Source organism: Peptoniphilus genitalis (assembly GCF_023614525.1).
Lineage (GTDB): Bacteria > Bacillota > Clostridia > Tissierellales > Peptoniphilaceae > Peptoniphilus_A > Peptoniphilus_A genitalis.
In genome coordinates this window covers 432501-547843 of record NZ_CP097885.1, presented here as the reverse complement: position 1 = coordinate 547843, position 115343 = coordinate 432501, and the positions used below count along the sequence as shown (strand labels likewise).

The 115343-nt window shown below is 33.7% G+C and carries 105 protein-coding genes, 2 riboswitches and 1 other annotated feature (1 of these 108 only partly in view); of the genes, 89 read left to right on the top strand and 16 right to left on the bottom strand.

The genetic code is table 11. The features are described 5' to 3' along the window. From M9426_RS02610 to M9426_RS02580, 7 genes are all read left to right on the top strand, one after another. Positions 1-424, top strand: partial view of a TlpA family protein disulfide reductase gene (locus M9426_RS02610; RefSeq protein ID WP_148465639.1) — the 3' portion only. Its footprint begins 146 nt before the window's first position; the window shows 424 of its 570 coding nt (coding positions 147-570); the start codon falls outside the window, past its left edge; its stop codon occupies positions 422-424. Between the two features lie 194 nt (positions 425-618). Continuing rightward, positions 619-2226: a hydroxylamine reductase gene (gene hcp, locus M9426_RS02605; RefSeq protein WP_250342626.1), complete on the top strand. Its 1608-nt coding sequence runs from the start codon at positions 619-621 to the stop codon at positions 2224-2226. A gap of 315 nt (positions 2227-2541) precedes the next feature. Beyond that, entirely contained in the window at positions 2542-3546 is a 1005-nt protein-coding gene (locus tag M9426_RS02600; protein ID WP_250342364.1) for a methionine ABC transporter ATP-binding protein, read from the top strand. Beyond that, positions 3547-4200 carry a methionine ABC transporter permease gene (locus M9426_RS02595; protein WP_148465643.1) on the top strand — a complete coding sequence of 218 codons (654 nt, stop codon included), beginning with the start codon at positions 3547-3549 and terminating at the stop codon, positions 4198-4200. A 55-nt stretch (positions 4201-4255) separates the two neighbouring features. Then, positions 4256-5083, top strand: coding sequence for a MetQ/NlpA family ABC transporter substrate-binding protein (locus M9426_RS02590; protein WP_250342363.1), 828 nt, complete (start codon positions 4256-4258; stop codon positions 5081-5083). Between the two features lie 38 nt (positions 5084-5121). After that, a complete protein-coding gene (locus M9426_RS02585) occupies positions 5122-5964 on the top strand; it encodes a MetQ/NlpA family ABC transporter substrate-binding protein (protein WP_250342362.1) in 843 nt (280 codons plus the stop codon). 174 nt (positions 5965-6138) lie between these two features. Next, the gene (locus M9426_RS02580) at positions 6139-7398 is read left to right on the top strand and encodes a S1C family serine protease (protein ID WP_250342361.1); all 1260 of its coding nucleotides are present in this window, start codon (positions 6139-6141) and stop codon (positions 7396-7398) included. A 67-nt stretch (positions 7399-7465) separates the two neighbouring features. Here the strand turns inward: M9426_RS02580 and M9426_RS02575 are convergent, their stop codons facing one another. Next, positions 7466-8434, bottom strand: coding sequence for a LysR family transcriptional regulator (locus tag M9426_RS02575; RefSeq protein WP_250342360.1), 969 nt, complete (start codon positions 8432-8434; stop codon positions 7466-7468). Between the two features lie 1160 nt (positions 8435-9594). Between M9426_RS02575 and M9426_RS02570 the strand changes: the two genes are divergently transcribed. From M9426_RS02570 to M9426_RS02515, 12 genes are all read left to right on the top strand, one after another. Continuing rightward, a complete protein-coding gene (locus tag M9426_RS02570) occupies positions 9595-11442 on the top strand; it encodes an LTA synthase family protein (RefSeq protein ID WP_250342359.1) in 1848 nt (615 codons plus the stop codon). Positions 11443-11450: 8 nt separating this feature from the next. Continuing rightward, entirely contained in the window at positions 11451-12638 is a 1188-nt protein-coding gene (locus M9426_RS02565; RefSeq protein WP_250342358.1) for a M20 family metallopeptidase, read from the top strand. Between the two features lie 66 nt (positions 12639-12704). Further along, complete coding sequence (locus M9426_RS02560) at positions 12705-13760, top strand: L-threonylcarbamoyladenylate synthase (protein WP_250342357.1); 1056 nt, start codon at positions 12705-12707, stop codon at positions 13758-13760. 8 nt (positions 13761-13768) lie between these two features. Next, positions 13769-14200, top strand: coding sequence for a ribose 5-phosphate isomerase B (gene rpiB, locus M9426_RS02555; RefSeq protein WP_005957310.1), 432 nt, complete (start codon positions 13769-13771; stop codon positions 14198-14200). Between the two features lies 1 nt (position 14201). Continuing rightward, on the top strand, positions 14202-14828 hold the full coding sequence (gene upp, locus M9426_RS02550; RefSeq protein WP_250342356.1) for a uracil phosphoribosyltransferase: 627 nt from the start codon (positions 14202-14204) through the stop codon (positions 14826-14828). A gap of 9 nt (positions 14829-14837) precedes the next feature. Next, positions 14838-15866: a glycosyltransferase family 4 protein gene (locus M9426_RS02545; protein ID WP_250342355.1), complete on the top strand. Its 1029-nt coding sequence runs from the start codon at positions 14838-14840 to the stop codon at positions 15864-15866. Between the two features lies 1 nt (position 15867). Continuing rightward, on the top strand, positions 15868-16971 hold the full coding sequence (wecB, locus tag M9426_RS02540; RefSeq protein ID WP_256466632.1) for a non-hydrolyzing UDP-N-acetylglucosamine 2-epimerase: 1104 nt from the start codon (positions 15868-15870) through the stop codon (positions 16969-16971). A 167-nt stretch (positions 16972-17138) separates the two neighbouring features. Further along, positions 17139-18323, top strand: coding sequence for an acetyl-CoA C-acetyltransferase (locus M9426_RS02535; RefSeq protein ID WP_060800448.1), 1185 nt, complete (start codon positions 17139-17141; stop codon positions 18321-18323). A gap of 5 nt (positions 18324-18328) precedes the next feature. Then, positions 18329-19105 carry an enoyl-CoA hydratase-related protein gene (locus tag M9426_RS02530; protein ID WP_250342354.1) on the top strand — a complete coding sequence of 259 codons (777 nt, stop codon included), beginning with the start codon at positions 18329-18331 and terminating at the stop codon, positions 19103-19105. A 14-nt stretch (positions 19106-19119) separates the two neighbouring features. After that, on the top strand, positions 19120-19956 hold the full coding sequence (locus M9426_RS02525; protein ID WP_005957319.1) for a 3-hydroxyacyl-CoA dehydrogenase family protein: 837 nt from the start codon (positions 19120-19122) through the stop codon (positions 19954-19956). A gap of 289 nt (positions 19957-20245) precedes the next feature. Further along, entirely contained in the window at positions 20246-21724 is a 1479-nt protein-coding gene (locus M9426_RS02520; RefSeq protein ID WP_250342353.1) for a radical SAM/SPASM domain-containing protein, read from the top strand. 256 nt (positions 21725-21980) lie between these two features. Further along, positions 21981-22337, top strand: a complete 357-nt coding sequence (locus M9426_RS02515; RefSeq protein ID WP_148465664.1) for a hypothetical protein — start codon at positions 21981-21983, stop codon at positions 22335-22337. Positions 22338-22622: 285 nt separating this feature from the next. On the opposite strand, the gene M9426_RS02510 is transcribed toward M9426_RS02515, so the two are convergent. The 6 genes from M9426_RS02510 to M9426_RS02485 all read right to left on the bottom strand — a co-directional run bounded on the left by M9426_RS02510 (position 22623) and on the right by M9426_RS02485 (position 27535). Beyond that, positions 22623-23297, bottom strand: a complete 675-nt coding sequence (locus M9426_RS02510; RefSeq protein WP_250342352.1) for an HAD family hydrolase — start codon at positions 23295-23297, stop codon at positions 22623-22625. After that, positions 23290-23757 carry a 6,7-dimethyl-8-ribityllumazine synthase gene (gene ribH, locus M9426_RS02505; RefSeq protein ID WP_005957919.1) on the bottom strand — a complete coding sequence of 156 codons (468 nt, stop codon included), beginning with the start codon at positions 23755-23757 and terminating at the stop codon, positions 23290-23292. The genes M9426_RS02510 and ribH overlap by 8 nt, the downstream gene beginning before the upstream one ends. 43 nt (positions 23758-23800) lie before the next feature. Then, positions 23801-25012 carry a bifunctional 3,4-dihydroxy-2-butanone-4-phosphate synthase/GTP cyclohydrolase II gene (locus tag M9426_RS02500; protein ID WP_250342351.1) on the bottom strand — a complete coding sequence of 404 codons (1212 nt, stop codon included), beginning with the start codon at positions 25010-25012 and terminating at the stop codon, positions 23801-23803. A gap of 16 nt (positions 25013-25028) precedes the next feature. Next, positions 25029-25673, bottom strand: coding sequence for a riboflavin synthase (locus M9426_RS02495; RefSeq protein ID WP_250342350.1), 645 nt, complete (start codon positions 25671-25673; stop codon positions 25029-25031). Further along, positions 25666-26781 carry a bifunctional diaminohydroxyphosphoribosylaminopyrimidine deaminase/5-amino-6-(5-phosphoribosylamino)uracil reductase RibD gene (gene ribD / locus M9426_RS02490; RefSeq protein WP_250342349.1) on the bottom strand — a complete coding sequence of 372 codons (1116 nt, stop codon included), beginning with the start codon at positions 26779-26781 and terminating at the stop codon, positions 25666-25668. The genes M9426_RS02495 and ribD overlap by 8 nt, the downstream gene beginning before the upstream one ends. 49 nt (positions 26782-26830) lie before the next feature. Further along, positions 26831-26943: riboswitch (FMN riboswitch) on the bottom strand. 55 nt (positions 26944-26998) lie between these two features. After that, the gene (locus M9426_RS02485) at positions 26999-27535 is read right to left on the bottom strand and encodes a guanylate kinase (RefSeq protein ID WP_250342348.1); all 537 of its coding nucleotides are present in this window, start codon (positions 27533-27535) and stop codon (positions 26999-27001) included. A gap of 114 nt (positions 27536-27649) precedes the next feature. On the opposite strand from M9426_RS02485, the gene pyrB reads away from it, so the two are divergent. The 11 genes from pyrB (at position 27650) to M9426_RS02430 (ending at position 37267) form a co-directional block, all read left to right on the top strand. Beyond that, on the top strand, positions 27650-28561 hold the full coding sequence (gene pyrB / locus M9426_RS02480; RefSeq protein WP_250342347.1) for an aspartate carbamoyltransferase: 912 nt from the start codon (positions 27650-27652) through the stop codon (positions 28559-28561). Continuing rightward, positions 28558-28989: an aspartate carbamoyltransferase regulatory subunit gene (locus M9426_RS02475; protein ID WP_005957912.1), complete on the top strand. Its 432-nt coding sequence runs from the start codon at positions 28558-28560 to the stop codon at positions 28987-28989. Before pyrB ends, M9426_RS02475 begins: the two co-directional genes overlap by 4 nt. Before the next feature lies 1 nt (position 28990). Beyond that, the gene (locus M9426_RS02470; RefSeq protein WP_250342346.1) at positions 28991-29692 is read left to right on the top strand and encodes a dihydroorotate dehydrogenase electron transfer subunit; all 702 of its coding nucleotides are present in this window, start codon (positions 28991-28993) and stop codon (positions 29690-29692) included. Then, positions 29682-30587, top strand: coding sequence for a dihydroorotate dehydrogenase (locus M9426_RS02465; RefSeq protein ID WP_250342345.1), 906 nt, complete (start codon positions 29682-29684; stop codon positions 30585-30587). Before M9426_RS02470 ends, M9426_RS02465 begins: the two co-directional genes overlap by 11 nt. Before the next feature lie 292 nt (positions 30588-30879). Further along, a complete protein-coding gene (locus M9426_RS02460) occupies positions 30880-31605 on the top strand; it encodes a DUF5058 family protein (RefSeq protein ID WP_148465681.1) in 726 nt (241 codons plus the stop codon). A gap of 5 nt (positions 31606-31610) precedes the next feature. Continuing rightward, positions 31611-32315, top strand: coding sequence for a hypothetical protein (locus tag M9426_RS02455; protein ID WP_250342344.1), 705 nt, complete (start codon positions 31611-31613; stop codon positions 32313-32315). Between the two features lie 2 nt (positions 32316-32317). Continuing rightward, positions 32318-33241, top strand: a complete 924-nt coding sequence (glsA, locus tag M9426_RS02450; RefSeq protein ID WP_148465685.1) for a glutaminase A — start codon at positions 32318-32320, stop codon at positions 33239-33241. Between the two features lie 98 nt (positions 33242-33339). Then, positions 33340-34737: an amidohydrolase gene (locus M9426_RS02445; protein WP_148465687.1), complete on the top strand. Its 1398-nt coding sequence runs from the start codon at positions 33340-33342 to the stop codon at positions 34735-34737. 186 nt (positions 34738-34923) lie between these two features. After that, positions 34924-35880, top strand: a complete 957-nt coding sequence (locus M9426_RS02440; RefSeq protein WP_250342343.1) for a threonine ammonia-lyase — start codon at positions 34924-34926, stop codon at positions 35878-35880. Positions 35881-35890: 10 nt separating this feature from the next. Further along, positions 35891-37072 carry a pyridoxal phosphate-dependent aminotransferase gene (locus M9426_RS02435; RefSeq protein WP_250342342.1) on the top strand — a complete coding sequence of 394 codons (1182 nt, stop codon included), beginning with the start codon at positions 35891-35893 and terminating at the stop codon, positions 37070-37072. 30 nt (positions 37073-37102) lie between these two features. Beyond that, complete coding sequence (locus M9426_RS02430; protein WP_187360295.1) at positions 37103-37267, top strand: hypothetical protein; 165 nt, start codon at positions 37103-37105, stop codon at positions 37265-37267. 14 nt (positions 37268-37281) lie between these two features. Here M9426_RS02430 and M9426_RS02425 read toward each other — a convergent pair whose 3' ends face one another. The 3 genes from M9426_RS02425 to M9426_RS02415 all read right to left on the bottom strand — a co-directional run bounded on the left by M9426_RS02425 (position 37282) and on the right by M9426_RS02415 (position 40903). Further along, entirely contained in the window at positions 37282-38997 is a 1716-nt protein-coding gene (locus M9426_RS02425) for a vWA domain-containing protein (protein WP_250342341.1), read from the bottom strand. After that, the gene (locus tag M9426_RS02420; protein ID WP_250342340.1) at positions 38987-39898 is read right to left on the bottom strand and encodes an AAA family ATPase; all 912 of its coding nucleotides are present in this window, start codon (positions 39896-39898) and stop codon (positions 38987-38989) included. Before M9426_RS02420 ends, M9426_RS02425 begins: the two co-directional genes overlap by 11 nt. Positions 39899-40765: 867 nt before the next feature. After that, complete coding sequence (locus tag M9426_RS02415; protein WP_005957914.1) at positions 40766-40903, bottom strand: putative holin-like toxin; 138 nt, start codon at positions 40901-40903, stop codon at positions 40766-40768. A gap of 95 nt (positions 40904-40998) precedes the next feature. Beyond that, positions 40999-41162 (top strand) — a binding site (T-box leader). A 37-nt stretch (positions 41163-41199) separates the two neighbouring features. On the opposite strand from M9426_RS02415, the gene serS reads away from it, so the two are divergent. The 14 genes from serS to gltX all read left to right on the top strand — a co-directional run bounded on the left by serS (position 41200) and on the right by gltX (position 56766). Continuing rightward, entirely contained in the window at positions 41200-42486 is a 1287-nt protein-coding gene (serS, locus tag M9426_RS02410; RefSeq protein WP_060800467.1) for a serine--tRNA ligase, read from the top strand. 185 nt (positions 42487-42671) lie between these two features. Further along, a complete protein-coding gene (locus M9426_RS02405) occupies positions 42672-45368 on the top strand; it encodes a cation-translocating P-type ATPase (protein WP_250342339.1) in 2697 nt (898 codons plus the stop codon). A gap of 195 nt (positions 45369-45563) precedes the next feature. Continuing rightward, positions 45564-46214 (top strand): AzlC family ABC transporter permease, encoded by a 651-nt coding sequence (locus M9426_RS02400; RefSeq protein WP_345779812.1) that lies wholly within the window; start codon positions 45564-45566, stop codon positions 46212-46214. After that, entirely contained in the window at positions 46207-46518 is a 312-nt protein-coding gene (locus M9426_RS02395) for a branched-chain amino acid transport AzlD family protein (RefSeq protein WP_148465697.1), read from the top strand. Before M9426_RS02400 ends, M9426_RS02395 begins: the two co-directional genes overlap by 8 nt. Positions 46519-46696: 178 nt before the next feature. Next, the gene (locus tag M9426_RS02390; protein ID WP_250342338.1) at positions 46697-47704 is read left to right on the top strand and encodes a CPBP family intramembrane glutamic endopeptidase; all 1008 of its coding nucleotides are present in this window, start codon (positions 46697-46699) and stop codon (positions 47702-47704) included. 93 nt (positions 47705-47797) lie between these two features. Continuing rightward, entirely contained in the window at positions 47798-48178 is a 381-nt protein-coding gene (locus M9426_RS02385; protein WP_060800470.1) for a GntR family transcriptional regulator, read from the top strand. After that, the gene (locus tag M9426_RS02380) at positions 48175-49014 is read left to right on the top strand and encodes an ABC transporter ATP-binding protein (RefSeq protein WP_060800471.1); all 840 of its coding nucleotides are present in this window, start codon (positions 48175-48177) and stop codon (positions 49012-49014) included. The genes M9426_RS02385 and M9426_RS02380 overlap by 4 nt, the downstream gene beginning before the upstream one ends. After that, the gene (locus tag M9426_RS02375; protein ID WP_060800472.1) at positions 49011-49628 is read left to right on the top strand and encodes an ABC-2 transporter permease; all 618 of its coding nucleotides are present in this window, start codon (positions 49011-49013) and stop codon (positions 49626-49628) included. Before M9426_RS02380 ends, M9426_RS02375 begins: the two co-directional genes overlap by 4 nt. After that, positions 49625-50245, top strand: a complete 621-nt coding sequence (locus tag M9426_RS02370; protein ID WP_250342337.1) for an ABC-2 transporter permease — start codon at positions 49625-49627, stop codon at positions 50243-50245. Before M9426_RS02375 ends, M9426_RS02370 begins: the two co-directional genes overlap by 4 nt. After that, positions 50242-50880, top strand: a complete 639-nt coding sequence (locus M9426_RS02365; protein ID WP_250342336.1) for an ABC-2 transporter permease — start codon at positions 50242-50244, stop codon at positions 50878-50880. Before M9426_RS02370 ends, M9426_RS02365 begins: the two co-directional genes overlap by 4 nt. A 148-nt stretch (positions 50881-51028) precedes the next feature. Next, on the top strand, positions 51029-52354 hold the full coding sequence (locus tag M9426_RS02360; protein ID WP_250342335.1) for an NCS2 family permease: 1326 nt from the start codon (positions 51029-51031) through the stop codon (positions 52352-52354). Positions 52355-52512: 158 nt separating this feature from the next. Then, positions 52513-53190 (top strand): hypothetical protein, encoded by a 678-nt coding sequence (locus M9426_RS02355; RefSeq protein ID WP_250342334.1) that lies wholly within the window; start codon positions 52513-52515, stop codon positions 53188-53190. Between the two features lie 520 nt (positions 53191-53710). Next, a complete protein-coding gene (locus M9426_RS02350) occupies positions 53711-55273 on the top strand; it encodes an S-layer homology domain-containing protein (RefSeq protein ID WP_250342333.1) in 1563 nt (520 codons plus the stop codon). Positions 55274-55290: 17 nt separating this feature from the next. After that, positions 55291-56766, top strand: coding sequence for a glutamate--tRNA ligase (gene gltX / locus M9426_RS02345; RefSeq protein ID WP_005957913.1), 1476 nt, complete (start codon positions 55291-55293; stop codon positions 56764-56766). A gap of 612 nt (positions 56767-57378) precedes the next feature. Here the strand turns inward: gltX and M9426_RS02340 are convergent. The 4 genes from M9426_RS02340 to M9426_RS02325 form a co-directional block, all read right to left on the bottom strand. Continuing rightward, a complete protein-coding gene (locus M9426_RS02340) occupies positions 57379-58389 on the bottom strand; it encodes a polysaccharide deacetylase family protein (protein WP_250342332.1) in 1011 nt (336 codons plus the stop codon). 64 nt (positions 58390-58453) lie between these two features. After that, positions 58454-60454 carry a YcdB/YcdC domain-containing protein gene (locus M9426_RS02335; RefSeq protein WP_250342331.1) on the bottom strand — a complete coding sequence of 667 codons (2001 nt, stop codon included), beginning with the start codon at positions 60452-60454 and terminating at the stop codon, positions 58454-58456. Positions 60455-60532: 78 nt separating this feature from the next. Next, complete coding sequence (locus tag M9426_RS02330; protein WP_148465716.1) at positions 60533-60742, bottom strand: DUF1858 domain-containing protein; 210 nt, start codon at positions 60740-60742, stop codon at positions 60533-60535. 33 nt (positions 60743-60775) lie between these two features. Beyond that, positions 60776-61678, bottom strand: coding sequence for a hypothetical protein (locus M9426_RS02325; protein WP_250342330.1), 903 nt, complete (start codon positions 61676-61678; stop codon positions 60776-60778). Between the two features lie 86 nt (positions 61679-61764). Here M9426_RS02325 and M9426_RS02320 point away from each other — a divergent pair, with 86 nt between their 5' ends. The 11 genes from M9426_RS02320 to ftsH all read left to right on the top strand — a co-directional run bounded on the left by M9426_RS02320 (position 61765) and on the right by ftsH (position 71743). After that, positions 61765-62718 (top strand): AEC family transporter, encoded by a 954-nt coding sequence (locus tag M9426_RS02320; protein WP_250342329.1) that lies wholly within the window; start codon positions 61765-61767, stop codon positions 62716-62718. A 43-nt stretch (positions 62719-62761) separates the two neighbouring features. Continuing rightward, positions 62762-62854: riboswitch (SAM riboswitch) on the top strand. A gap of 138 nt (positions 62855-62992) precedes the next feature. Continuing rightward, complete coding sequence (metK, locus tag M9426_RS02315) at positions 62993-64165, top strand: methionine adenosyltransferase (RefSeq protein ID WP_195445381.1); 1173 nt, start codon at positions 62993-62995, stop codon at positions 64163-64165. Between the two features lie 114 nt (positions 64166-64279). Beyond that, entirely contained in the window at positions 64280-65236 is a 957-nt protein-coding gene (locus M9426_RS02310; RefSeq protein WP_005957944.1) for a histidine racemase CntK family protein, read from the top strand. Between the two features lie 202 nt (positions 65237-65438). Further along, positions 65439-66356 carry an SAM-dependent methyltransferase gene (locus tag M9426_RS02305; RefSeq protein ID WP_005957952.1) on the top strand — a complete coding sequence of 306 codons (918 nt, stop codon included), beginning with the start codon at positions 65439-65441 and terminating at the stop codon, positions 66354-66356. A 138-nt stretch (positions 66357-66494) separates the two neighbouring features. Continuing rightward, on the top strand, positions 66495-66773 hold the full coding sequence (locus M9426_RS02300) for a non-specific DNA-binding protein Hbs (protein ID WP_005957971.1): 279 nt from the start codon (positions 66495-66497) through the stop codon (positions 66771-66773). 97 nt (positions 66774-66870) lie between these two features. Further along, entirely contained in the window at positions 66871-67113 is a 243-nt protein-coding gene (locus M9426_RS02295) for an RNA-binding S4 domain-containing protein (RefSeq protein ID WP_005957924.1), read from the top strand. A 41-nt stretch (positions 67114-67154) separates the two neighbouring features. Further along, entirely contained in the window at positions 67155-67469 is a 315-nt protein-coding gene (locus tag M9426_RS02290) for an FtsB family cell division protein (RefSeq protein ID WP_250342328.1), read from the top strand. 21 nt (positions 67470-67490) lie between these two features. After that, positions 67491-67868 (top strand): S1 RNA-binding domain-containing protein, encoded by a 378-nt coding sequence (locus tag M9426_RS02285; protein WP_005958005.1) that lies wholly within the window; start codon positions 67491-67493, stop codon positions 67866-67868. Positions 67869-67915: 47 nt separating this feature from the next. Further along, entirely contained in the window at positions 67916-69250 is a 1335-nt protein-coding gene (gene tilS, locus M9426_RS02280) for a tRNA lysidine(34) synthetase TilS (protein ID WP_250342327.1), read from the top strand. Beyond that, complete coding sequence (gene hpt, locus M9426_RS02275; RefSeq protein ID WP_250342326.1) at positions 69237-69779, top strand: hypoxanthine phosphoribosyltransferase; 543 nt, start codon at positions 69237-69239, stop codon at positions 69777-69779. Before tilS ends, hpt begins: the two co-directional genes overlap by 14 nt. 5 nt (positions 69780-69784) lie before the next feature. After that, a complete protein-coding gene (gene ftsH, locus M9426_RS02270; protein ID WP_305883876.1) occupies positions 69785-71743 on the top strand; it encodes an ATP-dependent zinc metalloprotease FtsH in 1959 nt (652 codons plus the stop codon). Positions 71744-72133: 390 nt separating this feature from the next. Here the strand turns inward: ftsH and M9426_RS02265 are convergent, their stop codons facing one another. Together M9426_RS02265 and M9426_RS02260 are read right to left on the bottom strand one after the other, a co-directional pair. Further along, positions 72134-74590 (bottom strand): transglycosylase domain-containing protein, encoded by a 2457-nt coding sequence (locus M9426_RS02265; RefSeq protein WP_250342324.1) that lies wholly within the window; start codon positions 74588-74590, stop codon positions 72134-72136. Between the two features lie 120 nt (positions 74591-74710). Beyond that, positions 74711-75247, bottom strand: coding sequence for a biotin transporter BioY (locus M9426_RS02260; protein WP_060799769.1), 537 nt, complete (start codon positions 75245-75247; stop codon positions 74711-74713). Positions 75248-75412: 165 nt separating this feature from the next. On the opposite strand from M9426_RS02260, the gene M9426_RS02255 reads away from it, so the two are divergent. The 34 genes from M9426_RS02255 (at position 75413) to M9426_RS02085 (ending at position 115230) form a co-directional block, all read left to right on the top strand. Continuing rightward, the gene (locus tag M9426_RS02255) at positions 75413-76204 is read left to right on the top strand and encodes a type III pantothenate kinase (protein ID WP_250342323.1); all 792 of its coding nucleotides are present in this window, start codon (positions 75413-75415) and stop codon (positions 76202-76204) included. Between the two features lie 10 nt (positions 76205-76214). Next, on the top strand, positions 76215-77141 hold the full coding sequence (dusB, locus tag M9426_RS02250; RefSeq protein ID WP_250342322.1) for a tRNA dihydrouridine synthase DusB: 927 nt from the start codon (positions 76215-76217) through the stop codon (positions 77139-77141). 185 nt (positions 77142-77326) lie between these two features. Next, positions 77327-77800, top strand: coding sequence for a transcription elongation factor GreA (gene greA, locus M9426_RS02245; RefSeq protein ID WP_005958008.1), 474 nt, complete (start codon positions 77327-77329; stop codon positions 77798-77800). 43 nt (positions 77801-77843) lie between these two features. Then, on the top strand, positions 77844-79718 hold the full coding sequence (gene lysS / locus M9426_RS02240; RefSeq protein ID WP_250342623.1) for a lysine--tRNA ligase: 1875 nt from the start codon (positions 77844-77846) through the stop codon (positions 79716-79718). Between the two features lie 63 nt (positions 79719-79781). Next, a complete protein-coding gene (locus tag M9426_RS02235) occupies positions 79782-80063 on the top strand; it encodes a CD1845 family protein (protein WP_195445367.1) in 282 nt (93 codons plus the stop codon). A gap of 82 nt (positions 80064-80145) precedes the next feature. Further along, positions 80146-80919, top strand: a complete 774-nt coding sequence (locus M9426_RS02230; RefSeq protein WP_250342321.1) for a replication initiator protein A — start codon at positions 80146-80148, stop codon at positions 80917-80919. Further along, positions 80916-81743 (top strand): ATP-binding protein, encoded by an 828-nt coding sequence (locus tag M9426_RS02225; protein ID WP_174117965.1) that lies wholly within the window; start codon positions 80916-80918, stop codon positions 81741-81743. Before M9426_RS02230 ends, M9426_RS02225 begins: the two co-directional genes overlap by 4 nt. Further along, positions 81736-82221 (top strand): PcfB family protein, encoded by a 486-nt coding sequence (locus M9426_RS02220; RefSeq protein ID WP_070607662.1) that lies wholly within the window; start codon positions 81736-81738, stop codon positions 82219-82221. The genes M9426_RS02225 and M9426_RS02220 overlap by 8 nt, the downstream gene beginning before the upstream one ends. Next, positions 82218-82952: a phage antirepressor KilAC domain-containing protein gene (locus M9426_RS02215; protein WP_250342320.1), complete on the top strand. Its 735-nt coding sequence runs from the start codon at positions 82218-82220 to the stop codon at positions 82950-82952. The genes M9426_RS02220 and M9426_RS02215 overlap by 4 nt, the downstream gene beginning before the upstream one ends. Continuing rightward, positions 82945-84735: a VirD4-like conjugal transfer protein, CD1115 family gene (locus M9426_RS02210; protein ID WP_250342319.1), complete on the top strand. Its 1791-nt coding sequence runs from the start codon at positions 82945-82947 to the stop codon at positions 84733-84735. The genes M9426_RS02215 and M9426_RS02210 overlap by 8 nt, the downstream gene beginning before the upstream one ends. Before the next feature lie 61 nt (positions 84736-84796). Beyond that, the gene (locus M9426_RS02205) at positions 84797-85333 is read left to right on the top strand and encodes a ClbS/DfsB family four-helix bundle protein (RefSeq protein ID WP_250342318.1); all 537 of its coding nucleotides are present in this window, start codon (positions 84797-84799) and stop codon (positions 85331-85333) included. Positions 85334-85350: 17 nt separating this feature from the next. Next, entirely contained in the window at positions 85351-86820 is a 1470-nt protein-coding gene (locus M9426_RS02200) for a PIN-like domain-containing protein (RefSeq protein WP_001105422.1), read from the top strand. Between the two features lie 195 nt (positions 86821-87015). Further along, on the top strand, positions 87016-87327 hold the full coding sequence (locus M9426_RS02195; RefSeq protein WP_002839977.1) for a single stranded DNA-binding domain-containing protein: 312 nt from the start codon (positions 87016-87018) through the stop codon (positions 87325-87327). A gap of 1 nt (position 87328) precedes the next feature. Continuing rightward, positions 87329-87544 carry a Maff2 family mobile element protein gene (locus M9426_RS02190; RefSeq protein ID WP_000394203.1) on the top strand — a complete coding sequence of 72 codons (216 nt, stop codon included), beginning with the start codon at positions 87329-87331 and terminating at the stop codon, positions 87542-87544. Positions 87545-87554: 10 nt separating this feature from the next. Further along, positions 87555-88418 (top strand): VirB6/TrbL-like conjugal transfer protein, CD1112 family, encoded by an 864-nt coding sequence (locus M9426_RS02185; RefSeq protein ID WP_000466919.1) that lies wholly within the window; start codon positions 87555-87557, stop codon positions 88416-88418. A 9-nt stretch (positions 88419-88427) separates the two neighbouring features. Continuing rightward, on the top strand, positions 88428-88718 hold the full coding sequence (locus M9426_RS02180) for a hypothetical protein (RefSeq protein WP_002838520.1): 291 nt from the start codon (positions 88428-88430) through the stop codon (positions 88716-88718). 1 nt (position 88719) lies between these two features. Continuing rightward, complete coding sequence (locus tag M9426_RS02175; RefSeq protein ID WP_008902108.1) at positions 88720-89130, top strand: PrgI family protein; 411 nt, start codon at positions 88720-88722, stop codon at positions 89128-89130. After that, positions 89021-91444: a VirB4-like conjugal transfer ATPase, CD1110 family gene (locus M9426_RS02170; RefSeq protein WP_305883875.1), complete on the top strand. Its 2424-nt coding sequence runs from the start codon at positions 89021-89023 to the stop codon at positions 91442-91444. The genes M9426_RS02175 and M9426_RS02170 overlap by 110 nt, the downstream gene beginning before the upstream one ends. A gap of 7 nt (positions 91445-91451) precedes the next feature. Continuing rightward, complete coding sequence (locus M9426_RS02165; RefSeq protein ID WP_250342317.1) at positions 91452-94031, top strand: CD1108 family mobile element protein; 2580 nt, start codon at positions 91452-91454, stop codon at positions 94029-94031. 14 nt (positions 94032-94045) lie between these two features. Next, positions 94046-94285, top strand: coding sequence for a hypothetical protein (locus M9426_RS02160; protein ID WP_001080402.1), 240 nt, complete (start codon positions 94046-94048; stop codon positions 94283-94285). After that, positions 94272-96695 (top strand): leucine-rich repeat protein, encoded by a 2424-nt coding sequence (locus M9426_RS02155; protein WP_250342316.1) that lies wholly within the window; start codon positions 94272-94274, stop codon positions 96693-96695. The genes M9426_RS02160 and M9426_RS02155 overlap by 14 nt, the downstream gene beginning before the upstream one ends. Before the next feature lie 14 nt (positions 96696-96709). Beyond that, positions 96710-97579 (top strand): CD1107 family mobile element protein, encoded by an 870-nt coding sequence (locus M9426_RS02150; protein ID WP_174117970.1) that lies wholly within the window; start codon positions 96710-96712, stop codon positions 97577-97579. A gap of 73 nt (positions 97580-97652) precedes the next feature. Further along, positions 97653-98264, top strand: coding sequence for a DUF6088 family protein (locus M9426_RS02145; protein ID WP_250342315.1), 612 nt, complete (start codon positions 97653-97655; stop codon positions 98262-98264). Continuing rightward, positions 98257-99240 (top strand): nucleotidyl transferase AbiEii/AbiGii toxin family protein, encoded by a 984-nt coding sequence (locus tag M9426_RS02140; protein ID WP_174117972.1) that lies wholly within the window; start codon positions 98257-98259, stop codon positions 99238-99240. The genes M9426_RS02145 and M9426_RS02140 overlap by 8 nt, the downstream gene beginning before the upstream one ends. Before the next feature lie 93 nt (positions 99241-99333). Then, complete coding sequence (locus M9426_RS02135; protein WP_250342314.1) at positions 99334-101055, top strand: DNA topoisomerase 3; 1722 nt, start codon at positions 99334-99336, stop codon at positions 101053-101055. Beyond that, positions 101048-101986, top strand: coding sequence for a DNA cytosine methyltransferase (locus tag M9426_RS02130; protein ID WP_250342313.1), 939 nt, complete (start codon positions 101048-101050; stop codon positions 101984-101986). The genes M9426_RS02135 and M9426_RS02130 overlap by 8 nt, the downstream gene beginning before the upstream one ends. Before the next feature lie 98 nt (positions 101987-102084). Next, complete coding sequence (locus M9426_RS02125) at positions 102085-103110, top strand: alpha/beta fold hydrolase (protein WP_250342312.1); 1026 nt, start codon at positions 102085-102087, stop codon at positions 103108-103110. A 76-nt stretch (positions 103111-103186) separates the two neighbouring features. Beyond that, positions 103187-110830, top strand: coding sequence for a helicase-like domain-containing protein (locus M9426_RS02120; RefSeq protein WP_250342311.1), 7644 nt, complete (start codon positions 103187-103189; stop codon positions 110828-110830). A 43-nt stretch (positions 110831-110873) separates the two neighbouring features. Continuing rightward, positions 110874-111530, top strand: coding sequence for a DNA-binding protein (locus tag M9426_RS02115; RefSeq protein ID WP_227931962.1), 657 nt, complete (start codon positions 110874-110876; stop codon positions 111528-111530). Between the two features lie 486 nt (positions 111531-112016). Next, positions 112017-112163, top strand: a complete 147-nt coding sequence (locus M9426_RS02105) for a DUF1413 domain-containing protein (RefSeq protein ID WP_094754402.1) — start codon at positions 112017-112019, stop codon at positions 112161-112163. Positions 112164-112297: 134 nt separating this feature from the next. Further along, on the top strand, positions 112298-112666 hold the full coding sequence (locus M9426_RS02100) for an ArsR/SmtB family transcription factor (RefSeq protein ID WP_003145044.1): 369 nt from the start codon (positions 112298-112300) through the stop codon (positions 112664-112666). 145 nt (positions 112667-112811) lie between these two features. Beyond that, entirely contained in the window at positions 112812-113033 is a 222-nt protein-coding gene (locus tag M9426_RS02095) for a cation transporter (RefSeq protein ID WP_003145146.1), read from the top strand. A gap of 115 nt (positions 113034-113148) precedes the next feature. Continuing rightward, entirely contained in the window at positions 113149-113370 is a 222-nt protein-coding gene (locus M9426_RS02090) for a cation transporter (protein ID WP_003145146.1), read from the top strand. 15 nt (positions 113371-113385) lie between these two features. Next, positions 113386-115230: a heavy metal translocating P-type ATPase gene (locus tag M9426_RS02085; protein ID WP_250342310.1), complete on the top strand. Its 1845-nt coding sequence runs from the start codon at positions 113386-113388 to the stop codon at positions 115228-115230. The last annotated feature ends 113 nt before the right edge of the window (positions 115231-115343 follow it).

The following is a 115343-nucleotide window of genomic DNA, read 5'->3' as shown; positions in this document are numbered from 1 at the left end:
GGGCAACCCAGTAAGCAGTGATGTCTTTAAAGACCATCCGGTGACAATTTTAAGCATTTGGTTCACAGGCTGTAAGGGTTGCATTGATGAAATGCCAGCTCTACAACAAATTAGCGAAGAGTTAAAAGATAAGAATGTGAAGGTTATGTCAATTTGCCTAGACACTTATGAAAATAAAGAAATTAAGGAAGAAGCAGAAAAAATATTAGAAGCTAAGGGAGTAAAATATACTAACCTTGCTGTTAAACCTTCTGAAGAAATTGATGCTTACCTTAAAAACCTAACTGCCTTCCCAACAACTTTATTAATTGATAGACAAGGCAAGATCATAGGCGATGCAAGTGTGGGTTCAGTTGATGACAAAGAAAAGAAAGCTGAACTTTACAAGAAAATTGACGAAGCTATAGCTAATGACAAAAAGTAATTTTTAAAATTGCAATCACTATATAAATCCTCATTAATATACACCTATGGAGACCCTGAAAGGGGTCTCTTTTTTTTTTTTTTTTAACTTCTTGTTGCATTTGCAACAGAAAAGTTTTTATCTCTCTATTAAAATGTTTTTAGAAGTTAAGAAATTTATGAATTATATAAATAGAAGGGATGAAGATTATGGATATGTTTTGTTACCAATGCCAAGAAACTTTAAAGAATAAGGGATGTACAAAGAGGGGAGTTTGCGGAAAGACAGCAACTGTTGCCAACTACCAAGATTTTTTAATTTGGATATCTAAGGGACTTTCTGAAATCGCTGTGAAAAGCGGGAAGGAAGATAAAGAGGTAATAGACAGAGTTATTTTAAATCTCTTTACTACTATCACTAATGCAAACTTTGACGATGCGCAAATAAAAAACAGAATCATAGATACTATTGAGCTTATGAATTCTTTGAGAGAAGAAAAAACTTATAGCGATGCAGGAGCTTGGTCATCTGTAGATTTTTCTGAAATCGATAAAAAAATTGCAAGTCACGAAGTTTCTATTCTTAGAGAAGAAAATGAAGACCTAAGAAGTTTAAAAGAGCTAATAACTTATGGCCTTAAGGGAATGGCTGCCTACGCAAGACATGCTAAGGTCTTGGGATATGAAGACCAAGAAGTAAATAAATTTATTTTAAGAACCATGGCTGATCTCTTAGAAGAAAAAAGCCTTGATGAATTAATTGCCTTGACTCTTAAGACTGGAGAGATGGGTTATAAAGCAATGGCCACACTTGATGGCGCCAACACAAAGACTTACGGAAATCCAGAAATTTCTGAAGTAAACATTGGAGCAAGAAAAAATCCTGGTATCCTAGTATCTGGTCATGACTTAAAAGACTTTGAAATGCTCCTTGAACAAGCAAAAGATTCTGGTGTGGATATTTACACTCACTCAGAAATGTTACCAGCAAATTATTATCCAAAGTTTAAAAAATACGAAAACTTTGTTGGCAATTATGGGAATGCTTGGTGGAAGCAAAGGGAAGAGTTTGAGTCCTTTAATGGTCCAATCCTAATGACAACTAACTGTATTGTTCCTCCAAAAGATTCTTACAAGGATAAGTTGTTTACAACAGGAGCTGCAGGCTATCCTGGATGCACTTACATTGAAGAGGACAAAGATGGTCACAAGGACTTCTCAAAAATAATTGAGCTTGCTAAGTCTTGTGAGCCACCAGTGGAAATTGAAAAAGGAAAAATTGTGGGAGGTTTCGCTCACAGTCAAGTTATGGAACTTGCTGACAAGGTAATTGAAGCTGTAAAAAATGGCGACATAACAAAATTTGTTGTCATGGCAGGTTGCGATGGAAGAATGACTGATAGAAATTATTATGAAGATTTTGCCAAGGAACTTCCTAAGTCAACTGTAATTTTAACTGCTGGTTGTGCTAAGTATAGATACAACAAGCTAAACCTTGGCGACATTAATGGAATCCCAAGAGTTCTCGATGCAGGCCAATGTAATGACTCCTACTCACTAATTCAAATTGCCCTTGCCCTTGTTGATGCCTTTGGGGTGGAATCTGTAAATGATCTTCCAATAGCCTATAACATTGCCTGGTACGAACAAAAGGCTGTAATAGTTTTACTTGCCCTCTTGTCACTTGGAGTTAAAAATATCCATCTTGGACCAAGTCTTCCTGCCTTTTTATCAAAAAATGTAGTAGATGTTTTAGTAGAAAACTTTGGAATCGCTGGTATTACTAGTGTTGAAGAGGATATGAAAATATTAAAAATAAAATAAATATTATGCTTGACATTTAAAATCTAAGCTAATATAATCATAAGTAATTCAAAAATAAACTTTTGAGAAGAAGAGTAACTTAAAATTTTGATTAAAGAGAGCTTCGCTGTGGTGAAAGAAGTAGATGAATTTTTTGTGAACATGGCCTTCTCTAGGAAATACTGATATTAGGTATTTACGGGTCTTCCCGTTACAGAAGTAGAGTATGATAGTACTTGAAGAGGTCGCTTTCGTGAGGAAGCGATAAATTAAGGTGGTAACACGAGCTTTCGTCCTTATGGGATGGAAGCTCTTTTTTATTGTTTTGGAGGAAAAATGATTGAAGTAAAAAATTTGGTTAAAGAATTTAAAACTGATGGAAGAAGTTTTAGAGCCATAAATGATGTTTCTTTCAAGGTCAATCGGGGAGAGATTTACGGTGTAATAGGTTTATCTGGTGCCGGCAAGTCAACTCTTGTTAGATGTATCAATAGACTAGAAGAGCCAAGCTCAGGTGAAATCCTAGTCAATGGCAAATCTATCATTGGCCTAAATGAAAAGGAACTCAGGGCTGCAAGAAAGGATATTGGAATGATCTTCCAATATTTCAATTTATTCATGCAAAAGACTGTGGCAGAAAATATTGCCTATCCCCTAGAAATCTCTGGGGTGTCTAGGGAAAAGATAAATAAGAGGGTAGATGAACTTCTAAACTTTATTGACCTAGAAGATAAGAAGAACTCTTATCCAGCAGAATTGTCTGGTGGACAAAAGCAAAGGGTGGCAATAGCAAGAGCCATTGCAACTAACCCATCGATCCTACTTTCAGATGAAGGGACATCAGCCCTTGACCCGGCAAACACAAAGTCAGTCCTTAGTCTTTTAAAGAAAATCGTAGATGAATTTGACATGACTGTTATAATGATCACCCATCAAATGGAAGTTGCTAAAGAAATTTGTGACAGGATTGCAGTTATGGAGGCTGGAAAAATTATTGAAGAAAATAACACAAAGGAACTCTTCACTAATCCAAAGACTGCTGTAACAAGATCCTTTATAAAAAATCTTGAAGACGATGTGGAAGAAGGCTATGTAAGAGCTAGCGACTACAAGGGAGATGTCCTTAGACTATCCTATGCAGACAACAACTATGACAAGCCAATTCTTTCCCAATGCGTCAAGAAGTTTGACATAGATTTTTCCATCTTATCTGGAAATATAAACAAGCTAAATGCGGCAAATGTTGGTTACCTTACAGTTCAAATCCTAGGTAAGGATGAAGAAAGAGCAAGGGCCATTGAATTCTTAAAAGAAAACAGCGTAATTGTGGAGGTGCTTTAAATGGATAGAATAATTGATATAGTTTTACCGGCAATTCCACAAACTTTAATAATGGTAATTGCTTCGACAATAATTGCCCTTTTAATAGGTCTTCCCTTGGGAATAATTTTAACAACAACAAGACCTGGAGGACTTACTGAATCCTTAAAAGTTTATTCAGTCCTAGATGGAATCATAAACATCCTAAGATCCTTTCCTTTTGTAATCTTGATGATAGTTGTATTCCCCCTATCAAGATTAATTGTTGGAAAGTCCTACGGAACTGCAGCGATGATAATTCCACTTTCAGTTTCAGCAGCACCCTTTGTTGCAAGACTAATGGAAGGTTACCTTATCCAAGTTGACTCAGGAATCATCGAAGCAGCTAAGTCTATGGGATCATCTAAGAGGGAGATAATCTTTAAGGTCTTGATACCAGAGGCAATGCCAATGATAGTGACAGGTATCACAATGACAGTAATAAATGTTATTGGTTACTCTGCTATGGCTGGTGTCATGGGAGGTGGCGGCCTAGGAGATGTGGCAAACAGGTATGGTTACCAAAGAAATGAGCCTCTAATCCTATGGTCAGCAGTTCTTGTTATTATAATCTTGGTTCAAATAGTCCAATTTGTTGGAAACTTTTTGACTAAGAAGATTGACAAGAAAAAATAGAGAAGAAAAAGCGGAAGAAAAAAAGAAAAAAGAAATGACAACAAGGAGAAAAAAGATGAAGAAGACGAAAATTTTGTTTACACTAATTGGACTTATTGCAGTTTTAACAGCATGTGGAAAAGACAACAAGCAAGAAGTAAAGGAGGCAAAGTCAGGAGAACTAACTAAGGTGACAATAGGTGCATCAGAGACACCTCATGGAGAACTTATAAAGGCCCTTGAACCAGAATTTAAAAAGGAAGGCATTGATCTTGATCTTGTAGTTTTCTCAGACTATGTTCAACCAAACCTACAACTTGAATCAGGGGACTTAGACCTAAACTTTTACCAACACCAACCCTATCTTGATAGCTTTAACAAGGATAGGAAGACAAATATAGTTTCCCTAGAAAATTCAAAAATATTTATAACACCACTTCTTGGATTTTCATCAAAGATAAAGGACATCAAGGACCTTGAAGATGGGGCAGAAATTATAATTCCTAACGACCCAACAAATGGAGCAAGAGCCCTACTAATTCTTGACAAGGAAGGCCTTATAAAATTAAAGGATAGAAACAACTTAAACTCAACTGAAGTGGACATAGTGGAAAATCCAAAAAACTTAAAATTCACTGCAGTTGATGCCCAAAATATTCCAAGAGTTTATCAAGATGCAGACCTTGCCTTTATAAATCCAAACTTTGCAATCTCCAATGGACTTGATCCAAAGGATGCAATAATTACAGAAGCTAAGGATTCACCTTATGCAAACATAGTGGCAGCAAGATCTGGCGAAGAAAATAATGAAGTTTATAAAAAAGTTGTAAAAGTTTTACAATCAGAAGCAAGCAGAAAGTACATCGAAGATACTTTCAAGGGAGCAGTGCTTCCAACATTTTAATATTAATTAGTTAATAAATTTTTTAGAGGAGGATATATATGAAAAATTTTAAAAAATTATTTTTACTAGGATCAGTGGTCCTATCACTTGCCCTAACAGGATGTGGCGGTGCAAAGAAAGAAGATGCTAAGGCAGAAGCTCCAGCAGATGGAGACAACAAGATTGTTATTGGTGTATCACCAACACCTCATGGAGAAATCATTGAAGGTTTAAAGCCAGAATTTGAAAAAGAAGGTCTTGATGTAGAAGTTGTTAACTTTGATGACTACATCCAACCAAATCTTCAACTAGAAGCTGGTGACCTTGATGCCAACTACTTCCAACACAAACCATATCTTGACAGCTTTACAGAAGAAAGAAACATCGATGATCTTGACGTCCTAGGTTACGTTCACATCGAACCAATGGCTATATACTCTGAAAAGTATAAGTCAGTTGATGAAATCGAAGATGGTGCAGAAATCATCATCCCTAACGATCCAAGTAACGGTGCAAGAGCCCTAATCTTACTAGAAGATGCTGGCCTAATTAAGTTAAAAGACAAGACAAATCTTAACTCAACAGAAAAAGATATTGCAGAAAATCCAAAGAACTTAAAGTTCACAGCAATGGATGCGCCTTCAATTGCACAAGTTTATAAGGATGCAGGTGCTGCAGTTATTAACTCAAACTTTGCAATTGGACAAGGACTTGACCCAACTAAGGACTCAATCTTCTTAGAACCAACAGATTCACCATATGCAAACTTAGTTGCAATTAGAAAAGAAGATGCTGATAAGGAAAAATTCAAAAAATTCTTAAAGGTTCTTAACTCTGAAGAAGCTAAGAAGTTTATAGAAGAAAAATTCAAGGGAGCAGTTATACCAGCTTTTGAAAACTAAAAATTTTAAAGAGATCCTAGAGGGTCTCTTTTTTATGCCATCTAAAGTTAATTTACTTTTGAAAACCAAAGAGAAAAAAATAAAAATCATTTCAAAAAGCTTTTATTATAAATTCATTTATCTTTCACAAATCCATACTAAGATAAAGTCATAAATTATTAGAGGAGGAAGAATATGAAGAAGAATGACAATTTAAATAAAAACCCTGGCATGGGAAAGATTGTAATCATTATCGCCCTAGTTTTTTCCCTTATTGGGGGAATAATTGGTTCAGCAATTACAACTTACAAGCTCTTGCCACAGGGAGAAAGTAAGACATCAAATAGTGATTCCAATATTACTATTTCTGCAAAGGACAATGTCTCAGTGGCATCAGCCGTTGCCAAGAAGGCTATGTCTTCTGTAGTTGGAATAACAACTAAGGGAGTCCAACAATCCTTATTTGGACAAGTTGAGGTCCAAGGGGTTGGATCAGGTGTAATTGTTGACCCAAAGGGTTACATCCTTACTAATGCTCACGTTGTTAAACTAAATAACCAAGTTGTAAAAGACGTAACAGTTAGACTTAACAATGAAAAGGACATCCAAGGCAAGACAATTTGGGCAGATGAAATGATTGACCTAGCCATTGTAAAGATTAACACTGATGAAAAATTAAATGCAGCAAGTCTTGGAGACTCTGATGCTCTTTCCATTGGAGACACTGCAATAGCAATTGGTAACCCAATCTCCTTACAATTTTCTCAAACAGTAACTCAAGGTATCATCTCTGGACTTGACAGGTATGTTGGAGCAGTTAGTGGTGGGGGTTACATGACTGGACTTATCCAAACAGATGCATCAATAAACGGAGGTAACTCTGGTGGAGCCTTATTAAATGCTGAGGGAGAAGTCATCGGCATCAACACAGTTAAGGTTCAATCAGCAGAAGGCCTTGGATTTTCAATTCCAATAAACTTCATAAAACCAATCATTAAACAAGTTATTGAAACTGGAAAATACAAGGAAATGTCCATGGGAATGCTAACTATGAATGTTGATGTAGCAGCCCAAGTCTTAAATGAAAAGCCAGATCTTGACAAGGGAATTTTTGTCTACAAGGTTTACGATGGATCACCTGCAGCTGCAGCTGGTCTTGAAGCAGGAGACATTGTTACAAGAATTGGCAAAGACCAAGTATCTGATAACAATGCCTTAAAGTCAATTCTTTACAAGTACCAAGTTGGTGACAAGGTAGAAATCGAATATGTAAGAAATGGCAAGAAGATGACTACTGAAGTAAGCTTCACTGACTACTCAATAGAAAATGACAAGGAAGCTCAAAAGGACTTAAGAGCACAAAATAGAGAAAAATCTGCTGAAGAAGAAGCAAGAGCAAGAAGACAAGAAGAGTTCTTCAATAGGTTTAGACAAGAATTTGGAAACAATTTTTAAAGAAGAGATAGAAGTTAAAAAAGATTTTTATAAAGTAAAAGTGACACCTCATGGTGCCACTCTTGCTTTATTTTTTTGCGATTCTTTCTAATTTATCTGCGTGGAAGGAATTAAAATATTCTTCCAAGAGCTCAACGAACCTCTTGGCGTACTTGGTGATGTAGCGATCCTTATTTTTTATGGCATAGATGCCAAGAGTCACAGGCTCATCTCCAGAATAAAGAGGGAAGATGTTGACGTCGTCATCAAACTCGTCAATCCACCTCTTGATATTCATTTGAGAAATGAAAACTGCAGCTATTGCCTTGTTGCAAATAGATAGGGCAATCCTGGAGTAGCCTGTTTCAATGTAGTCATTGGGTCTTACATCAGCCGCCTTGAAGCTCTCGTTGATAAGGCTTCTTATCCTGTTGTCTTGTGTATATAAAAGAAAGGGAAGCTTGCTGAAGTCCTTGAGATCAACTTTCTCAATAGATTTTTTCTTTAAGGTCTTAAGATTTCTAACATGTTTTTTAAGTAGCCTATCGCTGACACATAGGTAAAGTTTTTCGTCTAGGAGGAGGTGAGATTTTAAATTTTCATTTTGGTAGTTCTCGTCAATGGAGATGGCAAGGTCTAATTTATTTTCAAGACACATGGCTTCCAAGTCTTTGGACTGCTTCTCGTGGAGGACAAGCCCAACTTGGGGAAACTCTTCAGTAAATTTTTCTATAATCGAAGGGATAAACATATCTGCACGAGGGGAAGATGCACCTAGGATGAGCTTACCAATACTTTCGCTCTCAAGGTCTCTTATTTTATTTATCATGTCGGACTCATTCGTTAGGAGTCTCTCGGCATAGGCAAGATACTCCTCGCCAATTGGTGTTAGCATTAGCTTTGGCTTTCTAAAAAAGAATTTAGTCCCGTAATAGTCTTCAAGTCTTTTAATGTGGTTGGAGAGGGTTTGTTGTGAAATGTAAAGTTTTTCTCCAGTTTCATTCATATTTAAAGTCTTCGCAAGTTCTGTAAAGTAGTAGATACTTTCAAAATTCATATTTCCTCCTATCAAAAATAATTTGTCATTTATACAAATATTTATTAATTTATTTTGTCGTACTTTTATTATATACTATGTGTATGTTAATTGTGAAATAAAATATTAAGAATCCCTTATAGTTTACCAGCTTTTTTTCCTTAATATCACAATTACCGGAATCCCCTTGCACCCACCTCCTTGGGTGCTTTTTTTTTACAAAAATTTAAGTTTAGGAGATTTTAAAATTAAAAGCTTGTGAACTTATAGGAGAGCATGACTCTATAAAGCTTTGAAAACTTGTAAGTAACTATGACTTAATAAAGATTTATAATCTTGTAAATAACTTTGAATTCATAAATATGTAAAAAGTTGCAAATAACTTTAACTTTCTAAAAATTTGTAAAAAGTTGCAAATAACTTTGACTTTCTAAAAATTTGTAAAGTTGCAAGACTTGGGGACTTAATTAATATTTAAAAGCTTATTAGACATTAGAAGTTTATAAAAAATTGCGAACTCCTATGATGATACAAGTTTATAAAAATTTCTTACTTATAAAGATCCCATAATTTCTTAAATATAAATCTAAAATTTTTAAAAAAATTACGATAAAATAATTTTGATAAATTTTATCAAAAACCCTTTACAAAATAAATTACCTATACTATAATAAACACAGTTAATGATAGCTAATGTCATTTAACAAAAATTACTTTGATTTTGGGAACCCCATAACTCCTAAGATTAATAATAAAATTATACCAATCTTCACTCTGAAAAGAGAAATTAAGACTGCTTCGGCAGTCTTTTTTTTGCGGGAAAATGAATTTTTTAAATAAATTAAAATAATATATTAAATAATTTAAGATGCTTAGGCTTATATTAACTTATGGGAAAGTTGTGGCTTCCTTGTAAGCATATACAATTTATGGGAAATTTAATTTATGAATGTAATATTTAGCTTAACTCTATAAAAATTTTATAGATATTAAATAAAAATATTGAAAAACTTCTAAGTTTGTAAATTTTTGTAGTTTAAAATTAAAAGATAGACCTAGCTTTATAAATTTAAAAACTCAAGCTAAAATCCTTTAAATCCATAAAATATATTTACATAAACTTTACAAAAACTCCCCAAAATTTTAAAATATTGTATAATTAAAAATTAGAAGGTGATTAGATGTTTAATAAAAATAAATCAAAGGAGGTCAAGGCCTTTAATGTCTATGATATTTTGATTCATGGACTTTTTGGATTAATTATTGGTCTTGCTATGCTTGTATTGGCACCAGGCGGAGGGCTGCCTGATAAATTAATAAGGACTCCCCTAGTCTTGATTTTAAATTTTATTCCAATACTACTTACGGGAATTTTATTTCAGGGACTTCTTGGTAGAAGAAGACCTGCCTTAATTTTAAATTCCATTTTTTACTTAGTGATTTTTGTTGTCAACAGGAATAAGGTTTTTTATAGGAATGCGCCCCTTAAAATTTCGGACATAAGGCTTGCTGGCGAAGCTCTTAATATGACAAAGAATTCTTATTATCCTGACCTAAGGGGTAGTCTTACAGCTCTTGCTGGCTTAGTTGTCTTGCTTGTCATAGCATTTATGTTTAAAAGTAAAAAAATTAGATTAAAGGACAGAATAATTTCAGTCCTTGTAGTTTTAATTTCATCAGCCTTGCTTATTACTTTTGTCTACTCTAAGGACGGTCTATACTACAAGCTTCCAGTTAAGGGAAATATTTACAATTCAATTGATCAGTGTAACTCAAAGGGCTTTAATTATTCCTTTTTATACAATCTGAAAAATTCTTTCATAAGGCCACCAGAAGGTTACAATGAAAAAGAAATTGCAGAACGTGACTCCAAAGACCAAAGTAAAAACATCGAAGCAATAAAGAAGATGGAAAGGCCAAACATAATTTGGATAATGGGAGAGGCCTTTACAGACTTGTCGCAAGATCCACAATTTACTTTTGAAAAGGGCAATGATCCTAACGAAAACTTTAAAAAATTACAAAAAGAATCTGTCCTACACGGAAGGGTTGTTGTCCCTGCATATATTGGTGGAACAGGCGACACAGAGTTTGATGTCTTGACAGGAGCAATGACTATTAATTGTGCACCAGACAACAACTACGCCTTTAATGCCATAAAAAGAGATGTTGGATCTCTTCCAAATCTTTTAAAAACTATTGGCTACAAGACCTATGGTTTTCACCCTGGCTTTGCCTGGTTCTATGGAAGAAAAGATGTCTATCCAAAGATTGGACTTGATGACAATATCTTCCTAGAAGATATAAAGGAACCTCTTATGAAGGGCGGATATGTAGATGAAAAACAATTTACAGAAATTTATAAAGAAAGATTTTTAAAGGCTGTAAAGGAATCTAAGGAACCAGTTTTATCTTACGCAGTTGATATCCAAAACCACGGACCTTATGATCTTGGTAAGTATGGAGAAATTTTGCCCTTCACTTGTAAGTCACAACTTACTGAAGATGTAAAGAATAGTATTGGTTCTTACTTCTTGGGGGTAAAGGCCATGGATACAATGTTGGGAGAAATGTACAACATGATGGAAGAACTTGACGAGCCAACTATTATGATCTTCTACGGTGACCACTTGCCAGGACTTGGCACAAATCAGTCAGGTTTTGATGAAATTGGAAAGCATCTTTCCAATGACAATATTGACAAGGAAGTAGAATTTTACTCCACTCCTTATATAGTAGTTGCTAATGAAAAAGCCAAGGCCCTTATGGATAAGAATAAGGTTGAAGTAAAAGATGGTCAGCCAATTGCTGCATGCTACCTTTCATCAACTGTGCTTGATATGTTGGGATTCAACAAGGTGGATAACTTCTTTATCTACAACTCAGATTTGAGGAAGAAGCTCCCAATTATTTCAAGAAATTATGTATTTGATGGCAAGGAAGCTTATCCAAGACAAGAAGTAAAGGGTAAGGCTAAGGATTATTATGACGACTACAGGAGATACCAATATTACAGGATTAACAAGTAGGTGATTAAATGGAAAATATTTTAAATATAGTTGAAGAAATATCTGGTGAACTCGATTCCCTTAGAAAATTTATTTATGATAACCCAGAAATTGGCTTTGAAGAATACAAGTCTTCAAAGGCCCACATAGATTTGTTAAAAAAGCATGGATTTGATGTGGAGTGCCCTTATCTTGGATGTGAGACTTCCTTTAAGGCAGTTTACGATTCAAAAAAACCTGGGAGGACAATTTCATATTTGTCAGAATATGATGCCCTACCAGGCATTGGTCATGGATGTGGTCACAACATCCTAGGAGCTACTGCCACAGGAGCAGGAATAGTTTTGTCAAAGTTAATTGATGATATTGGCGGAAGAGTTATTGTCTTTGGAACTGCTGCAGAAGAAGTTGGCGGAACAAAAATCGAACTTTCAAGGTCAGATGAACTAAAGGATGTTGATGTTGCCATTGAGATGCACCCAGGAGACATTAACTCAGTTACACCAAACTCCTTGGCCCTTGCAACAAGAAGGTTCGAGTTCTTTGGAAAGACTGCCCACGCTGCAGACACACCTCATGAGGGTATCAATGCCCTTGATGCACAAATAGTTTTATTCTCAGCCATCAATGCCCTAAGACAACAGACAAAGGACGGCTCAAGAATCCATGGAATCATAAAAGATGGTGGCAAGGCTGCCAACATTATTCCTGACTACACTGATTCAAGATTTTATGCAAGAAGTCCAGAGAAAAAATATCTCTTAGAACTTTTAGAAAAACTTGAAGCTTGTGCCAAGGGTGCTGCCCTTGCAACAGGATGCCAAGTTAAAATTTCTGAATACGAAAAGGGAAATGATAACACAGTTAGAAATCTTGCCTTTAATGAAGTCCTAATGGAAAAGATGAAAAAATATCTTGATGAAGAAGTTAAGGACATAGAATTAAACTCAGGATCCACTGATGCAGGAGATATTTCTCACGAAGTCCCAACACTTCACGGCTATTTTAAAATTGCTGAAGAAGGAACACCATCTCACACAGTTGAGTTTAGGGACGCAACTATGACTGACTATGCCTTTGACCAAATGAAAAAAACTATTGCAGCCATTGTTGAAGTTGGAATAGAAGTTTTACAAAATGATGAAGTTTATGAAAAAATTATTAGTGAGTTTAAAGAAAGTGTAAAAACTGGTAAAATTATCCCTCACAAGAATTAAATAGCTATAAGGTATTAAAAAACGCCTCTCTTCTTGGTATAATATTAAGGATAGAGGTGTTTTTTTGTGAAAACAGACATATTTAAATTTAAGGGAAATGGCAAAGATAAAGTTTATCTAAAAAAAATAAGCCAGACCCTAAGAGATGGAGGCCTCGTTGTCCTGCCAACAGAAACTGTCTACGGACTAGGTGGCAATGGACTTAACAAGAGGACTTGTAAAAAAATATATGAAGCCAAGGGAAGGCCTAGCGACAACCCACTAATACTTCACATAGCAGATAACTCTCAACTTGACGATTTAGTTGCAGAAGTACCAGAAGTGGCAAAAAAATGTATTAAAAAGTTTTGGCCAGGTCCCTTAACAATAATTTTCAAGAGGTCAGACAAGGTACCTGATGAAGCGACAGGAGGTCTTGACACAGTTGCCATAAGAGAGCCAAGCAACAAGATTGCTCACGACATTTTAAAGTCAGTGGATTTTCCAGTAGCTGCTCCTTCAGCAAACTTATCTGGCAGACCTTCACCAACTAAGGTGGAACACGTAATAGAAGACCTTGATGGTCGAGTTGATATAATTGTAGATGGTGGCCACTCTGTTGTTGGAATAGAATCAACAGTTCTAGATGTTACAGTTGACCCACCAATGATTTTAAGGCCTGGTAAGATTACTCTTGAGGACCTACAAGAAGTTGATGAAAGAATCACTATTGATTCAGCAACTATTGATTCCAAGTCCCACGAAGTTCCAAAATCACCGGGACAAAAGTACAGGCACTATGCCCCAAGGGCAGAGGCAATTTGCTTTGGCGGTAGGCTTGATAAACTTGTAAATGAAATCAAGAAGAATATAGAAGAGAACAAGGGCAAGAAAATCGCAGTCCTTGCAACTGAGGAAACCTATGACGAGTATGAAAATACGGGTGTAGAATTACTTATAAACCTTGGATCAAGGGAGCATTTGGAAGAGGTTGCTACAAATCTTTTTGATGCACTAAGAAGATGTGACGAAGAAGATATTGACATAATTTTTGCTGAAGGCTTTGAACTTAGGGGAATGGGCCTTAGTATAATGAATAGACTCTTGAAGGCTTGCGGTGGCAAGGTAGTCATGAGAATTTAGGAGGAAATATGAAAATAGGAATTGGTTCAGATCACGCAGGTTTTTATTTAAAAAAAGACCTAATCCAATATCTTGAAGAAAAAAATATTGAAGTTAAGGACCTGGGACCCTTTGATGATTCAAGGGTAGACTATCCAGACTATGGTCATGCAGTTGGTCATGCTGTAATAGATGAGGGACTAGACTTTGGAATAGTAATTTGTGGATCTGGAATTGGAATTTCAATTTCTGCAAATAAGGTTAAGGGAATAAGGGCAGCACTTTGCTCTGAACCCTACTCTGCAAGGCTTGCAAGACGTCACAACGACGCCAATGTATTGGCCCTTGGAGCAAGACTTATAGGTCATGACATGGCAATAGAAATACTAGATGCCTTCTTAGATGAAGAATTTGAAGGCGGAAGACACATTAATAGAGTAAATAAAATCGAGGAGGACTAAAATGGGATACACTTTAATAAAACACCCACTAATTGATCACAAGATGACAATCTTAAGAAAAAAAGAAACAAGCTCCATGGAATTCAGACAAGTTGCCAATGAAATAGCAACTCTTATGGGCTATGAAGTTACAAGAGACCTTGAAACTGAAGAAATTGAAATAGAAACTCCTATTTGCAAGACAACAGGAAGAGTTATCTCTGGTAAGAAGGTTGGAATTGTTCCAATCCTAAGAGCAGGACTTGGCATGGTAGAAGGGCTACTTACAATTATCCCTGCAGCAAGAGTTGGTCACATAGGAATGTATCGTGATCCAGAAACTCACAAACCAGTAACTTATTATTCAAAGCTTCCTAAGGACGTTTCATCAAGACTTATGCTTGTTGTTGACCCAATGCTTGCAACTGGTGGATCCTTAATAGAAGCTATAGACGAACTTAAGAGAAATGGTGCAAAAAACATTAAGTCAATAAACTTATTAGCAGCACCAGAAGGAGTTAAGGCAGTTCAAGAAGCCCACCCTGATGTGGAAATCTATCTTGCAGCTATTGACGAAAGATTAAACGATGATAAATATATTGTACCTGGCCTAGGAGATGCAGGAGACAGATTATTTGGAACTAAGTAAGAGGTTAATATGCATAAATATATAATTCCTTTTTTGGCTGCTTTTATACTGACATTTATTCAAATGCCCTTTACTATAAAGATTGCTAAAAAGAAGGGTTTTTTAGATGTGCCTAAGGATGAGAGACGTGTCCACAAAAAGCCTATACCAGTAGGTGGTGGCATAGCCATGGTAATATCCGTATCCATCCTCATGGTATACTATCTGCCAATAAATAAAAATTTAATAATGACACTTATTGCTTCTCTTATCATTGCTATATCTGGCCTTTATGATGACAAGGAAGGACTAAGTCCCAAGTTAAAATTTCTTTTTCAAATTTTAGCTGCGGTAATATTAATTATTGGCGGTATGAAAATTGAATTTTTTACAAATCCCTTTGACTCCCATGATGCCCTACTTATTTTAAATATCCTGTCTATACCAGTAACGATTTTTTGGGTTTGTGGAATAACAAACACAATTAACTTAATTGATGGACTAGATGGATTGGCATCAGGTGTCTCAATGATATGTGCCATCTCCATGTTCTTTATAACTTACAAGATGGGAAGGTACGATGTGAGTCTTGTCTGCGCATTAGTAGCAGGTGCATGTCTAGGATTTTTGCCCTTCAACTTCAATCCGGCAAAGATCTTTATGGGAGATACGGGAGCCCTTTACCTTGGATTCATGCTCTCATGTATAAGTATTTCTGGATTTTTAAAACAAGCTGCCATCTTAATGATATTTGTGCCAGTTTTAATCCTGGGAGTGCCAGTATTTGACACAGCCTTTGCCATGGTTAGAAGAAAATTATCAGGCAAGTCCATGGTGGAAGCCGATAAGGGTCACCTTCACCACAGACTTTTGAAGATGGGACTAAATCAAAGGCAGACTGTTGTAATTCTCTATTCTATATCTGCAATCTTTGGAGTTCTTGCAAACTTAATTTCAAGATTCCATTCATCCATTGCCCTTGTAATTTCAATAGGAGTTTTACTCATTATAATTGCAACGGGAGTGGCAGCAGGTATGTTAAAAAACAAGGAGGAATAAATTGAAGGTATTATTTGTATTTGGTACAAGGCCTGAGGGCATAAAGATGGCACCAATAATAAAGGAAATCCAAAAGAGAAAGAACCTTGAGTGCTATACTTGTGTAACAGGTCAACACAGAGAAATGCTGGACCAAGTGCTAGAAATTTTTGATATAAAACCAGACTATGATTTAAACATTTTTAAAAAGGGTCAATCCCTTACAGATGTAACTACAAAAACTCTTCTAGGTCTAGAAGAAATTTTAGATGAATTAAAGCCAGACATCTTGCTTGTTCAAGGAGATACAACTACAGTATTTGCTGCAGCCCTTGCAGCCTTTTATAAAAAAATAAAAATTGGTCACGTAGAAGCAGGCTTAAGGTCAGGCAACCTTTATTCACCTTATCCAGAAGAGGCCAACAGGAAGCTAACAGGTGTAATTTCAAATTATCATTTTGCTCCAACTGAATCAAACAGGCAAAATTTAATTAGGGAAGGTTATGACGAAAAAAATATTTTCATAACTGGAAATACTGTTATAGATGCACTCAAATATTCTGTAAGAGAAGATTTTGTTTTTGACGATGAAATTTTAAACGATATAGATTATAATAGAGATGTAGTGTTACTTACTGCACATAGGAGAGAGAATTGGGGCAAGCCAATGGAAGATATTTTCAAGGCTATAAGGCGTGTAGTCTTGGAAAAAGAAAATCTTGAAATAGTATTCCCAAGACATTTAAATCCTATAGTAAGGGAAGCTGCTGAAAAGTATTTTGCTGATTTAGATAGGGTTCATTTAATTGAACCACTTTCCTACCTTCCTTTTTCAAACTTAATGGCAAGGGTAAAATTTGTCGTTACAGATTCAGGAGGGGTACAGGAAGAAGCACCTGCTCTAGGGAAACCTGTTCTAGTTCTTAGAAATGAGACAGAGAGAATGGAGGGAGTAGAGGCTAAGACTGCAAAGCTTGTTGGTACAAAGGAACAAGATGTTTATGATTCTATAGTTGCCTTACTTGAAGATAAGGACCTATATGACGAGATGGCAAGGGCTGTTAACCCTTATGGTGACGGTCATGCTGCAAAAAAAATTGTTGATGTACTAGAAGGTATGATTTGATTTTAGGATATTAAATCTATTTAGCTAGCAGTATAAATTGGCATAGCTTTTAGCAAAAGTTGAAATAAGAGAGAAATAATATTTTTACTCGCACAACTTGTACAAATCAAAGGGAGAGATTGTTTTACTAGTGGCAATTGCCACAGGGAAGTAATAAGGAGGAAAACATGGAAGATAGAATTGTTATAGCATCAGCTGCGAGAACAGCTGTAGGTAGTTTTGGAGGACAATTTAAAAACACTTCAGCAGTAGAACTTGGTTCAATTGCAGCAAAAGAAGCTCTTAAGAGAGCAAATGTTAAGGCTGATATGGTAGACGAAGCTTATATCGGTAATGTTCTTCAAGCAGCACAAGGACAAAACGTTGCAAGACAAGTTGTACTTGGAGCAGGAATTGATATTAAGACTCCAGCAGTTACACTTAATATCGTTTGTGGATCAGGACTTCGTGCAGTAAGTTTAGCAGCTCAAGTTATCAAGGCAGGAGATGCTGAAATCGTACTAGCTGGTGGTACTGAATCGATGTCAATGGCACCTTACGCTCTTACAAACGAAAGATGGGGAGCAAGAATGGGCGACAAAAAAGTTGTTGATACAATGATTAACGACGGACTTTGGGATGCTTTCAACGACTACCACATGGGTATTACAGCTGAAAACGTAGCTGAAAAATATGGCATTACAAGAGAAATGCAAGACGAACTTGCTGCAAGATCTCAAAACAATGCAGAAAGAGCTAAAAAAGAAGGAAGATTTAAAGACGAAATCGTTCCAGTAGAAATTAAAGATAGAAAAGGCAATGTAACAGTTTGTGACACTGACGAATTTATTAGAGACGGTGTAACAGCTGAAGGACTTGCAAAACTTAGACCAGCTTTCAAAAAAGACGGTACAGTTACAGCAGGTAACGCATCAGGAATCAACGACGGTGCAGCAATGCTTGTACTAATGAAAGAATCTAAGGCAAAAGAACTTGGAGTAGAACCTCTTGCATACATTATTTCTTATGCAACAGCAGGTGTTGACCCTAAGATTATGGGTACAGGACCTATTCCTTCATCAACTAAGGCACTTGAAATTGCTGGACTAAAGGCAGATGACCTTGACCTAATCGAAGCTAACGAAGCTTTTGCTGCTCAAGCTGCTGCAGTTAACAAGGAAATGGGCTTTGACATTAACAAAGTTAACGTAAATGGTGGAGCTATTGCAATAGGTCACCCAATTGGAGCAAGTGGTGCTAGAATCTTAACAACTCTATTATTCGAAATGAAGAAGAGAGATGCTAAGAAAGGACTTGCTACACTTTGTATCGGTGGAGGAATGGGAACAGCTCTTATCGTAGGAAGGGACTAAGCTAGATGGACTATAAATATCTAATAGTAGAAGAAAAACCTAATGGAGTTGTTCTTATAACACTTAGTAGAGAAAAGAGCCTAAACGCTCTTAACTCTGCTATGTTAAAAGAAATTCACCACTTCTTCTCAAATGTTGATGAAGATGTAAGATGTATTATAATAACAGGTGCAGGTAAATCCTTTGTTGCTGGTGCCGATATTGCAGAAATGGCAAACTTCACAGCTAGTGAAGCCTACGACTTTGCAAAACTTGGTATGGATACTTTCATGGAAATTGAAAAATGTAGAACACCAGTTATTGCTGCAGTTAATGGCTTTGCCCTTGGTGGTGGATGTGAAATTTCTATAGCTTGTGACATAAGACTAGCATCTACTAAGGCAAAATTTGGTCAACCAGAAGTTGGTCTCGGAATCACACCAGGATTTGGTGGAACACAAAGACTTTCTAGAGTAATAGGACCAGGATACGCAAAGGAACTTATTTATACAACAGAAATGATTGGTGCTGACAAGGCTTACCAAATTGGACTTGTAAACCACGTTTACGAACCAGAAGATCTTATAGATAAGGCTGTTGAAATGGCAAATAAAATTGCATCTCACGCTCCTAAGGCTGTTGAATACGCTAAGCAATCTATTATCAATGGATCCCAAACAGATATTGATACAGCTATGCAAATTGAAAAAACTCACTTTGGCCTATGTTTTGCAACTAATGACCAAAAAGAAGGCATGGATGCATTTTTAAATAAGAGAAAATCAGAATTTACAGGGGAATAAAAGAGGGGATAACAATGAAAATAGCAGTAATTGGATCAGGTACTATGGGAGCAGGAATTGCTCAAGTACTTGCAACTCATCATGAAGTAATAGTTAGAGACATTGCACCAGAAGCATTAAAGAATGCTGAAAATAAAATCGTAAAGGGTTACGAAAAAAATGTTTCTAAAGAAAGAATGACAAAAGAAGAAATGGATAAGGCTCTAGCAAATCTTAAATATTCAAGCGATATTGAAGATGTAGTTGACTGTGACCTTATCATCGAAGCAGCTACAGAAAATCCAAAAATTAAAAAAGCTATCTTTACAGAATTATGTGAAAAATGCGAAGCAAAAACTGTTCTCGCATCAAATACTTCATCTCTTTCAATAACTGACATTGGCGCAGCTACAAAAAGACCTGAAAAAGTAATTGGAATGCACTTCTTCAACCCAGTTCCAGCAATGAAACTTGTTGAAGTAATCTCTGGAAAGAAAACTGATCCTAAAGTTAAGGATATGATTATTGAACTTTCTAAAGAAATTGGCAAGACACCAGTAGAAGTTGACGAAGCTCCTGGTTTCGTTGTAAATAGAATTTTAATTCCAATGATCAACGAAGCAATTGGTATTTACGCAGAAGGCATTGCATCTGTTGAAGACATTGACACAGCAATGCAACTTGGTGCAAACCACCCAATGGGACCTCTTGCACTAGGAGACCTTGTAGGACTTGACGTTGTACTTGCAATTATGGAAGTTCTTTACAATGAATTCGGCGATCCAAAATACAGACCTCACACACTTCTTAAGAAGATGGTTAGGGCTGGACTACTTGGAAGAAAAACTGGCGAAGGATTCTATAAATATTAATTTTTTAAACTTTAAAGAAGGCTTAGGCCTTCTTTTTTTATTCAAATTTTTAAACAAATAGGAATGAATAATAATAAAAAAGTTCTTAGATATAATTTCTTTATGAAAATAATTATTTTTATTCCAAAAAGGAATTGAATTGAGTTAATAAGAAAAAGAATAAAAAACTTGAATAAATTCTAATAATTTAATATTAACATCTTTAAATTTATATGATTTTGTAGTAAAATATAGATAAGTTGAACGTTGTTCAGAAATATTTTACTTAAAAACACCTAGGAGGTTAATTATGAAAGTTGATTATAAAGAAAAAACTAATGAAAGCTTATTGATTCCACCTGAGGAAAATACAAGTGAAAAGAAATTTTTTAGAGAAAATTTAAAGGACAAAAGGGATGAAAAAATATTTACATCTGCTCTTAACCTTGCCTACAAGAGGGTAAAGAAGGATACTCAAAAGGGAATGCTAGAAGTTGTAAATGTCTTTGACCAATTTATGATGCCATCATCAAAAGATGAAAACTCTGCAAAAGCTGGACTTGAGAAAGTCAGAAATGAATTAAAGGATGAAAATTCAAAGTGGGTTTCCTTTGGTAGCGATATTGTAAATGGAATAGACGAAAATATTGTAAAGACTTCTGTTAAAAATATTGGCTACAATGCAGCTTACAAGGGAAATTCTTTGAGGAACAAACTTCAAAAAGAATACAATTGTAACATTCCTTGGACAATTTTATTTGACCCAACTTCTGCCTGCAACTTAAAATGTACTGGCTGCTGGGCTGCTGAATATGGTCACAAAAACAACTTAACTTATGAAGAAATGGCAAGCATTGTAAGACAAGGAAACGAACTGGGAACTTATTTCTTTATCTTAACTGGTGGAGAACCACTTGTGAGAAAAGATGATGTAATTAAGCTTGCAAAAGAGTTTAATGATTCTGCCTTCCACGTTTTTACAAATGGAACTTTAATTGATGAAGATTTTTGTAAGGAAGTTAAGGAAGCTGGAAATATTTCCTTTGCCCTAAGTATTGAAGGAACTGAAGAGTCAACAGACTTTAGAAGAGGAGACGGAGTCTTCAAAAAAGTCATGAAGGCCATGGACCTAATGAAGGAAAACAAACTTCTTTACGGAGCTTCTATTTGTTACACAAGTAAGAACTACGAGTATGTGACAGACGACGAATTTATAAAAATGCTTGTAGATCATGGATGTAGACTTGCTTGGTACTTCCACTACATGCCTGTTGGAAAGGTAGCAGACACAAGTCTTCTTCTTGACCCAGACCAAAGAGAATATGTTTACCACAAGGTTAGGGAAATAAGATCAGCTGAATATCCTCAAAATATTTTTACAATTGATTTTCAAAATGATGGGGAATTCATCAATGGTTGTATAGCTGGTGGTAAAAACTACTTCCACATTAACTCTTTAGGTGACATGGAGCCTTGCGTTTTCATCCACTATTCTGACTCAAACATCAGGGAAAAAACTATTAAAGAATGTCTAATGAGTCCTCTATTTATGGGCTTCCACGACAATCAACCTTTTAATAAAAACTTATTAAAGCCATGCCCTATGCTTGAAAACCCTGGAAGGCTTACTAAGATAGTTAATGATTCTGGTGCAAAAAATACTGACATGATTGAGCCAGAAAGCCCTGAAGAATTACAAGAAAAGACTACGCCTTATGCAATGAATTGGAATAAGAAAGCTAACGAGCTTTGGAAAGCTTCAAGAGAAAAGGCAGAGTCTTTTAAATAATAAAAGAATAGTTGAAAGGGGCTATATATATCTAGTCAGCTATTACAATAAACTTCATATTAAGCTGTAGAACCGCTGTATACGGAATCGTACGTACGGTGGTGTGAGAGGAGGTAGATGAATTAATCATCTACCTCCTACTCGATTTGGTATAATAAGATGATAACGATATCATAAAATATTTTATATTCATTGACTTAAAAATAATTTGTTGTATGATACAATTAAAATAATTTTATATTATAGGAGGATTAATATGAAGAAAGAATTAGATATAAAGAATATACTTTTAATTTCTTTAATTGCTTTACTATTCAGTTATTTGGGAACTAAATTATACTTATATTCTGGAAATAAAGCATTGATGGCTGTAATGGATATTGTATATTATGTATTTATAGTTGTTGGTTTTGTAAAAATATTTAAAGCTATGTTTAAAGATAATATTAAGTTTTCAAATAATGAAGTTTTCTTTATTATAGCTGGTGCTGTTTATACTTTTAGTTTAGTATTAATTCAAGAATTCAATGATATACATTCGAGAAGTCTAATTTTTTCTATTATATTGATACTTTCTTCAATTTATCTTATTAAAATCAAATTAAAAGTTTAATATATTTATTAAATTAGGGAATTAAATTGAAAAAAAGGTTCTAATGTATTAATAAATCTTAAAACGATTATAAAATGTATGTTGTATGTAGATAAAAAATATATTTTGGTTTGTTTATCAGAAGCTTTATTTAACGGATTAAAAAGGAGGACGTCGCAGTCCTCCTTTTTGTTAGGTTAATAATATTTTTAATTGTGTTTTACTTTATCATCTTATTTTTTCGGAATTTGTTTTAAAATTTTTTCTTGCTATAAAATAAGTTTTCACGATTTCATTTTTAATGAATTATAGGATTTCTAAAATTTCTTTAATGGAATCAATTTTATAAGTTGCATCCTTGCCTTCATCTGCTGGGCCAAAGCCATAGGTGCAAAAAATGCTCTTAATATTATTTTTGTGGGCTGCGTCCATGTCGTGGTGTCTGTCGCCAACAAAGATAATTTCTTCTCTAAGATTTTTTATCTCCTGTCTTATGATTTCGTCCTTTGGGATGAAGTTAAAAATTTCTGCTGCGTAATATCTTTTGAAATATTTTTTTATTCCATAGATATCAAGGGCTTGGTCCAGGTAGGACTCACGACAATTGGAGAGGATGTAGAGGTCGTAGGTCTTTGAAAGTTTTTCCAAGACTTCCTCTGTTCCGTCATAGAGCTTGCCAACCCTATTTTTTATATTTTCGTCCATCTTTTGACCAACATGGGTCATGACTTTTAATTTAAAGTCTTCATCAGCATCTTTTGCTAAAAGATCATAGGCAAAGTTTGGCTTCTCTCCCAAAAATCTTTTTACATTTTCTTCAGAAAGTTCAAAGTCCTTTGCATATCCATGGTCCTTTAAAATTTTTACTCCTTCCGAAAAGGCAGGATAGTAAATTTTTATGGTGTTGTGGAGGGTTCCGTCAAAGTCAAAAATTATGCTTTTGACATTTTTCAAATCTTCCCTTATAGAATTCTTATCCACGAATCTCACCAAGAAGGTTTGCCATTTCAATAGCAGCTGTTGCAGCATCGAAGCCCTTGTTGCCAGCCTTTGTACCTGCTCTTTCAATAGCTTGTTCTATATTTTCTGTTGTTATAACTCCAAAGATAATTGGCACTCCAGTATCAAGTGAAGATGATGCGATTCCCTTGGCAACTTCAGCTGATACAAGTTCGTAGTGGGTAGTTGCTCCTCTTATAACTGCGCCTAGGGCAATAACTGCGTCGTATTTTTTGCTTTGAGCAAGGGCCTTTGAAGCTAGTGGAATTTCAAAGGATCCTGGTACCCAAATCACTTCGATTTCTTCCTCCTTAACTCCATGCCTCTTTAGTCCATCGAGACAGCCATCCAATAACTTTGAAACTATAAATTCGTTAAATCTTGCTAAAACTATTGCGTATTTCTTTCCTTGTGATTGTAAATTTGCACTGTAAACTTTCATAATTCCTCCAATTTTATTTTAAATTTTATTTTTAATTTACTAATTATTTGTTTGTATTAAATTCTGATAAGATGTGGTTCATCTTTTCTGCCTTAGTCCTCAAATAGAACTCGTCGTGTTTTGTTGAGTGAACTTCTATTGGAACTCTTTCCTTTATAATCATGCCAAACTCTTGAAGTGAATAGACCTTGTCTGGATTGTTTGTAAGAAGCCTTAACTCTTTAACACCAAGGTCCTGAAGAATTTGAGCACCAGTTGCATAATCTCTTGCATCTTCTGGGAAACCTAGAGCCAAGTTTGCCTCAACTGTATCCATGCCTTGGTCTTGAAGGGCATAGGCTCTGATCTTATTTACAAGCCCAATTCCACGACCTTCCTGACGCATGTAGAGGAGGATGCCTCTGCCTTCCTTGTCAATTTGGTTCATGGCAAGGTGGAGTTGGTTGCCACAGTCGCATCTTGAAGATCCGAAGCAATCGCCAGTTAGACATTCAGAGTGGACTCTTGTTAGGACGTCCATGCCGTCACCAATTTCTCCCTTGACAAGGGCAATGTGGTGTTCGCCAGTTACCTTGTCGATGTAGGCGTGGGCCCTAAAGTCTCCAAACCTTGTTGGAAGTTTTGCCTCAGCAACTTTTTCTACGATTTTTTCGTGTCTCTTCCTATAAAGAAGGAGCTCTTCAGTTGTTGTTATCTTCATGTTAAGCTCTTGGGCAAGTTTAAAGAGGTCTTCGCCACGCATCATGTGACCATCATCTTGCATGATTTCACAGCAGAGGCCAACTTCTTTGAGTCCAGCAATCTTCAAAAGGTCAACAGTTGCTTCAGTGTGGCCACGTCTCACAAAAATTCCATCTTTTTTTGCAACAAGGGGGAACATGTGACCAGGTCTTCTAAAGTCTTCTGGCTTTGCATCATCTTCTGCAAGTTTGTTGGCAGTTAGGGCTCTCTCCCAAGCTGAGATTCCTGTAGTTGTATCTACGTGGTCAACGGAAACTGTAAAGGCAGTTTCGTGGTTATCAGTATTGTCTGCCACCATTTGATTTAATTTTAACTTTTCTGCGTATTCCCTAGACATTGGCATACAGATTAGGCCCTTGGCAAGGGAAGCCATGGTATTTAGACTTTCGCCAGTGGCAAACTCTGCTGCCTGAATCATGTCACCTTCGTTTTCTCTGTCTGGCTCGTCAGTTACTATAATGATTTCGCCCTTTTTAAGAGCTTCAACAACTTCTTCAATAGAATTAACTTTCATTTTATCTCCTCTCAATTTAAAAACCATTTTCTAATAAAAATGATTCAGTAATTTTGCTTTCACTTTTTGCATTTACAAAATTGTAGACATAGCGACCAATGATGTCGGTCTCAATATTAATCATGTCTCCAACTTTTTTATTTATAAGATTGGTGTCCCTAATAGTTGTTGGAATAATTGAAACTTCAAAATATTTTTCTCCAACCCTTGAGACAGTAAGACTTATTCCGTCAAGGGAAATGGACCCCTTGGGGGCAATATATTTAAAATTATCAGAGTCAAACTTTATCCTGTAGACAATTTCATTTCCATGGTTGAGGATAGAAATTATTTCGCCAAGTCCGTCAACATGGCCTTGGACTATGTGGCCGTCAAGTCTCTTTGAAGGACTCAGGGCTCTTTCAAGATTTAGCTTTTCTCCTCTTTTTAAATTTTTAAAAGTTGTGGACTTTATTGTCTCTACCATTACATCAGCCTTGTAAAAGTCCTCGCCTAAGTCTGTGACTGTGAGGCAAACGCCATTTGTTGCAATAGAATCGCCTTTCTTTGTTCCCTCCAAAACTTTTTTGCAGGAAACTCTCAAGCTGAAAAGGTCGCTTTCTTTTTTAATATCAGATAGGCTGCCAATTTCTTCTATAATTCCTGTGAAAATTTTAATCACACCTTCCAGTGACTAGTATGTCATCAAATAATTTTTCGCACTTCATGTCCTTAATCCTAATTGCATCCTTAAGCTGGTCTATTTCAAGATCACCTATGGCAGGTATTCCCTTGGACCCAAGGAGGATTGGGGCTATGAAGAAGTAAAATTTATCAACTAAGTTATTTTTTAGCATTTCTGCATTCAATGTTCTTCCACCTTCAAGTAGGATAGAAGAGATGTCGTAGTCCTTTAATTTTTCCATAAGGTCTTTGAGGTCAACCTTCTTGTCTTTGTCCTTACAAATTATGACTTCAACATTTTTCATAGACTTTAATTTTTCTAACTTATCCTTGTCGCAGGATTCTGTTGTTGCTATTATTGCGATTGAATCTAAGTCATCTCTTAGGACCTTTGCATCAAGGGGAATCCTCAAACTTGAATCTGTGATAATCCTTATGGGATTATTTTTATATTTGCCATGACGGGTGTTAAGACTAGGATTATCTGCAAGGACTGTTCCAATCCCAACCATTATTGCATCAAGTTGACCCCTAAGTTCATGACCGTGGGATCGTGAAAATTCTGATGTGATCCACTGGGACTCGCCAGTCTCTGTTGCAATTTTTCCATCAAGGGACATGCCAGCCTTTAGGACCACAAAGGGTCTCTTATTTTTTAAGTAAGTGAAGAATCTTTCATTTAGGTTTAAACATTCTTCTTCGCAAAGGCCTTCTGTAACAGAGATGCCTGCATCTTCCAAAATTTTTATTCCCCTGCCAGAAACTTTTTCAAAGGGGTCGGCTGTTCCAATGACAACTCTTCTTATTCCTTCCTTTACAATTCTCTCAGCGCAGGGAGGAGTCTTCCCATAGTGGGAGCAGGGCTCAAGGTTTACATAAAGGGTTGCACCTCTTATGTCTTCGCCACGAGATTTGGCATCTAGGATGGCATTTACTTCTGCATGGTTTTCGCCAAACTTTAGGTGGGCGCCTTGGCCAATTATCTTGTCATCTTTTACAATTACGCAGCCAACAAGGGGGTTGGTCTTTGTCTTGCCAGTTCCCTCTCTTGCAATTTCAAGGGCACGTTCCATGTAAAAGATATCGTTAAAATCTTCTAAATACATTAAATCACCTATAAAAAAAGAGCCCATGCAGGGCTCAAAAAATTCAAAAAATTATCTTCTTTCATCCAGACTATACTGTCGGTATTGGAATTGCACCAATTCAGCTTTCGCTCGCGGACTTTTACCGCCGGTGAGGAATTGCACCTCGCCCTGAAGAGTTTTATTAACTTATAAATTTATAATAACACTAGAAATTAAATTGTCAAGAAAAAGTAAATCATTTTCCTTCCTTGATATTTTTCATTAGGCTAATGACATCTTCAAAGACAGAGTCTATGTCCCTGTCGGCATCAATGATGTAGTCAGCGTAGGGGTCAAGGTCTTCTAAGACATCAAGCCTCTTTTCTATATCATTTTCATTGTCGTGCCTCTTTATCATCCTGTCCCTCAAAGTATCCCTTGAGCACTTTAGATAAATTGATTTGGCATTTTCAAATTCTTTTTTTATAGATATGACGCCTTCCTTGTCGACAACAATTACACAGTCCTTGTCCTTGTTGTTATTCTTTTCAAGGTCTTCCTTTAAAGTTGAGTAGTAGTTGCCTACGTAGCAAGTTGTCCCAATAAATAAATTGTCCTTGTCCATCTTCTTAAAAAGCTCTGAGTCAATGAAGTTATAATCCATCCCATCAACTTCAGAGATTCTTGGTTTTCTTGTAGTGTAAGTAATAATTTTTTCGATTCCGTGTGAAGTCAAGGCATTTCTTATAGTAGACTTGCCTGAGCCAGAGTGTCCTAGTATTAAATAAATCATAATTGCTCCTTAAATTTTAATTTATTAAAGTATAACATATTTTTTCTATTATACTTTACAATTATAAAAATTTGAAGTAATATGGAAAAGATAAAATATTAGATGGAGGTTAGGATGAAACATTTAATTGAGCCACTAGATTTTACAACTGAAGAATACGAAGAAATTTTTAGACTAGTTGATAACATTATCGCAAATCCAGGTGATTATTCTCACGTTTGCGACAATAAGTTATTGGCTAGTCTTTTTTTTGAGCCTTCCACTAGGACGAGACTATCCTTTGAGACTGCCATGCTAAGACTGGGAGGACAAGTAATTGGTTTTTCTGACGCAGGTGTAAGCTCATCGACAAAGGGAGAGACCCTACTTGACACAATTAGGGTTATAGAAAATTATGCGGACATTTGTGCTATGCGACACCCAAAGGAAGGGGCAGCCCTTATGGCATCAAAAGCTGTGAAGACCATGCCAATTATTAACGCAGGAGATGGGGGACACTTCCACCCAACTCAAACTCTTGCAGACTTAATAACAATTAGGCATTACAAAAAGTCCTTTGACAATTTGACTGTGGGACTTTGTGGTGACTTAAAATTTGGAAGGACAATTCACTCTCTTGTCAGAGCCCTTAATCGATATAAAAATGTGAAATTTATTTTTATTTCGCCAGAGGAACTCAAGATGCCAGATCCTTTTAAGAACTTTATAGACGAAGAAAACTACACTGAGACTAGGGACCTTGTAAGCGTGATTGATGACTTAGACGTCCTCTACATGTCAAGGGTTCAAAAGGAAAGATTTGTTTCTTCAGACGAGTATGAAAGATTAAAGGACTACTACATCTTAACTGAAGAAAAATTAAAAAATGCGAAAGAAGACATGATTATCCTTCATCCTCTACCAAGGGTAAATGAAATTGCTCCTGAAGTGGATAAGGACCCTCGCGCAGTTTACTTTGAGCAAACAAAATTTGGAATGTATGGTAGGATGGCGCTTATCATGAAACTTTTGGAGGCTACAAAATGATAAATGTTTCAAAAATAAAAAAGGGAATTGTACTTGACCACATAGAAGCAGGCAGGGCGCACGTTCTTTATAAGGCTCTTGAACTTGACAAGGTTACTGATGCAGTTGTACTTATGCAAAATATTTTCTCAACTTCCATGGGCAAGAAGGACCTAATAAAAATAGAAACAGATTACAACTTGGACTTCACAGTTCTAGGACTAATTGCTCCTCACACAACAGTAAACTTTATTGAAGATGGGGAAAGGGTGAAAAAAATTCGCATGGAATTGCCAGAGGTTGTTGAGGATGTCTTAACTTGCAAGAATCCAAGATGTATCACAAACTCTGAAAGAGAAATACCAGGCCACAAGTTCTTCCTATACAACAGAGACAAGAAGGAATACAAGTGCGAATATTGTGATACAGTAACCACATATGGAGAATGATATGGCAAAGATAATAGAAAATATTAACGTGTGCAAGGACTACTTCATACTGAGGACAGACCTAGATGTAAAAGTTTATCCAGGACAATTTTTTATGCTAAGGGCCTGGGATTCTTACCCAACTCTTTCAAGACCGATTTCAGTTTATGATGTCACAGAGGGAGTTGACTTTCTCATCGAAAAGAGAGGAGAGGGGACAAGGATACTTGAAAAATTGCAAGCAGGCGACGAGATAAAATTGTTTGGTCCCTTTGGCAATGCCTTCTACGCCAACGTAGATGAAGTTGCCCTAGTTGGTGGTGGAGTTGGAGTCGCTCCCTTCCACTATCTAATTAAGGAAATTCAAAAACTTAAACCAAATTCAAAAATTACTCTTTACATTGGAGAAAGAGAAGAGCTGGAACTTGAAAATGCCTTTAAGGATATTAGTTGCGACATAAAGATAAAAAAAGGCGGCTTCATAACAGATATAATTGATTTTGAAAACCACGATTTGATTTACACATGTGGGCCAGAAATTATGATGAAAAAAGTTGTCGAACTTGCAAAAGCTCATGACATAAGGACCTATGTGTCTCTTGAAAAGAGAATGGGATGTGGAGTGGGTGCCTGCCTATCATGTTCTTGTGAAACAAAAAAGGGCAGAAGAAGATCATGCAAGGAAGGACCAATATTTAAGGGGAGTGATTTAATTGACTTCTAGGACTGAAATAGATTTAGCAGGAATAAAATTAAAAAATCCAATAATAATGGCAAGTGGTACCTATGGATTTGGAGAAGAGTTTAAAGACTTTTACGATCCAAAAATTTTAGGGGGAATTTCTTCTAAGGGAATCACAAGGCATCCCAAGAAGGGAAATGATGGCATAAGAATTTGGGAAACTCCTTCAGGAATTTTAAACTCAATAGGACTTGAAAACCCAGGAGTTGAAGAATTTGTTAAGTCAAAAATCCATGACATGAATAAACTTGGGACAGAAGTCTTCGTCAACCTTGGTGGGAATACCATTGAAGAATATATTGAGTCAGCAGAAATTTTAAATGACTATGACTTTGCAGCCATTGAATTAAATATTTCTTGCCCCAACGTCAAGGAAGGTGGCATGGCCTTTGGCATGGACAAGGACTCTGCCGCAAAAGTTGTTAGAGAAGTTATGAAGGTTACAAACAAAAAAGTTTTTGTAAAACTTTCTCCTAATGCTGGCGATATTGTTGGCATAGCCAAGGCAGTGGAAGCTGAAGGTGCAACAGGTCTTTCTCTTATAAATACAATTCTTGGCATGGCAATTGATTTAGATAGAGAAGAAATTCCCTTTGACAACACTTACGCAGGTCTATCAGGTCCAGCAGTAAAGCCAATTGCCTTAAGGATTCTTCATCAAGTTGCAAAAAATGTAGATATTCCAATAATTGGCATGGGAGGAATTTCAAACTACAGAGACGTCCTTGAATTCTTAATGGCAGGAGCAACTGCAGTAGAAGTTGGAACTTATAACTTTATGAATCCAAATGGAGGAGCAGAAATTATCTCAGATCTTGAAAGATATTTGGAAGAAAAAAATAAAAATGTAAATGACTTTATAAAAAAATTAGTTTAAAGATTATAAATTTTAATTTCAGGACTCCTGAGTAGGGAGTTCTTTTTTGTTGTTTAAAATCTTAAAAATAATTTTTGGGTGACAAACTTTAAAAAAAATCTAAATTTATATGATTTAATTAAACAAAGTTTTTACAATTACACCTTATTGGTGCAATAAATTATTTTACTAAAATATAGTTTAACTTTAAGCACGAAGTTGGATATAATAAGAGTATATTAATTCAGTATAAACTTCTTACATATATGGAGACTTACTGATTTAATAAAAATTTTTTAAAGGAGATGAGTTTATGGATTTATTAAGTATTCTAAATTCAAAACCCCTATACTTATTAGTGGGTATATCACTTGCAATTATTTTTGGAATGTGTATCTTTTTTTGCAAGAGGGCAATAAAAAGAGCAGGAGAGCTTAATATTGGTAAAGACAAAATAAAATCAGTAATAAGAACTTCAATAATATTCTCAATTGTTCCATCAGTTTCTATCATTATTGGTCTTATTACATTAGCACCAATCCTTGGAGTGCCTTGGCCATGGTTTAGACTTTCAGTAGTAGGATCACTTCCTTACGAACTTATGGCAGCTGACTTATCAGTTAAGGGAGCAGGCTTTGAAGGCTTTGAGGATTTCTTATCTCATGGAACTCCAGAAGTTATTGGAGCAATTATGTTTGTAATGAGTATTGCTATTATGGCAGGTATGATCTTTAACATTGTTGCACTAAAAAGAGTTCATACAGGTGTACTTAAGGCTGGAGAAAAAGATACTCCTTTTGTTGACCTTGCCTTATCAGTTCTTGTAGTTGGTATGATGTCAGTGTTTGTACCAGTTCAATCAGTTAAGTCAAATATTCATTTACTTACAATTATAGTTAGTATGCTTATTACAGTAATTTGTTCAAAGATTGCTACAAAATACAAGGTCACTTGGTTAAACGACTTTACAATGTCCTTTGCCCTTGTTGGAGCAATGGCAGCATCAGTTATTTTTACTAATATGGGAATAGGAGGTTAATTATTATGATGTCAAATTATATGAAAAATACTTATAGATATGGAATCATTGCAACCCTAATAGCAATGGGTCTTATGTTGGGTATTCCTGCAGTAATGTGTACAATTTATGGAATGTGGCCACAGTGGTCTCTTATAGCATCTGTAGCAGGTCCCTTGATGGCACTTTTTGTACCAACAGCTTTGGCAGAACAACTTTCTATGATTCCAATTGGTGGTACAACTTGTTATTTAAATTCAATTCTTGGTAATGTTATGAATATCAAATTCCCTTGCTACTTATCAGCAATTGCTACAGTTGATGCAACTCCTGGCACAGAAGAAGCTGACGTTATGGGAATGATAGCAGTCACAGTTTCAGGAATGGTTTCTATGATAACAGTAGTTCTTGGTGTAATTCTTTTAGCACCACTTAAACCAATCCTTCAAACAGAAAGTGTTGCTATTGCAACTAACTATATCCTTCCAGCTCTATACGGCTCAATGGGGATTTCTGCCTTTATATCAAAGGGTGCTGGTTCAAAATACAAGGCACCAAGAAAGCCTCTTATAGCTATAACATCTATCCTTATAGTTTATGCCTTTAACTTCCTAGTAATGCCAATTGCAGGTAAAGAAGGCTACGCTATGCTTATTATGCTTGGAGTAACTTTATTAATTGCTTACCTTTACTACAAGTCAGGCATAGTTAAGTTAGAAAAGAAGGATTAATTATGAATATGGACAAATTTTTAGATTCAGTTATTGAATATGGAAAAAATTTTACAAGCCAAGGAAAACTTGTAGACTATATAGAAATTTTAAAAGACGCAGACAAAAATAACCTTGGTGCCTGCATAATCGACAAGGATGGAAAGGTTTATGAAGCAGGAAAGTCTCGTGAAGAATTTGCAATTATGTCAATTGTAAAGGTACTGCTCTTTGAAATAGTTCTAGAAAATTATGAACTTTCTGAAATCAAGGAATACATGAGGATGGAAGGCTCATCTAAAGCTTACAACTCCATACTTGATTTGGAAGCAGAAGCTGGGAAACCAGTTAATCCTTTTATAAATTCAGGAGCAATTACATCGGCTTACTTAATTTATAAAAAGTTTAAGGAAAAGTCCGTTGAAATCTTAATGAATAGAGCGAGACTGGTAATGGATGATGACAGCTTAGACTACAGTCAAACCCTACTTGATACAGCAAGAACTGGTGGAGAAAACAACTTAGCTCTTGCTTGGATTCTAAAAAAACATGGAACAATTGATAGGTATACTTCTGTAGAGGATGTTATAAATTTATACAATCTTGCTTGCAGTATTATGGTTAACACTAGAGACCTTGCAGTTTTTGCTTCTATGATTTCTAAAGATGGAAAAAATTTAGAAGGAGATCAAATAATTAAGAAGGAGAACGCAAGAATCCTTAGAACACTAATGGCAATTTGCGGAACTTATAACTACTCTGGTGACTTTGCAATAGACATTGGACTTCCTGCTAAGAGTGGAGTAGGTGGAGGCATCATGGCAACAACTAACAAGGGATTTGGAATTTGTACATTTTGCCCAGGCCTAGATTCCTTTGGAAATTCTGTTGCAGGAGTAAAGATGCTAGAAAAAATTTCTAAGGAGTTAGACTTAAACTTCTATTAAATTTTACAAGTTTAGTTTGTTTAAAAAGTTTAAGAGTTTATAAATTCATATAGAAGAAATATTAATGAATTCATAGATAAAATTTTAAGGAGAAAGAAATGGATAGATACGATAAAGAGCTTACAGAGCTTGCGAAAAACATTTGGGAATATGCTGAAATTAAGTGGAAAGAATTTAGGTCCATTGAAGCTCAAAAAGAAATTTTAAAAAAATATGGTTTTAAAATAAATGACAACTTGGCTGACTTGCCAACAGCTTTTTCTGCAGAGTATGAAAGAGGCAGTGGAGTTACTGTTGGATTTTTAGGCGAGTTTGATGCCTTATCTGGACTTTCACAAGTTGAAGACTTGGCTGAAAGAAAGGAAAAAGTTGATGGAGCTTGTGGTCATGGTTGTGGTCACCACCTATTAGGAACCGCATCAATAGGTGCAGCTTTGAAGCTAAAGGACTACATGGATGAAAACAACTTGGAGGGCAAGGTAGTTTACTTTGGCTGTCCAGCAGAAGAAGGTGGAAGTGGTAAAGCCTTTATGGCAAAGGCAGGCTGCTTCGATGTAGCTGATATTGTCATAGCATGGCACCCTTTCAATGGAAATGCAATTTTCACAGGATCCCTACAAGCTAACAAGCAAGTTTATGTTAGGTTTAGGGGTAAGGGAGCTCATGCTGCAGCATCTCCTCACCTAGGAAGATCTGCCCTTGATGGACTTGAGCTTGTTAATATTGGAGTTCAATTTTTAAGAGAACACATGCAAGATTTTGAAAGGATTCACTACTCAATCATAGACCCAGGATCAGCATCACCTAACGTTGTTCAACCTTATGCAGAAGGACTTTATCTACTTAGGTCAAAGGATACAGAACACGTCAATAGACTTTACAAGAGATTTGAAAAAATTGTTGAGGGTGCAGGACTAATGACTGAAACTGAACCAGAAATAATTTTTGATAAGGCTTGTTCTAATGTAATTCCAAATCCTGTAATTGAAGAAGAGCTCTACAAGGCCTTCTTGGAAGAGGGACCAATTGAATTTACAGAAGAAGAATTAAAATATGCAGAGGATTTTATGGCTACCTTCCCAGAAGAAAATATTGAAAGTGAACAGACTCTTGTCTATGCAGTAGATAAAGTTGATGAGTTAGCCTACCTAAAGGATCACATCCTTTATGATAAGATTTTGGACTACAAGCATTCCGATGAGTTGGGAATGGGGTCATCTGATGTTGGTGACTGCTCTAATGTTGTGCCAACCGCACAAATTATTACAGCTTGCTTTGCAATTGGAACAACAGCTCACTCTTGGCAAGAAGTTGCTCAAGGTAAGTCTTCCATGGCGATGAAGGGAATGCTAAAGGCATCTAATGTTATGTCAAGAGCTGCAAGAAGCTTTATAGAAAATCCTGAACTTGCTAAGAAGGCTCACGAAGAATTTATAAAGGTGCGTGGAGAAAAATTCATCTCACCACTACCTGATGGAGCAAGACCAAGAATGTAAGTTAATAAAAATATTTTTTAGGTCTCTACGGAGGCCTTTTTTATTTTGATTTGATGTTCAAAAATTTTTTCTTCAATAAATTCTTTTATTTATCTTAAGAGGCAATATCATTTTACAAATTCACTTTAGCATATTATAATATCAAAAAAGGCTAGACTATATTTTTTATTTTATAAAGGAGTCAAAATGGATTATAAAAACGGATACAAGGAAACCATAAAGGCTAGAGAAAGAATAGGGGATTTTATTTATGAAACTCCCCTAATAAGACTTAATTATATTTCTGAAATGCTTGGCACATCTGTCTATGCAAAACTGGAAAATATGCAAAAGACAAATTCCTTCAAGATTAGAGGTGCCTTAAATAAAATTAGAAAGCTTTCTGATGAAGAATTAAAAAAGGGTGTTGTCACAGCTTCTAGTGGAAATCACGGCAAGGGGATTGCAACTTGTGCAAAAATGTTAGGCATACCAGCAAAGATTGTCTTGTCAGATACTTCTACTGAAGCCAAGAGACAAATGATAAGAGACCTTGGTGCAGAAATTGTAATCACAAGCGTTGAAACAAGATTTGAAGTTGCAAAGGAAATTTCTGAGAAGGAAGGCATGACCTTCATCCATCCTTATGACGACTTAGATGTCTCTGAAGGACAAGGGACTATTGCAGTTGAAGTCTTAAACAAGATGGACAACTTGAAGATGATTGTTCCCATTGGTGGTGGCGGACTAATCTCTGGCATTGCCATGTATACTAAGGGAGTTTCAAAAGGATCCGAGGTAATTGGAGTTGAACCAGAAAATGTTGCAAGGTATACTTTATCACTCAAAGAAGGTGAGCCAAGTCAAGTTAAGAGGGGAGCAACTCTTGCTGACGGACTTCTTTCTGTTAAGCCAGGAGATCATGTATTTCCTCTTGTAAGAGATCTTGTTGACGATGTTGTAACTTGCCAAGATAAAAATATTAAAAAAGCTTTAGATTTATTGTATAATAAAGAGAAATTAATTGTTGAGCCATCTTCTGCCATAGGCCTTGGTGCAATTCTTGAAGGCAAAATAAAATATGATGACAATGACAAGCTTGTTCTCATTATCACAGGCGGTAATGTAGAAGGCAGAGCAATTGAAGAAATTATAAATTCTTAGGGAGGAAATCATGAGAGATTTTATTTGTAGTAAGTTTAACAAGGTGGGACCATCTGGAATTAGAAAGATTAATGAAAAAACCCTTGAGATGGAAAGAGCCGGCAAAAAAATCTACCACTTTGAAGTAGGCAGACCAGATTTTGATACTCCAAAGATAATAAAAGATGCAACTATAAAGAGTATTGAAAATGGAGATGTTTTTTACACTTCAAATTATGGAATTATGCCTCTAAGAGAAGCTGTGGCTGAGAAACTTAGAAATGAAAATAATTTAGACTATACTGCAAAGGAAGTCTTGATAACAGCAGGTGCTAGTGAATCTATTTATGATTCTTATTCGCTAATCCTTGAAGAAGATGACGAGATTCTTTTACCAAACCCATGCTGGCCAAATTATGTTAACGCAGCTCACATTATGGGAGCAGTGCCTGTAAGATATAGCCTTGCAGAAGAAAATGACTTCCAAATTGATTTTGATGAGCTTGAAGGTCTTGTTACAGAAAAGACTAAGGCAATTGTAATTATTAACCCATCAAACCCAATTGGATCCATGTTCACACTAGAAACTTTGGAAAAGCTTGCTGACTTTGCAAAGAAAAAAGATATCCTAGTAATTTCTGATGAAATTTACGAAAAGATTATCTACGGAAACAAGAAGCATATCTCTATTGCATCTCTTGATGGAATGAAGGAAAGAACTATTACTATCAATGGCTTCTCAAAAACTTATTCCATGACAGGTTTTCGTCTTGCTTATGTTGCAGCGCCAGAAAAATTTATTAGAGTTCTAAATATCATCCACCAACACAACACTTCTTGTGCAACTTCCTTTGTTCAACATGGAGGTATCACTGCTCTTAAAGAAGGTGGAGATGCTTCTGAAGAAATGGTGAAGGAATACAAGAGAAGACGTGACTATATTGTTGAAAAAGTTAACTCCATTGAAGGACTTAGCTTAAACGCTCCTGATGGTGCCTTTTATGCCTTCATTAATATTAAGGGACTAGGAGTTTCTTCAGAAGAATTTTGTAACTACCTTCTTGATGAAGAATGTGTTGCAATTGTTCCAGGAACAGTTTTCGGAAGTGCAGGAGAAGGCTTTGTTAGATTTTCCTACGCATCTTCTTACGAAGATATAGTTGAAGGTCTAAACAGGATGGAGAAAGCTTGTAAGCATTTTTTAAATAAGTAAGCTATCTTGATTTTATAATCAGGTGAAAGAATGAAAAAATTTTTAGTAATTATATTAAATGTCCTTGTTTTTGCATTAGCGTCAATATTACTTCCAAGCTCTCAAAAAAGTGGAGATTTGATGTTAAAATTATTTTATTCAATAACCCTAGTAAAGGCAGGCTTTAATATAGAAAAGGCATTAAAAAAAGAGTAGGTTTCTCATTGAACCTACTCTATTTTATTTGCATAAGTTTTTAAAAATATCCCAACTACCTTGTGGAAGCGGGCGATGTCAGTTATATATGCGTAGTCATTTCCGTAAATCTTTTTGATGTTCATGCTTTCTGCTTCTTCGCCAGTGAAAACTCCAAAGGTGTTAATTCCCTTAAGCCTTGTCAAGAGGACTTCCTTTGAGGTGTCCATGACAGCTTCTTCGTCCTTGTAATTTTCTCCTGGCGTCTTTGATGCGCCAACTATTCCAATGTCAATTTCGTCAAAGGGAAGGCCATCAGTCAAGACAATTAAAAATCTTCTTGCGTCTCTATTTTTTGAAACCAAGTGTCGCATAAATTTTATTGCAAGGCCATCTCTGTTGGAGCCCGAAGGGGAGTACTTGAAGATGTCCTTATTTTTTATCCTTGGGTCATTGTAGTCCCTGTATTTTTTTATAACTAGATAATTGTAAAAGTTGTTGTATGAGAAGACCCTAGTTTTTATATTCAAAGAAGCTAGTGCCTCTGCAATGATAAAGGTTTCTGTTGCAAGAATTTCCTTTCTCTCATTTTGTGAAGCAGAGGAGTCCAAGAGGATGTCTACAAAAATCTCATTGGAGTCCTTCCTGTTAATTTTTTCGAAAATTCTATCTTCATTCAACTCTCTGGTCTTCCAAATTTCTGACGGAATAATTTTTCCAGAAGTGGATTTTAATATTTCATCTTCAGATTCCTTCAAGAGGGAATTTTTTATGACACCAGCAAGTTCTCTTATGGCACGAGAGTTCTGCAACTTGTTTCTTTCATAAAAGTTTAAGTTGTCAGAGTAATTTCCCATTTCTTCTTGAGCATAGTAGGAAGATTTGTTTTCAAATTCTCCCACAGGGAAGAAAAATTTTATTTCCTCGTGGATGCCAGTTGAAATTTCTTGGGTAATCCTATCAGCAGTGTGCCTTTTTATTTTTTCTATCCCGTAGCGTTTGACTAGGGCCTTGTAAATATTTTTGTCACCAGGCTTACTTACCAAGGCATCTTCTTCAACATTTATATCCCTGTAGTCGTCGTTAAAGAAGGTAAACTCTGCTGATTCAATGTTGTATCTCTCAAGAAAAGTGTTGTCCAACAAATTTTTTCTTTGATAAGGAGAATTCTTTTTAGAAGTGGAATTAGACTTAGCTTCTTTTTTAAATTCTTCGTAGGACTCTTCTGTGTCATGGGGAAGGTCCTTGTTAATGTGAAAATATTTTTTGAAAATATATCTTAAGAAGTCGAGATACTTAAAGGTGTCTCTTTTCTTAAAATTATAAATTTCTCCTAGCATCTCCTCTAAAACTCTTTGAACCTTGGGATATTGGCCTCTTTCTTTTCTAATGTAGCCAATTTTAAGTTCTGTGGTCATAATAATTTTTCGTCTGTTAGGATTTTTTAAGATTTTTTCATCGTGGTCATTTTTAAAATCCAAGGTCCCTGGTCTTTCTAAAATCATTTCTTTAGAAAAAATATTTTCCAAAACTAATTTTGAAATTTCCCACAAGTCCTTTTTGTTGTTTAATAAATTTACATACTTCTTGAAGAAGTCATCAAGTACATAAAAATCGAAATACCTAGAGGCATGACCAAGAAGGGCAGCCTCGTAGGAATCTTCAGGTTTAAGCGAAAAATTAAAAATATCAAAGTCATAGAAGTCTGATAGGGTCCAAAAAATATTTTTTAGCCTATTTTCATCCTTCAAAGAGATCAGCTCTTTCAATATTTTTTACAAAAAGAGTGTCGATGACGTCGTTGACAATTTCCTTTTCGTAGGAGTCGAAGGTCTTGTCGACAATGCCAAGGTCAAGGGACTCTCTTATGCCAAGCCCACGATTCATGAGCTCAATACTTGACATAAGTCCACGAAGGTCAATGGCCTTGGAAGAAATTTCTGAGTTAAGAGATTTATCTTGAAGGTCTAAAAATAATCTTGTGAAAATTTTTATGGCATCCTTGTTTAGTCTTGTGTTTTCTTTAAATAACTTGGCAAGGTCCTCTTCAGCAATAGTTGGCATGTCGATTACCAAAAATCTTGAGACCAAGGCTTCGTTAAGGTCACGAGTACCAATGTAGCCGTAGTTCATTGTGGCAATAAATCTTGTTGCGTCGTTTAGCATAAGTCTGTCGTAGCCAGAAATATCAAGAACTCTTCTGTAGTCAAGAGTGGAGTGAACAACAGAAAGGGCTTCGTTCTTTGCCATATTAATTTCGTCAAAGACTGCAAAGCCGCCTTCTTCTGCTGCTTCATAAACTGGTCCCTTCTTAAGAGTTACCTCGTTGTTCTTAAAGGTATCAGATCCAATTAAGCTTGATGGGTCTGATGCAATGTTAAGTGAAACTGTCCAGAGGGGTCTCTTAAATAGATAGGCCAAGTTTTCTGCCAAAACATTTTTGCCCGTTGCCTTTGGTCCAGATAGGAGGATGTTATCGCCAGATAAAATTGCAGCGATAGCCTTCTCCCAAGTTTTTTTGCCGTAATATTTGTATTTTATATTTGGAATTCTATATTCAAAATCTTTATTCAAATCATGTTTTTCTATAAATTCATCTACTCCGTCAAGTAGATCCTTTGAAACGCCTTGTGAAAGTAAAAACTCTCTCATTTCATCACCTCTTGCCTATTATAACAAAAAGTAAAATTATGTGTGGGAAATAAATTTTGAAAAAGATTGTTTTATTGTTATAATGTAAGAAAGTATAAAGGAGGATTTATTATGGCTTTTACTTCTAAATCACTTATTGCTTTAATTTTAGGTTTTGGAGTTTACATAGGAATTTTTGTACTTATAATCTTGGCAATCCTTGCCCTCATAAAGTATCTTAAAAAATAAAAATCTTGTGTTGTAATGTAAGAAAGTATAAAGGAGGATTTATTATGGCTTTTACTTCTAAATCACTTATTGCTTTAATTTTAGGTTTTGGAGTTTACATAGGAATTTTTGTACTTATAATCTTGGCAATCCTTGCCCTTATAAAGTATCTTAAAAAATAAAAAAAAGCCTAGCAGCCTTTAAAAATAAAAATCTTGTGTTATAATGTAGATAAAGAGGACACCGTTAAAAGCGGTCGCCCTACAAGGTTATATTTCTATACCACCAGTAGTTGCGATACAGGTGGTATTTTTATTTCCTAATCTTTTTTATAAAGTGTTAGGATGGCGATTATAAGTGTTAAAATTTTAAGCATAATACTTAGAATATCATAGTCACTCATAATTGCACCTCCCAATAGTTAAATTGGGCGACCACCATCTGCATGTCCTCGACTACATTATACATATTTTATAAAACTCCATCAATTAATAAATTGGTAAGACTAAGTCATAAATAAAGAAAAGGCCTTGCAGCCTTTAAAAATAAAAATCTTATGTTATAATATAGATAAAGAGGACACCATGTAGATGGTCACCCTCAATGACTAAATTTTAATTAAGCCATCTGTAGTAGTGATACAGGTGGCTTTCTCATTTCTTACTTATCTTTTCTAATGATAAGGGCTATAAGTGTGCCAAAAGCAATCATTAAAGACAAGGTCTCAAATATACTCATAGCACCACCCCCTCCCTTTGGAAGGGTAACCATCTGTATGTCCTCGTCTACATTATACATATTTTTTAAAACTCCATCAATTCATAATAATAAAATTACTTTAAAGTACAAAAAGCTTGAACTTATTTTTACTTATGTTATAATAAAAAAAACTAAAAAAGGCGATAATTGAGAATAGTAATTTTAAAAAGTTTTTAAGAGAGCAGGTGGCTGGTGAGAACCTGTAAAATTTTTAAGATGAATCCACCTCATAGTCTATGAAATTTTAAGTGAACCATTTGGTTAATTAGGGTGGCAACGCGGGTCTCTCGTCCCTTTAGGGATTGAGGGGCTTTTTTTATTTTAAGGGAGGATTTATGTTAGACATTAAATTTGTAAGAGAAAACCCAGAAGCAGTTAAGGAAAACATCAAAAAGAAATTCCAAGATGATAAACTTCCACTAGTTGATGAAGTTATAAAAATTGACGAGGACCTAAGAGCTGCAAAGACTAAGGGCGACAATCTTCGTGCAGAAAAAAATCAAACTTCAAAAGAAATTGGTGGCTTCATGCAAAAGGGAGAAAGGGATAAGGCAGAAGAAGCAAAGAAAAAAGTTGCTGAAATCAATGAAGAGATAGCAAATCTTGAAGCTGCTGAAAGAGAACTTGCTGAAGAACTTAAGAAGAGGATGCAAGTTATTCCACAAATGATGGATGAAACAGTGCCAATAGGAAAGGACGACAGCGAAAATGTTGAGCTTGAAAGATTTGGCGAACCAGTAATTCCTGACTTTGAAATTCCTTACCACATTGACATCATGGAAAGCTTTAACGGAATTGACCTTGACTCTGCAAGAAATACATCAGGTGCAGGTTTCTACTACCTAAAGGGAGACATTGCAAGACTTCACTCTGCAATCCTAGCTTATGCAAGAGACTTTATGATTGATCGTGGATTTGAATACCACATCCCACCATTTATGATTAGATCAGATGTAGTTACTGGCGTTATGAGTTTCGCAGAAATGGAAAACATGATGTACAAGATTGAAGGCGAAGATCTTTATCTAATTGGTACTTCCGAACACTCAATGATTGGTAAATATATAAATACAATTACTCCAGAAGAAGATATGCCTCTTGCACTTACTTCTTATTCTCCTTGCTTTAGAAAAGAAGTTGGAGCTCACGGTATTGAAGAAAGAGGAGTTTATAGGATTCACCAATTTGAAAAACAAGAAATGGTTGTAATTTGCAAGCCAGAAGAATCTAAGGACTGGTATGTAAAATTATGGCAAAACACAGTGGACTTCTTCCGTTCACTAGACATCCCTGTAAGAACTCTTGAATGTTGTTCTGGTGACTTGGCAGACTTAAAGGTTAAGTCTCTTGACGTTGAAGCCTTCTCACCAAGACAAAATAAATATTTTGAAGTTGGATCATGTTCAAACCTTGGCGATGCTCAAGCAAGAAGACTTAACATCAAACTTCGTGGCAAGGATGGCACATACTTTGCCCACACATTAAACAACACAGTTGTTGCACCGCCAAGAATGTTAATTGCCTTCTTAGAAAACCTACTTCAAGAAGATGGCAGCGTAAGAATTCCTGAACCACTACAAATGTATATGGGTGGAATGACAAAGCTAACTCCAAAGAAATAAAAATAATTTATTAAGTCTTATTCATTGTTTTAAAGAAAGTAATTTGATATAATTTATTCACTTAGGGGAGTAACTTTTAAATTTTCAGTCGTCATTACGGCATTGCCCGGCTGGAAAGCTTATTATGTAAGTATGTGAGACCGATGTAACAGTCGGTCTCTTTTTTGTATTATAAAGGAGGAAGTATGGAAAAAAATTGGTATAATCAATCCCCCGACGAAGCCCTAAAAAATCTTTCAACAACTAAAGACAAGGGACTAAGTCAAGATGAAGCCAAAGCTAGACTTGAAAAATATGGGGAAAATGCTCTTGCAGCAGAAAAGAAAAAATCCTTTGGAGAAAAGTTAAAAGAACAAATCCTTGATCCAATGATTATCATCCTAATGGCAGCAGCTCTTGTATCAGCCTTCAATGGCGAAGCCCTTGATGCAGGAATAATTATTGCCATTGTAGTTGTCAACGCCTTTCTATCAATCTATCAAGAAGGTAAGGCAGAAGAAGCTATTGCAGCCCTACAAAAGATGTCATCACCAAAAGCCAAGGTCATAAGAGATGGTGACCATATAGAGGTTGACTCCAACACACTTGTGCCAGGAGATATTATCATCCTTGAAACAGGTGACATTGTCCCAGCTGATTTAAGACTAATTGAGTCATCAAACTTAAAGATTGATGAGTCATCCCTAACTGGTGAATCAGTTCCAGTAGAAAAGGAAGCTTCTGTAGTCTATGATGGCAAGATGGAAATTGGCGACAGAGAAAACTTGGCTTACTCCTCAACTATTGTAACTTACGGTAGGGGAATGGGACTTGTTATAGAAACTGGTCACGAAACAGAAATTGGAAAGATTGCAACTTCAATTGCCACAGTTGGAGATGAGCAAACTCCCCTTCAAAGAAAACTTGCAAAGTTATCCAAGACTCTTGGTATTTTAGTTCTTGTTATTTGTGCCGTGGTTCTTGGAGTTGGCGTACTTTATAAGCACGACCCAAGAGAAATGTTTATGACTGCAATTTCCCTTGCAGTAGCAGCAGTGCCAGAAGGACTTCCAGCAATTGTAACAATTGTACTTTCAATTGGCATGGGCAAGATGGCAGAAAAAAATGCCATTGTTAAAAAACTTTTGGCAGTAGAAACTCTTGGAACAACTACAGTAATTTGTTCTGACAAGACTGGTACTCTTACACAAAATGAAATGACAGTTGTAAAAGTATTTACTGACGGACATGTTTACGATGTTTCAGGAACTGGTTACTCTCCAGAAGGTGACGTAACAAGAAAAGATGCAAAAGTTACAATTGAAGAAGACGAAAACCTTAAAATCTTATCTTCTATTGCAGCCTTAACTAATGATGCAAAACTACAAGTTAAGGGTGGGGAAGCATCAATTATTGGCGACCCAACTGAAGGTGCCCTTCTTACTTTTGCAGAAAAAGCAGGAAATGGACTTAAGGAACTTTACAACAACTTTGATAGAATTGAAGAAATTCCTTTTGACTCTGATAGGAAGATGATGACAACCTTCCACGACAAGATTTTAGATGACATAACATCCTTTACAAAGGGAGCACCAGACGTTGTTCTTGATAGATGTAGCAAAATCTTAATTGATGGAAAAGAAGTAGACCTTGATGATAAATTAAGAGAAGAAATTTTATCAAAGAACAGTGAGTTCGCAAGATCTGCCCTAAGATGTCTAGGTTACGCTTATAGAAAACACAAGGACATGCCAAATGAAATCACATCAGAAAATATTGAAAAGGATATGGTTTTTGTTGGACTAACAGGCATGATTGACCCTTCAAGACCAGAAGCAAAGGCAGCAATAAAAGAATGTAGGACTGCAGGCATAAGACCAATTATGATCACAGGTGACTATCTTGAAACAGGTCTTGCCATAGCAAAGGACCTTGGCATTGCCACATCAGATGACCAAGCAATCATGGGCAGGGAACTTAACGAAATGTCTGAGGAAGAACTTAGAGAAGTTGTAAAAGAAAAATCTGTCTTCACGAGAGTCTCTCCAGAAAACAAGGTTCAAATCGTTACAGCCCTAAAACAAAATGGTCACATAACAGCCATGACTGGTGATGGTGTTAACGACGCCCCAGCAATTAAAAAGGCAGACATTGGTATTGCCATGGGTATAACAGGTACTGACGTTGCAAAAAATACTGCAGAAGTAATTTTGACAGACGACAACTTTGCAACAATTGTAAACGCAGTTGAAGAAGGAAGAATTATCTATTCCAACATCAAGAAGTTCGTTGCTTATTTACTTTCATGTAACCTTGGGGAAGTTTTAATAGTATTGATTTCAATCCTAATGAACCTTCCAGTGCCACTAATTCCAATTCAATTGTTGTGGCTTAACCTTGTTACAGACTCCTTCCCAGCTCTTGCACTTGGAGTTGAAAGAGGAGAGGCAGACATAATGAATGAGCCGCCACGTGATCCAGACGAGCCAATCCTTGACACAGAAATAAAAATCACTGTTGCAATTCAATCTATTGCAATAACAGTTGCCACACTTCTAGCATATTTTGTTGGACTTAAGTGGTATGGACAAGCTGAAGGGCTTGGACACGCAAGGACAATGGCATTCTCAGCATTAATTATTTGTGAACTTCTAAGAGCTTACACATCAAGATCAATTGACAAGACTGTATTCGAAATTGGAGTCTTCACAAATAAGAAGTTAGTGTTTGCAACTTTATTCTCCTTCTTACTAATGCTAGTAGTAATTTATGTACCAGTATTAAACGATGCTTTTGGACTTATGGACTTAGGACCAAAAGAAATCGCAGTAGTAATTGGCTCATCACTTATCCCACTAGTTGCAGGAGAAATCCAAAAGAAAGTAAGATTTAAGAAAAAATAAACTTTAAAAGACTGACCTACAGGGGTCAGTTTTTTATTGGAAAATTTTATAGGCGATGAAGTTAAAAAATTATAAGAAGCTTGTGAAAAATATAAAGAAATAAAACTGAATAAAAAATTTTTAACATGTTATAATATTTACTAATTAATTTTAAGGAGGGAAGAGATGATAAAAAATTAAAAAAAGGTTTTTCCAATTACAATTCCAATTTTAATTTCCTTTTTATTTATTGGACTTAGCTTTGGGATATATACATCTTCCTTTGGATATGATTTTTGGATGCCACCATTGACATCAGTGGTAATCTTCTCGGGCTCAATTCAATTTGTAGTCGTTGAAGCCATGCACTCAGGCATGGACATTTTGTCCTACATCTTAATAATTGCCATGATGAACATAAGGCACTTTTTCTATGCCCTAACATGTCTTGGCAAGTTTAAAGGTCTAAGTGGGAAGAGAAAAACTTATGCCTACTATGCCCTTTGCGACGAAGCCTATTCCATGATAATGGGAACAAAAGTGCCAGATGATATGGAGAAGGAAGATTTTTATCTTTCAATTTTAATCTTGCTCCAGTCCTATTGGTTTATAGGCACAATCCTTGGGGGCATCCTTGGCAACTTTATAAATTTCGAAATCCAAGGAATAGATTTTATCTTGACAGCCCTCTTCCTTGTAATATTTTTGAGCCAATGGAAGCAAGTGGAAGATCACTTCCCAGCCCTTCTTGGGCTTGTGGCTTCGATCTTAGCTTTGATAATCTTTGGAGAGAACTTCATTCTTCCTGCCATGATTATTATCTTGCTTGTCCTTTATCTAGCTTACAGGAGGGAAAGAAATGACTGAAATGAAATATATTTTTCTCGCTGGTGGAATAACAATTCTTGCAAGGTTCCTTCCAAGAATTATTTTTAGGAAGAGAGAACTCCCAGGCTTCATAGCCTATCTTGGAGAAAAGCTTCCCTACTCACTAATGGGACTCCTTCTAATCTTTTGCATAAGAGGAGTGGACTATACAAATTCAAGCGAAGTCTTGCCATTAGGACTTGCCTTCGCAGGGATAATCTTGTCCTTTAAGTTTTTGAAAAATTTCTTGCTCTCAATCTTTCTTGGGACAGGTATCTACATGACATTAATTTATTTTTTGTAAATGACAAGTAACGAGCGAAGAATAAAAATTAAAAATTAAAATTTGAAGAAGAGACTAATTAAATTTAGTCTTTTTTTATTGGAAAATTTTATAAAATCTTGACAAATTTATTTAATGGGCTTATAGTGTAGATATAAAGTATATACACTTAAAATTAAATTAAGGAGTTGAATAGATTATGAAAAAAGATCTAAAAATTTTTATTGGAATATCATTTATTATTCCATACCTAATGGGATTTGCCATTTATTACTGCAAGTTACACGAGATAAGCACAAGTATTTATCCCTTATTTCAAACGTTTATGCCATTTCTAGCTGTAATAGCCTTGTTATACAAAGAAGACAAAAGCATTATAAAGGTTTTTCCATTTAAAATTTATATATTTACAAGTATTGTTATGTTTGTATTTGCTATAGTAAATATTTTTTATCCAAACTTTGATAATTTTTCAGATACCATAATTTTAATGTCTGCTATTGCAATGATAATAGCTATTTCAACTATGGACAAAGATCTTAAAAAGAAATTATCTCTAAATAATCCAAATAAAAAATCAACTTTACTTATGTGCTTACTTTTTATAATTATATATTTTTTGAGAACTTTTTTAGGTTATGTATTGCAAGGGGAAACAAATGAATTTTTTAAAATTTTAAATCTAAAGAGTTTAAAAATTTTCATTTCAATTTTTATTTTTTCTTTTTTAAATATTATGCCATTCATAGGAGAAGAATACGGTTGGAGGGCATACCTAGCACCAAGGCTAAAAGAAATTTATGGCATTAAAAAATCTATTTTAATGACAGGTTTTATTTGGGGAATTTGGCACTTGCCTCTTAACTTATTTTATTATTCAGATGGAGTTTTGACATCACAAATTTATTCCATACTTGTACAACTTGTATTTTGTATATTTATAGGGATATTTTTAACTTATTCTTACAACAAGACAAAGTCAATCTGGGCTCCTGTTATGATTCATTATTTAAACAATAATCTTGCCCTACTATTTGTCACAGATTTATCTAAAGATATATTTTCTGGACAACATTATGATTTAAAAGAAACTTTATTTTCAATAGTAAGTTCAATAATATTATTTGGAATTTTCATATTTTCAAAGTATATAAAGGATGAAGAACTTTGGGAAAAATCTGTATATGAGAAAATTAAGGAGTCTTAATTGTTTTGTGCTTTCTAGAATTATTACAGTATTTAATACAAGTACTGTGTAAAAGCAAAAATATAAAGTATATAGGCTTAAAGGTGGTGTGATATGAAAATTATTATTTCCAATGACTCTGGCCTTCCAATTTATGAGCAGATAAAAAATCAAATCAAGGCTCAAATTGTTGCTGGAGAATTAAAAGCTGACGAAGATCTTCCTGGCATGAGGACTCTTGCCAGCGACTTAAAGGTCTCTGTCATTACAACAAAGCGTGCCTACAATGACTTGGAGCAAGAGGGATATATTTACTCCATGCCAGGCAAGGGTTCCTTTGTAAAAAAATTAAATGAAGAAGTTGTAAGAGAGAATGCTCTTTCAGAGATAGAAAAATATTTTACTGACGCAATGACTGTTGCAAAGGCTGCAGGAATTGAAATAGAAGAATTACAAGAAATTTTAAAGACATTAGATGAGGTGGGTGAAGTATGAAAGCAATCGAAATAAAAAATTTGAGAAAAGAATTTAAGGACTTTGACCTTGATATAGAAAATTTAGAAATTCCAGAAGGGGCAGTCCTTGGACTAATTGGGGAGAACGGTGCAGGCAAGACAACACTTTTAAAATGCATCTTGGACCTCTATAGGTATGATGGAGACATAAAAGTTTTTGGAGAAAAAATCCACAAGGAGTCCTTCGAGAAAATTGGGGCAGTGATACCTGACTCTTTCTTCAACGATACTTTTAAGATAAAAGATGTTGTGGATATTTTAAAGGTTGCCTACAAAAATTTTGATGAAGAAATGTTTTATGATTGTGCAGATAAATTTAAGATGCCAAGGGACAAAAAGTTAAATGAACTCTCTACCGGTAACCTAATGAAGCTGAAAATTATTTCTGCAATTTGTCACGACCCTGATCTCTTGATCCTTGATGAGCCAACATCGGGCCTCGACCCAGTGATTCGTGACGAAATTATAGGATTTTTATTTGACTACATCAAGGACGGGGACAAAACAATCTTATTTTCGTCCCACATCTTGTCTGACATAGAAAAAATTGCCGACTATATAATTTATATCCACGAGGGAAGAGTTATCTTATACGATGAAAAAGACTCCCTAATAGAAAAATATGGAATTTTAAAAACTTCTGAAGAAAATTTAAAAAATTATGGAGACTTTATCTTAAAGACAAGAAAAAATAAATACTCAACAGAAGCCTTGATAAAAAATGTCCAAGTTTTCAAAGAATTTTATCCAAATGAAGTTGTTGACAGGGCAAATGTGGAGGACATAATGATATTTTTATCAAGAGGTGGCCAATGAAAGCAGTTTTATATAACGACATCAAACTAGCAAAGGATACTGCCTTTCCACTTGTGTTTTTTATTGGAGCAATCCTAGCTTTGAGTTTTGTGGTTAGGGGAAAATTTTCTGAGCAGTTTTTTTTGCAATGGGCATTTATTATGATTTTTACCTTGAGGACACAGATTGCCTTTGGAGATAAGTTCAAAGATTTACAAAAGTTCATGACTATGCCAGTATCTATTGAAAACTATTCTCTTGCCAAGATTATAAAAAATTTAATAGTGTTTCTTCTTACTAGTCTTGTATTCTTAATTGGATTAATTACTAGCCATGACGAAGACAGACTTATTTTAAATATGTATGTCAACATCCTAATAGCCTTGGACTTTTTGTCCCTTAGCTTTAGTCACCTAATTTTTACAAAATATAAAAAGAGCTTAGTGTCATTACTATACGGCTTATTGATTGTTGGTTTCGGTTTTATTTTTGGAATGATTTACATGACCAATTATGAAACTTTAATTAACTACAGACCAATATTTATTGTAGGATCAATAATAATTTGCATCTTGTCTTTTAGCTTAGACTACAAATATTCTACAAAATTTTTAAGGGAGAAGGAGATAGTATGAAAGCAGTTTTATATAATGACTTTAAACTTGTAAAGAATATTGTCCTACCAATTGTTATATTTATTACTGCCATACTTTTTATAGGTTTTTTGATAACAGGACAAGCCTTCAACAAGTTTTTTAGCCAATGGACTCTTACAATGATCTTTATCATTAGGGCACAAAGTGTTTTTGGAGATAACTTCAAAGATTTTCAAAAGTTCATGACTATGCCAATATCTATTGAGGACTATTCTCTTGCCAAGATAATAAAAAACCTAATTATCTTTGTAATTACTTCTCTTGTTTTGCTAATGGGATTAATTCTTAGTAATGAGGAAGATAAAAACATTATCATAGACATTTATATGAGCCTATTTATAGCCCTAGACTTTATGGCCCTTAGCCTTACCCACATTGTTTTCACAAGATATAAAAGGGGATCCGTAGTTTTCCTTTGCGCATTATTTTGGATCATTTTTGGAGCAGGCTTATCTTTTATTTATTTCGGTTTCTATGAAAGCTTTACTATTTACAGACCAATATGTATAGGAGTCTCAATAATAATTTGTATCTTGTCTTTTAGCTTGGACTATAAATATTCTACAAAATACTTGAGGGAGAGGGGGATAGTATGAAAATTCTTTTAAAAAATGATTTTAAAATTAGGAAAAAATTTATTATTGTTTATCTCATATTTATTGCAATGATTTTTGTCATTAAGAGCCTAGGATTATATACAAAAGAATTAAGTTTCTTTGGAGAAAAACCCTTTGCCCTACTTTTTCTAGTAGCTATCCTATTACACTATATCTTATACGTAATATCTAGTGAAGGTATGATAATTGATAAGAGCAAGCCCTACATTTTGACTCTTGGTGCATCAAGGGCTGACATAATAAATGTAAAGTTCTTGAAGGTATTAAGTATATTTATAATAGATGGACTTTTAATGACCTTTATCTTACAAAATGTTGAATTAAATGGTTTTGAATTTAAGGTTGGACTTTTCATTACAATTTATGTGATGGCATATTATCTTATAAGTATCCCCATCTATCTTTACTTTGGTCAAACAAGTGGTGTGGGAACAATATTTACAAGTTCACCTGCCTTACTTCCCCTCTTAGATAGGCTTGGAAGGAATCCTGCAGGATTTTTCCTTGGCATAATAAAAAGAACAAGTTCTCTTAAATTGACTTTATTCTTACTTGCCTTTGTAATAACAATTTATATAATCTCTCGACTACTAGGAGAGAGAAAAGATTATTAATAGAGAAAGACTTTTGAAGTCCCACTTCAAGAGTCTTTTTTTCTTACTTAAAATTAAATAAAAGAGAATAAAAAAATATTATCATCACACTTTCATTTGTCGTCCAATGTGATAGAATAAAAAATGTATTTTATACGAGGAGGAAAAAATGGAAACAAATTCAAGTTTTTTAGAAAGAACATTTTCTCTCAATGAGAGAAAGACTAATGCCAAGACAGAATTCTTGGCAGGACTTACAACTTTTATGACAATGTCATATATTCTTGTTGTAAATCCAAACATGTTATCTGAAACTGGAATGGACAAGGGTGGAGTTTTCACTGCGACCATAGTTGCTTCAATAATTGCAATGCTCTTTATGGGACTATTTGCAAACTTGCCCTTTGCACTTTCAGCAGGAATGGGACTTAATGCTTTCTTCACTTACACAGTTGTATTAAGTATGGGTCACGATTGGTCCTACGCCTTAACGGCAGTATTCTTAGAAGGTATCATCTTTATAGTGATGAGCTTCTTTAACATTCGTGAAGCAATATTTACTTCAATACCAATGTCACTTAAGAATGCAGTATCTGTTGGTATAGGATTATTTATAACCCTAGTTGGACTTATTTCAGCAGGAATTATTGTAAATAATGACGCAACTTTAATTTCTCTTGGAGAAATTGCATCAAGACCATCTCTTGTTTTTATAGTATCACTTATGGTCATGGCACTTTTGACAGCAAAAAATGTCAAGGGAGCACTTTTATATGGAATTATAACAGGAACTGTACTTGCTCTTATCTTGGGAGTTAGTCACTTACCTGGAGGAATGTTATTCTCACTTCCACCATCACTTAGCCCTGTTGCCTTTAAACTTCACTGGGGAGATTTATTTACCTTTGATATGTTTTCAGTAATGTTTACATTTTTGTTTGTAGACTTATTTGATACAGTGGGAACCTTAACTGGAGTTGCAACTAAGGCAGGCTTAATCGATAAAGATGGAAACCTACCAGGTGTTGGTCGTGCCCTTTTATCTGATGCCATTGGTACAGTGGTGGGTGCCCTACTAGGTACATCTACAGTTACAACTTTTGTTGAATCTGCATCAGGTGTAGCTGACGGAGGAAGAACTGGACTTACATCACTATCTTGTGCCTTCTTCTTCTTTGTATCCCTATTTTTATTCCCGATTTTTTCAATTGTGCCAGCACAAGCAACATCAGCTGCTCTTGTTATGGTAGGACTTTTTATGATTAGTCCAATTAATCAAATAAAATTAGATGACTACACAGAATCAGTTCCAGCCTTTTTGACAATGGTTACAATGCCCTTTGCATATTCAATTGCAGAAGGTATTTCTGTGGGAATGATCTCTTATGTAATCTTAAAAGTAGCAACAGGACGTGGAAAAGAAGTTTCACCTGTAATGTATTTATTGGCGCTTATCTTTACACTAAGATATTTAAGACCAATATTGCCATTTTAATAAAAAGTATTTTTAGGACTTTAGTGATTTATAATTTGCTAAAGTCTTTTTTAGTTTTTATTAAAATATATTATTTTGGGTATAAAATGATTGCAAGGTGAATTTGTTAGTGCAATATAGTTAAGTAATATTTTGATATTATCAAGGAGTGAAAAATAATGAAAGTTAAATTTAAGATGATAGTTATAGCCATATTGTTTTTAATGCCTGTCCATGTATTTGCAAGTAATCAAGATAATGCGGATTATGAAAAACAAATGATAGATGAGATAGAAATTGAAAAGGAGAAAGAAAGAGAGAATATATTAAAACAACTAGAAGAGCAAGATGCAGTAGAAATGTTGGATGTATATGAGGAGATAATTTATCCAGAAATTGAAGACTCAATTAGAACTAAATATGCAATAAAATATGGAGTTAAGTATATAAAGCCATATTCACAAAGTTATATAGCACCTAAGGGAGGTGTAGTATCATACCTTAATACAGTAAATGGATATGAATCAACTGAAGCGATAGTGACTTATCTTGATAAACCAAAAACAATAGATTTTGTATTTGAATGGACATCTTTTTCAATGGGAGATATAGTCAAAGCTACATTGGGGTATTTGCCTAGAACAGGAGGCGTTTCTTCTTTTTTATTTAATTTAGAAAGTATTTCAAAGGGAATGTCAATTACGAACATTAATAATTGCGGTCGTCATGCTAAAATTATTAATACATACAGTAGAATAGATGGTACGACTGCGTCAGTTGTTACAGGATGGTGCAATAGATATAATATTATAATTCCACAAAACGCTTCAGATGTAAATTATACTGAGTTTAAATAATGAAATATAGAAAATTTGGAAATATAGTCTATTTGATATTCTTTTTATTTTTTATTTTTATTTTATTTTATCATAGCGATATTTTGGATTTACCAAAACAAACTATTCAACCCTATGATAAGAGCAGGGTTATAGAATTTATGGATAAAAATTCAAATAAAGATTTTATACTTTTAGACATATCTGCTTTTGTTAGACTTTTTGTAAATTGTACAAGTTTTTGTATCTTAGCACTACAATATAAAGTTATAGAGATAATAAAAAGATTCTTTAGAAGTAAACTAAATATATTTTTTACAATAATAATTTTTATAATTTGGATTGCCTTAAAAAGATATATTTATAGTCTTAAAATTTACACCTTGCCAATGGCATTTTTGAATTCGACATTAGTTTCAATATTTATGATTTATTTCATTAATTCAAAGGAGACTAATAGAGATAAAACTTAAAAATACTCATTTATTGAATTGTTAAGGCCCCTTTAGTATAATTATAAATATATTAAGGGGGCGTTCTTATGAAAAAATTGTTTTTATACATTCTTATGACTTTCACTCTTTTTGTAAATGTATTTGCAGCTGAAGACATCCAAGTTGTCCTAGAACAACCTGGTTTATCTCAGGCTAAGAGTGGCGATAATCTAAAGTATAATTTAATTGTAAATTTGCCAAGAGACTACAAGGAAAAGTATTCATCTTTTTCTGTAACTCTCTTGTTTGATAAGGCACTTGAAGTCAAGGAAGCAAGGCTAATTGACGAGAAGGAAGTGGCAGGCAAGCTAGACATTAGGGAAACTTCCATTAAGGGAAAGGACCAAAGCATTGTTACAATTAATGCCAACGACCTTTCTGTTATCAAGGGCGACAGGCTAAACCTAGAAATCTCTACTAGGGTAAAGAGTGACGTTGGATCAAGTTCTAACTTAAAAAACTCCTTTGTCTTATCCTATGTGGACAAGGAAGGAGCTACTAAGAGTGACCAAAAAAATCTTGAGTCATCAACAAAAACTCAAAATGGCGTTTTGACTATCAAGGACCTTTATGATGGATCAAGTGAAATCCAAGGCACAACAGAAAAAAATGCTGACTTAAGACTTGCCATTGATAAAAAACTTGTTGCCACTACTAAGGCTGATGAAAAGGGAAACTTTATCTTTCAAGGTCTTGATTTAAAAGAAGGATCTTTACTTAGGATAGTTGCGACTACAAAGGACAAGGAAGCAAGCCTTGATTACATGGTAAAGGCTAAGCTTGAGGCTAAAAAATCAACAGAACTTGTTAACGAAAATAACGATGAACTGGAAACTTATAGCACAATAAAAACTCTTGAAAAGTTAACAGACTATGTGGACTTTGCAAAAAGTCTTTCAACTGCTAAGGCAGGCATCCAAAATGAAAGAAGAATTCGTGCAGCTATTGCCTCAGCTGAGTATATTGTAGTTAAAAGTGAAGTTTCAACTGATGAAATAAATAAGTCACTTGCAGAACTTCAAAAGTCTATAGACCTTATTAGACTTCCATATATGTCAGGTATATCTAGTGATAAGTTCGCTCCAAACGAGAAAATAACAAGGGCAGAGGCTGCCTCAGTTTTAAAGAGATTAATTGACGACAAAGCCAAGGCCAATGGCGAGTCTTCCTTTAGCGACTTGAAGGAGGGTCAATGGTTCTACGACAATATTGTCTTTATAGAAAAACGAGGCCTAATTTCTGGTTATGAAGATGGAACTTTTAAACCAAATGAGCCAATGACTAGGGTACAGTTTGCCAGCATGATGGCAAATTATTTGAAATTAAATGTGGGCAAGCACCCAATTGATTTCAAGGACGTAAAGGAAAATTATTGGGCAAGTGAGGCTATAAATGCCTTGTCAAGTCACGGAATTATGGTTGGAAAATCAAAAAATGAATTCAAACCAAATGATAAGATCACAAGGGCAGAAGCTGCCACAATTTTTAACAAGATTTTAGATAGGAAGATTAACAAGTCTTTCTTAGATAAATATTCAAAGAACCCATTTAAAGATTTAAATAGAAATCACTGGGCTTATTATCAAGTTATAGAAATTACAGCAAAGTAAATAGAAAGGAATAAAAAATGTCAGATATTAAATTAAGATTTGCACCATCACCAACAGGTTACCTTCACATTGGAGGTTTGAGAACAGCACTTTACAATTACTTATTCGCAAAGAAAAATGGCGGCAAATTTGTTTTGAGAATAGAAGATACAGATAGGACAAGATATGTAGAAGGTGCTATAGAAAACCTAATTGAATCCCTTGAATGGGCAGGTATAACTCATGACGAGGGTGTCGTAGTTAAGGACGGCAAGCTAGCAGAAGTTGGCGACTGCGGACCTTACATCCAATCAGAAAGATTAGACATCTACAAAAAATATGTTGATAAATTAATTGAAGATGGCCACGCTTACTACTGCTTCTGCTCCAAGGACAGATTAGATCATCTTAGAGAAGAACAAAGAATTAAGGGTAAGGTGCCAAAGTATGATGGACTTTGCCGTGGCATTCCTCTTGAAGAAGCTAAGAAGAGAATTGCAGCTGGCGAAGATTATGTTGTAAGACTTAAACTTCCAAAGAACAAAGACATCACATTTAACGATGCAGTTCGTGGAAAAGTTACAATTAACACTGATGAAATTGACGACCAAGTATTAATGAAGTCAGATGGTTTCCCAACTTACCACATGGCTGTAATTGTTGATGACCACCTAATGGGAATCACTCACATTGTTAGAGGAGAAGAATGGCTTCCATCAACTCCAAAGCACGTTTATCTTTATGAATGTCTTGGTTGGGAGGCACCAGAATTTGTTCACCTTCCAACAGTTTTAAATAAGGACAGAAAAAAACTTTCTAAGAGACAGGGAGATGTTTCCGTAGAAGACTTTAAGAAGAGGGGCTACCTACCAGAAGGAATTGTAAACTATCTTGCACTTGTTGGCTGGTCTCCAGAAGATGGAGAAGAAATTATGTCCCTAGATGAGTTAGTAGAAAAATTCTCCTTTGACAGGGTAGGAAAGTCTGGAGGAATCTTTGACACTGACAAGTTAAACTGGGTTAACTCTCACTACATGAAGTCCTATGACCTAGAAAAACTTGCTGAACTTGCAATTCCATTTGTAACTGAGTCAGGTCTTTTAAGTGAAGAAGAAATTAGGGACAACTTTGAATGGTACAAGATCTTAATAGACACAGTGAGAGAAGCTTGTGACAAGTTAGAAGATATTCCAGGACACATTAAGTTCTTATTTGGCGACATTGAAATCACAGAAGATGCCGCAAAAGAAGAATTAGCACAAGAACACGTGCCAGGACTTCTTGATTCCTTTATAAAGATTGTAAAATCACACGATGAAATTGACATGGAAACTGCTAAGGGACTAATGAAGGAAGTTCAAAAGGACTCTGGAGTAAAGGGCAAGCAACTTTACATGCCAGTAAGAGCTGCAATATCTGGAAATGTTCACGGACCAGAAATGCAAAATATTCTTTACCTATTAGGAAAAGACAAACTTATTGAAAGAGCAGAAAAAATAAAAAATTCACTTTAATAAAAAAATAGGACTAGTCATAGAGATTAGTCCTATTTTTATTTTAAACTCAAGACAAAATCCTTTAAGAAAATAATTTTAAATATTTTAATGGTAGATAATTTTTTATTTAATATACTATAATATTTTTACAAATAATTTCTAGGTGGGGTTATAGTTGACAAAAAATATAAAAAAATTTTTACAAATAATTCTTTGGCAGTATCCTAAAAGATCTAATATAATTTATAGGATTTTAATTCATGCCTTTATAATTTTTTTAAGCTTGGGTTGGGCTTATATTTTTATTGATAATATAAATACTATTTTTATTGAAGTTCTTCTTATTATCTATACCTATCTTAGTTTTTTATCTTTTTTACCCAGCCTATTTATCCTTGGAAGTCTAGATGAGAAAAGTGGAAAGTCTTTATTTATTGTGTATATATTATTTTCTTATATACTGGCCTTTGTCAGCCTATTTGTTTTAATCTACTTGATAAAAAGGGGCTTAGTTTAATTTAAAAATAAATAATCTTGCTTTAATTAATAAGAATTTATGGCAAATAAAAAGAGGACTGAAAATAAAATCAGTCCTCTTTTTTTTTATGAACTTCTTGTAGAAATTTGGAATTATTTTAAAAGTCCAAATTCATAGTCCCTGTCTCTGAAGTATTTTATAACTTCTGATAGGGAGTCGGCTGTTAGTTGTTTGTTCATTGCATCGTGGGAAAGAACAACTGCAATTTTTGTGTTCTTATTTTCGTTAAGTGACTTGTCAAGATATTCTATTTGACCTTGGATTGTTGTTGGTCTCACAGATTTTTTCTCTGCATCACCAACAAGGCAGTTCCAATCAATCCAATTTATATCTTTTGATGCTAGATAAGAATTGCAAGCCTCTGTGTTGTTCCATGACATTTCGCCGCCTGGATACCTAAAGACCTTAGAATGAAAATCATCGCCTAAAATATTTTGAAGTCTTTCATTAGTCTTTTCTATTTCATCATAAACTCTTTCAACATTTACAGTTCTTCCTGGGTAGAGGTAGTCGTAGTCGTGGGTGAAGGAGTGAGTGGCAATGGCATTACCATTTGCTAGAATTTCTCTTACACGTCCTGCAGTCTTGTCGCCAATAGACTTGCCAACAAGGAAGAAGGTTGCACGAGCATTTTCCTTCTTTAAAATGTTTAGAACTTGTGGAGTGATTTCGTTATTAGGTCCATCGTCAAAGGTCAAGAATACAATTTTCTTTTCTCCTTTGTAGTTTTGGTGGACTGTGAAGTCACGAATTTTTTTTGCGTCATAGGCATACTTATCAACCTTCTTTAGGTGGTTGGATCCCTTGACTATAAATTCATCTTCCATTTTACTTAATTTGTCCAAGGCAACATTGGAGATGTATTCTTTTTCATAAAAGATTGGCCTTGGCCTGTCCTTGTAAATTTCATTTGTGTAGTACCACATTAGGGCAGGTGAAACTTCTGTGTCTTTTGAATGTTTTATTCCAGAAAAGATTTTTGAAAATATAAAAATAAGTACTAAGACAAAAATTGAAATTGAAATAGTTTGTCTAATTCTCTTCTTTCTTCTAGCCTTTTGTCTTCTTAATCTTTTTTTTCTTTCGTAGCTTGTTTGGGTCATAAAAAACCTCCCATTGATAATATACATCAGTGGGAGGTAAGATGCAATTACAAAAGAATTACAATTACTTCATTGAGTTATAGATTAAATATAGGATTTCTTCAAGGGTCATTTCCTTGTTAGGATCTATGTCGCCATCAATATAGCCGAAGCCCTTGGCAATTATATAATAAGATTCGTAGTCGCCCAAGGATTTTTGATTTTTAAAGATGTCCTCTTTAAAAATTCCCTTGGCTTTTGTAAATTTTTCAAGATTATTTTTTGTCACAAGAGTCTTAACGACATCCTTTTCTAAAATATTTTTGTCCTTTAATTTTTCAAGGTCAAGTCCAAAATTATCCATGTAGGAGGAGTTCATTCCATTAGGACCATTTAAAAGTTTAACAAAATCTTGGTAAGTTATCTTGTCTGAAAGATTTCTTCCTATTAAACCAATTTCCATATCTTTTAAGAAGAGGATGGCATTCTTATCCCTTGCCTTATTAAGGTCAGAATAGGAGATTTGTTCCTTAAAGTTAATAATCTCGCCATTATAGTCTCTAAGAATTTTATCTTGACCAATGACTGGGTCGAAGTCCTTTATATTTCCGTAGAAAAGTTTAGGTCCCTTGTCAGTAATCACATATTTTAAGCCAAAGTTCTTAGAGGATAAGAAAATCTTGTTGGCCTCTTCTTGTGTCAAAGTATTTTCACTTGCCTTAGAGAAATCAACTTTTGTAAAAGTTCTCTCGTAGGAAGAAATTTTCTTATCTTGGTCTACAAAGATATTTACACCTTCTTTTAGGACTGGAAGATTATTTACATATCTTGGGATGTAGATAGAAGTCCCCATCTTAGAAGAGTCAATTGAAATTTTATCTAGTTTGAGTTCAGTCTTGTCTCCATATTTTTCTAAGAAGCCTAGGGCAAGTTTCTTGGCATCTTCTTCTTTGATTTTATTATTGTAAACTTTTCTATCAGACCATAAATCTAGGGAAACAAGATTTAAGTTCTTGGCATTAAGAGTGATGTTGCCATAATTTTTATCTTTTTCTAAATTTATATTGTAATAGTAATTGTCCTTGTCAGAGTTTAAAGAGATTGATGTAACTTGATAGCCATCGCCAGCAATTTCATAGGCTCTTTTCTTGGCTTGAGATTTTTTCTTTAAGTCCTTTAGGCCGTCAATCTTTTTAATTTCTACATCAGTTAGACCTGCAGCATCAGCAGCTTTATCCATCTCATAGGGCATAAATCCCAAATTATTATTTTTTACAAGCTTCCCATCTTCTGCATCTATATCAAGAATTTCTGAATGATAGACCTTCTCTACAGACTTGCCATCATTGGAAATCTTGTAGGAAAGCCTAAGTGGAAATTTTTCTCTAAATATTTTTTCTGCATTCTCTTGACTTAACTTGGCCTTGTCTGTAAAGTCCTTATCACTTAAGAAGGATGTAGCAGGTCCAAAGTCGGAGTTAATTTCAATATCTCTTATTTCCTTAGAAGTTAGGGAAATATTTACATAAAGAGAGTCTGATGCAAGGGGTATTCCATGGATTAGTCTCTCATAGTAAAAATTTAATTCTTTTCCATCATCTTGTAGAGAGAAATCTTTTAATTTATATTTTTTGTCAAAGTCTGGAATAAGTTTTGCTAACCTATCTTTTACGATTTTTTGAGCTTGATCTTTTGAAATTTTTTCAGAATTTTTATCGGCATCTTGATCCTTGCTCCATTTTGAATAAGAGTAGAAGTCGCCATCACTTGTGTAGGCAACTTGTAAGTTTCCTAATTTTTCGTCAGACCATTGGTAGGAGTCAATGGTTTTGTTCTTTGCTTTTTTATTCAAATAATAAGTAGACACTTTGTCAGAATTTATTGGTTCCTTAATTAAATTAAAATCTTCATAGGCCTCTGTGATATTAAATTTTTCTTTTATATCCTCAACTTTTTCTTTTTCTTTCTTTGTTATGTCAACTGACACTGCCTCATCTGTTGGATTGTAGTTAGCCTTTTCAACTGAAGCCATAACAGGACCCACAAGAAGGGCTAGGGAGAGGGCATAAATTAATTTCTTTTTCATAATTATCTCCTTATTAAATCATTAAAGTGTTTATGTAAAAAAAGAAGAGGCTCCTGCCTCTTCAAGTTTAAGCTTAGATTAAGCTTCTGCTTCTTCTTTGCTATCTTCGTTAAGAGCAGCTACAAGCATATTGGGATCTATACCATGAACCATTGCTGCTTCTTCAAGACTTTCCATTTGAGAAGATGGGCACATGATACATCCCATTCCAAAACTCATTAGGGTACCAATTGATTCAGGTTTTTCTGCAAGAATTTGTCCGATTAACATATCTTTTTTAATTTCCATTTACTAACACCTCCATATTTAATATACCCAAAATTATTTATACTTAAAAGATGAGTACTTAACAAAATGATCCTTGCTCTTTGCTCCAAGGCTAATTTCAAATTCGCTTGTGGAGTCAAAGCCCTTTGATGTCAAAGTTTTTGCAACTTCGAATTCCTTTTCATAAGGAAAGACTTCAGACTTATCTCCTTGGTCAATCTTAATATAAGGAGTGTAAGTTAGCTTGCCATTGTACTTAGCAGAAGTTGGTAGGACTTCTACAATATTTTCTGACTTAACATAAATTGATTCGCCACTAAGCTTGCCTTCTTCAGCTGTTGCAAGTACTTCGTTTTTAATATTAGCAAGAAATTTTGAAATGTCAAGAAGAGGGTCCTTTAAAATGTCTAAGTTCTTTTCTTCGTAGTCAGTTGCGTAGTCAACAATTTTTACATCGACTTGGTGGTTGACAAGGGATCGACCAGGAATTGCTTTTGAATCAATTAGGACAGAATTATTTTTTTCGTCAAAGTTGACGTCAAAACCAATTGTCTTGCCAAGTTGTCTCAATTGAAAATAATTGTAGCCGTCAATTGTGTAGACGCTAAAGGAATGTCTAACTCCATTTACAAAAACCTTGTGAGTTGATTTTTTTATTTCACTGTCGCTGTCCTTTAAAGCTACTAGATCATTTTCAGTTTTCTTGTAGTCAGACTTGCTCGTAATCATAACAGCTTCTCTGTCATTGTCGTAAGAAACATTAAACTCAGCGTCCTTTCCATCAAGTAGTGCTGCAATGTCTCTTAACTTAAAGTAGTTGTTGTCGTTAATGTTGTAGCCCTTAACGCCAGTGTCTTTTCCATCTACGTAGACGCTTTGACTAGAAACTTTTGCGCCAGCAAAAACATTTGTAATTAAAACAAGGGACGTAAGCCCTATAGATAATATTTTTTTCATAACATGACCTCCTAGGTCTATTGTATTTTAAAAGATTGCCCTCGACAAGCCTAAATATTTACCCTATAATTTAATATGGTGATTTTATGAGTAACTTACTTATGGGTTTTAATATTGTATCGCCCGTGTTTATAGTTTTGCTACTTGGATACTTTGCAAAACAAAAAGGATACATTGACAACAATTTCGTAGACAAGGGAACATGGATAGTCTTTTACATGGCCTTGCCCTTTAAATTATTTTATGACATAAAGAATGCAAGGATTGAGTCCCTTCATCCAAAATATGTTGCCTATATTCTTTTGGGAGTTATTTTTGTTATTTTTATTTCTCTTATAATAGGTAAGTCTATGAGTATCAAAGACAGGAGAAAATTATCTGCCTTCGTTCACTGTGCCTATAGGTCCAACTTCGTTTACGTTGGCTTTCCCATTTTAGACATAATTTATAATGGAGCTCCTTCAATGGAACACATGATAGTAATAATTGCCTTTGGACTTACTCTTTATAACATAGCTGCTATAGTCCTCTTGACTTATTATTCTGAGTCAGAAGACAAGTCAATTTCTATTTCTAATATTCTTATAAAAATTATTAAGAACCCAATGATTGCTGGTGTAGTCTTTGGTGCAATATTTAACTTCTTAAACCTACCAGTCTATCAAGGAGTGGATAAGGCGATAGAAATGGTGGCAAAGATTTCAACACCAATGTCCCTTATATTAATTGGGGCAAGTCTAAACTTTGAATCATCAAGGTCAGACTTTAAGATCATGTTCACATCAGCCTTTATAAAGACAGTTTTAGCTCCGCTTATTCTTATACCAGTGGGAGTTAAGCTAGGATTTACAAATATGGAGCTGGGAATAGCCTATGTGTTTTGGGCAACTCCATGCGCAGCCAACTGCTTTATCTTTACAAAGCAGATGAAGTCAGATCATGAATTTGCTTCAAAGGTAATAACTCTTTCTTTTATCATGAGTATTATTACTTATCCTGTAGGCATATCCCTAATGAACTATTTTAATTTGTTGCACTAAAAAATTTTAAGTGCTATAATCTAATCTACAAAATATAAATAATACCTTATTGAGAGTGGTGGAGTGAATGGGCACTGTGAAACCCGGCAACCTAGTTGGTGCTAAATCCCACAGATTTTTATCTGGAAGATGAGGTTTAATGGTCCTCACTTTTTGCGTGGGGATTTTTTTATGGATTAAAATTTTATATGACTTTATAAATTTGACCAAATAGAAAAGAAAAAATAAATTCATACATTAAATCAAGGTATTTAAAATGGAGGAAAGAAACAAAATGAAAAAATGGCAATTTAGTTCAGAGTCCGTTACAGAAGGACATCCTGACAAAGTTTGTGACCAAATATCAGATGCCATCTTAGATAAGATTTTGGCGGAAGATAAAAATGCGAGAGTGGCATGCGAAACTATGGCATCCACAGGAATGATAGTTATAACTGGAGAAATCTCAACAGAAACTTATGTGGATTTTGAAAAAACTGCAAGAGAAGTCCTAGAAGATATTGGATACAACAGGGCAAAATTTGGTTTCGATGGAAGAACTTGTGCAGTCCTATCTGCAATCAAGGAACAATCTTCTGACATAGCCATGGGTGTCGACAGGTTCAAGGAAGATGGAGTAGATGAACTTGACTCCTTTGGAGCAGGGGACCAAGGTATTATGTTTGGCTTTGCTTGCAACGAAACTGAAGAGTTGATGCCACTTCCAATTTCACTTGCTCATAAGTTATCAAGAAGATTAACTGAAGTAAGAAAAGATGGAACTCTTGACTACCTAAGACCAGATGGCAAGACTCAAGTTACAGTTGAGTATGAAGAAGACAAGCCTGTAAGACTTAAGAATGTTGTAGTATCATCTCAACACGCTCCAAATGTTTCTATGGAACAAATTAGAGAAGACATCATTAGAGAAGTTGTTGAAAAAGTTGTGCCAGCAGAATTTATCGACAAGGACACAGAATTTTTCATCAATCCAACTGGCAGATTTGTTATTGGTGGACCAATGGCTGACGCTGGACTTACTGGTAGAAAAATAATTGTTGATACCTACGGCGGCTTTGGAAGACATGGCGGTGGAGCTTTCTCTGGAAAGGATCCAACAAAGGTTGACAGGTCTGGTGCCTACTACGCAAGATACATTGCAAAAAATCTTGTTGCAGCAGGACTTGCAGATAAAGTTGAAATTGGACTTGCCTATGCAATTGGTATTGCAAGACCAACTTCAGTTTATGTAGAAACTTTTGGAACTGGTAAACTTTCTCATGAAGAAATCGAAAAAATTATTATGGAAAACTTCGACATGAGACCAGCTGCAATTATTCGTGACCTTGACTTACTAAGACCAATTTATAGACAAACTGCATCCTATGGTCACTTTGGTAGAAATGACTTAGACCTTCCTTGGGAAAGAACAGATAGGGTAGAAGATTTAAAGAAGTATCTAAAATAAGCCTGCGTTAAAAATTAAATTTCGGGTAAGATAGGATTAGTTGTTAAAAAATACTAACTTAGTATGCTATAATTAAAGAGTAAATTTATTTTTAGAGTCAAGAAGAGGATGGTTATGAAGAAAACTTTTAATTATTTTAGAGCGAACCCATGTGGAAATATAACAGGCTTTGTTGTAGCTCCTGTTTATCCAGGATATAGAAAGGCTTATACAGACTGTATTATTGAACAAATAGATAAGGATGTTGAACAAGTTGGATTTATTTCTCCAGCCTATGAAGGTGCACCTCTTAGGATGGACATGATGGGTGGAGAATTTTGTGCCAACGCAACAAGAGCTTATGGACTTTACTCTGCAGGCTTCTATGACACTGATGGACTTGTTGATATTGAAGTTTATGTAAGTGGTCATAAAGGAACAACTGATGTAATTGCAGATGTTAAAAATCAAAAGGCCTATGTTGCCCTTGATGGTCCTATTGAAAGAGAAAACTTGACAATAGCTGGCAAGGACTGCACTCTTATTAAACTTCATGGAATTAGTCACTTAGTTGTTGAAGCTGAAGAAGACAGAGAATTTGTAGATAAGGCTCTTGAAGTCCTTAAAAAGGATTACAAGGATGATGCCTATGGAGTTCTTTTCTTCAACAAGGAAAAGCTTGAAATGATTCCTTACGTTTATGTAGAAGGTTCTGAAACTTTATTTAGAGAAGGCTCTTGTGGATCAGGCACTGTAGCTGTAGTTAATTATCTTGAAAGCGACATTGATAAGCTTGATGAAGATTACAAGATTGCAATTAAGAACCCGGCAGGAGAACTTGAAGTTTTTGTTTATGAATTTGAAGACGGTAAAAAATTCTGCGTTGGTGGCAAGGTTGAACTTTCTGAAGTAGAAAAGAAATCTATTGAGATTCCACAAGACGTGGCTCTAGCAGTTATAGCTGAGCACGATAAGATCGTGGAAGAACACAAAAAGAAAATGGCTGAAGAAGAAAATCAAGAGCCAGTTGATGAAAACGACCTAACAGATGAAGAACTTAAAATAATGAGAGATAAATTTGGATTTGATTAATCCTTATGAGGAGGGGGTAACCCCTCTTTTTTTTATGAAGAAATTAAAAATTCACGACTTGAGGAAATTAAAATTGTTAATTAGCTTAGAATATTTTTCTATTGCATGGGAAAAAATTTTTTTTATTAACAAAGCAAAGATATAATTAAAATTTTTTATAAACAAGTAGACTTTATGTGTATAATGTTAGCAGGTGATTAGAATGATAAATGTTGTTGGACTTGGATCCACTTCTTCAAGAGACCTTACCCTTGAAGCAGTAAAAATTATGAAAAACGGAAATAAAAATTTTTTGAGGACTGACAGGCATGAAGCCCTTTCTTTTTTTGAGGAAAATAAAATAGCTTACCAGTCCTTTGACTACTTGTACGATGAGATGGAAAGCTTCGACCAAGTTTATAATAAAATTGTAGAAATACTAATAGAAGAAGCTAAGGATAAAGACATAAATTATTTTGTTCCAGGTACTCCCCTAGTTGCAGAAAAAACTGTGAGGCTCTTAATAGATAAGAAAGAAGAAATAAATATTGTAAATGGAATTTCCTTTATCGAACCAGTTCTTGCCGGAGTTGGACGAGATGCCGTTGATGGACTTTTATTTTTAGATTCTGATGCAAAGAAGTTTGACTTTGACACAAGGCGTGACACCCTAATAACTCAAGTCTATAACAAGAGAATTGCATCAGACCTATCACTTCTTCTTCAAGAAGTCTATAGCGAAGAGGACATGGCCTATGTAATTACCGACGCAGGTCTTGATGATGAGATCGTAAGGAAGGTGGAAATTTATAAACTTCCAAGAATTGATGACTACAATCACCAGTCCTGCATCTACATTCCAAGGACAAGTGGAAAAAACTTTCAAATAATTATGGAAGAGATGGAAAATATTTTAGAAGACAAGGACCTTTACTTAGATGATGAAAATTTTGATAAGATTAAAAAGCTTTTAATAGAAAAATCTAAGGGGATTTCCATGGACTATGAAGAGGAGATTGACACTTTAATCCTGTCTTTATTAATGCTTTTCTTAAAGGAAAGAGAAGGTTTAGTGGATTTCCGTGAAATATTTGATGAGATCTATAAAAAATTGGATAAAATAGCGATTTTTTTAAAATAAATGTAGAAAATAAAGTGAACTTAGGTTATAATTGTAACAGTCTTAGCAATGAAGCCCTAAGAAGTCTTGCATATCAAAGACTTACAAGGTTTTGTAACTAAGGAAAGACTATAGAAAATTCTTCAAGGAGGATATAAAATGAACAAATCAGAATTAGTAGCAAGCATTGCAGAAAAATCAGGTCTTACTAAAAAAGACGCTGAACAAGCTTTAAACGGATTTATTTCTTCAGTTCAAGAAGCTCTTGCAGACGGAGAAAAAGTTCAATTAGTTGGATTTGGAACTTTCGAAGTTAGACAAAGAAAAGCTAGAGAAGGAAGAAACCCTAGAAATCCAGAAGAAGTTATTAAGATTCCTGCATCTAAAGCTCCAGTTTTCAGATCAGGTAAAGCTCTTAAAGAAGCTGTTAATAAGTAAGAAAAGAGAAGGCAAGGCCTTCTTTTTTTATGCTCAAATTTTGTCTAAGTATTGATATTTTCTTCTCTATTTGATATATTCATTAATGGAGAGGATTATGAGATTAGATAAATTTTTAAAAAACTCAAGACTTATAAAAAGAAGAACTCTAGCAAAGGAAGCTTGTGAAAAGAGCCTTGTAGAAATTAACAACAAGCTTGCCAAACCATCAGATTCTGTTAACATTGATGACATTATTTCACTCCAACTTGGCGAGAGAAAAATTAGGGTCAAGGTTAAGGACATCTCTGATGTGAATTCCAAGAAGGATGCAGAGACTCTTTATGATAGGATAGATTAATTGAGGATAATAATCTAATTGTATATAGGTGGGAGAGACTTATGAAGGTAAAAAGAAGAAGATTTCCCTTGGCTCTTGCCATTATAATTATAGGGTCTGTACTTTTTGGCTCAGTAAAAATTGGCAAGTCAATATCTCTAAGAAATCAAAAACTTGAGATTATTTCTGCCAACAATAGAGAAATTTCTAATTTAAAACTTGAAATAGATAATCTGAATTCTGAACTAGAAAATTCTTCCTCTACTGATTTTATTGAAAAGGTAGCGAGAGAAGATTTGGGCATGGTTAAACCAAGAGAAGTTATCTATGTTGACAAGAACAAGGATAAGGCTACAAATACTGATAAGGGTATTTAAAATAAAATTTAGGAGGAAGTTATGGATTTATCGCCAGGCGATATAGTTGAAGGTGTAGTTACTAAGGTTGCTAAGTTTGGAGCCTTTGTAGATTTAGAAGATGGCAAAAGTGGTCTAGTACATATTTCTGAAATTGCAGACACTTTTGTTAAGGATATAAATAATCACATTTCTGAAGGTGATGAGGTTAAGGTCAAGGTTCTTAGCATTGATGAAAAGGGAAAGATTGCTCTTTCAATTAAGGATGCCATTGAGAAAAAAGAAGAGCCTAAGGATGAAAAAGTAGACCAAAGATTCGAAGACATCTTGAGCAAGTTCCTCAAGGAAAGCAATACAAAGCTTGACGAAGCTAGAGCAAGATACAATCAAAAGACAAAGAAGAAGAATTCTAGAAATTAGTAGTGGTAACTATCTTTTGATAGTTTGCCACTTTTTTTATTTTAACTATGGATAAGATATTTTACGAGAACTTAAAAAAACTAAATATAATAAAAAAATCTGACAAGCTAAGTCTTGGTGTATCTGGTGGGGCAGACTCCATGTATCTCTTTTATAATTTTATGGATTTAAAAGAAGATTGGGACCTTGATATAATAGTTTGTCACCTAAACCATGGCATAAGAGAGACTGCCAAGAGAGATGAGGAATTTGTAAAAAAATCTTGCCAAGCTTATGGAATAAAATTTATAAGTAAGACAGTGAACATGGATGAATTTGCAAGAAAAGAAAAAATTTCATCTGAAGAGGCTGGAAGAATTTTAAGGTATGAATTCTTTAGAGAAAACTCTCAAGGTAGGAAGATTTTAACAGCCCACAATGCCAATGACAGGGCAGAGACAGTCCTTTTTAATATTATGAGGGGGACAGGCCTAAAGGGTCTTTCTGGCATCTCTCATGTCAATAAAGACGTTTATAGACCTCTTATAAATATTAAGAGGGAAGAGATTGAAGACTATCTTCACAAGAATAAGCTCCCATACTTTGATGACGAGACAAACTTTAAAGAAATCTACACTAGAAATAAAATTAGGCTGGGACTTATTCCACAACTTAAAAAATTCAATCCAGATATAATAAATTCTCTTCTTAGACTTTCTGAAAACGCAGAAGAAGCTAATGACTTTATAGGAGAAATTCTAGAAGAAAATTATTATAATTGCCTAGGAGATAATTTTTTAATTCCATCTGAAATAAAAAAATTAAAAAAGTTTATAGGTCAAGAAGTAATAAAAAAATACTTAGAAGAAAATTTTTATAGTGAAAATATTTTAAGTAGGTCCAACATACTTGCTATCTATGATCTATGCCTTGGCGACTCTGGAAGACAAATTGATCTTGGCAAAAATATTTCTGCAAGAAGGTCCTATGACAAGATTTATATCGAAGAAGTTATTGACCAAGATGAGAAGACAAGCAAGGATTTAGTGCTTGGAAGAAACGCAACTGACTTTGGAGAAATTTTCATCTCAAGAGATGAAAAAGAAAGTCATGAGGATTCCTTTATAAAAGTAATAGACTGTGATAAAATAAAAGGAAGTCTTTACATAAGGAAGAGAGCCCCAGGAGATAGATTTAAGCCACTGGGTATGAAAAATAATAAAAAGCTAAAGGATTATTTTATTGATAGAAAAGTTGACAGGCTTTTAAGAGATGAAATAGGACTTGTATGTGATAATGAAAAAATCATCTACATACTTGGGATGGATATCTCAGAAGATGTTAAGATTGATAAAAACACAAAAAACAAACTCATTTTGGAGGTTAGGAATGTCAGATATTAAAGAAGTTCTTTATTCTGAAGAAGAAATCAGAGATAAAGTTAAAGAACTTGGGGAAAGAATAACAGAGGACTACAAGGATAAGAATTTATTCTTGCTTGGAATCTTAAAGGGATGTGTTCCCTTTATGGCAGATATTATGAGAAGTATTGACTTAGAGCTTGAGTACGACTTTATGGATGTTTCCAGCTACCAAGACACAAGGTCCATGGGTGAAGTTAGGATCCTAAAGGATATTTCAACATCAATAGTTGATAAGGATATTTTAATCGTCGAAGACATAATTGATACAGGTGTAACTCTTTCTTATTTGACTAAAATTTTAAAGTCAAGGGGAGCAAGGTCTATAGAAATTGTAACTATGCTTTCAAAACCATCTAGAAGAAAGGTTGAACTGCCTGTTAAATACAATGGATATGAAATAGATGACCACTTTGTAATTGGTTATGGAATGGACTACAACGAGAGATTCAGAGGACTTCCTTACATTGGAATACTAGATGAGTCTGTCTATTCTAATAGTGAGGAGTGATATTATTGAATAAAAAATTTGGGGGAGCAGGATTTTATATTGTCCTGATTCTTGTATTAATACTGTCTATTAGATTTTTTGGACCACCAGCAAATGTTGTGGAAGAAAAATCTTTTACAGAGTTTGTGACGGAACTTGAAAAGGACAATGTAAAGTCTGTAAACTTGCAAAATGGAATTGACTCCATTGCCAGCGTTAAACTAAAAAATGGCGACACTTTTAGGACTGTAATCCCACAAGAGGCAGCAGATACCTTCTATAGGGACTACTTAAAGGAAAAATCTGATACAGGATCTATCAACGTAGTTTCAAGCCCAACTAAGCAAACTTCTTTCTTAGTTGAGTGGATTCCAACCCTTCTTATGTTTGCCTTTATTGTTTTCTTCTGGTACAAGATGATGCAACAAGCTGGTGGCGGAGGAAAGATGAACTCCTTCGGTAAGAGCAAGGCAAAACTAATTAACAAAGAAGATGGCAAAAACCTAGTTAAGTTTAAGGATGTTGCTGGCTTGGAAGAAGAAAAGGAAGAGCTTGAAGAAATTGTTGACTTCTTAAAAGATCCTAAGAAATTTATAAATATGGGAGCTAGAATCCCTAAGGGAGTCCTACTTGTAGGTCCTCCAGGAACTGGTAAAACTTATCTTTCAAAGGCTGTTGCCGGCGAAGCAGGAGTTCCTTTCTTTATAATGAGTGGATCTGACTTCGTTGAAATGTTTGTTGGTGTTGGTGCTTCAAGAGTAAGAGACCTTTTTGAATCTGCAAAGAAAAACGCACCTTGTATAATTTTTATTGACGAAATTGATGCAGTGGGAAGAAAAAGAGGAGCAGGTCTTGGCGGTGGCCATGACGAAAGAGAGCAAACTCTTAACCAACTTCTTGTAGAGATGGATGGTTTTGGAACTAACGAAGGCGTTATAGTTATGGCTGCAACAAATAGGGCAGACATACTTGACCCAGCAATCCTAAGGCCAGGTAGATTTGACAGGACAGTTTATGTTGGCAAGCCAGACGTTCGTGCAAGAAAGGCAATCCTTGAAATTCATTCTAGGGGAAAGAAGCTTGCAGATGATGTAAACCTTGAAGTAATTGCAAAGAGAACTCCAGGCTTTACTCCAGCAGATCTTGAAAACCTAATGAACGAATCAGCCCTACTTGCTGCAAGACGTGGCGAAAATGCAATTTCTATGGAAGACGTTGATGAAGCATCAATAAAGGTCCAAGCAGGTCCTGCAAAGAAGTCTCGCATTGTTTCAGAAAAGGAAAGAAAACTTACAGCAGTTCACGAATCTGGACACGCAATTGTATCAAGACTTCTTCCAGAAGAAGATCCTGTTCACATGATTACAATTATTCCAAGAGGAATGGCTGGTGGATTCACTGCCTACCTTCCTGAAGATGATGTTTCTTTCATGACAAAGAAGAAGATGGAAGCTTCTATTGTTTCTCTTCTTGGAGGAAGAGTTGCCGAGTCTCTTGTGCTTGACGACATTTCAACTGGTGCATCCAATGACATTGAGAGAGCTACAAAGATTGCTCGTTCCATGGTAACCCACTATGGAATGAGTGAGAAGCTCGGAACAATTAATTACGACTCATCAGAAAATGAAGTCTTCATAGGAAGGGACCTTGGACGTTCAAGAGATTATTCCGAAAGAACTGCAGCAGAAATTGATGATGAAGTTACAAGAATTATAAACGAGGCTTATACAAAGTGTAAGGAACTTTTAAGCGATAACTTAGACAAGTTGCTTGCCCTTTCTGATGCCCTTTTAGAAAAGGAAACAATTTACTCCAAGGACTTTGAAAAAATCTTTAATGGCGAAAAGCTTGATGAAGAATCAATTGACCTTGAAGATACAATAAATGAAGAAGACTTATCTGATGAAGCAAAGGAACTTATCCATAAGAATGATAAGTTGGATGAAACAGATAAGAAAAATTCAGAAGACGATAAAAGTTTATAAGCATATAAAAAAGCTCCGAGAGGGGCTTTTTTGTTTTGTCTATTTTTAATAGTGATGGCATTAGAGAGTTTGAATTATGTGTAATAGATTTTAAATTTTAAAATTATTATTTGATTAAGTAGGCAAAATAATTTATTTTAATCTAAGTCAACCTTATAAGTGAGAATCTAAAGTTGAAATTTTAAAACATAAACTTTGAAATTTAATAACAAATAATGAAAACTTAGGAAGGTATTTAAGAAAAGTTAATAAGAAATAAATAGAGGATTTAAAGTTAAAAATATTTTATAGAGATTGTTCGCGAATAAAATATGATTAAAAATTAAAATTTTTAATAAAATATGTAGTTAAAAATTTGCATTAAAAAAACTGGAGTCATGCTCCAGTTTTTTAGTCCTCATTATTAAGAATTGACTTAGAAGATTTTTTTTTCTTTTTACTTGATTTGTTGCTGTTGTTTTCGTTGTCTGATGATTTCTTTTTTCTCTTCTTCTTGTCACTATTATTGTTGTTATTATTATTGTTATTATTGTCCTTCTTCTTTTCTTCCTTTTTCTTTTCTCCAGAAGCACTGTAGAAGCCGTACTTATTTGTGTAGTGTGGCTTAGTTCCGTCAGCTAGGAGTTCACGTCTTCCATTTACATATTTAGTGAAGATTCCATCTGGTTCTTCAAATTCTTTTTTGTCTAAGTCTTCGTGAACAGCCTTCATAATTTGTTTCCAAAGATAAGCTGATTGAGTTGAACCAAAGGCAAGCTTTTGATGTTTGTCATTTCCTATCCAAACTGAGCAAGTGTAGTAAGGAGTGTAGCCAACAAACCAAACGTCCTTCTTGTCAGTAGTTGTACCAGTTTTACCAGCAACTTCTTGACCAGGGAAGGAAGCATTTCTACCTGTACCACGTCTTACAACATCCTTTAGCATATCTGTCAAGATGTAAGCATTTTGTGGTGTAGTAACTTCTTTCTCTTTAGGGTCAACTTGGTAAATTACATCACCAGTGTTTGATTCGATTTTTGTAATTACATAAGGGTTGGCATACTTTCCTTCGTTGGCAATTGCAGTGAAGGCTCCAGCCATCTCAAAAGGACTTATTCCATAACTCATGCCGCCAAGTGTAAGAGGGGCATAGCCTATGTCATTCCATGTAGGGTTGTCCTTTTTCTCAACTATTGTAGAAACTCCAATTGATTTTAAAGTATCCACCATTTTATTAAGAGACTCTTCGTCGTTGTAGGCCTTAGAATAAGTTGAATTCTTGTTAACTTTAGCATCCTTGTCAGCAGAAATATCTCTGGCAACTTGGTAAGCACCAACGTTTGATGATTGACGAAGAAGGTTTCTTATAGTTGTCCAACCTTGATAATAGTTACCATCGTTCTTAGGTGAGTGGCCAAATAATTTTTCTGGCATCTTTTGGTCTAGGTAAACATCGCCAGCAGTTGCTCCGTTGTTAAGGGCTGTAAGGTAAACTGAAATAGGCTTAATTGATGATCCAGGTTGTCTTGGAACAAGAGCCCTGTTTAAAAGTCTACCACCACTTACATTTCTACCACCAACAAGGGCCTTAACTTCGTGAGTCTTTTGGTCGATGATGACAGATGCAACTTGTGGTTGGATGATTCCATTTTTGTCTGTGAAGCCGCCATAATAATATTTTGGATTGGAAACAACTTCTTCAAGTGTCCTTTGCATATTTATATCCATTGGAGTATAAATCTTTAGGCCACCATTAAAGAGTTTGTTTGCAGCTTCTTCCTTTGAATAACCTGATTCTGTTAAAATTTTTATAGCATTCTTTTGAACAACATCTGTATAGAAAGAAGAAATTCCACTTTCCTTACGAGAGCCAATGTTGATTTCAATTTTTTCGTTTAAAGCCTTGTCGTGATCTTCTTTACTGATTAGTCCTTGAGCAAGCATCCTCTTTAACACAAGTCTTTGTCTTTCTTGAGAAGTTTCATTAAAGACAGCCTTAACAGGAACTAGCATGTTGTTTTGAATTTGAATTAAATCAAAATTATCAATTTGTCCAAGCTCATTTAAGTTCTTGGCAATTTCTATAATTCTCTCAGAGTTTGGCTCAGAGTTTTCATTCTTTGGAAGAAGAACGACTTCAATATTTCCTAAGTCATCTGAGTCTTCTATCTCTTGAGTATTGTAGGGAGTGTACTTTTCTGGAAGGTTTGTTACACCAGCTATAAGGGCACACTCAGCAAGGTCAAGCTCTGATACGTCCTTGTTAAAGAAAGTTTTTGCAGCAGCTTGGACTCCCACAGTTCCCTTGGAGAAGCCTGCAGAGTTTAAGTAAGCTTCAAGGATTTGCTCCTTAGAAAGTTTTTCTTCTATTTGATAGGAATAGTAGACGTCAGTTATTTTTCTCACTACACTTTTTGAGAAGGAAGTGTACAAGTTTTTGGCAAGCTGCATAGTTATAGTTGATGCACCTTGTTCAAAAGACCTAGTTTTTAGGTCGTGAACTATAGCGCCAGCCACTCTCTTGTAGTCAACTCCGCTGTGTTCAAAAAACCTTTCGTCTTCTATTGCCACAATGGCATTTACTAAGTTCTTAGGTATGTCCTCGTAGGGAACGAACTCACTAAACTGATCAGATATAAGTGATTCAATTAGCTTTCCATCACTTGAATAGATCCTTGAAGTTTCAGAAAGTTGAGATCTATATTCTGATGGATCTATTACAGGAGCTTTTTTAAAAATACCTAACACAATTGATGTGACAAGCGAGCCTAAAATAATAATTGCAGCCGCAACAATTAAGAGAAGTATTTTTATTACGCTTGAAAGTTTTATCATTCCACGAGGTTTATTGTTTCTATTGTCTTTCATAACAACCTCCTATTTTGTTATTATATCAGAATTTTAAGCATATAACTATAAATATAAATGAAAAAACCTCGCCATGAAGCGAGGATCTTTCAAAAATTATTCTATTAATTATGAGCTAAATTATTTCATGGCCTTTAAAATTCTTGGAGCAATAATAGCAGCTACTAGAGCCTTTGCCATGTCAGGAATAATAAAAGGAATCATTCCAACAGTGAAGACCTTTGATATGTCCATTGGGTTGCCCATGACTACATTTAAGATGTAGTACATGTAAGGAAGTCCAAGTGCATAGAAGATAACTTCTGCAAGAACTAAGACTACCATAATTTTTCCAAAGTTTTTTTCACCGTGAGCAAACTTGGATATAAATGCTGCTCCAATTATAAAGGCAATTAGAAAACCAAAGCTTGGTTTTAATACTGATTGGATGCCTCCAGTGAAGCCGGCAAAAATTGGAATACCAATTAGACCAAGTAGGACGTAAATAAAAACTGTAAGTCCTGCGTAAAAGGGTGTAAGTAAAAGTCCAGTCATAAATACAAAAAAGTTTTGTAGTGTAAAGGGAACTGGTCCAATGGGAATAGAAATAAAAGCTCCCACTGCTATAAGTGCTACTAAAAGTGCAATTTTTGTTATGTCTTTTGTTTGAATTTTCATTTTCAACCTCCAGAGATATCTTACATAATGTTTACCTTATTGTCAACATGGTTAACCTAAATATTTTTGGCAAGACTTTATTTATCAATCTAAAGAAAATAATTAGTTGAAAGACTTCCACATTAAATATATAATGAATACAATTTGTAAAATAGAGGTGTAAAAATGTTATTAGTAATAGATGTAGGAAATACTTCCATAACTTGGGGTGTCTTTAAGGGAGGAGAGCTGGTCAATGACTTTAGGACTTCTACTGTGAAGACTAGGACATCTGATGAGTATGGTCTTATCTTTATAAATACTCTTCTTCATGCCAACATAGACCCACAAGATATCGAAGACGTAATTATTTCTTCAGTTGTGCCAAACCTTATGCACACACTTCCTTCTATGATTATAAAATACTTTAACAAGAGCCCAATGGTTGTGAGCACAGACCTTGAACTTGGACTTAATATTAAATACGACAATCCAAAGCAAGTTGGGGCAGATAGAATTGTCAACGCCGTTGGGGCTATAGAACTTTATGGCGAGCAATCAATTATAGTTGACATTGGAACTGCTATGACTTTTTGCGTTGTCGATAAGGAAAGAAATTATCTTGGTGGACTTATTATGCCAGGAATTGGAATTTCTGCTGAAGCTCTTTTCATGATGACTTCAAAGCTTCCAAAGATAGAACTAATTGCACCGAAAAAAGTTATTCAAGCTGACACAGTTGGTGCAATGCAAGCAGGACTTTACTACGGCTACACTGAAATGATTGATGGGATTGTTGCAAAGCTACTTAAGGAATTAAATTGGAAGGAAGAAGACACTAATATTATTTCAACTGGTGGCTTCTCCACAATGTTAACTAAGGATTCAAAATATAATTTTATTATTAACAAGTTCTTAACACTTGAAGGTTTAAAAATTATTTATGAAAAGAACAACAAACTTGAGGGAATAGATTGAGAGTGATTTTTTGTTAAAGATTTTAGCACCCATGGCAGGCTACACAGATATAGCTTTTAGGGAAGTGGCTACTGAAAAGGGCGCAGACATAACTGTAACTGAAATGGTGTCGGCCATGGCACTTGTATATGAAAACAAAAAAACTATAGATCTCTTGGACATATCTCCTAAGGAGAAGAAAGTTGCAGTCCAAATCTTTGGCAGCGACCCAGATGTCATGGGCGAGGCTGCAAGAATTTTAAATGATTACGACTTTTCTTATGTTGACATAAACATGGGCTGCCCTGCACCAAAGATTGTAAAAAATAATTCGGGGTCCCATCTCTTAAGTGACCCGTCCCTGGTCTACGACATTATAAAGGCTGTTGTAAAAAATTCTAACAAGCCTGTAACTGCAAAGGTCCGTAAGGGAATCGGTGGTCTATCTTCCATGAAGGCTATAAAAAACATTGAGGTGGCAGGTGCGACCTTTGTCACAGTTCACGGAAGAACGAGGGAAGAATACTACACAGGTAAGGCTGACTGGGACTTCATAAAAGAAGTGAAGGCAAATGTTAAAATTCCTGTCATAGGAAATGGAGATGTTGACAGTCCAGAAGATGCAATAGAAAAAATAAATTATTCCAAGGTTGATGGTCTAGCAATAGGTCGTGGGGCAATAGGTAACCCTTACATCTTTAATCAAATAGAAGAACTTATAAAAACTGGCGACTACTACAAGCCAAGTGACAAGGAAAAATTACTTTTAATGATTGATGAGCTTGAAAGAAAAATTTCTTACAAGGGAGAGAAGCTTGGCATACTTGAAATGAGAAAGGTCTATGCAGAATATTTTAAGGGAATGAAGGACTCCAAAGAAGTTAGGAACAAGCTAAACAACTTAAAGGACAAGGAAGAAATTTTAAAAACAATAAGTGACTATATAGATAAAATTTAAATTTTCAAACTCTGTAATCTTTGCAGAGTTTATTTTTTTATAAAATTAAAAAAGTTGATGAAAGTCCTCTAGTCGCTTAATCTTCTTGACATTTAGAAGCCTATAAATTATAATGGCTTAGATTAAAAGGTTTTGTGAAAGGCGGCTGACGCCTTATTTTTTATATAATTGAGGGAGAGAGAGTTTTGGAAAAAGATATATTTTTTACACCGGAAGGTTTAGAAAAAATCGAAAATGAAATTGAGTATTTAAAAACAGTTAGAAGAAAAGAAGTTTCTGAAAGAATTAAGGTAGCTCTTGGCTATGGTGACCTTTCTGAAAACTCTGAGTATGACGAAGCTAAAAACGAACAAGCACAAGTTGAAGAGAGAATCGCTAAGCTTGAAATGATGGTTCGTAATGCTAAAATTATTGATGAAAAAGATTTAAATACAGATGTTGTCAACATAGGATCCAACGTAAAAGTTAGAGAACTTGACACAATGGAAGAAGACGAGTACACAATTGTTGGTTCAGCAGAAGCAGACCCACTTGAAGGAAAAATTTCTAACGAATCACCAGTTGGTTCAAAACTTATTGGCAACCGTGTTGGCGATGTAGTTGAAGTTGAAGTTCCAGACGGAATTATCAAGTACGAAATTTGTGGAATAACTATTTAGGAGGCAGTTTGTGAAGAAAACAGAAGATGCAAATCTAAATGAAATGCTTTTGTTAAAGAGACAAAAGCTTGATGAATTAAAAAAGGAAGGCAAAGACCCCTTTGTCAACGAAACTTATGATGTAACTGCACATTCAGTGGGAATTAAAGAAGAATTCAACGAAGCAGATGAAAGAGAAGTTTCTATTGCTGGACGTATTATGAGCAAGAGACGTCACGGAAAAATTTGCTTCCTAGACCTTAGAGACTCAGAAGGCAACATCCAAGTTTTTGCAAGAAAGGATGTCCTTGAAGATAAATACGAAGACGTTAAGGGCATTGACATTGGAGATATTGTCGGCGTTAAGGGAATTGTATTTAAGACAGAAGCTGGAGAAATCACAGTTCGTGCAACTGATATAACTCTACTTTCAAAGTCCCTACAAATTCTTCCAGAAAAATTCCACGGACTTAAGGACCCAGACCTAAGATACAGACAAAGATATGTTGACTTAATTGTAAATCCTGAAGTTAAGGATGTATTTATTAAGAGAAATAAAATTATCAAGAAGATAAGAGAGTTCCTAGACAATAAGGACTTCCTAGAAGTTGAAACACCAATCCTTGGTACCGTAGCAGGTGGAGCAAACGCAAGACCTTTCTACACTCACCACAACACTCTTGACATTGATATGCAACTAAGAATTGCAAATGAATTATTCCTAAAGAGACTAATTGTTGGTGGCTTCGACAAGGTTTATGAAATGGGCAAGATGTTTAGAAACGAAGGAATGGACACTAGACACAATCCTGAATTTACAAACATTGAACTTTACCAAGCCTATGTTGACTACGAAGAAATGATGAGAATTACTGAAGATCTATTTGAATACGTAGCTCTTGAAGTTCTTGGAACAGATACAATTAACTACCAAGGAACAGAAATTTGCTTAAAGGCACCTTGGAAGAGAATCACAATGATAGACGCAGTTAAAAAATATGCTGACGTTGACTTTAATGAAATTGATACAGACGAAAAGGCAAGAGAAATTGCAAGAGAAAAGGGCATCGAAGTTCATGAAAATGACACATGGGGCAAGCTTCTTTCAGAAATGTTTGAAGAATTCTGTGAAGAGCACCTTGTTGAACCAACTTTTGTAATTGGTCACCCAGTAGATGTTTCTCCACTTGCAAAGAGAAATCCAAAGGACCCAAGACTTACACAAAGATTTGAAGCCTTCATTAACACTTGGGAATTTGCCAATGCCTTCTCAGAACTTAATGACCCAATAGATCAAAGACAAAGATTTGAAGCACAAGTTGCAGAAAAGGCAGCAGGAGATGATGAAGCTCACCCAATGGATTCAGACTTCATCAATGCAATTGAAGTTGGTCTACCTCCAACAGGTGGACTTGGTATTGGTGTTGACAGGATGATTGTCCTTCTAACAGACCAACCAAGCATTAGGGACGTATTATTATTCCCAACAATGAAACCACTTGGAGCTGAAGTTGCTGAAATAAAAGCTAACAAGGCTGCAGATGAAAAGGCAAGTGTAAAGCTTGACATGTCAAAGGTAAAGGTTGAACCTCTATTTGAAGACATGGTAGACTTTGATACTTTCTCAAAATCTGACTTTAGAGTTGTAAAAGTTAAGAACTGTGAAGAAGTTCCAAAGTCAAAAAAACTTTTGAAATTTACATTAGATGATGGTTCTGAAAAAGAAAGAGTTATTTTATCTGGTATTAAGGAATATTACAGCGCAGAGTCTTTAATTGGAAAGACACTACTTGCGATTTGTAATCTTCCTCCTCGTAAGATGATGGGAATCGACTCAGAAGGTATGATTATATCTGCAATTTGTGAGTACGACGGAAAAGAAAAACTTAACTTAATAATGTTGGATGATAATATTCCAGCAGGATCAAAATTATATTAAAGAACACGCTAATTATGAAACTGGGGTTTGTTATGAATCCCAGTTTAATTTTTAGGGGTATGTATGAGATGGATAATTAGAATAATTTTATTACCGATAAGATTAGTGTTGAGTTTGCTCATAGCTTTTCTAACCTTCATATTAAGTTTGAGCACTGCGTTGTTAAGCTTAGTTTCTACTTTAATTTTTATAATTGGATTAGCTAGCATTTTTCAAGGAGACAAGCAAATTGTAATTGAAGCACTAATATTAGCATTTTTATTTAGTCCATTTGGATTACCTAAATTAGGTATATATGTTATTGGATTATTAGAATTATTAAACTATACAATAAAATCAATTTAAAGAAAAATAAATATTAGACAATCGTAGACGATAGAAGATAATAATTCTGTCGTCTTTTTTATTTCAAAGAAAGGAGGTAGGAATGAATTTTGATTATTTTTATAGTAGGCAATCTGAGATGTATAACTTCATTAGGTTTCCTATGGTATTAATGGAAGATGAGGTTTTTGAGAGCATTTCTATTGAAGCTAAAGTTTTGTACTCATATATGCTTAATAGAATGGGTCTTTCATATAAAAATGGCTGGATAGATGAAGATGGAAAAGTCTTTATTTATTACACAATTGAAAGTATAAAAGATCAATTTAATTGTGCAAGTGAAAAAGCAAATAAATTAATAGCTGAGCTTGATATTAAATCAGGGATAGGACTTATTGAAAAGAAAAGACAAGGACTTGGAAAGCCTAATAGAATTTATGTTAAAGACTTTATGAGCATATTTAATAATATGGAATTAAAAAATCAAGAAGTTCGAAAAACAAAATTCCAGAAGTTCGATAATCGAAATTCAAGAGATTCGAATATCGAAAGTCAAGATTTTCGAAAATCGGAAGGTAACTATAACAATATTAGTAATAATGAGTTAAGAAAGAATGATTTTAGTAAGGGACAAAAGCCTTATGGAATATATAAAAACATATTTTTGACTGATGAAGAATACAAGGACTTAACAAATGAGTTAGGAAACAGAATTAATGAGTACATTGATAGGTTGTCGTCATATATGAAAGCAAATAACAGAGTGTATCAAGATCACAAGGCAACAATAATTAATTGGTATCTTAATGATCAGGCAAAAAATATTAATGAAAATTCAACAAAAAAGATGAATTACGATATAGGAGAGAGTTTATGAAAAACTTAAAAGATTTTGTATTAAGAGAAAATGATATTGAAAGAAATGGACATATCTATTGCAAAGTATGTGGTACAAGAGTAGATGGAGAATTACTTGACCTTGGATTTACAAAGTTTATTCCTAGAATTAAATGTGAATGTGAAATAAAAAGAGATAAGGAAAACGAAGAAAGAGAAAGACTGATGAGAATATCGACATTGAAAAGAGATTGCTTCTCATCGCCGCTCCAACACCAATATACTTTTGAGAAATTCTTAAATGAAAAAGGTCAAGCCTATAAGGTTGCCTATAATTATGCTAAAAGTTTTGAACAAATGAAGGAAGACAATGTTGGACTTTTATTTTATGGAGATGTTGGTAGTGGGAAAACTTACCTTGCTTGTGCAATAGCAAATGAATTAATCGAAAGAACACAAGTTAGAGTTAAGATTTTGAATTTATCTCAGGTAATAAATCAAATACAAAAATCTGTATTTAAGGTTGATTCAAATGAAATAATAAGTAACCTCTCTAATATTCCTTTGTTAATCTTAGATGACCTTGGAATTGAAAGGGATACATCTTATGCAAGAGAACAAGTATATAACATTATAAACTCAAGATACTTAAAAGGCAGGCCGACAATTTTCACTACAAACTTATCATTGGAAATTATTCAAAATCCTAATATTGACCTTGAGTATCAGAGGATATATTCAAGAATACTTGAAATGACAATACCAGTTAAAGTTACAGGAGAAGATTTTAGAAGAAAAATCCATCAAGAGAAGTTAAGAAAATACAAAGAGTTACTTTTATATGGAGGTGGAATAGATGATTAATGAAGAAGTATCTAGGTCAAGTCTTAATCTTGAAGTAAGACTTGCAAAAGCAACAAGTAAAGCAATTCTTGATGCCTTAAAGAAAGTACACAAGCAAATAGAGGAACAAGGCGGCTTGAAAAATGTAATAAAAAATAACGGAGAAGAAGTAAAACTAAAAGATATGGTTAAAAAGGGACAGTTAGAAGAAATTAATCTAAAAGATCCTGAGTTAAAAGAACTAAAGAAAATTTTAAATAAACACGGAGTGAAGTTTTCTGTTATGAAAGATAAGGAAACTGGTAACCACTCTGTGTTTTTTCAATCTAAGGATATAAAAGTAATGGAACATGCTTTTAAAAAAGCAGTTAAGGCTTCTGAAAGAAAGGCCGATAGAAAAGATTCAATAACGAAGACTATAAATAAGTTTAAAAATATGGCTAAGGACACCATTAGCAAAGATAAAGTTAAAAATAAACATAAGGAGCAAAGCTTATGATAAGTAATTTAAAAACATTTGAAAATAAGAATTTTGGGAAACTCACTGTTATTGAAAAAGATGGTGAGTTTTTCTTTATAGCAAATGAAGTAGCAACTATGCTAGGATATGTCAATCCCAGAAAAGCTATTTATGACCATGTAGACGAAGAAGATAAGGGTGTAACGAAATGGAACACCCCTGGAGGAATACAGAATATTTCAATAATTAACGAATCAGGATTGTATTCACTTATCCTTTCATCAAAACTACCACAAGCAAAAATGTTCAAAGCTTGGGTAACGAGAGAAGTCTTACCAAGTATTAGAAAAAATGGAGGATATATAGCTGGTCAAGAAAAGAAAACTAACGAAGAGCTACTTGCAGATGCAATTCTTGTAGCCAATAGAATTATTGCTGAAAGAGAAGAAGAAATTGAAGAATTAAGACCAAAGGCAGACTATTATGACAAATTAGTAGATTACAACCTACTTACAAACTTTAGAAATACTGCCAAAGAGTTAGGAATACCACAAAATCAATTTATAGGCTTTTTAATGGATAAGGGATTAATTTATAGAGATAAGAAAAAGAAACTCTTACCTTATGCAGATAAGAACAAGGGATATTTTGAAGTTAAAGAATGGGTTGATCCACTAGGTACACTTGTAGGAATACAAACATTTATAACACCAAAGGGAAGGCACTACCTACTAATTTTATTAGATAGTGAAGGTTTCTACGATGAATAAGATATTAGAAGCCATTCTTTCTGATATTAAAAACATAATTAAAATAGACGACCCAAAGAAATTTATATTATCAAACATTCCCTATCTATCATTCTTCTACATTGGAAATATCTTTTCTAAGCACATCAATTCTTATGTAGGAGGAGATATTATTGATAAAATAATGGTGGGAATTTCTGATATAGGAACTTTATCTTATATACCAAGCCTTAATCCAAGGGACTTGTTAGTAGGTATTTCAGTTGCTGGTCTTGTTAAGTTAATTGTTTACAGCAAAGGTAAAAACAAAAAGAAATATAGGCAAGGCAAGGAATATGGATCTGCAAGATGGGGAGAAAGTAAGGATATTGCTCCATATATTGACCCTAAGTTTGAAAACAATGTTCTCATAACTAATACCGAAAGACTAACAATGAACTCAAGACCTAAAAACCCTAAATATGCCAGAAATAAAAATGTATTAGTAATAGGTGGTTCTGGATCAGGTAAAACGAGATTTTATGTAAAGCCAAATCTAATGCAAATGCATTCTTCCTATGTAGTAACAGACCCTAAAGGCACACTTGTGTTAGAATGTGGAAAAATGCTTTATGAAAATGGTTACGACATAAAGATATTAAACACAATAAACTTTAAAAAATCTATGAAATACAATCCCTTTGCATACTTGAGAAGTGAAAAAGATATTTTAAAGCTTGTCCAAACCATAATTGCTAACACCAAGGGAGATGGAGAAAAGGCAGGAGAAGATTTTTGGGTAAAGGCTGAAAAGTTATATTACACTGCTCTTATTGGGTATATTTATTATGAAGCACCTGAAGAAGAAAAGAATTTTAAAACACTCTTAGATATGATTGACGCAAGTGAGGTTAGAGAAGATGACGAAACCTATATGAACCCAATTGATAGGCTTTTTGAAGCTCTTGAAAAGAAAGATCCAAGTCATTTTGCAGTTAAGCAATACAAGAAATATAAGCTGGCAGCAGGAAAAACTGCCAAGTCAATTCTAATATCTTGTGGAGCAAGACTTGCACCTTTTGATATAAGAGAGCTTAGAGAACTAATGAGCGAAGATGAATTAGAGCTTGATAAAATTGGAGATAGAAAAACTGCTTTATTCGTAATAATATCAGATACAGATGATACCTTTAACTTTGTAGTTTCAATAATGTATTCTCAACTATTTAATCTTCTATGTGATAAGGCAGATGATGTGTATGGTGGAAGACTTCCAGTTCATGTTAGGTGTCTACTTGATGAGTTTGCAAATATAGGATTAATTCCTAAATTTGAAAAATTGATTGCAACAATTCGTTCAAGAGAAATATCGGCAAGCATAATACTGCAAGCACAATCTCAATTAAAAGCAATCTATAAAGACCATGCAGATACAATAGTTGGTAACTGCGACTCTACACTCTTTTTAGGAGGAAAAGAAAAAACAACAGTAAAAGAATTATCTGAAACCTTAGGAAAAGAAACCATAGACCTATATAACACATCAGAAACAAGATCCAATCAAAAATCTTTTGGTCTAAATTACCAAAAAACTGGCAAGGAACTTATGAGTCAAGATGAAATAACTGTAATGGATGGCGGTAAGTGTATTTATCAGTTAAGAGGAGTAAGACCTTTTCTATCTGATAAATTCGATATTACAAAGCATAAGAATTACAAGTTGTTGGAAGATTATGATAAGAAAAACTTGTTTGATGTGGAAGAGTATTTAACAAATAGAGATAAAATAAAAATAAACAGGAACAGTTTGATTACAAGATTATGAATTAAGCCTAGGATAAAAATATTTTTGGTATAATATCTATATAAACCATGGAGGTAGGCATATGAGGTCTTATGAAAGTAAGGAAGAATTAAAAAATGAGATAAAGAAAACTTTTGGAAAATATATTTCAGAGTTTGATAATATCCCAGAAGAATTAAAAGATAAAAGAGTAGATCAAGTTGATAGGACACCAGCTGAAAATCTTGCCTATCAAGTAGGTTGGACAACTTTAGTTTTGAAATGGGAAGAAGATGAAAAAAAGGGAATTGAGGTTAAAACGCCATCTGACAAATTTAAGTGGAATCAACTTGGAGAATTGTATCAATGGTTTACAGATACCTATGCTCATAAATCGTTAAAGGAATTAAAAGAACAACTATCACAGAATATAGAAGATATTTACTCTTTGATAGATAATCTTACAGAGGAAGAATTATTTAAACCACATATGAGAAAATGGGCAGATGAAGCAACAAAAACTGCAACTTGGGAAGTATATAAATTTATCCATGTAAATACAGTAGCACCATTTGGAATATTTAGGACTAAGATTAGAAAATGGAAAAAACTTAATAATTTTGTGAATGTAATTAAATAATAAGGTTGGTGCTTTAATTGAATTATGAAAAATTTAAAAAAATAATAAATAGAAAAACCTCTATAATAGTATTAGATACAAATGTAATACTTGACTTAGCTCGATATTCATTATACAGTAGCAAAAACATATTAGAAATTTTCAAGGAGTGTAAGGATTTAATATGGATTCCGAATCAAGTGTATAAAGAATTTAATAAAAATAAATATAGCGTATTCGGACAATTGAAAAAAAAGTATCAAAATTTTGAAAAAGATTTACTAAGAGTAATTGAAAGGAGTCAAAAAAATTTAGAGAGTGTCTTGATTAAATCATCTAAATATAATTATTTTGGAAGAAAAAATTTGGAGAATGATTTAAATAACAAGTTAGTTGAATTAAAACAAATAATCAAATCTTATAAAAATAGTGTTGGTATTGAATATGATGAAATAACAACAGATTCTCCTGAAATAATTAAAGATATAGATAATCTTATTTCATATTTAGAAAAAAATAATAGGATAGGTAATAGGATAAGGTTTAGTGAACAATTAAAAATTATTAGAGAGGGTGAACTTAGGTATAAATATAAAATTCCGCCTGGATATGAGGACATTAATAAAGATGGAGTTGAAAAATTTGGAGATTTATTTGTTTGGAAAGAGATATTAGATTTACCAGTTGAAAAATCAGTAAAAGATATTATTTTTATTACGAATGATATAAAAGAAGACTGGTGGAGTAAGGATAGTCAAGATAATTTAGTAGTTCACGATAAATTATTAAGTGAATTTAAAGAAAAAAATCCAAATGTAAATATTGAATTTTTAACAACAGGAATGTTTCAGAATTTCGCTTCAAAAGTATATGATAGATATGATTTTAATGTTTATGTAGATTTAAATAGAAAAGATGTGTCATATGTAGAAAGAGTAAAACAAGATATTTCTAATGATATAGTTGACAGTATTTATAATAACAACTATTATTATCTAGAATCGTATGTTATTGGAAGTGAGGGTATTGAAGAATTAGATATAAATAATTGTGAATTCAATGAGATATTAGATACTTATGAAGAGTTTACAGACGAGATTGTTAGTATAACTTATGAGCTAGAATATTTAATAAATTTAAGTTGTGTATCCTTTGATTATTGGGGACGTGATGATGATACAAAAGAAGTCATACAATCACCACCAATAGAACAAGAATTTAGTGGAAGTGTCATAGTTAATGTCACAAGATTAATTAATAAAGATGATATCGAAGAAGATTCTTTTTATATTAATAATGATAAAGAATATACAGATATTGAAATAATTGAAATTCAGATAGATCAAGATTCTATAAACAAAAATGAAGAAGACTACGATGACTCTTATTTAGAAGAGGAGAATTACAATAATGATTATGCATTTATTTGCTCTAAATGTGGAAAGGGATTTAAGGATAGGCGAGAAGATGTAGGTGGTATTTGTCGAGATTGTTCATTTAATGATTAATAATATAGGATATTTTATTAAAGCAGTAATTATAAAGTTTACTGCTTTTTTTATACTCAAAATTAGGAGGTTAAGATGTTAAGGATAAGAGCTCCTACTTAGAACAATTTAATAAGGAATAATGTATAGCGATTGGAAATAAATAGATCCAGTCGCTTTTTTAATTGAAATTTATAGATTAAGGAGAAGAAATTAATGGATAGAGAAATGATAAATATTAATGCAAATTTAGTTAAAGAAGTGGAATTATCAGAATTTGAAAGAGATGGAGAAAAAGTAGATGTAGCAAATTTTACTCTCATTAAAAAATATGGTAAAGGAAAAGAATATATAAATTGTTCAGTCTACGGAGAAAAAAGCGAACGTGCAAAAGAATTAGATAAAGGAGATCTAATCCATGTCTTTGGATATTTCAAAGAAAACAAAAAAGGAGATAAGGTCTACAAGAATTTTATAGTTAAATCACTAAATAAAATAGAAAATAAGAAAGAAAACGAGGAGGAATAATATGGAATTTTTTACAGCTGGAGTTGGAGTTTTAAAGACACTTGTAACTGCAATTGGTGCAGGTTTAGGAGCATGGGGAGTTATTAACTTAATGGAAGGTTATGGTAATGATAACCCTGGTGCTAAATCTCAAGGTATTAAGCAGCTTATGGCTGGTGGGGGAATTGTACTAATCGGTATTAAATTAATTCCACTACTTGCAAATGCTTTAAAATAGGAGAAAGTCTATGTTTGGTATCTTTGACAAGCTAACTGAATTTTTTAAGGATATGCTACTCGGAGGTATCAAAGCAAATCTTGAGTCCATGTTCTTAGATATAAATGACAAGGTAGGAGTTATTGCAACTGATGTTGGGAAGACACCAATGGGTTGGAATGGAGAAGTGTATAACTTCATAAAAAACATTAATGATAATGTGATCGTTCCAATAGCAGGTCTTATCATAACAGCAGTTTTATGTATTGAACTCATAAATATGGTTATGCAAAAGAATAATATGCACGATACAGATACTTTTGAGTTTTTCAAATACATTATAAAGATGTTTATAGCAGTCTACCTTGCAAGCCATGCCTTTGAATTTTCAATGGCAGTCTTTGATGTGGCACAAAATCTTGTAAACAAAGCGGCAGGGGTAATCACTACTTCTGCCACTGTTTCAGGAGATCAGATAGTTGCAATGGTTGATACATTAAAAGAAAAAGAAATAGGTGAGCTTTTAATGATATTAGTTGAAACAAGCCTTGTAAGGATTGCAATTCAATGTATATCTTTAACTATTACCTTAATAGTATATGGGCGTATGTTTGAAATATATGTCTACTCATCAGTATCATCCATACCATTTGCGACTATGGGAAATAAAGAATGGGGTCAGATTGGAACAAATTATATCAAGGGACTTTTTGCCTTGGGACTACAAGGTTTGTTTTTGATGGTATGTTTAGGTATCTACACCGTTTTAATAAGAACGGTACAGATTACAGATATTCACGCAAGCTTGTTTAGTATATTAGGATATGCTCTACTACTTGGACTTATGATGTTTAAGAGTGGAACAGTTGCAAAAAGTATTATGAATACGCACTAGGAGGAATAAATGTTAAAAAAGAAAAATTGTGCTTTATTGGGACTTGGAATTTTATTAGGAGGAACTTATGAAATCTTAAAAGAGAAGAAAAGAAATGAAGAGATTAGAAACTTAAAGAGGAGAATAAATAGACTCGGAAGATGTCACAATGAATTTGTTATGTATCAAGGCGAATACAATGACAGAAATGAAGAAAAACAAGAAGAATTAGAAGAAAGAATTAGCTACCTGGAAGAGGAAACAACATCTAATTATGACCATATACTTGAACTTTCCAAAGAAGAAGTAGAGGGAGATTAAAATGGCATATGTACCAATACCAAAAGATTTGGACAAGATTAAAACAAAGGTTGCCTTTAACTTAACCAAAAGACAACTTATAGGTTTTTCTGTGGCAGGACTAATTGGTATACCAACCTATTTATTTATGAAGAAATATCTACCTAATGATGTTTCTATCATTGTAATGCTAATAGTAACCCTGCCAATCTTTTTTATAACCTTATATGAAAAAGATACCTTAACTTTTGAAAAATATTTTAAATTTTTCTATCTTCATAAGTTTTATCAACCAACTAAGAGAATAAGAAAGGAGGCATACATTGAAGCAAAGAAAAAAGCAAATCAGCGACTTAAATCTAAGGGAAAAACAATTAAAAAAAGACCGAAAGGAAGTAAGAAGGCTAAAAACAAAGAAAGATCCAACAAATAGTCTTCTAAGTGTACTTTTAAAGAAAGAGAAAAAGAGATTTACTGTTGAAGATACAATTCCCTATATAAGAATGTTACCAGAGGGCATTTGCCAGTTAGATGAAAAAAATTATTCAAGGACAATTTCATTTCAAGATATAAATTACCAGTTGGCATTGGAAGAAGATAGAGATTTAATCTTTAACCAATTTGCCAACTTTTTAAATTCTTTTGATCCAAGTGTCCACATTGAACTTTCGTATGTAAATCAATTAGGAAGAAATAAAGACCTACAAGATGCAATTAAAATTGCTGATAAGGGAGACTTCTATGACGATGTAAGAAAAGAGTTTAGGGAGATGTTAAAGCTTCAACTTGCAAAGGGCAATAACGGACTTAAAAAGATGAAGTATATAACCTTTACAACAGAAGCCGATAACCTAGAGCAAGCAAGAGCAAAGTTAAATAGACTTGAAGTAGATATTTTATCTAACTTTAAATCTATGGGAGTAAGAGCAGAAAGCCTTGATGGTGAAGAAAGGCTAAGACTTGTTCACGATATGTTAAATCCAGACAAAAACTTTTATTTTTCATATAAAGATTTGAAGAAGAAAGAGTCTACAAAGTCACATATAACTCCCAATATCTTTAATTTTGCACCAGTAAATAATTTTAAATTTGGTAAATATATTGGAGCAGTAAGCCATTTTCAAATACTTGCAAGTGAGTTATCAGACAGAATGTTATCTGAGTTTTTAGATATTGATGACAATATTTATGTAGCTTTTCATATAGATGTAGTTGAACAAGCAGAAGCCATTAAACTCATTAAGAGAAAAAATACAGACCTGGATAGAATGAAAATTGAAGAACAAAAAAAAGCAGTTCGTGCTGGATATGATATGGATATTATTCCTTCAGATATAAATACTTTTGGGGCTGATGTTAAGTCCATGTTATCTGACTTACAAAATAGAGATGAAAGGCTCTTTGTAGTTACCATAGTAATGATGAATTTTGCTAGGACTAATCAAAAACTAGAAAACACCATTGCTCAAATTTCATCAATTGCAAATAGACATAATTGTCAAGTGAAAAGATTATCTCACCAACAAGAGCAAGGACTTGTTTCTGCCTTACCTTTAGGAGTTAATCAAGTCGAAATAAAAAGATTTTTAACTTCATCATCAACGGCAGTATTTATGCCTTTTACAACAGAAGAGCTATTTATTGATTCGGCAAATTCTTTGTATTATGGCTTAAATGCCCTTAGTCAAAATTTGATTATGGCAGATAGGAAGAAACTAAAGAACCCTAACGGACTAATATTAGGAACACCAGGTTCTGGTAAATCTTTCTCGGCAAAGAGAGAGATGGCAAATGCAATTCTTGTAACAGACGATGATGTAATTATTTGTGATCCTGAGGGCGAGTATTCAAACCTTGTAAAACAATTTAATGGAGAAGTTATTAAAGTTTCGGCAAAGTCAAAGGACTACCTAAATCCACTAGATATAAATATGAACTATGGAGATGGGGACGCACCTTTAAAGGATAAGGCAAACTTCATAATGTCTATGCTTGAACTTGTAGTAGGAGGATCTGGTCTTACTGCTGCAGAAAAATCTGTTATAGATAGGTGCTTACCAAAGATATATCAAAAGTATTTTGAAGACCCCAAACCAGAAAATATGCCTATATTAGGAGATTTATACGATATGCTTCTATCTCAAGAAGAGGGAGTTGGTAGGAAGCTCGCAACAGAAATGGAAATTTATGTTAAGGGAAGTCTTAATGTATTTAATAATAGGTCAAATGTTGACCTAAATAGGCAACTGCTTTGCTTTGATATAAAAGAGCTAGGAACACAACTTAAAAAAATAGGTATGCTTGTAATTCAAGACCAAGTTTGGAACAAGGTTTCCCTAAATAGAGGAAGCAAGTCTACAAGATACTATATAGATGAGTTCCACCTTTTATTAAAAGACCCACAAACTGCTTCATATTCAGTAGAAATCTGGAAAAGATTTAGAAAATGGGGCGGTATTCCAACAGGTATAACTCAAAACGTAAAAGATCTTTTAACAAGTCAGGAAATTGAAAATATCTTTGATAATACAGACTTTGTTCTAATGTTAAATCAAGCATCTGGAGATAGGGATATTCTTGCTAAGAAATTAAAAATATCGCCTTATCAGTTAAACTATATTACTAATTCAAACGCAGGTGAGGGACTATTATTCTTTGGAAATACTATTGTTCCCTTTATAGATAAATTCCCTAAAGACACTATGCTATATAAGCTAATGACAACTAAACCAGAAGAAGCTAAGTAGGTGTGATATGGATAAAAAACTAAAAAAAGATTTTCAAAAGAAAATTATACGAAATAGGGACGCTCCTGAAAAAAATATGGATAGTAAACTTGTTCATTCAGATGATTATACCAATAAGATTATTAAGACTAAGGATAGGTTCGGAGATAAAATTTCAGAAAAAGAATCTAAATTAATCCATGAGAATGTATTAGCTAAAGATCAAAAACAAGATAAACTAAAAGATTTTCAGAAGTCTAAAAACAAGGAAAGAATTAAAAAAGAAGTTTTAGATAATAAAGCTAAGGCTGAAGAAACAAAACAAGCCAATCTTGAAATAAGGACAGATGAAAGCTTTAAACTTGATGAAGACTTAGATGTAGACTTTAAAAAAGTAAATTTTGATAGTGAAAACAGTAGAAATATTAATTCTAATAAACTAACAACAGATGATATTTCAGCTAATGCTCAACCAATAAGCAATAAGAAGGCATCAAGTAAAAGACAAGTTCTTAAAAATTATGAGGATAAACTTATCCATAGTAAGGATAAATTCCAAGACAAAATCAACGAGAAAGAGTCTAAGCGAATCCACACAAGTGAAGATAAACCTATTGAAGCAAAGAATAGTAAGAGGATATATAGAAAAGATAAGCTTGTTAAAAATGAAGTAAGTAAGAACGAGACTAATACTAATATCGATAAAAAACAAAAGCAGAAGCTTTATCAAGAAAAGAAGTTTAGAGATAAGGAAAAAATTTCTAAAGAGATAGATAAAGAAAATAAGCTAAGCGAAGTTGATACAGATAAGACTTTTGATAATCCTGAGAATAAAGACAATAATCCTGAATTTATAAAAGATGAAAAGGAAACAAGCCTTAAACCTTCAGAACAAAAGAAAGTTAATAAAAAGAAGACTTACTACAAGAGAAAAAATTATGAAAGTGATAAATTCACTCGCAAGAAAATCGATGACTTAAAAAATGAATCTAAGAAAGTTACAACGAAATATTCTAAGAAAGCACAAGATGTTAAAGACTTTATCTCAGATAAAAAGATTGGAGAGCTTGAAAAGTCTAAAAGTAAGCTAAAGGATAATATCTTAAAGAATAAAACTAAAGGAAGTCTATCTTCTGGGGTTTTATTATCTGGAGCTAAGTCATCAGAGTTAGTGAGAGATTATCTAAGTTCAGGATCTGACAATACTGGTGTGGAATCTGGAGAAAAGGCCGCTAATGTAAGCTCTAAACTCCAGCATGGAATAAGGAAGTATAAGCTAGACAAAAAGAAAAAGTCCTTAAAAAAGCTATCTAAACTTGATAAAAAAATAAGAAAGAGAAAAAGCAAGTTGGAGTTTAAAAATGGATTAGAAGATTTAAAAAAGTCAGATGCCTATATAAAGAAAAATAGATTTAAGAAGTTTTACCAGAGAAAACAAATGAAGAGCATGATAGCTAAAAAGCACGAAACAAGACTGGTAGATAGAGTTAAAAAAGCTATTTTAAGTTTAGGTAAAGCTTCTAAAGAGCTAATCGTAAGAAAAAGTAAGATGGTTTTATTTGTGGTAATAGGACTAGGTCTTATGCTATCAATCATGGTTGGTGGCGGAAGTGTTGGGATGAGTGGACTGAGTAACTCAGTGAACTCAGTAATGACAACAACATATCTATCACAAGATACAGTTCTAAGTGAAGTTAATCAAGAATTTTCATCAATGGAGTATGACCTACAATCACAAATCGAAAGTGTAAAAACAAGTCATCCTGGATATGACGAATATATTATAAACAAAGAAGGAGAAATTGGTCATAATACCCATGAGCTTTTATCCTATATAACTTCAAGATGTGGAGAGGTAAAATCAGCGTCTGAAGTAAAAGGAATTTTAAAAGAACTTTTCGATAAGATGTATAAACTTGTTTTTAAAGAAGAAATTGAAATTAGAACAAGAACAGTAGCAAGAACTAGATATGATAGTCGTGGCAATCCTTATACTAGCTATGAAAAAGAAGAGTACGAATATAAAAAGTTAATTGTAACTTTAAAGAAAAAAGAAATGGATGAAGTTGTTAGGGAAATATTTAAAGATTATCCAGACAATGTAGTTCATTATGAAGCTCTTCTTGAAGCTAAGGGAAATATGGGAGATGTTTTTGGATCAGGTAATGGGGACTTAGGAGAAATAGTAGATAATCCAAACTTTGGAAATCCTGGTCTTGCTTTTGATTCAGCTACTGCAAAGGCTCTTTTTAATGAAGCAGAAAAACATATAGGCAAAAGATATGTGTTTGGAGCAAGTGGACCATCTAACTTTGACTGTTCAGGTTTTGTATGTTGGTCATTTACAAAGTCTGGTGTAAAGAGAATGCCAAGAACAACTGCATGGAGAATATACAAAGACTATTGTAATCCAGTAAGTCCAAGTGAAGCTCAACCTGGAGATATTATATTTTTCCACTCAACATATAACAGTGGAACTCCAATATCTCACGTAGGAATATACGCAGGTAACGGAATGATGATTCACGCAGGAGATCCAATTCAATACACATCAATAAATTCAAAATATTGGAAATCACACTTTTATGGTTTTGGAAGACCAAGATAGAAGGGAGATATTATGTGAACAGGAAGCTTATAAGTATTAGAAACAAAAAGAAAAAAATAGAAGAGAAATTAAAAGATCTAAATGCAAAATACAAGGAAATTTGCGATGAAGAAATACAAGTTGAAAATGAAGAAATAATTGTAACTCTTAGGAGGAACAATATCAGCTTGGAAGAATTAATGGAGAAAATCAATGATAGAAAAAGAGAAGAAAAATTAAAAGAAAAGGAGAACATTCATAATGAAGAAATTTAATACGAACAAACTAAGAGCCTTTTTTATGGCTCTTTTATTAATTTTGACATCAACTGTGCATACAAGTGCATTTGCAAAGTCTGATGTTACTTGGACGGAAGATGATTTTATTTACCATCAAGGAGATAAGACTCATGTAGCAGGACTAAGTAAAACAGGATGGGAAAAAGCAGAGAAAACTCAAGAAATTAAGTTTTTAGAAGGTACTAAAACTATTGGATATATAAATAGTTCTGGTTACTCACAAAATATGTTTGATATTCCAAGAATATCAAAGTTAAAAGATTTGAAGATTACTTTACCAGAATCCCTAGAAACAATTAAGAGCAACTCTTTTGTATATTGCCCAATAAGAGAAATTAAATTGCCAAGCAATTTAAAAACAATTGAAAGTTGGGCATTTAACAATACAAATTTAGAAGAAATCTATATTCCTGATTCAGTAACAAACCTTGGTGGTGCTGCTTTTAGAGAAAATAAGATAAAAAGAGCTAGACTTCCAAAAGGTTTAAAGGTTATAAAAGATGGATTATTCTTTGAAAACGAACTAGAAGAAATTGAAATACCAGATAGTGTTGAAGTTATTGAAGGTGGAGCTTTTTATAAGAATGCATTGAGGAGAATTAATGCACCAAGCAATCCTAAACTTAATAATACTGGAGCTAAATTAATAGGGAATCAAGTTGTAGAATATAGACCAAAACAAAATCCTTTCTATCTTAATAATCTAGGATATAATGGAGAACTCGGAATTTCTAATTACAAAAATCTAATCAAAGATGAAGATGGAGGACTAACATTTCCAAAAGATGTAGACATGGTAGAATTGGACTTTTCAGTTCCAAAATACTACTATTCAGGAACTATCAAGATTTACAATCCAAATAAATATTCCATTGATACTCAAACAGATTTAACAGGGCAAGATATTGATGAAAAGGACAATAAGATTGATGATTTAACTAAAAACATTAAGGACTTAGAAAATCAGATTAAAGACTTAAATGATAAGAAACAAGAATACCAATCAAAGATAGATGAATTAAAGGAAAAGTTAGAATCTTGCAAAGATAATGGAGAGAAACTAAAACAAGAAAAAGCTAAGCTAGAAGAAGAAATTAGAGATAAAGATAATAAGATTGCTCAATTGAATAAAGAAATTGAGAATCTTAAAAACTCTAATAATGATGAACTAATAGCAGAAATTACTCAGCTTAAAGATGAATTAAAAAGATTAGAAGATGAAAATGCAAAGCTAAAAGAAGATTATTCATCTACAAAATGGGAGTTAGAAGCTGAGAAAGAAAAGACCGATAAAAACGAAAATAAAATCAAAGAAATGCAAGAAAAGCTCAAGTCTTTAGAAGGAGAACTTGCAAAAAAGACTAAAGAAATTGAGGATAAAGATAATAGAATTAAGGACTTAGAAAAAGTTCTTGATGAAAAAGATACTAAGATAAAAGACTTAGAGTCTAAAAAGAAAGAGACAGAAAATTCTAAGTCAGAATGCTGTAAAAAAATTGAAGAGCTTCAAAAGACTATTGATAGTTTAAAAGAATCTTCTGAAAATACAAAAAAAGAATTAGAAGATAAGATTAAAGGACTAGAAGAAAAACAAAAAGCTTCTGAAGAAGAAATTAAAAAGCTAAAAGAAGAATTAGATAAGAAAATCGAAGAAGCAAAGAAGTTAATCGAGGAAGCAAATAAAAAATCGAAAGAAGAACTTGAAAAACAAGCTAAAGATGAAAAAGACAAAAACCTAAACCAAGACTTATCTAAGAAATTAGATGAACTTCTAAAACTTCAAAAAGAAAACAAAGAGAAGAAAGAAGATAAGAAATCTCAAGATAAGAAGTGGGACGAAATTTTGAAAGCTGATGACAAGAATATCCTAAATCAATTTGATCTTAACAAGATGAAAAAACAGGAGGAACAACAAGGCAAAAAACAAGTTAAAGATGAAAAAGAATTTGCAGTTTTCCAAGTAGACAAAAACTTCTATAACATTATCAATAAAGATGGTAAGACAACAGTCTATATGGATGTAAAAACTTATGTAGACCAAGGAAGAACTATGATTCCAGTAAGATATATTGCTTATACTCTAGGTTTTAATGTTGAGTATGACAACTCTACTCGTGAAGCTATTTTCTCAAATAAGGAGAATAATATCCTAGCTAAAAAGACATTAAGACTAAATATTGATACTGGTGTTATGAGAGATTCAGATGGAAAAGTCTACAATTCAGATGTTAAGCCAGTGATTATAAATGGAAGAATTCATGCTTCAATTTCAAATATTGCCAAAGCTTTCGGAGCTAGTCATGGAGATATTAAAGATGGTAAAAACCAAACAATAGAATGGGACAATGCTAGAAAAGCAGTCTATGTATTTAAAAATGTAAAATAAGAAAGGATAGAAAAATGAATAAGAGTATTAAACGAGGAGTAGCCATAGCGTTACTCCTTTTTACATTTACAGTACCAGCAACTACATTTGCAATGACAAATGAAGGGCAAATAGAGAATCAAAGTGAGTCAATATATGAACCACAAAAAGAAGAATTTGAAAAAATGTTGAAAGATGATGTTTTTACACCATCAAAAGAAGAGATTCCTTATCAAGATGTTCCAAGAATCCCAGGAACTACAAGTGAGGCAAATAAGCCTTTAAATAATCCTCCAAAGAAAACACCGCTTGTAAAAGGTGGTAATACAAAGGCGGTAAATAATCTTGCAACACAAGAAAATAAGGCAAGAGGTTCAGTAATTGAAAATGTAGATAGGAATGGAAAAGATATTACACCAAGTGGAGATACAGAAAAAGATAAAGAAAATCCAGTTGATGTAAGACAATTTTTAACATTTCAAACTAAAAGTGGAAAAACTATGCACCTAATAGTGGATCACTCATCAAACCAAGATAATGTAAGGCTATTGACAGAAGTAGGAGAGCAAGACCTACTTAATATGATTGAATCAGAAGATAAAAATACTATAAAGGTTGAAGAGCCTAAGAAAGAAGAAGTAAAAAAAGAAGAACCTAAGACTGTTCCAGTAAAAGAAGAAAAGAAAAGTGGAATAGGTTCATTTCTAATTGTTGCACTTGTAATCGGAGGAGTAGTAGGAGCAGGATACTATTTTAAGGGAGTTAAAGCAAAAGAAGATAGAATGTTGGAAGACTTTGAAGAAGATGATGAGGATTATATTAGTGAGTCAGAAGATGAGTCTGACAACGAAGAAAGTCATGAAGAGCCTTTAGATGAAGACGATGAAGATGATGAACTATTATAAGAATATTAAATTTAAGTACAATTGAACTTTTGTCCCAGATATGATATGATATTTGGGACAAAGGAGAATTGCAATGAGTTCATATACAGAAAAAATATCAGATAAAATCAATGATTTTGACTCAAATAAAGTATTTTTTGCTAATGACTTTTTAGATATTGCTTCTTATGAAACTGCTAGAAAGACATTGAATAGAATGGTTAATGAAAGAAAAATTAAGCGTGTCATTGATGGCTTTTATTACAATCCGATATACAGTGAATTAATTGGTGAGTACGAAGCAGTATCAATTCACGAGTTAGCACTTGCCATAGCAAGAAAATACAATTGGAATATTGCACCATATAATAGCACAGCCTTAAACTTATTAGGACTTTCAACACAAGTACCAACGCACTATAAATATATATCTAGTGGCAGATATAAGGAATATAAAATTGGAGATACAATTTTAGAATTTAAAAAAGTAAATCCAGGAGAAATTGCCAATATGTCCTTAAAGACTGCAACAGTTATTCAAGCAATTAAGTCATTAGGCAAAGAAGATATAACCAGCGAAGTTATACAAAAGATAAGAGAAAACTTAACTGAAAAAGAAAGAACAGACTTAATGAATGAGTCAAAATCAGTTCCATCATGGATATATGAAGTGATAAGGGAAATTTGTGAGGGTCAAAATGAATAAGTTTTATATAGAAAACAAAGAAGACTTAAGAGTTTTAATAGTCAATACTGCAAGAAAAAGGAATATATCTGAAGCAGTAATTGAAAAAGACTATTGGGTTACTTTTATCTTAGATTATCTATTTAATGACAATAAATGGAAAGAATATTTTACCTTTAAGGGTGGCACATCACTTTCAAAGTGTTTTGGACTTATAGAAAGATTTTCTGAAGATATAGATTTAATCTTGGACTGGAGAGTATTAGGATATAAAGAAAAAGAACCATGGTTAAAAAGGTCAAATACCAAGCAAGATAAATTCAACAAGGTAGTTAATGAAAAGACAGAAATATTTTTAAGAGATGAATTTTTAAAAGTTTTAGAAGAAGATTTAAATGACATGGACTTTGAATTTTGGGTTGATACTCTTGATCCACAAACAATCCTATGTAAATATCCTAAAATTTTTGAATCCAATTATTTAACACAAAATATAAGACTTGAAATAGGAAGCCTTGCAGCATGGACACCTGCAATTGAAGTGGAAATTTTGCCGATAATTAGCGAAGCCTACCCAAATGTATTTAAAGAAAAAACAAGCATAAGAACAGTATCAGCAGAGAGAACTTTTTGGGAAAAGGCAACTATACTTCATCATGAAGCAAATAGACCAGAAGCTTCTCCTATGCCCCACAGATATGCAAGACACTTTTATGACTTATATAAAATAGCAAATTCAGATTTTAAAAACAAAGCCTTAGAGGATAAAGAGTTATTAAAGAAAGTGACTGAATTTAAAATGAAATTCTACCCTAGAAAGTGGGCAAAGTATGAAGAAGCATTAGATGGTAGATTAAAATTAGTCCCAAGAGAGTACCGATTTTCTGAAATAGAAAAAGATTATAAGGCTATGTCAGAAATGATATATGGAGAATATCCAAACTTTGAAGAGATTATAAAAGTTCTTCAAGAACTAGAAAAAGAAATTAATAAGTAAATCGAATTCTCCCGAAAATAATATATTATTCGGGAGAAAAACTTTGAGCGAGAGAGAAATCTTTCGCTCTTTTTTTTATTTATGGAGGTATGAATGAAATTAGTAATAGCAGAAAAACCAAGTGTAGCAGTTACAATTGCAAAAGTAATTGGAGCAAGAACAAGAAAAAACGGATATTATGAGGGGAATGGATACATTGTTTCATGGTGTGTAGGTCATTTAATTCAAATGGCAAGTCCCGATAAGATAGACGAAAAATGGAAGAAATGGACAATAGACACTCTTCCTATAATTCCAGAAGAATATATTTATGAAGTATCTAAAAGTACTAAAAAACAATATGGAGTTTTAAAGAAACTTTTAAACGATAAGAACATCGACACAGTAATAAATGCTTGTGATGCTGGTAGAGAAGGAGAACTTATTTTTAGGCTTGTATATAATCAAGCTAAATGTAAGAAGAAAATTCAAAGACTTTGGATATCTTCAATGGAAAACAAGGCTATTGAAGATGGCTTTAGAAATCTTAAAAACGGAGAAAACTTTGAAGACTTATATAAATCGGCAAGTGCAAGAGCAATTGCGGATTGGTTAGTTGGAATGAATTTAAGTAGGCTTTATTCTTGCATTTATAAGGAAACATATTCAGTTGGTAGAGTACAAACTCCAACTCTATATTTAATAGCTAAGAGGGATAGTGAAATAAACCTATTTAAGAAGCAAAAATATTATACAGTTGACCTATCTTATAAAGGATTGAAACTTGTATCAGATAGGATTGATAGAATTGAAGTTGCAGAACAACTATTAAACTTGCTAGAAGATGAAATAGTTATTACAGAGGTAGAGGATAAAGAAATAAGCACAAAACCAGATAAGCCTTATGATCTCACTACCTTACAGAGAGAAGCAAATAAATATTTTGGATATTCAGCAAATGACACTTTAAATATGGCACAAGGTCTGTATGAAAAAAAGCTAATCACATATCCAAGAACAGATAGCAGGTGTTTAACTGAAGATATGGTTAATACTATAAAAGAACTATTAGAAGGACTTGAAGAAGACTTTAAGGTTAATGAGTCAAATTTTAAGTCTATTTTTAACTCATCTAAGGTTACAGACCACTATGCAATTATTCCTACTATATCAGGTATTGGAAAAGCCAAAGATTTATCAGACAAAGAAAGCAAAATTTATAATCTAATTAAGGATAAACTACTTGCTTCATGTTCGGATAACTTAAAGGAATCTAGTAGAAAAATCAGATATGAATACGACAAGTTTAACTTTAATGCAAGTGGCAAGACTGTAATAGATGAAGGTTATACCAAGTATCTAAAGAGTTATGGAAAAGAAAAACAAGAAAATGAATTACCAGATATAAAGACTGGAGATAAAATTAAGCTAACTTCTAAAAACATATCGGAGAAATTTACAAAAGCTCCAAGTCATTATAATGAAAATACGCTTTTAAAGGCTATGGAGAATTCAGGGATTGAATCACTGGATAAAGATATAGAAGTGGAGAGAAAAGGCTTAGGAACACCAGCTACAAGAGCGGGAATTATTGAAAATCTTATCTATAAGGATCTCATAAGAAGAGATAAGAAAAATCTACTTGTAACAGCAAAAGGCAATAGACTTGTATCAATTGTAGAGGATAAGTTTAAATCAGCAGAAACAACATCTGAATGGGAAATGAAACTTGCAAAGATTAGCTCTGGCGAAGTTGATAAAGAAGACTTTTTAAGAGAGATCGAAGTTAGTATAAGGGAGCTTGTAGATAGGTACAAGAATAATCTAAATGAATAAGGTAAAAATATTAGAGCTTTTCGGTGGCATAGGTGCTATTAGAAAGGCTTTTATTAATTTAAAGATACCTTATGAAGTTGTTGATTATGTAGAAATAGATAAGGCTTGTGTTAAATCATACAATGCACTTTATGGAGAGAGTTATAAGCCAAAATCAGTAGTAGGATATAAAGCTCCTAATGAAAAGATAGACTTAATTATGCATGGAAGTCCTTGCCAAGACTTTTCAAGAATAGGAAAAAAGCAAGGAGGAGTTAAAAACTCAGGAACTAGATCAAGCCTACTATTTGAAACAATTAGAATAATTAAAGAAATGAAAGATAAACCTAAATGGATAATTTGGGAAAATGTAAAGGGAGTCCTTGATAGAAATATGAGGGACTCCTTTTTTATTTATCTAAAAGAGCTAGATAACCTTGGATATGAGAGTAAGTATGAAATCTTAAATGCAATGGACTTTGGAATACCTCAAAAAAGGGAGAGGATATTTGTTGTTTCATGTCTTGGAGTAAATAACTTTTCTTTTGATAAATTGGAGATAAAAGAAACTAGACCACTGAGTGAATTTTTAGAAAATTATGTAAGTGAACTTTATACAATGACCCAACCTTATATGCTGAAATTTTTAAATAAATGCATAGATAATAGTTTTAGAGGGCGACTCAAAGTGATTAAAGATTTTTCTTATACTATTTCTACAAAACAGATGAGAGTACCTAATTCTGGAATAATAGATATTGGAAATGGTAAATATAGGTATTTAACAGAAAGAGAATGTTTAAGACTCATGGGTTTTGATGACATTGATATTAACAAACTAGAAGAAGCACATCCAAGAAGAAAAAATTGTACTTCAAGCAAGCTATATAAGCAGGCCGGTAATTCTATTGTGGTTAATATTTTAATGGAAATCATTAAAGTGTTAATGTAGGTTAGTGTAATTAATATACTAAAGATGATATAATAACTACAAGCAGATTTTTTAAATACTAATAGAATCTGTATGCTATTTTAAAGGAAGGGAATAAAATGAAGAAAATATTTTTTAGAATCTTTTTAATAGTTATTATTTTAGTAGTTTTAGTTTTTATTCTTAGAATATATAATGACTATAAGTATAAAGATACCAATGCTTTGAAATTTCCTGAATATTATAATGATGTTACTAATATAAGTTTATATCCTACAGATATTGACGGAGTTGATGTAACTTATGTAGATGAGGGTAGGATGCAAGGCTTTAGATTTATACCTAAGGAAAAATCACATAAGGGTCTTGTAATTTGTTTTGGAGGTTCTGAGGGAAGTCCAAATTTTGAAACTGCTAAAAGATTGGCTGAAGAGGGATATGAAACCTTTGCACTATTTATGTTCGGCATGAAAAACCAAGAACAAACTTTGAGAAAAATCCCTTTAGAACAATTTGAAGATGTTTTAAGTTATATAAATAAAAATATAAAAGACAATAAGCCAATAAGTGTTTTGGGAGCGTCAAAAGGTGCAGAATATGCCCTTAATTTAGCTAGCAAATATTCTGAAATAGATAATCTGATTTTAATAGCACCTTCATCTTATAATTTCGCCGGTCTAGATTTTAAAGATTATGGTTCATCATGGGCATATAAAGGAAAGGAACTTCCATATATAGATATAAAAAAATCATCATTTAACTCATTTTTAAAAAATATTATTGTTCCGAATATTATTAAAAGTCCTATTAGCTATAAAGAAACTTATAATAGTGCAATAGAAAAAGACTCATCAAGTCAAGAAAAACTAATACCAGTCAAAGATGTTAAGGCAAATATATTGATGATTGTAGGCGAGGATGATTTGATGTGGGATAGCCTTGCTATGGCAGATAAAATAAAAGAACAAAACCCTAAGGCAAAGATTTATTCATATAAAGAAGCAGGGCATATATTTGCTAGCAATGGTGTTTTAAATTTAGGAAAAATTAGAATTGCAACAGGTGGGACAACTGAAAGCAATGATAAAGCAGAAAGTGAATCAAGAAAAACTATTGATGCTTTCTTAAAAGAAAACCATAAATAAAAAAATACTTGGATATTTAAGGACGGTAGAAAATTAAAATCTATCGTCTTTTTTTGCTCTAAAAAGGAGGTAGGAAATGCAAGTAAATGATTTTAATAATATACAAGAAGCAATAAAGTATGAAGTGTTACAAGATGAAAAAGAATATTTAAAACTCTTAAAAGTTATAGGCAATAATCAGAAATATGATTTTTCTAGCCAACTAAGTATATATAATAAGGAACCTGAAGCTAGAGCTTGTGCGACCTTTGATATGTGGAAGAAATATTTTGGTCGAGTTGTTATGAGAGGTCAAAAGGGTATTCCAATTTTAGTTGGAAGTGATGTAAACAAAAAAATTTCATACATTTTCGATATTAGTCAGACCACATCAATGGATAGGAATATCAATGAGGTTAGCTTATGGCAGTTTGATCACGAAAACCATAATGAGGCTTTAAAAGAAATAATAAGAGATTCTTCATTTGAAGCTAGTGATTCACTCAATGAAAATATATTTTCTCTTAGTCGAATTTATGGAGATGAATATATTAACTTGGCTCTTGCTGATTTGAGGATAGATATAGAGGATAGACTTAGTTTTGAAAAGTTTATGAGAGACTCAATATCCTATGCGGTAGCTAATAGGCTTAATACAGTCTATCCTATGGATATGGAAAATTTAAAAAATAATTTTTCTAGGATTAATACAATTTCTTTAGAACAGATAGGTCTTGTAATATCAAGGATTAGTGAAGATATTATAGATAGCACAATAGAAAAATCTAAGGAAATGGATCGTACTAGGCTGCTGACAGAAAGGGCCGGTGCCGACTATAATAGAGATATAGAAAATATAAATGAAGATAAAGGAGGTCAAGATGATTTATATAGACGAGATGATAGGTCAAGAAGTAGAGATGGACGAGTTTTCACAGATGGAAGCGACAGAGGAAATAGCGATGAAGATCGAAGAGAAAACCTTGGACATGATGGAGAAGGATCTGGAATTTATGGAGAGATTTCCGAATCCAACATACGCAGTTCTAAGACTGTCTTACCTGGTAGGGAGCGAGGACATGGAGAACTGGAAGAAACTTCAGAAAATGTACAAGGAGAAAACACTTTTGAACCACCTGAAGGAAATTCAGAATCAGGCAGTGGACTTTATCAAGAGAGAGAAAGTCAAGATGATGAAAGCACAAGGATTGACAGAGAAGATGATGAGAGAGAATCCAGAGGAATACCAAGGACAGATGAACAACTTAATGGCAACAGTGAAGAGAATGGCAATCAAGGAATACGTGGAAGCTTAGAAAATGAAATAAGCCAAGAAAAGGAAGCTGATGAAGCTTCTTTTTTTGAGGGCAAAAACACTGAAAATAGAAAAGATTACTGGATTGTAGAATTTAATGAAAACCACGAATTAGTTCCCGATTATAGTGGGCAGATAGTAACCAAAGACTTAATAAATGTCCTAAGACAAAAGGATATTGATGTTAAAGACCATAATCAAAATCTTGGAGAAAATGAATTTGGAGAAATGACAGATGATTATATCGGATATTTCAAATTCTATTTTGACCACTATGTAGACGGAGAAGTTGTCGAGCATTATAGGATTGACCTTGGTGATGGTGAAGAAGTAAATGAGCGTGAATTTTCATATTTAGAAGAACAAATTGCAATAAGCGAGGAAAAATCTTTACAAGAAGAAGTTAAAGAGAAGATAGAGTCTAAATTTAAGATAGGCGATCAGGTTAGATATAAAGATAAGGACTTTACTATTACAGATTTTGATGAACTAAGTGGAGGACTTAAAACTGTCACTATCAGAGATAATATGGAATATATGGGAGGTATGATTAGGGGTTCGGAAGTAATTCCATATAGAAACGATTCATACCTTGAAGAAATCTTTGAAAATCTAACTCAAACATCAGAAAAATTAGCAGTAAAGGTTGGAAAAGAATTTATTTTAGAAGATAAGAATACCTTTGATGGAATTAACTTAATTGAAGCTGGAACTAAGGTAGAAGTTAATGGGGAAGAATTCCCTTTATATAAAGGTGAAACATTTGAAGAAAGTAGAAAGATTGATGACCTTTTAGATAGTGGAAATTATGAGATATACAAATTATCTGACCATGAAAAACAAATTGAAAGACAAGTAGAGCAAGAAAGCTTTATAGATAACCACAATCTTGAAATTGACCAAATGATGGATAGATACAATGTTCCAAGAGAAGCAGCCGAAAACTTATTGAGGGGTAAAGAGGATTTAAAAAATCTAGGCTATGAACCTAATAAGGAAAGGCTAAGTTTTGCTAGAAATTATGACTTGAAAAATCATATCTACTCAGAATACCTAACACCATCAGAAAAGCTAGATAAAAATATAAAAGCTATTAAGATGCTCAAAAGACTTGAAAATGAAAATAGGAGTCCAAGAGAGTATGAACAAGCCTATCTTGCTGATTATCTAGGATGGGGTGGTCTTGCCGATGTCTTTGATGAAGAAAAGGGAGGACAATGGCTTGAAGCAAGAAATATTTTAAAAGAAAATCTAACAAATGATGAGTATTTGAATGCTAAAGAGTCTACTCTAACATCATTTTATACACCTAGAGAGGTAATGGATGGAATATATAAGACCATAACAGATATGGGTTTTAAGACTGGGAATATCCTTGAACCATCTGCAGGAGTCGGTAATTTTATTGGAAGTATGCCAAGTGAAATACAAAGCTCTAAAGTCTATGGAGTAGAAAAAGATAGTCTAAGCGGAAGAATAGCAAGAGAACTTTATCCTGAAGCTAATATTCAAATTAAAGGTTTTGAAGAAACAAACTTCTCAAATAATTTCTTTGACTTGGTAATAGGAAATGTTCCCTTTGGAGATTTTAAAGTTAACGATCGTGAATATAACAGAAATAACTTTCTGATTCACGATTATTTTTTTGCAAAGTCAATAGATAAGGTTAGGAATGGAGGAATTATTGCCTTCATAACTTCATCTGGAACTATGGATAAAAAAGATGAATCTGTTAGAAAATATATTAATGCAAGATGTGAGTTTTTAGGAGCTATGAGGCTTCCTAATACAATATTTAAAGGACTTGCTGGTACAGAAGTTACTTCAGATATTATTTTCTTGAAAAAGAGAGATTCAGTTATAGAAAGAGATGATGATTGGATCCATCTAGCAACTGATAAAAAGGGTTTGACTTATAATAAATACTTTGTAGATAATCCTCAGATGGTATTAGGGAATATGAAAGAAGTATCTGGCAGATTTGGCAATACTATTACTTGTGATGAAAAAGAAGATGAAAAGTTAAAAGACTTAATGGATATTGCAAGTAAGGAAATATCTTCAAATTCAAAATATGAAGAGGTCGAACTATTGGAAGATGAAGAATTAAGTCTTCCAGCAACAGATGATGTTAAGAATTTTTCTTACACTATTATTGATGAAGAGGTCTACCTAAGAGAAAACTCAGTCTTAATCAAGCAGAATATATCAGATAAAAATAAAGAAAAGATAAAAGATTATCTTGATGTAATGAATGCTTTAAAAGATGTAATAGAAAAACAAAAGGACTATTTTTCAGACGATGAAATAAAAGAGTCACAAGCAAAGTTAAATGAAGTCTATGATAACTTTTCAAAGAAACATGGCTTTATTAACTCCTTATCAAATACTAGAGCCTTAAAGGAAGACTCAAACTTTCCTTTGGTTTCATCAATAGAAATACTTGATGATGAGGATAATTTCAAAGCTAAGAGTGATATATTCTCAAAAAGAACAATAACAAAGGCAAAGGTAGTAGATCATGTAGATACTTCCCTTGAAGCCTTAGTCTTATCAGTTTCACAAAAAGGATATGTAGACTTTGAATATATGGAATCTATAACAAGTAAAGATAGGAACACCTTAATTGGTGAGCTTGAGGGCGAGATATTTTTAGATATTAAGGATACAGACCTAATAAATAACAGAATGCCCTTTGAGAACTTTGACAATGACGATCCATTTCATTTTTCATATGTATCGGCTGATGAATATTTAAGTGGTAATATCAGAGAAAAGATTGGCTACCTCAATTCATATATCGGAGAAATTGAAAATGTAATAGATTTAGCACCTTCTGAAAAGAAAGATACACTATTAAACGAGTTAGGCAAACTCAAATATCAAAGAGAAAAATTACAAGAAGTTATGCCTGAAGAACTTACTGCTTCTGATATAAATGTAAGGTTAGGAGCAACCTGGATACCTCAAAAAGATATAGAAGACTTTACTTTTAACCTTTTAAAAACACCAGGTTATGATAGGTGGAATATAAATGTTAGGTTCTCGCCACACTCAAGTGAATGGAATATTGAGGGTAAAAGTGTTGACTCGACTAATGACCTTGCTAACATGACTTATGGTACAAGTAGAGTAAATGCCTATAAGCTGATTGAAAATGCTCTTAATCTAAAAGATACAAAAGTATTTGACCAAATAATAAATGATGATGGGTCTAAGACTTCTGTATTAAACAAAAAAGAAACTATGCTAGCAAGTCAAAAGCAAGAACTGATAAAAGAAGAATTTAAGAATTGGATATTTGAAGATCCTGATAGAAGATATAGGCTAGAGAAGATTTATAATGAAAAATTCAATTCAATTAGAAATAGAGAATTTGATGGTTCTAACTTAACTTTTGATGGAATGAATACTGAAATTAGACTTCGAGAACATCAAAAAAATGCAATAGCTAGGACTCTTTATGGTGGAAATACACTACTTGCCCATGTAGTAGGAGCAGGAAAAACTTTTGAAATGGTAGCTTCTGCTATGGAATCTAAAAAGTTAGGACTTGCAAGTAAATCGTTATTTGTAGTTCCTAACCATCTAACTACTCAAATTGGTAGGGAGTTTATGCAATTATATCCGTCAGCAAATATTATGGTGGCCGATAAAAAAGACTTCCAACCTAAAAATAGAAAAAGATTTATTGGCAGGATTGCAACGGGAGAATATGATGCAGTTATTATAGGACACTCTCAATTTGAAAAAATACCAATGTCTAAGGAATACCAGGTAAGGCATATACAAGATCAAATAGATGATATAGTTTCCTTTATTGATGAGAACAAAAGAAATAGAGGAGAAAATTTCACAGTAAAACAACTGGAAAAGACAAAGAAGAAACTCTTGGTAAGACTTGAAAAACTAAATGATGACTTTAAAAAAGATGATGTAATAACCTTTGAAGAACTAGGAGTAGATAAGTTATTTATAGACGAAGCTCATAATTACAAAAACTTATTTTTGCATACCAAGATGAGAAATGTTGCGGGTATCGGTCAGAGTGAAGCCTTTAAGTCTTCGGATATGTATATGAAATGTAGGTATATGGATGAAATGACAGATGGCAAGGGAGTTGTTTTTGCTACTGGTACACCAATATCAAATTCAATGACAGAGCTTTATACCATGCAAAGATACCTTCAGTATGACGATTTAAAGGCAAGAGGATTAGAACATTTTGACGCTTGGGCTTCTACTTTTGGAGAAACAGAAAACACCTTTGAATTATCTCCAGAAGGCACTGGTTATAGGCAAAAGACAAGATTTTCAAAGTTTTATAACTTGCCAGAGTTGATGAGCATGTTTAAAGAAGTAGCAGATATAAAGACTTCAGATATGTTAAATTTGCCAGTACCAGAAGCAAACTTCGAAGTTATTAAAACAAAACCTACTGAGGAACAAAAAGAAATATTAGAAGCTATTTCAGAAAGAGCTGATGCGGTTAGAAATAACCAAGTCGAGCCTACAGAAGATAACATGCTAAAGATTACAAATGATGGTAAAAAACTTGCCCTTGACCAAAGATTAATAAACCCACTACTTCCAGATGATCCTAATTCGAAGGTAAATGTATGTGTAAAAAATATCTTTTCAATCTGGGATAAGACAAAAGAAAATTCATCGACCCAATTAGTATTTTCAGATATGTCTACACCAAAAGGAGATGGAGAATTTAATATCTATGATGATATTAGAAATAAGCTAGTGAATATGGGAATACCTAAAGAAGAAATAGCCTTTATCCACGAAGCAGATACAGACAAACAAAAAGATGAATTGTTCTCTAAGGTAAGAAGAGGAGAAGTAAGAGTCTTATTAGGTTCTACTCAAAAAATGGGAGCAGGTACAAATGTACAAAATAAACTAATAGCCTTACACGATTTAGACGTCCCATGGAGACCGTCTGACCTAGAGCAAAGAAGTGGTAGAATTGTTCGTCAAGGTAATGAAAATGATAAAGTCAATATCTTTAGATATGTAACAGAAAATACCTTTGATTCTTATTTGTGGCAGACGATAGAGAATAAGCAAAAATTCATTTCTCAAATTATGACTTCAAAAACTCCAGTAAGAGTTGCAGAAGATGTTGATGAAGCAAGTCTATCTTATTCAGAAATTAAGGCTTTAGCCACTGGCAATCCTCTAATTAAAGAAAAAATGGATTTAGATAACGAAGTTACAAAGCTAAAAATGCTGGAAGCAAACTATAAATCTAATAAATATAAGCTTGAAGATAAGGTAAATAAATTTTATCCTCAAAGTATTTTAAAAACTGAAATGGAAATACAAGCAGTTAAAGAAGATATTGCAAGTGTTGAGAAATTAGGAGAAGGAGATAGTAAATTCACTTCAATCAGTCTTGGTGCAAATAAAATTTTAGATAAGAAAGAAGCTGGAGAGAAGCTATTAGAAGAAATAAAAAAGGTAAAGATAAATGATAGCAAGGTTATTGGTAAATATAGAAATTTAGACTTACAAGTTTCATATAACTTTATGACTAATACTCATACTTTTAAACTCCTAGGAAAAGCAGAATACTTTGGAGAGTTTTCAAACTCTACTGATGGCAATATAACAAGACTTGATAATGCTATTGAAAAAATGCCTGCAAGGCTTGGAAGATTAAATCAAAACCTTGAAAACTATAAAGAATCTTTAGAAAATGCCAAAGTAGAATTGACCAAACCATTTGAAAAAGCAGATGAGTTAAGGGATAAGACACTAAGATTAGCTGAAATTAATAAACTTTTAGATATGGGAGAAGTAGAAGAATTAGAAAACCAATCACCATTATTAGAAGATTTAAAGAGGGCGATAGTTGATTATTCTAACTACGAGTTCTCAGAATCTAATAGCTATGAAGACTTTGACAAATTATACCCTGATTTAAGCCATATAGGACTTGCCTATACAGAAACACCTGATGGTAAGCACACGATTCAATATGAGGTAAATTTAGAAGAAAAAACATGGACTCAGTATGTAGATAATGTAGCTATTAGAACAGAATCTTTTGTAGAAGAAGATATATCTAATTCACAAGCTATTAAAGATATGACTGAAGCCATAAAGATGTCAAGTTTTGACGATCTGGTATCAGTAGATGAAGAAGATTTAAAACAAGCCCTAGGTTTAGAAATAGATGATGATGGAAACTTCTATGATCCACTAGCAAAAGATCTTGATAATGATGGAATACCAGATAGGTATGACAATGATTTTAAAGATAGTGATTACTTTGAATCAACCTATGATGTAGAGGATAATCTTCAGGCAAGGGAAGAGAAACCATCTATATTGGGACAAATATCAAAATTCAAATCGGAAGAAGAAAAAGATAAAAATCAAGAAAAAAACGAAAAAGCACAAGAAAGATAGAAGAGGGCGAAAGGCTCTCCTTATTTAGTACAAGGAGGAAATTATGGAATACAAAGATATTAGAGAAAACTTAGAAGAAATGATGAATGATAATTACAAGGATTTTATAAAAGCACTTGTGAGCATAGAAAAAGGCGTTACTGATGAAAAGGCACTTGAAGAAGTCTATGTTTTATTTATGATCAAAGACACAACAGGTCTATTAAATGATGACTTTGACTATATGATTGATGATATGAAAGAACAAGGGAAGATTGTTGGAAATACCAATGAACTTGAAGAAAAAGATGATCTTATAAATCTCGTGGGTAATATAGCAGGTCAAGTAGAAAATCTTGAAAGAGAAAATGCTAGTGGAGAAAAGTTCAAGGTAAGTAACTTTTCAATTGTTTCAAAAGATGACGGTGGGAATAAAATTTATACCAATTGTTCAGCCTATGGAGATAAGACAAAAGATTTAGAGAACCTAAAACAAGGAGATTTTGTTAAAATATTTGGACAAGTAAAAACAAGTATTGATAACAACGGAAAGGAACATAAGAATGTCCGTATTTTGTCCTCTAAGCTCTTAAAATCAAAAGAACAAGTAAAGAGTCAAGATAAAGATAAAAAGTCCATATTAGGGCAAATAAAAAGCTTTAAGACAGATGACAAAACTAAGTCAACTAAGAAAGACCATAGCAAAGATACAGAGAGATAAATATCGGCAGTCTTCGGACTGCCTTTATTTTTTTGCTTTTTTAAAGTGATATATCAATTGATTGAAAATAACCTATAGTTAATGTTATAATAGATTTGTATGTAATAACAAACATAAGTATTTTTTAAATGTATATATGTACGAGATTAGCTATCGAAAAAATAATCTTGGAGGTTATATGGAATTAAGTTATAAAAGGTTATTTAAAAAACTTATTGATTTAGATATGCAACATATGATGATACCCTAGTAAGGAAGATTATCCAGAATGTTAGTGTTTATGATGACCACTTTGTAATATGCTTTAAATCTGGAATTGAAATGGAAGTATGATTTAATACTAATATAAACCGTCAATTAAGAGTTAGGTTCTCTTGATTGGCGGTTTTTGCATTGACTTTTACATGATTTATACATGTGATATTATCAAAAATGTTGTTTATAAGGTTATTGATAAGGAGTTGACCACATGAGTGATGTAATAAGCTGTTAGATGAAGCTATTAAAGAAACCGAAAACTTGTACGAAGGAGAAGTCTTTATTTTTAAGGATTTGTTTAAAGGATATGTATGGAACAGGATACCGAGAAAGGACTGTACTAATGTCTTAGTAGATGTTTTTGAGATATTTTAAATAATATAAAAAAACACTTGAATAAATTCTCATATAACTATTGACACAAGAGAAAAACAATAATATAATAAATATACAACATATGAATGATTGTCCAAGTATTCAGATGAAATGGTTTAAAAGGAGGTCATAATATGACTAAAAAATTTAATTCAATTGAAAGATGTGACTGCAATGTAATTCATGAGGATATTGTAAATCAAGTTAGAGATAAAATGCCTCAAGAAGAAAGCCTTTATGATCTAGCAGAATTATTTAAAGTATTTGGAGATTCAACACGAATCAGGATATTATGGGCTTTACATGAAGCTGAAATGTGTGTTTGTGATATCGCTGTATTACTTAACATGACACAATCAGCAATTTCCCATCAGCTGAGAGTCTTAAAACAAGCTAATTTAGTGAAAAACAGAAAAGAAGGCAAAGTAGTATATTATTCATTAGTTGATGATCATGTAAGAGAAATATTTGACCAAGGTCTAATTCATATCAACGAGAAGTAGTAATGCGGTAGAATAGAATATTTTTTGAAGATATTTGGGAATATATTTAAGTCTTCATTTCAAATGAGCAATGCTTCAAGAAAATTTGAAAAAGACTTGTAGTATTCAAAATAAAATTACAAATAATATTTAGGAGGATTTAATAATGAAAAAGAAATTTATACTTGAAGGTTTAGATTGTGCAAATTGCGCGGCAAAAATGGAAAAGGCTATTAATGAGCTTGATGGAGTGAAAGAAGCTACTGTTAACTTTATGACCACAAAACTCGTTATTGATGGTGAGGATGAAAAAATGCCAACAATAATAGCAGAGGCCGAAAAAATAGTTAAAAAAATCGAACCCGATACAACTATGAAAAAGGCTTAAAGGAGGCTATTTAGTATGACAAAACGACTATGGCGAATAATTATTGGTGCAGCCGTGTTAGCTACAGCAGTATTGCTTAGTTTAAATAACGAATAATATTTAGGAGGATTTAATAATGAAAAAGAAATTTATACTTGAAGGTTTAGATTGTGCAAATTGCGCGGCAAAAATGGAAAAGGCTATTAATGAGCTTGATGGAGTGAAAGAAGCTACTGTTAACTTTATGACCACAAAACTCGTTATTGATGGTGAGGATGAAAAAATGCCAACAATAATAGCAGAGGCCGAAAAAATAGTTAAAAAAATCGAACCCGATACAACTATGAAAAAGGCTTAAAGGAGGCTATTTAGTATGACAAAACGACTATGGCGAATAATTATTGGTGCAGCCGTGTTAGCTACAGCAGTATTGCTTAGTTTAAATAACGAATGGTTACAGGTTGCTCTCTTTATAATAAGTTACATTATTGTAGGTGGAGATGTTGTAAAAAGAGCTGTAAAAAATATTTTTAAAGGTCAAGTTTTCGATGAAAACTTTTTAATGAGTATTGCAACAATTGGTGCATTTTTTATTGGTGAGTATCCTGAAGGTGTTGCAGTTATGCTGTTTTATCAAGTTGGAGAACTGTTTCAAAGCTATGCAGTTGGCAAGTCGAGAAAGTCAATTGCAAGCCTTATGGATATTCGACCAGATTATGCAAATGTTAAAAAAGGTGATGAACTTGTCAAAGTTGACCCAGATGAAGTACAAATTGGAGATATTATTGTAATTAAAGCAGGAGAAAAAATTCCTCTTGATGGCAAGGTAATTGAGGGAAGTTCAATGATTGATACATCGGCACTAACAGGCGAATCTGTTCCTCGTGAAGTAGAAGTTGGAAGTGATATCCTAAGTGGGTGCATCAACATTAATGGGGTTATTACAGCAGAGGTTACCAAGGAATTTGGAGAATCTACTGTAAGTAAAATTCTTGATTTAGTTGAAAATGCAAGTAGTAAAAAATCCAGTTCAGAACAATTTATTGCGAAGTTTGCGAGATATTATACACCGGTTGTGGTTATAATTGCAGTTTTTCTAGCTATTATACCACCTCTTGTTATAGACGGGGCGACTTTTAGTGATTGGATATATAGAGCACTAGCATTCCTTGTGGTATCATGTCCGTGTGCTTTAGTTATTTCAATTCCTTTGAGTTTCTTCGGTGGAATAGGTGGAGCCTCAAAAAAAGGTGTTTTAGTCAAGGGTAGTAATTATTTAGAGGCATTAGCAGAAACTGAAATTGTTGTTTTTGATAAAACTGGAACACTAACGAAAGGTGTATTTAATGTACAGGAAATTCATCCAGAAGGGGTTTCCAAAGAAGAGCTACTTGAATTAACTGCATATGTGGAGAGCTATTCCAATCATCCAATTTCACTTTCACTGAAACGTGCATATGGCAAAGAAATAGACAATGGACGTATTTCAGATGTAGAAGAGATATCAGGTCATGGTGTTATTGCAACAGTAGATGGCAAAAAGGTTATGGCAGGAAATATCAAACTTATGAAAATGATGGATATCCCTTATTTCAAGGGAGAGCTGATTGGTACTGCTGTACATGTTGCTGTTAATAACAAGTATATAGGTTACATTGTAATTTCCGATGAGGTAAAGGAAGATTCAGCACAAGCAATCAAGGAACTTAAGGCAGCTAATATTAAACAAACAGTTATGTTGACAGGTGATAATAAAAGTATTGGTTCAAAAGTTGCTAAAGAGCTTGGTCTTGATAAGGTTTATGCAGAACTGTTGCCAGCAGACAAAGTTGAAAAACTAGAAGAATTATTATCGCAAAAATCTAAAAAAGGTAAACTTGCCTTTGTTGGAGACGGAATCAATGATGCACCTGTATTAGCTCGTGCAGACATTGGAATAGCAATGGGTGGTTTAGGTTCTGATGCGGCCATTGAAGCTGCTGATGTTGTGATTATGACTGATGAGCCATCGAAAATTGCTACTGCAATGAAGATTTCTAAAAAAACACTAAAAATTGCACATCAAAACATAGTATTTGCAATTGGAATAAAAATAATTGTTCTTATTTTGAGTGCTTTTGGAATAGCTACTATGTGGGCAGCTATATTTGCAGATGTAGGTGTAACTATCATTGCAGTATTAAATGCTTTTAGAGCTTTGAATGTAAAGAATCTATAAACTATTTTTCCTATTCACCCCTTGAATGATATCGATAATTGACGATACAATCAAGGGGTATTTTTTAATTTAAAAACTATAAATGAAAATTGGTTGGGATTTACCTTGAATTA

Excerpts from the sequence above, each read along its gene's own strand:
- hcp (WP_250342626.1), top strand. The coding sequence starts at position 619 with ATGTTTTGTTACCAATGCCAAGAAACTTTAAAGAATAAGGGATGTACA.
- M9426_RS02600 (WP_250342364.1), top strand. The coding sequence starts at position 2,542 with ATGATTGAAGTAAAAAATTTGGTTAAAGAATTTAAAACTGATGGAAGA.
- M9426_RS02595 (WP_148465643.1), top strand. The coding sequence starts at position 3,547 with ATGGATAGAATAATTGATATAGTTTTACCGGCAATTCCACAAACTTTA.
- M9426_RS02590 (WP_250342363.1), top strand. The coding sequence starts at position 4,256 with ATGAAGAAGACGAAAATTTTGTTTACACTAATTGGACTTATTGCAGTT.
- M9426_RS02585 (WP_250342362.1), top strand. The coding sequence starts at position 5,122 with ATGAAAAATTTTAAAAAATTATTTTTACTAGGATCAGTGGTCCTATCA.
- M9426_RS02580 (WP_250342361.1), top strand. The coding sequence starts at position 6,139 with ATGAAGAAGAATGACAATTTAAATAAAAACCCTGGCATGGGAAAGATT.
- M9426_RS02575 (WP_250342360.1), bottom strand. The coding sequence starts at position 8,434 with ATGAATTTTGAAAGTATCTACTACTTTACAGAACTTGCGAAGACTTTA.
- M9426_RS02570 (WP_250342359.1), top strand. The coding sequence starts at position 9,595 with ATGTTTAATAAAAATAAATCAAAGGAGGTCAAGGCCTTTAATGTCTAT.
- M9426_RS02565 (WP_250342358.1), top strand. The coding sequence starts at position 11,451 with ATGGAAAATATTTTAAATATAGTTGAAGAAATATCTGGTGAACTCGAT.
- rpiB (WP_005957310.1), top strand. The coding sequence starts at position 13,769 with ATGAAAATAGGAATTGGTTCAGATCACGCAGGTTTTTATTTAAAAAAA.
- upp (WP_250342356.1), top strand. The coding sequence starts at position 14,202 with ATGGGATACACTTTAATAAAACACCCACTAATTGATCACAAGATGACA.
- M9426_RS02545 (WP_250342355.1), top strand. The coding sequence starts at position 14,838 with ATGCATAAATATATAATTCCTTTTTTGGCTGCTTTTATACTGACATTT.
- M9426_RS02535 (WP_060800448.1), top strand. The coding sequence starts at position 17,139 with ATGGAAGATAGAATTGTTATAGCATCAGCTGCGAGAACAGCTGTAGGT.
- M9426_RS02530 (WP_250342354.1), top strand. The coding sequence starts at position 18,329 with ATGGACTATAAATATCTAATAGTAGAAGAAAAACCTAATGGAGTTGTT.
- M9426_RS02525 (WP_005957319.1), top strand. The coding sequence starts at position 19,120 with ATGAAAATAGCAGTAATTGGATCAGGTACTATGGGAGCAGGAATTGCT.
- M9426_RS02520 (WP_250342353.1), top strand. The coding sequence starts at position 20,246 with ATGAAAGTTGATTATAAAGAAAAAACTAATGAAAGCTTATTGATTCCA.
- M9426_RS02515 (WP_148465664.1), top strand. The coding sequence starts at position 21,981 with ATGAAGAAAGAATTAGATATAAAGAATATACTTTTAATTTCTTTAATT.
- ribH (WP_005957919.1), bottom strand. The coding sequence starts at position 23,757 with ATGAAAGTTTACAGTGCAAATTTACAATCACAAGGAAAGAAATACGCA.
- M9426_RS02500 (WP_250342351.1), bottom strand. The coding sequence starts at position 25,012 with ATGAAAGTTAATTCTATTGAAGAAGTTGTTGAAGCTCTTAAAAAGGGC.
- ribD (WP_250342349.1), bottom strand. The coding sequence starts at position 26,781 with ATGTATTTAGAAGATTTTAACGATATCTTTTACATGGAACGTGCCCTT.
- M9426_RS02485 (WP_250342348.1), bottom strand. The coding sequence starts at position 27,535 with ATGATTTATTTAATACTAGGACACTCTGGCTCAGGCAAGTCTACTATA.
- pyrB (WP_250342347.1), top strand. The coding sequence starts at position 27,650 with ATGAAACATTTAATTGAGCCACTAGATTTTACAACTGAAGAATACGAA.
- M9426_RS02475 (WP_005957912.1), top strand. The coding sequence starts at position 28,558 with ATGATAAATGTTTCAAAAATAAAAAAGGGAATTGTACTTGACCACATA.
- M9426_RS02470 (WP_250342346.1), top strand. The coding sequence starts at position 28,991 with ATGGCAAAGATAATAGAAAATATTAACGTGTGCAAGGACTACTTCATA.
- M9426_RS02460 (WP_148465681.1), top strand. The coding sequence starts at position 30,880 with ATGGATTTATTAAGTATTCTAAATTCAAAACCCCTATACTTATTAGTG.
- M9426_RS02455 (WP_250342344.1), top strand. The coding sequence starts at position 31,611 with ATGATGTCAAATTATATGAAAAATACTTATAGATATGGAATCATTGCA.
- glsA (WP_148465685.1), top strand. The coding sequence starts at position 32,318 with ATGAATATGGACAAATTTTTAGATTCAGTTATTGAATATGGAAAAAAT.
- M9426_RS02445 (WP_148465687.1), top strand. The coding sequence starts at position 33,340 with ATGGATAGATACGATAAAGAGCTTACAGAGCTTGCGAAAAACATTTGG.
- M9426_RS02440 (WP_250342343.1), top strand. The coding sequence starts at position 34,924 with ATGGATTATAAAAACGGATACAAGGAAACCATAAAGGCTAGAGAAAGA.
- M9426_RS02435 (WP_250342342.1), top strand. The coding sequence starts at position 35,891 with ATGAGAGATTTTATTTGTAGTAAGTTTAACAAGGTGGGACCATCTGGA.
- M9426_RS02430 (WP_187360295.1), top strand. The coding sequence starts at position 37,103 with ATGAAAAAATTTTTAGTAATTATATTAAATGTCCTTGTTTTTGCATTA.
- M9426_RS02420 (WP_250342340.1), bottom strand. The coding sequence starts at position 39,898 with ATGAGAGAGTTTTTACTTTCACAAGGCGTTTCAAAGGATCTACTTGAC.
- M9426_RS02415 (WP_005957914.1), bottom strand. The coding sequence starts at position 40,903 with ATGTATAATGTAGACGAGGACATACAGATGGTTACCCTTCCAAAGGGA.
- serS (WP_060800467.1), top strand. The coding sequence starts at position 41,200 with ATGTTAGACATTAAATTTGTAAGAGAAAACCCAGAAGCAGTTAAGGAA.
- M9426_RS02405 (WP_250342339.1), top strand. The coding sequence starts at position 42,672 with ATGGAAAAAAATTGGTATAATCAATCCCCCGACGAAGCCCTAAAAAAT.
- M9426_RS02395 (WP_148465697.1), top strand. The coding sequence starts at position 46,207 with ATGACTGAAATGAAATATATTTTTCTCGCTGGTGGAATAACAATTCTT.
- M9426_RS02390 (WP_250342338.1), top strand. The coding sequence starts at position 46,697 with ATGAAAAAAGATCTAAAAATTTTTATTGGAATATCATTTATTATTCCA.
- M9426_RS02385 (WP_060800470.1), top strand. The coding sequence starts at position 47,798 with ATGAAAATTATTATTTCCAATGACTCTGGCCTTCCAATTTATGAGCAG.
- M9426_RS02380 (WP_060800471.1), top strand. The coding sequence starts at position 48,175 with ATGAAAGCAATCGAAATAAAAAATTTGAGAAAAGAATTTAAGGACTTT.
- M9426_RS02375 (WP_060800472.1), top strand. The coding sequence starts at position 49,011 with ATGAAAGCAGTTTTATATAACGACATCAAACTAGCAAAGGATACTGCC.
- M9426_RS02370 (WP_250342337.1), top strand. The coding sequence starts at position 49,625 with ATGAAAGCAGTTTTATATAATGACTTTAAACTTGTAAAGAATATTGTC.
- M9426_RS02365 (WP_250342336.1), top strand. The coding sequence starts at position 50,242 with ATGAAAATTCTTTTAAAAAATGATTTTAAAATTAGGAAAAAATTTATT.
- M9426_RS02360 (WP_250342335.1), top strand. The coding sequence starts at position 51,029 with ATGGAAACAAATTCAAGTTTTTTAGAAAGAACATTTTCTCTCAATGAG.
- M9426_RS02355 (WP_250342334.1), top strand. The coding sequence starts at position 52,513 with ATGAAAGTTAAATTTAAGATGATAGTTATAGCCATATTGTTTTTAATG.
- M9426_RS02350 (WP_250342333.1), top strand. The coding sequence starts at position 53,711 with ATGAAAAAATTGTTTTTATACATTCTTATGACTTTCACTCTTTTTGTA.
- gltX (WP_005957913.1), top strand. The coding sequence starts at position 55,291 with ATGTCAGATATTAAATTAAGATTTGCACCATCACCAACAGGTTACCTT.
- M9426_RS02340 (WP_250342332.1), bottom strand. The coding sequence starts at position 58,389 with ATGACCCAAACAAGCTACGAAAGAAAAAAAAGATTAAGAAGACAAAAG.
- M9426_RS02335 (WP_250342331.1), bottom strand. The coding sequence starts at position 60,454 with ATGAAAAAGAAATTAATTTATGCCCTCTCCCTAGCCCTTCTTGTGGGT.
- M9426_RS02330 (WP_148465716.1), bottom strand. The coding sequence starts at position 60,742 with ATGGAAATTAAAAAAGATATGTTAATCGGACAAATTCTTGCAGAAAAA.
- M9426_RS02325 (WP_250342330.1), bottom strand. The coding sequence starts at position 61,678 with ATGAAAAAAATATTATCTATAGGGCTTACGTCCCTTGTTTTAATTACA.
- M9426_RS02320 (WP_250342329.1), top strand. The coding sequence starts at position 61,765 with ATGAGTAACTTACTTATGGGTTTTAATATTGTATCGCCCGTGTTTATA.
- metK (WP_195445381.1), top strand. The coding sequence starts at position 62,993 with ATGAAAAAATGGCAATTTAGTTCAGAGTCCGTTACAGAAGGACATCCT.
- M9426_RS02310 (WP_005957944.1), top strand. The coding sequence starts at position 64,280 with ATGAAGAAAACTTTTAATTATTTTAGAGCGAACCCATGTGGAAATATA.
- M9426_RS02305 (WP_005957952.1), top strand. The coding sequence starts at position 65,439 with ATGATAAATGTTGTTGGACTTGGATCCACTTCTTCAAGAGACCTTACC.
- M9426_RS02300 (WP_005957971.1), top strand. The coding sequence starts at position 66,495 with ATGAACAAATCAGAATTAGTAGCAAGCATTGCAGAAAAATCAGGTCTT.
- M9426_RS02295 (WP_005957924.1), top strand. The coding sequence starts at position 66,871 with ATGAGATTAGATAAATTTTTAAAAAACTCAAGACTTATAAAAAGAAGA.
- M9426_RS02290 (WP_250342328.1), top strand. The coding sequence starts at position 67,155 with ATGAAGGTAAAAAGAAGAAGATTTCCCTTGGCTCTTGCCATTATAATT.
- M9426_RS02285 (WP_005958005.1), top strand. The coding sequence starts at position 67,491 with ATGGATTTATCGCCAGGCGATATAGTTGAAGGTGTAGTTACTAAGGTT.
- tilS (WP_250342327.1), top strand. The coding sequence starts at position 67,916 with ATGGATAAGATATTTTACGAGAACTTAAAAAAACTAAATATAATAAAA.
- hpt (WP_250342326.1), top strand. The coding sequence starts at position 69,237 with ATGTCAGATATTAAAGAAGTTCTTTATTCTGAAGAAGAAATCAGAGAT.
- M9426_RS02265 (WP_250342324.1), bottom strand. The coding sequence starts at position 74,590 with ATGAAAGACAATAGAAACAATAAACCTCGTGGAATGATAAAACTTTCA.
- M9426_RS02260 (WP_060799769.1), bottom strand. The coding sequence starts at position 75,247 with ATGAAAATTCAAACAAAAGACATAACAAAAATTGCACTTTTAGTAGCA.
- M9426_RS02255 (WP_250342323.1), top strand. The coding sequence starts at position 75,413 with ATGTTATTAGTAATAGATGTAGGAAATACTTCCATAACTTGGGGTGTC.
- lysS (WP_250342623.1), top strand. The coding sequence starts at position 77,844 with ATGCTTTTGTTAAAGAGACAAAAGCTTGATGAATTAAAAAAGGAAGGC.
- M9426_RS02235 (WP_195445367.1), top strand. The coding sequence starts at position 79,782 with ATGAGATGGATAATTAGAATAATTTTATTACCGATAAGATTAGTGTTG.
- M9426_RS02230 (WP_250342321.1), top strand. The coding sequence starts at position 80,146 with ATGAATTTTGATTATTTTTATAGTAGGCAATCTGAGATGTATAACTTC.
- M9426_RS02225 (WP_174117965.1), top strand. The coding sequence starts at position 80,916 with ATGAAAAACTTAAAAGATTTTGTATTAAGAGAAAATGATATTGAAAGA.
- M9426_RS02220 (WP_070607662.1), top strand. The coding sequence starts at position 81,736 with ATGATTAATGAAGAAGTATCTAGGTCAAGTCTTAATCTTGAAGTAAGA.
- M9426_RS02215 (WP_250342320.1), top strand. The coding sequence starts at position 82,218 with ATGATAAGTAATTTAAAAACATTTGAAAATAAGAATTTTGGGAAACTC.
- M9426_RS02210 (WP_250342319.1), top strand. The coding sequence starts at position 82,945 with ATGAATAAGATATTAGAAGCCATTCTTTCTGATATTAAAAACATAATT.
- M9426_RS02205 (WP_250342318.1), top strand. The coding sequence starts at position 84,797 with ATGAGGTCTTATGAAAGTAAGGAAGAATTAAAAAATGAGATAAAGAAA.
- M9426_RS02195 (WP_002839977.1), top strand. The coding sequence starts at position 87,016 with ATGGATAGAGAAATGATAAATATTAATGCAAATTTAGTTAAAGAAGTG.
- M9426_RS02190 (WP_000394203.1), top strand. The coding sequence starts at position 87,329 with ATGGAATTTTTTACAGCTGGAGTTGGAGTTTTAAAGACACTTGTAACT.
- M9426_RS02185 (WP_000466919.1), top strand. The coding sequence starts at position 87,555 with ATGTTTGGTATCTTTGACAAGCTAACTGAATTTTTTAAGGATATGCTA.
- M9426_RS02180 (WP_002838520.1), top strand. The coding sequence starts at position 88,428 with ATGTTAAAAAAGAAAAATTGTGCTTTATTGGGACTTGGAATTTTATTA.
- M9426_RS02175 (WP_008902108.1), top strand. The coding sequence starts at position 88,720 with ATGGCATATGTACCAATACCAAAAGATTTGGACAAGATTAAAACAAAG.
- M9426_RS02165 (WP_250342317.1), top strand. The coding sequence starts at position 91,452 with ATGGATAAAAAACTAAAAAAAGATTTTCAAAAGAAAATTATACGAAAT.
- M9426_RS02155 (WP_250342316.1), top strand. The coding sequence starts at position 94,272 with ATGAAGAAATTTAATACGAACAAACTAAGAGCCTTTTTTATGGCTCTT.
- M9426_RS02150 (WP_174117970.1), top strand. The coding sequence starts at position 96,710 with ATGAATAAGAGTATTAAACGAGGAGTAGCCATAGCGTTACTCCTTTTT.
- M9426_RS02145 (WP_250342315.1), top strand. The coding sequence starts at position 97,653 with ATGAGTTCATATACAGAAAAAATATCAGATAAAATCAATGATTTTGAC.
- M9426_RS02140 (WP_174117972.1), top strand. The coding sequence starts at position 98,257 with ATGAATAAGTTTTATATAGAAAACAAAGAAGACTTAAGAGTTTTAATA.
- M9426_RS02135 (WP_250342314.1), top strand. The coding sequence starts at position 99,334 with ATGAAATTAGTAATAGCAGAAAAACCAAGTGTAGCAGTTACAATTGCA.
- M9426_RS02130 (WP_250342313.1), top strand. The coding sequence starts at position 101,048 with ATGAATAAGGTAAAAATATTAGAGCTTTTCGGTGGCATAGGTGCTATT.
- M9426_RS02125 (WP_250342312.1), top strand. The coding sequence starts at position 102,085 with ATGAAGAAAATATTTTTTAGAATCTTTTTAATAGTTATTATTTTAGTA.
- M9426_RS02120 (WP_250342311.1), top strand. The coding sequence starts at position 103,187 with ATGCAAGTAAATGATTTTAATAATATACAAGAAGCAATAAAGTATGAA.
- M9426_RS02115 (WP_227931962.1), top strand. The coding sequence starts at position 110,874 with ATGGAATACAAAGATATTAGAGAAAACTTAGAAGAAATGATGAATGAT.
- M9426_RS02100 (WP_003145044.1), top strand. The coding sequence starts at position 112,298 with ATGACTAAAAAATTTAATTCAATTGAAAGATGTGACTGCAATGTAATT.
- M9426_RS02095 (WP_003145146.1), top strand. The coding sequence starts at position 112,812 with ATGAAAAAGAAATTTATACTTGAAGGTTTAGATTGTGCAAATTGCGCG.
- M9426_RS02090 (WP_003145146.1), top strand. The coding sequence starts at position 113,149 with ATGAAAAAGAAATTTATACTTGAAGGTTTAGATTGTGCAAATTGCGCG.
- M9426_RS02085 (WP_250342310.1), top strand. The coding sequence starts at position 113,386 with ATGACAAAACGACTATGGCGAATAATTATTGGTGCAGCCGTGTTAGCT.